83 protein-coding genes and 2 pseudogenes are annotated in these 83,071 nt (G+C 36.7%); 39 read left to right on the forward strand and 46 right to left on the reverse strand.

Annotated elements, in window-relative coordinates:
- From DW761_RS08435 to DW761_RS08465, 7 genes and pseudogenes are all read right to left on the reverse strand, one after another.
- Positions 1–293: pseudogene (locus tag DW761_RS08435) on the reverse strand (virulence-associated protein E); the annotation flags it as partial.
- Positions 262–906 carry a CHC2 zinc finger domain-containing protein gene (locus tag DW761_RS08440; protein WP_117517540.1) on the reverse strand — a complete coding sequence of 215 codons (645 nt, stop codon included), beginning with the start codon at positions 904–906 and terminating at the stop codon, positions 262–264. The pseudogene DW761_RS08435 and the gene DW761_RS08440, both read right to left, overlap by 32 nt.
- Before the next feature lie 64 nt (positions 907–970).
- Positions 971–2,551 (reverse strand): MobQ family relaxase, encoded by a 1,581-nt coding sequence (gene mobQ, locus DW761_RS08445; RefSeq protein ID WP_117517543.1) that lies wholly within the window; start codon positions 2,549–2,551, stop codon positions 971–973.
- Positions 2,552–2,736: 185 nt separating this feature from the next.
- Positions 2,737–3,261 (reverse strand): hypothetical protein, encoded by a 525-nt coding sequence (locus tag DW761_RS08450; RefSeq protein WP_002569224.1) that lies wholly within the window; start codon positions 3,259–3,261, stop codon positions 2,737–2,739.
- Positions 3,262–3,562: 301 nt separating this feature from the next.
- Complete coding sequence (locus DW761_RS08455; RefSeq protein WP_117517545.1) at positions 3,563–3,859, reverse strand: DUF3847 domain-containing protein; 297 nt, start codon at positions 3,857–3,859, stop codon at positions 3,563–3,565.
- Entirely contained in the window at positions 3,852–4,193 is a 342-nt protein-coding gene (locus tag DW761_RS08460; RefSeq protein WP_003020305.1) for a DeoR family transcriptional regulator, read from the reverse strand. Before DW761_RS08460 ends, DW761_RS08455 begins: the two co-directional genes overlap by 8 nt.
- Complete coding sequence (locus DW761_RS08465) at positions 4,190–4,378, reverse strand: hypothetical protein (RefSeq protein ID WP_005930722.1); 189 nt, start codon at positions 4,376–4,378, stop codon at positions 4,190–4,192. The genes DW761_RS08460 and DW761_RS08465 overlap by 4 nt, the downstream gene beginning before the upstream one ends.
- A 483-nt stretch (positions 4,379–4,861) precedes the next feature.
- Here DW761_RS08465 and DW761_RS08475 point away from each other — a divergent pair, with 483 nt between their 5' ends.
- Positions 4,862–5,668, forward strand: a complete 807-nt coding sequence (locus DW761_RS08475) for a helix-turn-helix domain-containing protein (protein ID WP_009296084.1) — start codon at positions 4,862–4,864, stop codon at positions 5,666–5,668.
- 94 nt (positions 5,669–5,762) lie between these two features.
- On the opposite strand, the gene DW761_RS08480 is transcribed toward DW761_RS08475, so the two are convergent.
- The 13 genes and pseudogenes from DW761_RS08480 to DW761_RS08540 form a co-directional block, all read right to left on the reverse strand.
- Entirely contained in the window at positions 5,763–7,064 is a 1,302-nt protein-coding gene (locus tag DW761_RS08480) for an MATE family efflux transporter (protein WP_003020289.1), read from the reverse strand.
- Entirely contained in the window at positions 7,057–7,491 is a 435-nt protein-coding gene (locus tag DW761_RS08485) for a MarR family winged helix-turn-helix transcriptional regulator (RefSeq protein WP_003020286.1), read from the reverse strand. Before DW761_RS08485 ends, DW761_RS08480 begins: the two co-directional genes overlap by 8 nt.
- Before the next feature lie 116 nt (positions 7,492–7,607).
- Complete coding sequence (locus DW761_RS08490; protein WP_009274452.1) at positions 7,608–7,985, reverse strand: TnpV protein; 378 nt, start codon at positions 7,983–7,985, stop codon at positions 7,608–7,610.
- Entirely contained in the window at positions 7,945–8,217 is a 273-nt protein-coding gene (locus tag DW761_RS08495; protein ID WP_009274451.1) for a helix-turn-helix domain-containing protein, read from the reverse strand. The genes DW761_RS08490 and DW761_RS08495 overlap by 41 nt, the downstream gene beginning before the upstream one ends.
- Before the next feature lie 161 nt (positions 8,218–8,378).
- Positions 8,379–8,531: pseudogene (locus DW761_RS08500) on the reverse strand (Maff2 family mobile element protein); the annotation flags it as partial.
- A gap of 97 nt (positions 8,532–8,628) precedes the next feature.
- Entirely contained in the window at positions 8,629–10,482 is a 1,854-nt protein-coding gene (locus tag DW761_RS08505; protein WP_117517547.1) for a VirD4-like conjugal transfer protein, CD1115 family, read from the reverse strand.
- Positions 10,469–10,945, reverse strand: a complete 477-nt coding sequence (locus DW761_RS08510) for a PcfB family protein (protein WP_317286399.1) — start codon at positions 10,943–10,945, stop codon at positions 10,469–10,471. Before DW761_RS08510 ends, DW761_RS08505 begins: the two co-directional genes overlap by 14 nt.
- Before the next feature lie 59 nt (positions 10,946–11,004).
- Complete coding sequence (locus DW761_RS08515) at positions 11,005–11,715, reverse strand: antirestriction protein ArdA (protein ID WP_117517551.1); 711 nt, start codon at positions 11,713–11,715, stop codon at positions 11,005–11,007.
- Position 11,716: 1 nt separating this feature from the next.
- On the reverse strand, positions 11,717–12,058 hold the full coding sequence (locus tag DW761_RS08520; protein ID WP_117517553.1) for a hypothetical protein: 342 nt from the start codon (positions 12,056–12,058) through the stop codon (positions 11,717–11,719).
- A 294-nt stretch (positions 12,059–12,352) separates the two neighbouring features.
- Positions 12,353–13,810: a ParB/RepB/Spo0J family partition protein gene (locus DW761_RS08525; RefSeq protein WP_117517555.1), complete on the reverse strand. Its 1,458-nt coding sequence runs from the start codon at positions 13,808–13,810 to the stop codon at positions 12,353–12,355.
- A 196-nt stretch (positions 13,811–14,006) separates the two neighbouring features.
- Positions 14,007–14,780 carry a PTS transporter subunit EIIC gene (locus DW761_RS08530; RefSeq protein ID WP_117517557.1) on the reverse strand — a complete coding sequence of 258 codons (774 nt, stop codon included), beginning with the start codon at positions 14,778–14,780 and terminating at the stop codon, positions 14,007–14,009.
- Positions 14,781–14,970: 190 nt separating this feature from the next.
- Positions 14,971–15,267 (reverse strand): ATP-binding protein, encoded by a 297-nt coding sequence (locus tag DW761_RS08535; protein ID WP_199485615.1) that lies wholly within the window; start codon positions 15,265–15,267, stop codon positions 14,971–14,973.
- Positions 15,268–15,281: 14 nt separating this feature from the next.
- Positions 15,282–17,075: a BglG family transcription antiterminator gene (locus DW761_RS08540; protein ID WP_117517559.1), complete on the reverse strand. Its 1,794-nt coding sequence runs from the start codon at positions 17,073–17,075 to the stop codon at positions 15,282–15,284.
- A gap of 154 nt (positions 17,076–17,229) precedes the next feature.
- On the opposite strand from DW761_RS08540, the gene DW761_RS08545 reads away from it, so the two are divergent.
- The 3 genes from DW761_RS08545 (at position 17,230) to DW761_RS08555 (ending at position 22,079) form a co-directional block, all read left to right on the forward strand.
- Entirely contained in the window at positions 17,230–18,816 is a 1,587-nt protein-coding gene (locus DW761_RS08545) for an MFS transporter (protein ID WP_117517561.1), read from the forward strand.
- A 27-nt stretch (positions 18,817–18,843) separates the two neighbouring features.
- Entirely contained in the window at positions 18,844–20,418 is a 1,575-nt protein-coding gene (locus DW761_RS08550; protein ID WP_117517563.1) for an amidohydrolase, read from the forward strand.
- A gap of 482 nt (positions 20,419–20,900) precedes the next feature.
- The gene (locus DW761_RS08555; protein ID WP_117517565.1) at positions 20,901–22,079 is read left to right on the forward strand and encodes a S8 family serine peptidase; all 1,179 of its coding nucleotides are present in this window, start codon (positions 20,901–20,903) and stop codon (positions 22,077–22,079) included.
- Positions 22,080–22,206: 127 nt separating this feature from the next.
- On the opposite strand, the gene DW761_RS08560 is transcribed toward DW761_RS08555, so the two are convergent.
- The 3 genes from DW761_RS08560 to DW761_RS08570 all read right to left on the reverse strand — a co-directional run bounded on the left by DW761_RS08560 (position 22,207) and on the right by DW761_RS08570 (position 24,784).
- Positions 22,207–22,971, reverse strand: a complete 765-nt coding sequence (locus tag DW761_RS08560; protein ID WP_117452565.1) for a MurR/RpiR family transcriptional regulator — start codon at positions 22,969–22,971, stop codon at positions 22,207–22,209.
- Positions 22,949–23,725 (reverse strand): MurR/RpiR family transcriptional regulator, encoded by a 777-nt coding sequence (locus DW761_RS08565; protein WP_117452697.1) that lies wholly within the window; start codon positions 23,723–23,725, stop codon positions 22,949–22,951. Before DW761_RS08565 ends, DW761_RS08560 begins: the two co-directional genes overlap by 23 nt.
- Positions 23,726–24,067: 342 nt before the next feature.
- On the reverse strand, positions 24,068–24,784 hold the full coding sequence (locus tag DW761_RS08570) for a hypothetical protein (RefSeq protein ID WP_117517567.1): 717 nt from the start codon (positions 24,782–24,784) through the stop codon (positions 24,068–24,070).
- Between the two features lie 387 nt (positions 24,785–25,171).
- Between DW761_RS08570 and DW761_RS08575 the strand changes: the two genes are divergently transcribed.
- Entirely contained in the window at positions 25,172–25,891 is a 720-nt protein-coding gene (locus DW761_RS08575) for a LytR/AlgR family response regulator transcription factor (protein WP_117517569.1), read from the forward strand.
- A 37-nt stretch (positions 25,892–25,928) separates the two neighbouring features.
- Here the strand turns inward: DW761_RS08575 and DW761_RS08580 are convergent, their stop codons facing one another.
- The 9 genes from DW761_RS08580 to DW761_RS08620 all read right to left on the reverse strand — a co-directional run bounded on the left by DW761_RS08580 (position 25,929) and on the right by DW761_RS08620 (position 33,609).
- Complete coding sequence (locus tag DW761_RS08580; RefSeq protein WP_117517571.1) at positions 25,929–26,588, reverse strand: YczE/YyaS/YitT family protein; 660 nt, start codon at positions 26,586–26,588, stop codon at positions 25,929–25,931.
- A gap of 101 nt (positions 26,589–26,689) precedes the next feature.
- Complete coding sequence (locus DW761_RS08585) at positions 26,690–27,166, reverse strand: PTS sugar transporter subunit IIA (protein WP_117517573.1); 477 nt, start codon at positions 27,164–27,166, stop codon at positions 26,690–26,692.
- 1 nt (position 27,167) lies between these two features.
- Positions 27,168–28,499, reverse strand: a complete 1,332-nt coding sequence (locus DW761_RS08590; protein WP_117517575.1) for a 6-phospho-alpha-glucosidase — start codon at positions 28,497–28,499, stop codon at positions 27,168–27,170.
- Positions 28,500–28,517: 18 nt separating this feature from the next.
- On the reverse strand, positions 28,518–29,024 hold the full coding sequence (locus DW761_RS08595; RefSeq protein WP_233513066.1) for a hypothetical protein: 507 nt from the start codon (positions 29,022–29,024) through the stop codon (positions 28,518–28,520).
- Positions 29,025–29,039: 15 nt separating this feature from the next.
- A complete protein-coding gene (locus DW761_RS08600; RefSeq protein ID WP_117517577.1) occupies positions 29,040–30,620 on the reverse strand; it encodes an alpha-glucoside-specific PTS transporter subunit IIBC in 1,581 nt (526 codons plus the stop codon).
- A 408-nt stretch (positions 30,621–31,028) separates the two neighbouring features.
- Positions 31,029–31,661, reverse strand: a complete 633-nt coding sequence (locus tag DW761_RS08605) for a hypothetical protein (protein ID WP_117517579.1) — start codon at positions 31,659–31,661, stop codon at positions 31,029–31,031.
- A 171-nt stretch (positions 31,662–31,832) separates the two neighbouring features.
- A complete protein-coding gene (locus DW761_RS08610; RefSeq protein WP_117517581.1) occupies positions 31,833–32,336 on the reverse strand; it encodes a YbhB/YbcL family Raf kinase inhibitor-like protein in 504 nt (167 codons plus the stop codon).
- A gap of 77 nt (positions 32,337–32,413) precedes the next feature.
- Positions 32,414–32,779, reverse strand: a complete 366-nt coding sequence (locus tag DW761_RS08615) for a winged helix-turn-helix transcriptional regulator (protein WP_117452551.1) — start codon at positions 32,777–32,779, stop codon at positions 32,414–32,416.
- Positions 32,780–32,958: 179 nt separating this feature from the next.
- Positions 32,959–33,609, reverse strand: coding sequence for a YggS family pyridoxal phosphate-dependent enzyme (locus DW761_RS08620; RefSeq protein ID WP_117517583.1), 651 nt, complete (start codon positions 33,607–33,609; stop codon positions 32,959–32,961).
- 265 nt (positions 33,610–33,874) lie between these two features.
- Between DW761_RS08620 and DW761_RS08625 the strand changes: the two genes are divergently transcribed.
- The 3 genes from DW761_RS08625 (at position 33,875) to DW761_RS08635 (ending at position 35,930) form a co-directional block, all read left to right on the forward strand.
- A complete protein-coding gene (locus DW761_RS08625; RefSeq protein ID WP_117517585.1) occupies positions 33,875–34,426 on the forward strand; it encodes a hypothetical protein in 552 nt (183 codons plus the stop codon).
- Positions 34,427–34,448: 22 nt separating this feature from the next.
- Positions 34,449–35,000, forward strand: a complete 552-nt coding sequence (locus DW761_RS08630) for a hypothetical protein (protein ID WP_117517587.1) — start codon at positions 34,449–34,451, stop codon at positions 34,998–35,000.
- Positions 35,001–35,111: 111 nt separating this feature from the next.
- On the forward strand, positions 35,112–35,930 hold the full coding sequence (locus DW761_RS08635) for a HEAT repeat domain-containing protein (RefSeq protein ID WP_117517589.1): 819 nt from the start codon (positions 35,112–35,114) through the stop codon (positions 35,928–35,930).
- A gap of 48 nt (positions 35,931–35,978) precedes the next feature.
- Here DW761_RS08635 and DW761_RS08640 read toward each other — a convergent pair whose 3' ends face one another.
- On the reverse strand, positions 35,979–36,755 hold the full coding sequence (locus DW761_RS08640) for a MurR/RpiR family transcriptional regulator (RefSeq protein ID WP_158553777.1): 777 nt from the start codon (positions 36,753–36,755) through the stop codon (positions 35,979–35,981).
- A 257-nt stretch (positions 36,756–37,012) separates the two neighbouring features.
- Between DW761_RS08640 and DW761_RS08645 the strand changes: the two genes are divergently transcribed.
- The 15 genes from DW761_RS08645 (at position 37,013) to DW761_RS08715 (ending at position 53,990) form a co-directional block, all read left to right on the forward strand.
- A complete protein-coding gene (locus DW761_RS08645) occupies positions 37,013–38,341 on the forward strand; it encodes a 6-phospho-alpha-glucosidase (protein WP_117517593.1) in 1,329 nt (442 codons plus the stop codon).
- Positions 38,342–38,491: 150 nt separating this feature from the next.
- Positions 38,492–39,265, forward strand: a complete 774-nt coding sequence (locus tag DW761_RS08650) for a MurR/RpiR family transcriptional regulator (protein WP_117517595.1) — start codon at positions 38,492–38,494, stop codon at positions 39,263–39,265.
- Positions 39,266–39,395: 130 nt separating this feature from the next.
- A complete protein-coding gene (locus tag DW761_RS08655) occupies positions 39,396–39,878 on the forward strand; it encodes a PTS sugar transporter subunit IIA (protein ID WP_117517597.1) in 483 nt (160 codons plus the stop codon).
- Positions 39,865–40,740 (forward strand): HAD family hydrolase, encoded by an 876-nt coding sequence (locus DW761_RS08660; RefSeq protein ID WP_158553778.1) that lies wholly within the window; start codon positions 39,865–39,867, stop codon positions 40,738–40,740. The genes DW761_RS08655 and DW761_RS08660 overlap by 14 nt, the downstream gene beginning before the upstream one ends.
- A 179-nt stretch (positions 40,741–40,919) precedes the next feature.
- The gene (locus DW761_RS08665) at positions 40,920–42,539 is read left to right on the forward strand and encodes an alpha-glucoside-specific PTS transporter subunit IIBC (RefSeq protein ID WP_117517601.1); all 1,620 of its coding nucleotides are present in this window, start codon (positions 40,920–40,922) and stop codon (positions 42,537–42,539) included.
- Positions 42,540–42,556: 17 nt separating this feature from the next.
- Complete coding sequence (locus DW761_RS08670) at positions 42,557–43,885, forward strand: 6-phospho-alpha-glucosidase (protein ID WP_117452534.1); 1,329 nt, start codon at positions 42,557–42,559, stop codon at positions 43,883–43,885.
- 30 nt (positions 43,886–43,915) lie between these two features.
- Positions 43,916–44,470, forward strand: a complete 555-nt coding sequence (locus tag DW761_RS08675; RefSeq protein ID WP_117517603.1) for a hypothetical protein — start codon at positions 43,916–43,918, stop codon at positions 44,468–44,470.
- A 72-nt stretch (positions 44,471–44,542) separates the two neighbouring features.
- Positions 44,543–45,463, forward strand: a complete 921-nt coding sequence (locus DW761_RS08680; RefSeq protein ID WP_117517605.1) for an AEC family transporter — start codon at positions 44,543–44,545, stop codon at positions 45,461–45,463.
- Positions 45,464–45,502: 39 nt separating this feature from the next.
- Positions 45,503–46,828, forward strand: a complete 1,326-nt coding sequence (locus DW761_RS08685) for a 6-phospho-alpha-glucosidase (protein ID WP_117452531.1) — start codon at positions 45,503–45,505, stop codon at positions 46,826–46,828.
- Between the two features lie 87 nt (positions 46,829–46,915).
- Positions 46,916–47,608, forward strand: a complete 693-nt coding sequence (locus DW761_RS08690; RefSeq protein WP_117517607.1) for a FadR/GntR family transcriptional regulator — start codon at positions 46,916–46,918, stop codon at positions 47,606–47,608.
- Between the two features lie 124 nt (positions 47,609–47,732).
- The gene (gene ilvD / locus DW761_RS08695) at positions 47,733–49,466 is read left to right on the forward strand and encodes a dihydroxy-acid dehydratase (protein WP_117517610.1); all 1,734 of its coding nucleotides are present in this window, start codon (positions 47,733–47,735) and stop codon (positions 49,464–49,466) included.
- The gene (locus tag DW761_RS08700; protein WP_117517612.1) at positions 49,459–50,424 is read left to right on the forward strand and encodes a bifunctional 4-hydroxy-2-oxoglutarate aldolase/2-dehydro-3-deoxy-phosphogluconate aldolase; all 966 of its coding nucleotides are present in this window, start codon (positions 49,459–49,461) and stop codon (positions 50,422–50,424) included. The genes ilvD and DW761_RS08700 overlap by 8 nt, the downstream gene beginning before the upstream one ends.
- A gap of 1 nt (position 50,425) precedes the next feature.
- Positions 50,426–51,445: a PfkB family carbohydrate kinase gene (locus DW761_RS08705; RefSeq protein WP_199485616.1), complete on the forward strand. Its 1,020-nt coding sequence runs from the start codon at positions 50,426–50,428 to the stop codon at positions 51,443–51,445.
- 173 nt (positions 51,446–51,618) lie between these two features.
- A complete protein-coding gene (locus DW761_RS08710) occupies positions 51,619–52,605 on the forward strand; it encodes an aldo/keto reductase (protein ID WP_117517615.1) in 987 nt (328 codons plus the stop codon).
- Between the two features lie 56 nt (positions 52,606–52,661).
- Positions 52,662–53,990 carry an MATE family efflux transporter gene (locus DW761_RS08715; RefSeq protein ID WP_117517617.1) on the forward strand — a complete coding sequence of 443 codons (1,329 nt, stop codon included), beginning with the start codon at positions 52,662–52,664 and terminating at the stop codon, positions 53,988–53,990.
- Positions 53,991–54,097: 107 nt separating this feature from the next.
- Here DW761_RS08715 and DW761_RS08720 read toward each other — a convergent pair whose 3' ends face one another.
- From DW761_RS08720 to tnpA, 3 genes are read right to left on the reverse strand one after another with little or no spacing between them, the layout of a single operon-like run.
- Complete coding sequence (locus tag DW761_RS08720; protein WP_233511919.1) at positions 54,098–55,216, reverse strand: PDDEXK nuclease domain-containing protein; 1,119 nt, start codon at positions 55,214–55,216, stop codon at positions 54,098–54,100.
- A 47-nt stretch (positions 55,217–55,263) separates the two neighbouring features.
- Positions 55,264–56,376 (reverse strand): RNA-guided endonuclease InsQ/TnpB family protein, encoded by a 1,113-nt coding sequence (locus tag DW761_RS08725; protein ID WP_233511921.1) that lies wholly within the window; start codon positions 56,374–56,376, stop codon positions 55,264–55,266.
- A complete protein-coding gene (tnpA, locus tag DW761_RS08730) occupies positions 56,366–56,782 on the reverse strand; it encodes an IS200/IS605 family transposase (protein ID WP_117517620.1) in 417 nt (138 codons plus the stop codon). Before tnpA ends, DW761_RS08725 begins: the two co-directional genes overlap by 11 nt.
- 683 nt (positions 56,783–57,465) lie before the next feature.
- Here tnpA and DW761_RS08735 point away from each other — a divergent pair.
- Both DW761_RS08735 and DW761_RS08740 read left to right on the forward strand, forming a co-directional pair.
- Positions 57,466–58,323, forward strand: coding sequence for a DMT family transporter (locus DW761_RS08735; protein ID WP_117517622.1), 858 nt, complete (start codon positions 57,466–57,468; stop codon positions 58,321–58,323).
- A gap of 9 nt (positions 58,324–58,332) precedes the next feature.
- Complete coding sequence (locus DW761_RS08740) at positions 58,333–58,554, forward strand: hypothetical protein (protein ID WP_117517624.1); 222 nt, start codon at positions 58,333–58,335, stop codon at positions 58,552–58,554.
- A 306-nt stretch (positions 58,555–58,860) separates the two neighbouring features.
- On the opposite strand, the gene DW761_RS08750 is transcribed toward DW761_RS08740, so the two are convergent.
- Positions 58,861–59,043: a helix-turn-helix domain-containing protein gene (locus DW761_RS08750; protein ID WP_233511351.1), complete on the reverse strand. Its 183-nt coding sequence runs from the start codon at positions 59,041–59,043 to the stop codon at positions 58,861–58,863.
- 164 nt (positions 59,044–59,207) lie between these two features.
- Between DW761_RS08750 and DW761_RS08755 the strand changes: the two genes are divergently transcribed.
- Positions 59,208–60,260 carry a hypothetical protein gene (locus DW761_RS08755; RefSeq protein ID WP_117517628.1) on the forward strand — a complete coding sequence of 351 codons (1,053 nt, stop codon included), beginning with the start codon at positions 59,208–59,210 and terminating at the stop codon, positions 60,258–60,260.
- A 154-nt stretch (positions 60,261–60,414) separates the two neighbouring features.
- Positions 60,415–61,062, forward strand: coding sequence for a hypothetical protein (locus tag DW761_RS08760; protein WP_147323320.1), 648 nt, complete (start codon positions 60,415–60,417; stop codon positions 61,060–61,062).
- A 134-nt stretch (positions 61,063–61,196) separates the two neighbouring features.
- On the opposite strand, the gene DW761_RS08765 is transcribed toward DW761_RS08760, so the two are convergent.
- The 4 genes from DW761_RS08765 to DW761_RS08780 form a co-directional block, all read right to left on the reverse strand.
- The gene (locus DW761_RS08765; RefSeq protein WP_117517632.1) at positions 61,197–62,621 is read right to left on the reverse strand and encodes a 6-phospho-beta-glucosidase; all 1,425 of its coding nucleotides are present in this window, start codon (positions 62,619–62,621) and stop codon (positions 61,197–61,199) included.
- 11 nt (positions 62,622–62,632) lie between these two features.
- Entirely contained in the window at positions 62,633–64,531 is a 1,899-nt protein-coding gene (locus DW761_RS08770; RefSeq protein WP_117517634.1) for a beta-glucoside-specific PTS transporter subunit IIABC, read from the reverse strand.
- 117 nt (positions 64,532–64,648) lie between these two features.
- Positions 64,649–65,488: a BglG family transcription antiterminator LicT gene (gene licT, locus DW761_RS08775; RefSeq protein ID WP_117517636.1), complete on the reverse strand. Its 840-nt coding sequence runs from the start codon at positions 65,486–65,488 to the stop codon at positions 64,649–64,651.
- A 305-nt stretch (positions 65,489–65,793) separates the two neighbouring features.
- The gene (locus tag DW761_RS08780; RefSeq protein ID WP_117517638.1) at positions 65,794–66,654 is read right to left on the reverse strand and encodes an AAA family ATPase; all 861 of its coding nucleotides are present in this window, start codon (positions 66,652–66,654) and stop codon (positions 65,794–65,796) included.
- A 274-nt stretch (positions 66,655–66,928) separates the two neighbouring features.
- Between DW761_RS08780 and DW761_RS08785 the strand changes: the two genes are divergently transcribed.
- Positions 66,929–68,269: an MATE family efflux transporter gene (locus tag DW761_RS08785; protein ID WP_117517640.1), complete on the forward strand. Its 1,341-nt coding sequence runs from the start codon at positions 66,929–66,931 to the stop codon at positions 68,267–68,269.
- A 362-nt stretch (positions 68,270–68,631) separates the two neighbouring features.
- Here DW761_RS08785 and DW761_RS08795 read toward each other — a convergent pair whose 3' ends face one another.
- The 3 genes from DW761_RS08795 to DW761_RS08805 form a co-directional block, all read right to left on the reverse strand.
- Positions 68,632–69,330, reverse strand: coding sequence for a DUF1963 domain-containing protein (locus DW761_RS08795; RefSeq protein WP_117517642.1), 699 nt, complete (start codon positions 69,328–69,330; stop codon positions 68,632–68,634).
- Between the two features lie 90 nt (positions 69,331–69,420).
- A complete protein-coding gene (locus tag DW761_RS08800; protein WP_117452510.1) occupies positions 69,421–69,672 on the reverse strand; it encodes a kinase to dihydroxyacetone kinase in 252 nt (83 codons plus the stop codon).
- A gap of 62 nt (positions 69,673–69,734) precedes the next feature.
- A complete protein-coding gene (locus DW761_RS08805; RefSeq protein ID WP_117517792.1) occupies positions 69,735–70,286 on the reverse strand; it encodes a dihydrofolate reductase family protein in 552 nt (183 codons plus the stop codon).
- Positions 70,287–70,696: 410 nt separating this feature from the next.
- Between DW761_RS08805 and DW761_RS08815 the strand changes: the two genes are divergently transcribed.
- The 7 genes from DW761_RS08815 to DW761_RS08845 all read left to right on the forward strand — a co-directional run bounded on the left by DW761_RS08815 (position 70,697) and on the right by DW761_RS08845 (position 78,373).
- Positions 70,697–71,608: a haloacid dehalogenase-like hydrolase gene (locus tag DW761_RS08815; RefSeq protein ID WP_117517646.1), complete on the forward strand. Its 912-nt coding sequence runs from the start codon at positions 70,697–70,699 to the stop codon at positions 71,606–71,608.
- Positions 71,595–72,089, forward strand: coding sequence for a PTS N-acetylgalactosamine transporter subunit IIB (gene agaV / locus DW761_RS08820; protein WP_394336553.1), 495 nt, complete (start codon positions 71,595–71,597; stop codon positions 72,087–72,089). The genes DW761_RS08815 and agaV overlap by 14 nt, the downstream gene beginning before the upstream one ends.
- 22 nt (positions 72,090–72,111) lie before the next feature.
- The gene (agaW, locus tag DW761_RS08825) at positions 72,112–72,900 is read left to right on the forward strand and encodes a PTS N-acetylgalactosamine transporter subunit IIC (RefSeq protein ID WP_117517648.1); all 789 of its coding nucleotides are present in this window, start codon (positions 72,112–72,114) and stop codon (positions 72,898–72,900) included.
- Complete coding sequence (locus DW761_RS08830) at positions 72,890–73,720, forward strand: PTS system mannose/fructose/sorbose family transporter subunit IID (protein ID WP_117517650.1); 831 nt, start codon at positions 72,890–72,892, stop codon at positions 73,718–73,720. Before agaW ends, DW761_RS08830 begins: the two co-directional genes overlap by 11 nt.
- A gap of 79 nt (positions 73,721–73,799) precedes the next feature.
- Positions 73,800–74,957 (forward strand): AraC family transcriptional regulator, encoded by a 1,158-nt coding sequence (locus tag DW761_RS08835; RefSeq protein WP_117517652.1) that lies wholly within the window; start codon positions 73,800–73,802, stop codon positions 74,955–74,957.
- Positions 74,958–75,493: 536 nt separating this feature from the next.
- Positions 75,494–76,819: a 6-phospho-alpha-glucosidase gene (locus tag DW761_RS08840; RefSeq protein ID WP_117517654.1), complete on the forward strand. Its 1,326-nt coding sequence runs from the start codon at positions 75,494–75,496 to the stop codon at positions 76,817–76,819.
- A gap of 33 nt (positions 76,820–76,852) precedes the next feature.
- Positions 76,853–78,373, forward strand: coding sequence for a PTS transporter subunit EIIC (locus tag DW761_RS08845; RefSeq protein WP_117517656.1), 1,521 nt, complete (start codon positions 76,853–76,855; stop codon positions 78,371–78,373).
- Between the two features lie 26 nt (positions 78,374–78,399).
- Here DW761_RS08845 and DW761_RS08850 read toward each other — a convergent pair whose 3' ends face one another.
- A complete protein-coding gene (locus tag DW761_RS08850; RefSeq protein WP_117517658.1) occupies positions 78,400–79,155 on the reverse strand; it encodes a MurR/RpiR family transcriptional regulator in 756 nt (251 codons plus the stop codon).
- A complete protein-coding gene (locus DW761_RS08855) occupies positions 79,149–79,940 on the reverse strand; it encodes a MurR/RpiR family transcriptional regulator (protein ID WP_117517660.1) in 792 nt (263 codons plus the stop codon). The genes DW761_RS08850 and DW761_RS08855 overlap by 7 nt, the downstream gene beginning before the upstream one ends.
- A 92-nt stretch (positions 79,941–80,032) precedes the next feature.
- Here DW761_RS08855 and DW761_RS08860 point away from each other — a divergent pair, with 92 nt between their 5' ends.
- From DW761_RS08860 to DW761_RS08875, 4 genes are all read left to right on the forward strand, one after another.
- Positions 80,033–80,506: a PTS sugar transporter subunit IIA gene (locus DW761_RS08860; RefSeq protein ID WP_117517662.1), complete on the forward strand. Its 474-nt coding sequence runs from the start codon at positions 80,033–80,035 to the stop codon at positions 80,504–80,506.
- Positions 80,507–80,527: 21 nt separating this feature from the next.
- Positions 80,528–81,457 (forward strand): AEC family transporter, encoded by a 930-nt coding sequence (locus tag DW761_RS08865; protein ID WP_117517664.1) that lies wholly within the window; start codon positions 80,528–80,530, stop codon positions 81,455–81,457.
- Positions 81,458–81,478: 21 nt separating this feature from the next.
- Positions 81,479–81,916 carry an HD domain-containing protein gene (locus tag DW761_RS08870; protein ID WP_117517666.1) on the forward strand — a complete coding sequence of 146 codons (438 nt, stop codon included), beginning with the start codon at positions 81,479–81,481 and terminating at the stop codon, positions 81,914–81,916.
- A 176-nt stretch (positions 81,917–82,092) separates the two neighbouring features.
- The coding region (locus tag DW761_RS08875) for a hypothetical protein (RefSeq protein WP_199485618.1) at positions 82,093–83,071 on the forward strand (979 nt) is incomplete at its 3' end.

An 83,071-nucleotide genomic window follows, 5' to 3' on the forward strand; every position in this document is an offset into this window, starting at 1 on the left:
ATGGCATTATCAATCTTTTTCTCATTGGTAAGCCCATAGGTTTCTTCCAGATAGAGAAGCAGATACTTCATATCCGTATCGTTCAGGGCTGTGCTTTCTCTGTGAAAACCGATGGGCTTTATGATGTCCTTGCGGTCGGTCAGGATGTTGTATGCGATAGCCCCGGAAAGCAGAGGGTCACGCTGGAATACGGTCAGGCAGTTCCGTATGCTCTGGCGGACACCGCCTTTCTCGGTGGTTTCCAGCCCCGCCTTGATTTCCTCAATGCTCTGGGGCGGCTGCATGGCGTTCATGGTGTTTTTTAGTTCTTGCTGCGTCTGCGGCTGCAAGCTCTGCCATTCGCTGTTCAAGCTGTATCACATCCTTTCCGTAGTCCGTAATCAAAGCCGCTTTTTCCTCTGTCTCCCCGAACAGCAGCACATCCAGCAGATATTCCACTTGGGCTTGCTTCTGTAAGGCTTCCACGAACCGGGGATGAAAGGCTTCCTCCGGGGAGTGCGGGGCGTAGTCCTTTCTCCATGCCATAAGCAAGTGGAGATAATCGGCAAGAATACGGAAGCAGCGGTTCTTTGCTTCCTGAAACTGTTCCTCCGGGGATTTCTGCCGGGGCTTTGGCTTTTTTTCCTTTCCCGGCGGTTTCCAGTCCTCATAGGAAAGCCCGAAGTCCTGTGCCAGCTGTACGGCGGCTTCTTTCTTTCCCAGCCCATACAGGGCGGCGGTAAAATCAATCACATCCCCATCCGCACCGCAGCCGAAGCAGTGGTAACGCCGATCCAACTTCATGCTTGGGGTTTTATCGTTATGGAACGGGCAGCAAGCCATCCCGTTCCGACCTACATGGATTCCATAATGCTCCGCTGCCTGTCTTGTTGTGACAGACTGCTTCACAGCTTCAAATACATTCAAATCTATCCCTCCTTGAAAAAAGAAAAGCACCTGACATTCTCTGATTGAAAATGGCAAGTGCCTGTTAAAGTTCCATATCCTGTTGTTTGTGTTTCGTCTGTTCCTGGGCAGTTCTTTGTGCTTTTTTCTCGTCTGCCTTATCCTGCAAGACTTCCTTGATAGGCTGCTTCTTGGGCGGCTCTTTGCTTTCTTCTGTGCCGGGTGTAGCTTTCCGTACCCAGTAGCGGATGTCCCGCAACTTCTTCAAATCAGCCTGTACCTCGGTCAAAGGTTCTTTCAGCTCTGCGATTTCGCTGAGAAGTTTTTCCTGCTCCTCTTGCAGCTCATTTTGGGTACTGTCCTTATCGTCCGGGTGCTTGGCAAGGTAGGCGGCGGCTTTCTCATACCGGGCAACCTCCGGGTGTTCCTGTTTGAATTTCTCCTTTGTTTTCTTAAAAAACATCTTCTGGTACTTCTCATAGACAGGCTTACATTCCTTGCAGTCTGTCCGGCTGGCAAGAATCCCGTCAATCACTTTGCTGCGGGCTTCCTTTGGCTTCATCTGATTGCGGTAATCTGCGGCTGATTTCCCGGAAGATTCCAGAAATGCTTCTAAGTCCTCCACAGTGGAAAGCCCCTTTTGCCGGAGATAGGATAGGGCTTCGCTGACTGCCTTTAAGTCCTGTGAAGTCCCCCGGTTCTGTCCAGCCCTTGTCCAGTCCTTCCGTTCTTCCTTTCGTATCTCCATATACTTCATCAGCAGATTGGGAAGAAGTGTCGCTTCCTCCGCCGCTTTTTGTGCAAGCAGCTCCTTCCGTTTTTCTCCCAGCTCGGTAATCCAGCCTTTGAGGTTTTGGATAAGCTGCCGGATGGACTTCATTAGGCGGTTGGCAGCTTTGATTTCCCGGTTCAGGTTGCCGATATTTGTCTGGATACCACGCTTTTCCATCTGCTGGACAGCAGCCCCCTCATGGACAGTAGGGATAATATCAAGCCCCTGTCTGGCATAGGAACGCAAGTCCACACGCTCCGGGCGGTCATTGGCTTCCAGATAGCGGTTCTGGATGACCTCCCATTCATGCCGCCAGATTTCACAATACTTCTGGTCGTTCCAATCCACCGTATCCTCCTTGTGGCTTTTCCATCTGCCGGACGGAAGTTTTATCCGTTCCCCGTTTTCGTCAAGGTCATAAACCTTGCGGCTCTTGGGAAGCCATTTTCCATGTTCGTCCATTGCCCTCATAGTGAGCATGACATGGGCGTGGGGATTGTGTCCCGGCGGATGGGGGTCATGGATTGCAAAATCAGCAATCATGCCTTTGGAAACAAACTGCTGCTCACAAAACTCCCGGACAAGGACAGCATACTGGTCGGGTGGTATCTCTCTTGGGATGGTAAGCACCCACCTCCTTGCAAGCTGGGAGTTCCATTGTTTTTCCACAGCTTCGGCGGCGTTCCATAAGGTATTACGGTCTGCATACTCCGGCGGGGCATTTGCTGGGAGCAGAATCTCATTGTGGACGATACCACGCTTTTCCGGGTAGTGCTTCACTTGCTGGTCGTATTCACAGAACAGCTTTTCGCCACTCTGGTAAGCAGCGGCGGCAACCGCAGACTGCCGCTGGCTGCGCTGAACAATCGTGATTTCGTTGTGTGGACAGGGCATTTCGTGTCCCTCCTTTCGCTAATTGGTGGACGGGGTGGCGTTTTACCACCTCATTTTGGGCAGAAAAAAAGCAGGAGACCTTTTTCAGATTTCCTGCTCGGTGTGCCGCTATGTGGGCGGCGGGTATTTAATTGTAAAAGTTCGGGGCAAGTTGACCCGATGTGAAGCTGACAAACTGGAAGTTGTCAAAGAGAATTGTTCCAGTATTCCACAGTATTGCCATTCACATCATAGAATGTAATGGTTCCCGCACTTATAGGCAAAACAATCGCAAAAGGTTTATTGCTGTCAATGTCAAGCACTTGAATTGTGTTGCCGTCATCTATTTCAAGCTGTGTTACCTGTTGCTGATTCATAGAAATAAATGCTCGCTCATTATATCCTTCTACGGTGTACTCGGCAATTCCTCTTTGAACCCCCGAAAGGTTTCCACCCCCACGGAAAAAGTATCCAAAGGAAAGACCAGGACGGTTGACATAGACGGAAAAAGAATGGTCACTCAAATCCTGAGGGTAAGAAATATATGCAGCCATCGTGCTGGAAACGCTTCCATCGACCGTCCAATCATCCTTAATCTTCTGCGACGAACGAATATCTGCCTCCAGCTTAGATGAAGTCACGCCGATCTCATTGTTCGTATAAAGAAAACAAACAAATAAAATACAAGCAAGAACAACCCCTATCACAATTTTAAGAAATATTTTTTTCACGCTATCAAAACTCCTTGTCAACTACCGATTTGTTGTCATCTTCATTATACTTCATTGGCTATCGAAAAGATAGCATATTTTATGAAACTTGTCGGCTGGGAACAGCTTGCAACGCAAGGTGTCCCCAGATGGCAAGTCCACAAAAGGGTAGCTGGCGGCAGCCAGCGCAGGGGAAGCGTAGCGTCCCCTGTATGATTTGGAGCAGACCATGACTGCGGAAAATCACAGCCCTCCGGCGAGGAGCCTTCGGAGAACGCAATGCACCAACCTCTGGGTGGTGTATAATTGCGCCCTTAGTAAACTAAGGGGTTTCCAGCTTCTCCCGTTCCAACAGTTTTTTCAATAGTTCCTGCGTGTCCTGCCTGTGAAAAATGAGTTTCAACAACAGCATGACATCATCATCTGTCAGGCGTTCCGGCTCTTGCAGAAAACTTTCCAGCATACCGCCACGAGTACAGAGCCGGTGCGTCCGTTCCTTTCGGGTAAGCTGCTTTAACTGGTGCTGCAATGCCTTTTCATCATTGATGGCTTTCCGCAGTTTCTTTTCGCTTTTCTCCAGCTCCCGGTTTATCTTTTCCAGCTTTGAGGTATCAGGCAAGGGCAGCGTCCTCCTTTCCCGGTATCAGCACATAAATCCTGTTTGGTTCTCCAACGCCCTGACGCACCCGCATGATAAGTCCGGCGGTTTCCAGTTCATTCAGAGAACGCTTGACCGTCATGGGACTGCGGGACAGGACTGCGGCAATGGCTGTGACAGGGAAGCAGACAAACAGGATTCCGTTCTCGTCCTCCTGACCTTTGGAGAGCATAGCGTCCAGCATCCGGCAGTACATGACCTTTGCGGTGCTGCTGACTGGAAATCCTGTCAACGCTCTGGGAAAGGGCATACAGGGCGGCAATGGTGTGTCTATCGTCATAAATTCAAAATTCATTCGGTGTGTTCCTCCTTTTTCTTTGCTCGTTTGGATAAATAACGGGGGCAGTCAATCACAACCGCCCGGAAGCTCTGCCTGCACCCATGCTGGCATTTCCGGCATAATTCGTTGTAAGTGACACGCCCCCGGTCATTGAGGTAAAAGGAAAGCTCATGCTTCCTCTTTTTACTCATTCTCGGCATATTGTGTTTCCTCCCGTTTTAGTGTATGGTTTCGGGGCGATTTTCGGCAAAATTACAGCCATAGAGCCGATTAAAATCTCCCGAAGTATCAGCGATAGGGTAGACTATCCCCCTATCAGATTGTCGTGTTTCGGTATCATTTCGGTGTCAGTTCGCCAGTTCTCCCCGGTGTCGTTCCTCCCCTGAATCTCACAGCGGCGTATCGCTCCCTTTGGTACGCTCGTTTCGGTCAGGGTTCCTCCACATCCCTGCCAAAAGTCATGGCACTACATCGCCGGGGAAGCATATCCCACACAGGCTGGTCATTCGATTGGAATAATCCATCGATGAACTACCTGTATCATAGAACATTTTTGTGCCCTGTGCCGTATGTCCACAAAGTAGGAATTAGGGGTAAAAATCAGAAATTTCCACGATTGCGGAAAGTGTGATATAATCCAGATAAGCGGCAGCAATGAAACCATTGGAAAGGAGCGTGCGCCCATGAAAGGAGCAACAAGCATACAGGAACGCCTTTGGGAACTCCGCAAGGACAAAGGCTTAAATCTGGAAGAACTATCAAAGCTGACAGGCATTTCCAAATCAGCTCTTGGAAGTTATGAAAAAGAGGATTTTAAGGAAATCAATCATGGCAACCTTATCACGCTGGCAGACTTCTATGGGGTCTCTGTTGATTATCTACTGTGCCGGACAGAGAACAGGGAGCAGATCAACACACCATTGACGGAGCTGCATTTGAATGATGAGATGGTGGCACTGCTGAAAAGCGGTCGGATTAACAACCGTCTGCTCTGTGAGCTTGCTACACATAAAGATTTCATCAAGTTTCTTGCAGACATTGAGATTTATGTGGACGGGATTGCTACCATGCAGATTCAAAACCTCAATGCACTTGTCGATACCGTCCGGCATGAAATCATTGAACGGTATCGCCCAGGCGAAGATGACCCGCATTTGAAAGTGCTGCAAGCCGCCCATATCAGTGACGATGAATATTTCAGCCACATGGTTCTTGATGACCTCAACCTCATTATCCGGGATATTCGAGAAGCCCATAAAAAGGACAGTGAGAGTGCGCCCCAGACCACCGTTGCCGATGAACTGAAAGAAAATCTGGAAGCGGTCGAAAACTTCAAGGGCAGCCGGGATGAAAAGCTGGTTGTCCTTTACTGCAAGCAGCTTGGTATCAACTACAAAAATCTGTCAGACGAAGAATTTCGCTGGCTCATTCGTATTCTCAAAAAGTCAAAGAAAATGGGAACGCCTATCAGCCAGAGGAAAAAACGGTAAAGAAAAACCGCTGTTGCATGGTTTGTTGGCTTCCATGTAGCAGCGGTTTTTGCTGGGATTATTCAGTTGAATTTTTAGAACGACAAACTGGAAGTTATCGATTTCTTTGTGCGCTGTATCTAACGGACAGCACAATGCTTACTGATGCGGTAATGACCTTTGCAAATACGGCGCTCCACCAAATCGTGATTTGACCGCCAAACACCGGCGGCAGCATCAGCATCAACACCAGCATGATGATGGGTTCGATAAAGGTCAGAACATAGGACAGCACACTTTTTTCGGTTGCGTAGAAAGCCGCCGCGGAAACTCGTGTGATGGCGTCAAACGGAACCGACACAAGGAAGATCGGCATGACCTTTATGACCCCTGCGTTTACCTCGGCAGATGAACCGAACAGTAGTCCAATCTTTCCACGGAGCAGGTAAATCAGAATCGCACTGATTACCGCCAAAACCATGGAAAATTCATACGCCAGCGTTTTGGTTTGTTTGAGCGATTTTTCTTCGCCTGCTCCGTAGAACTGACTCATGAGCGGCTGGCTACCATCACCGACACCCTGCAAAAGAAGATAAACAATGCAGATGATATAGGAGATACAGGCATAGGTGGCGATAGCCTCCTGTCCGCCATAATAAACCGAAAATCGGTTGATGATCACAAGAGAGATATTTGGGGCAAGGGTCAAGCCAAATGGAGCAAGTCCGATTTTTAATATCTGAAATGCCGTTTTCGGGGTATCAACAGGTGCGATTTTCAGAGTGAGGTTCTTTTTGATGGCGCAATACACGAGTGCAACCGCCATGGTAACTCCCTGCCCAATAATGGTCGCCAATGCCGCACCGTACATGCCCCGTCCAAGAACCCACACAAAAGTATAGTCAAGAGCAACATTGGTAGCAAAGCCGCAGATCATAGCGATCATTGCCCACAAAGAACCGCCGTAATTACGCATAAACGGAACCAGTCCGGTGCCGAACACCTGTAAAATCGCTCCAAGGGCAATTACCTTGATATACTCATTTCCCAGAGTAAGCAACTCGCCCGATGCACCAAGGGCAGAAAGGATTTTCTCTGAAGTGAAGAAAACGGTGACAGTCAGGACAGCGCTGAAAAGAAGCATCAGCCATGTTGCACCGGCAACGAACTCCCGTGCTTTTTTCTCATTTCCTGCTGCTTTCAGAATGGAGTATTTGACTGAACCACCCATTCCGATTCCTGTCCCTACGGATTGCAGGACCGCCGTGATGGGATATGCAATGTTGATTGCGGAAAGTCCGGCATCCCCGATTGAGTTGCCTACAAAGAAACCGTCAACGATGGCATACACCCCGGAAAGCGCAAAGGATAACACGGACGGAATCACATACTGAAAGAAAGTCCGCTTGTTATTCACTGCCCAGACCTCCTCTCAGCTCTCTTTCAAAGAGAAGATTGAAAAGGTCAAGAATTTCACACATGGCTTGGAGCCGTTCGTTCCCGATTGTTCTATAAACCTTCTCCTCGGCTTTTCGTAAAGGCGCAATCATTCTGTGGGCGTATACCTGTCCGCTTTCAGTCAAGACGATCCGCTTCTCACGTTTATCGCCCTCGCTGGCCTCCAACAGTAAATAGCCCTTCTTTTGAAGTGCGCTCACGACCGTATGAACCGTCTGTTTTTGCATACCGAAATTCTCTGCGATCTGCTTTTGCGTCAGTTCTCCCATGGATTCCAGCGCATACAGCACCATCATTTCCGGGTATCCGACGCCAAGTACTGAAGCTGCTTTTGTATATAGCGCAGTGCTTTTCGCCCACGCAACGTTAAAATGATTGTTTTCCATAAGTCCTCCTCTTACAAATAGTATTTACAAATACTATTATAGTATATTGCAAGGACTATTGTCAAGGGCGTATGGAGCAAAAAATTCTTATTTGTCATAATCATTCTACCATACCGTTATGAATAAATCATCTCTTGCAAAATAATTTCTTCTGCCCGGTTGTGAATGTTATTGCAACGCCGCACCCATTCCATTTGTTGGGTTCGTTTCAATTCCTCGGTCACGCCCTCGGCATCTTTCATCTGCTCCATGATGGTGTCTAACCGTTCCTGTGCCTGTTCGTTCAGGTCTGCAAGGTATGTCCATAACTCCCCTGTCAAGGTCAAGGTGTTCAATTTGGCTGGGTGGACTTCTCTTAAATACTCCCGGTGCATCCGTCCGTACTTTCCGATAGGGCGGTGTTCCTCCGGCAGCTTCAAATCTGGGATATAGTAATCTCCGACAAGGATATAATCAATTCCGTTTTCCGTTATTCTTGGTTTCAATTCGCTCATGCTCCTTACCTCCTGTGGAAGCAGGCTCGTCTGATACTAACTCAATCACATCGGTAATCTCACAATTCAGCGTTTCGCAGATACGGGCTAATGTATCCATGCTGATGTGCTTTCCCTCTTTGCTCATGTTGGCAATCATATTCGTTGTCATACCAGCAGCAAGCCTTAAATCTTCTTTTCTCATATCACGCTCTAACAGTGTATGCCAGAGTGGTTTATAGCTGATGTGCATATTGCTTTCCCGCCTTCCTATCCATACCACCGGGGCGGCTGCCCCGGCAGGAACTTTTCTCTTATTATAGCACCAATCTTGTGAAATCACAATTTATTCTTGTGGACTGCCGCTGATACCGTCTGGATTGTGCTTTTCCTTTCTTTTTGTTCCCTTTAATTAGCCATGAACTGCTTCATGCCCTGGCTTTTTGAGCCGGGATTATCCGAGCCGTAGCCCTCCAGCAGATTGACCACGCCCCACACGCCAAGACCAGCGCCGAGAGCCACAACAAGAGTCTGCAAAGTATCAATCGCGGAAGAAAAAAACTGCATAGAGCCTCCATTTCTCCGGGGAATACCCGGCTATGAAAAAAGCCGCCATTTCTGGCGGCAGGTTACGACCTCTGGACACTTTGTCCAGAAGTGGGATTTATACATAGGCGTCCGGGTCATCCACATCATCATAGTTGAGGATGTCCTCGTCCTCGCCTATGGGCCCTGTGTCTGTCCCGTCTGCCTCGTACACCTCGCAAGCCTCGTTCAGCCCAGGCCGCCTGCGGCGGTTGATGAGCTGGTCGAGGGAAAAGGCGTTTTTCACTTTATCGGCCTCAGCCGTATATTTGTAGTTGGGGTGCTGCTTCAAGTCGTACTTTGGGGAATAGAACGGGGGCAGGCCCCGAAGCTGTAAAATACAGCGATCCCCTGGCATAGTGGCAAGCTCGGCGGGAGTCATCAGCTCCCGGCCAAGCCGCTGGGTGTTCTGGTTGTAGCTTTCCGACTGACCCTTAGAGCGCCCGTCCGTCTGCATATAGATGGTGGACTTTCCCAGCCAGTTTTCCGAAATCTCCTTGATGGTGGAGCTTTCCCTGCCGCCCAGGAAAACCACGCTGTCCATATTTCCCATGATCGTTTCCGCGTGCTTGTCATAAATGGCCTTGCACTGCGCCATCTGCTGGTAAAAGAGTGTCAGAGATATTTCACGGGAGCGGATAACGGCCACCAGCTTTTCCAGGTTGGGCACCTGCCCTGTATTGGCCGCCTCGTCCCACAGCACCCGCACATGATGGGGCAGGCGGCCCCCATGAACATTGTCGGCCCTCTCGCACAGCAGGTTGAACATCTGCGAAAAAGCCAGAGCCACAAGGAAGTTGTAGGTTGGCGTAGTATCGGAAATGGTAAAGAAAACCGCCGTTTTCCGATCCCCGATGCGGTCAAGGGCCAGCTCGTCATAGCTCATGATCTCCCTAAGCTGGGGGATGTCAAAGGGGGCCAGCCGGGAGCCGCAGGAGATCAGAATACTTTTGGCCGTTTTGCCGCTGGCTAATTTGTACTTTTTGTACTGCTTCACCGCAAAGCAATCCGGCTTGCGCTTTTCCAGGCCCTTGAACATATAGTCCACTGCGTTCATAAAGTTTTCGTTGTCCTCTTTCACCTCCATGCCGGAGATCATATCCACCAGGGTATTCATATTCCGATCCTCGGCGGGGCCCTCGAAAATGATATAGGCGATAAGGGCGCAGTACAAAAGCGTTTCCGCCTTTGTCCAAAATGGATCACCCTCCTTGCCCTCGCCTTTGGTGTTGGCTATGAGGGTATCGACAAACTTTAGAATATCAGCCTCGTTGCGGATATACGCCAGGGGGTTATAGTGCATACTTTGGGAAAAATCAATGGAATTGAACACCTTGATCCGATAGCCCCTCCGTTGTAGGAAAGCCCCCACCTGGGAGAGAACCCCGCCCTTTGGATCGACCACCACAAAGCTGCACCCGCCCTTTTTCTTCGCGCTGGCCTGGAGAAGCTGCGGGGTGAGCCAGAACCGGGTTTTGCCGGAGCCGGACGAGCCGATCACACAGGCGTTGAGGTTGCGGGCGTTGGCCGGATTTTTGGGGCGGGTGTTCATGGTAAGAAGCTCCGTCCCGGTGAGGATGACATTGTTTTCAAAGACGGGATCGACGAAAGGGGCTATATCTTTAGGCCCGCCCCAACGGGCGCTCCCGAACTCCTCATCCCGCCGGAATTTCTTTGCGTTCTTGCTCTTGAAGTGGATCAGCAGCCGGAAGCCCACCGCGCCCACAATGCCAACAAGCCAGTCAAAGGGATCAAGCCCCGGCGCAAGGTCGGCAAAGGCCGGGCCTACCGTCTGCCCCAGGCCCATGAGCTTATGGGGGAAATCCGCGCCAGCGGCCAGCCGGTAGGCCGTCCCCAGCTTTAGGCAGGCCCACAGCACAAACAAATAGGGGATGTTTGGTATCACATATTTTTTGACGCTACCTGTCCTCATGCACCGCCTCCTTTGTGCGTTCCAGCTTTTGGGCGGGCTGGCGGGCCGCTTCTGCGGCGGCCTCCTTGATCTGCTCCCGGATGGGGGCTTTTGCGGATTTGGTGCGCTTTAGCAGCCGTTTGGAATACTCGGAGAAACAGGCTGTGATCGCGTCGGCCTGCCCCGCCTTGAAGAACAGCAGGTGCTTATCCGGCGCGACTTGATAAAAGGCGTAGTCCACATTCCATTTCCGGGCCACCCGGTCAAAGAGGGCCGGGGCCTCCACCTCGATACTGTTGGTGGCGGCCCCGTGGCCCATGAGCTGCCCCACCGTCTGCCTGCCGTGGGGCGTCTGCTTGGCCCGGTGGTGTTTGGCGATCTTCCGGCCTACCGCCTGGAGAACATAGGCAAGCCCCCGCGCCGTGAGCTTGCTTGCCTTAATAGATACTGCTATGGTACGTCTGGAAACGTCCTCGTCTATCAGCCCTTATCCCTCCTTCCACACGAAAAAAGCACTTCTGGACAATGTGTCCAGAAGTGCCGCTATCGGTCTGTATGGCTTTGCTCCGGGCGGGGGCGTTCCGCCGCCTGGGGAAAACGGTCAATGACTTCTTTATAAGCCGCCATCTGCTCCCGGATGGAAAGCTGCGGATAAGCAAAAACCTTGTGCTCGTCTGGAATGTCCTCCAGCCCGTGGTAGTATTCAATAAACTGGCTGCCGTTGGGGAGGAAAAAACCGCCTTTGACAAACCCGCCATCCTCATTGATCCGCATATCCCGGCCATACGCCTCATAATCGAAATAATCCCGCAGGTTTTCGGGAATGTTGATTAGTTCCATGTCCTCCGCGTAAATGCGGCCCAGGGTTTCATCATCAGACACGCCGATATAGAAATCGTAGCAATCCAGATTTTCCACCAGATTGATGAGGTCGCCCACGCCGGAGGTATGCTCGCCGCTGGCAACAGCCGCCTCAAACTTTTCCAAATCGCTTTTATCCAGCTCGGAGAGCAGGCAGGCCAGATGGTTGAGCTCGTCAATGCTTTCGTATTCTCCCAGGCAGGCGTTGAGTTCCGGCAGGTCGCCGTCATAGTCGGCAATAAAAATCTCCTCATACTGGATATTGTCAACGCCGATCCGTTTAAGGAGCGCCTGTACTTCCTCGGTAGTCGTGGGGAATTTCAACGGCTCACTTGCCAGCTCACCCTCGTTGTATTTCCCCAGGTTGGTGACATACGCCTCAATGAACGCCATATCAGCACTGCCTCTGGCCCTTGACGGTGAGGATGCCGTCCAGGGTGGTGGCGGTGATCCCCAGCCGCTGGGCCACAGCGATGTCATTTTTCACCGCTTCATTCACATAGCTCCCGCAGACTACCAGCACGCGGGAGCGCCGGAGCAGGTCGCGCCCCATATCAATACCGCTTTTATGCTCCTCCGGCACCGCGTCATTGAGGAACAGCGGCAGATAGAGCATAGGGCAGATGGGGGAATATCCCGCATCATAGACAATGCGGCAGTATTTAGCTGCCTGCTCCATGACCTCGCACTCGCCTCCACGCCATGCAGCGGTCACATACGCAAGGGGTCGTTTCATAATCAAAACCTCCGTTTCTTTCATATAGGTAGGGGCAACCCTATCCCCCCGCCCTTTCCCTATCCAGGGAAAGGGGGCGGCTCTGGAGGATATACCCCCGCCGCTTGCCGGAAATAGCACAGCCGGGGCAGGCCGTAAAGGGCAGGCCGCCGCAAACGGCGGGCGTTCCGCCCCTTGACGGCCCACTCCCGGCTGTGCAGCATAAACCCCGGCGACGGGGGATATATCACCGCAGAGCCCATCCCAAGCGCAGGGCGCGTACCTCTGGACAAAGTGTCCAGAAGCGGGGCCCGGTCACTTATCGAGCTCGTTCTTCTTCTCCGGCTTTGCCAGTTCGGGCGGCTGTTTCTCTTTCCACTCGTCCAGCAGGGCTATGATCTGCTCCTTCATTTTGGCAGGAGTGACCTCCTTGCCGAAATACTTGTTGAGTTCGTCGGTACTGATGATCACGTTGTCAACCTCCCTTTTTTCTTCGCTCAAAATGCCGTCAATAACATCGCCGTTGAGCAGGCCCTCCTGGTCGAGCTCCCGAAGCCGTTTTGCCTGTTTGACCGATGGGGAGGACTGCTCCCCATCAATGGACACGGCGATAAGCCGCTGGTTTTCCGGCTTGATATACGACAGCTCCACAGCAGGCATAAAGCCCATATTTTTAGCGTCCACCTTTTCCAGAAGCTCCGGAACAAGATGGTTAAGGCGAACATAGCGGAGCACCTTTTTATAGTTCATATCATGCTCCTTGCCCACGATCTCCACTGAGAGCTTACCCAGGGCCTCTGCCTCCTTGTCATTTTTGGGCCGGGCCCCCTGGCGCTTGATGGCCTCCAGCTCCAAATCCAGGAGCTTTGCCAATTCGCTGGGGAGAGGGTCGCCCCGCTGCTTGTTGCTGTTCTTCATTTCACGGACAGCCTCAAGATCGGTCATCTCACGGACAATGCAGGGAATTTCATCCAGTCCAGCCCGATCACCACCATGACAGCGGCGGTGGCCCGCGATGATCTCATAGCCCTTGCCGTCCTTTTCCGGGCGGACGGTAGCGGGGGTCATAATGCCGTGTTCCTTGATCGTCCCCACCAGATCGTCCATCGCCTTATCGTCCTGCACCTTAAAGGGGTGATCCCGCAAGGTATGGAATGGATGAAGCTCTGACAGTTTCAAATAGACGATTTTTCCCTGCTCCACCGGGCGGGGCGGCACCTCCGGCGTAGGCGGCAGCTTAATCTCCGGGGCGGGGGCCTCCGCCTCCTTGACCGGGGCAGGTTTGCCCTTTGGAGCTTTCACACCGGGCCCAACACCCCCGGAGCCTGTTTCTTTGTCCTTGTCCTTTTTCACACCTCTGGACACTTTGTCCAGAACACCATGGGACGGGGACTTGCCACGGGCCGCCTTGTCAGCCTTAGCCGGGCGGCCTGTGCGGGGCCCCGTCCCCTTTTCCGGTTTGTCCCCCTGGGGAGAATCCTGCTCCTTGGGGGGACGGCCCCGGCGTTTTGCCGTCTTTTCCTCCGGTTCCACTTTTTTATCCTGGTCGGGGGATTTTTCCACCTTATCAGCTTCAACCTGCGGCGCAGGCTGGGCTGGAACATCCCCGCCCATTCCAGGGGTAACAGACTGTTCCGGCTGGCGTACCGGGCCGGTGCCAGCTGCGGGCTCCTCTACCGTTTCCGGGACAGGGGGCTTCGTCACAGTTTGAGCATCCCCAACAGAGCCCTCGCCAGGGGACTCCGGGCCTGCTTTCAGTTTGTCATCTGCCATTCGCTAACCTCCTTGTTTTGAAATGAAAAAAGCCAGACCTCTCAGCCTGGCTAACGAAAAAACTTCCCCCTTTCTTTTTTAGATTATATGGTTGTCACCACTCCTTTCTCAGTCCGGGCCATAAAAAAACGTCGCTTTTCACAAAGAAATAGCGACGTTTTAGTGTAGGTTGGCTCGGTTTTGTTGTGTTTTATAATTATGCCCTTGTATAAAAACCTAAGATATTTGAGAACATAATAATCAATGCATATACCCATACATTGTTACCAACATTGATGGCTGGTGTTAAAATACTCATAATCATTTCTGGCAGCGTTTTGCCCGTAGCGCTGATCAACATCAGATTAATACCATAGATAATGATGATATTTACCAGTAATGGAAGTAAGGAATTTACGAAGTTTCCAACCATGCTTGGTACACTGTCAGGAAACTTGATTTTTATTCCTTTGGTTTCTATAAAACGAGTAATTTCGACTGTCACAAAACTTAAAATTAATGCGACAAATAAACCGTTACTATCTAAGTAATTGGTTGTGATACCATTCACACCTTCTACAGTGGTTGGCACAACTTCTGAACATACTAATAGGAAGATAGACATGTTCATGATACCGCAGATTGCGGCATTCATCTTGTAGCTTTTTGCTAGAGAATATGCAACAGCAAATGCAGTCATTAGACCTAACAGACCAAATGTCATGTTATAAGGTGCTAATATCTGAGAGTTGTAAGTCGTTGCCCATTCTTTCCAGTTAATCAAAAAACGAATTAATACGTTGGTTGTGTTTAAATCCACAGTATCCATATTGATTGGTGGATTTGCGATAATCATGAAGATAGATCCAATAACAAGTAATGGAAGTGTCATCATCATACCGTTTGCTAAAGCCTGTAAGTGTCGTTGATTACCAAGCTTTGCGCCAATTGGAGATAAATATTTCTCCAAGAAACCAGTGATTGCTTTCATAAGAAAACCCCTTTCTCTCACAACATAAATTTTAACAAAATTTTTTAATGTTGCCTATGCTAAAACGTTTATTTTAGGGATTTTGGAAATATTTACTGTTTTTATGGACAAATTGGCGAAAATTTCAAATTTATATATAGTAAACAAAAAGGTAGTTGCCTTTTATGCAGGATTCTACCTTCTCCTTACATTATTTTCTCAACCAATCTACCATATCAATAATTTGTACACCTTCATATTGATATGGTTCATGTCGTGTTCTTGCTATCAGTACTTTTGGATAAGCATCACGGATATCTAAAAGAGCAGATACCTCACGTGTAAAGGTTTTTTCATCAGAAATATTATCACTTACCTGAATGTAAATCTGTTCATCTTTTTTCTTTACAACAAAATCAATTTCTTTTTTGTATAATTTTCCAACATAAATTTCATAACCTCTGCGCTTTAATTCCAGATATACAATATTTTCATAGACTCTGAACAAACCGAATCTACCATTTATGGTTTTATGATATCCTTTTTCAGATGATGCTTATAATACAACAAATAATCATACAATTCATGATAAGGGCGTTCTTTGATACATAACATATGTATATGATGGATACAAATACCTTCCATATAAAAGTCTTTTTCTATATCATATATTGAAAGAAAGTCCTCTTTAATATCTTTGTGAAAGAATGGAATAATGGCAATATCATCCTGAAATAATTTAATAATATGTATTTGATCGCAAAACTGTGTCAGATTCATATCAAAACAACTGCGCTTTTTCATCTCATCATATAGGCATTGTGTCAGTTGATCATAGGTGATGGATGATATCTTTTTTATTTCATATTTTTTGGAGAACAAGCTTTTACGGTTTTTGTTCTGAAAGTCATGAATAGAAGATTTAATCTTTTCAATATCTTTAGAATGCAGCATGCCGGATATCTGGATATAGGGTTTTTCTGTTTTTAAGTAATTAAACGATATAAAAAAATCCTCATCATTTGACATCTTTTCCATATCTAATTCAGTCAATATTTGATCAATCTCAATATTGGACAATGCTTTTTCAATCGTATATTTACCATAATAGGCTTGTTCGATACTACAATTCACAACCAAACCAACATGTAGTTTATTCGTAATGTTCAACTCTTTGAAATAAGGAATCAGTAACATAGCAAGTCTTGTATATTCTGTTTCAAATAAATGTAAATCATGAAGTTCTTTATGATCAAAGAAAATCTTTACAACACTTAAAAAGATAGGAAGATAATCAAATTTTACCTGGTTACTATTATAATTTAAAACACGCATATCATACTCTTTTCGACGTAAAGCGGTTTCTAACAGGATACAAAATGGTTTATACAAGGTTTTATCAATTGGCTGATGATAGGTGTTTTGTAAGTCTTTTAGAAAAATATCAGCAATATGTTTTGTTTGATTTGTAATGGTATAGTTTTGGATAAATGCATTATTCCATTGTTTTGCGCCACTTTCCATAACCTTATCCAAAAATGCAAGTTCATCTTGATGGAATGGGATATGAAAAGTATCCTCCATAAGTTTTTTGATATCGTTATCTATCATTATGGTTTTATCAGTTTGCTGAAGAGAATGATGCAGACGGATACGTTTAATCATGATACCTAAATAAATACAAAAATGATGAATGGCATTGTTAGTAAATTGTTGACCAAGTTTTTGTTCATATAAATGAAGGATATTTAAAAATATTTCTTCATGATCTTCTAAAAAATAAGGCTCTATTGTTTGTACCATCGCAGTTGGGGCTACTTGATAAAAATAATATAAAACGAATAAACGAATATTTTCTTCTTTTCCTGTAATCATTAAATGTGATTTCTTTTCCAATGTCAGATGAAATGTCTGAAGCATACTTTCCCATCGCAGGATGTCAGTTTTTAATTGTGCACGATTACTATATAATTCCTCTGCAAGAGAATCCATAGTAAAAGGCTGAGAAGAAAAAAGTAAGGCAATCATTCCACGATAAAATCGTTCCAGTTCAGGTCGTATTTCTAATATTTTTGTATCGAGAAAAAAATGAAGATAAGCTTCTTCACTCTTGTATAAAGATAAATGAACGCCACTGCCTTGTTTCGTCTGGATACTTGTTTCAAAATTATTATCTTTTAAGAATGTATTGATATCCTTAATATCATTGCGCAGTGTTTTTTCAGAACAGTTTAACAGAACTGCAAGGGAGTCAATTGTTTGAAAGCTTCCTTCCTTCAACATGATCTGCAACAAGGTATTTTGACGTAGATTCATATGATATCACCCCAAAAAATATGTACGTCTATCTAGTAGGATTTTACCATAATTCCGGTAATTATACTACTTAACAAAAGAACAAAAAACACTAAAATATATCAGTGGATGAGGAAATCATCAATAAAAGTCATATCGATTATAGGAGGTAGTTATGAATACAGAGGTTTCAAAGAAAAGTAAATTTATATATTTACCATTACTTGTATTAATGTTTACACAAATTGGTACATCAGGGGATAATGCTGTTTTGAGTGTTGCGACTAATGCATTAATGTCCGCTTTACATGCGAATATGAATGATATACAGTTGGCGAATATGGTATATTCCTTATGCGCAGGTGCATTTATGATCGCAGGAGGTATGTTGGGTATCATCATTGGATGGAAAAAGAATTTCCGTATCGGTGTGGTACTAGCAATTCTTGGCGAATTTATGCTGGCCTTGTCTTCAAATGTATTTATGTTTATTTGGGGAGGAAGATTTTTAGTTGGATTAGGCGCAAGTTTTATGATTCCATCTGTCTTAGGTTTAATTCCCGGAATTTATGAAGGAAATGATCGTGTATTTGCATTTGGTGCAATTGGTGCAGCAACTGGTATCGCCGCATGTGTTGGTCCCATTGTGGCAGGTGTTTTGTTAGATAAATTTGGATTTCGTATCGCATTTGGCGCATTGGCTGTTTATTTCATTTTAATTCTGGCAGGATCTTTCTACATTCCAGATGTAAAAAAATCAGAAAAGAAATTAAAACTGGATCTTGTTGGTATCGTAGGTACTGCTATTGGATTATTTATCTTCTTAATTGGTATTTCCAAAGTATCTGTATGGGGACTTATCACACCAATTCATGCACCATTTACCATCTTTGGTATCTCACCAGCAATTCCATGTATCATATTCGGATTGGTTATTCTTGGCATTATGGTTGTGATAGAAAAAAGAGTGGAGGAAGCCAATGGCTGCGCATTATTACCACAATCATTTATCAAATCTGCACAAGTACGTGCAGGACTTGTCGCAAGTGCTATGGTGTTCTTATATCTTGGCGCAACTGTTATGCTGATTAATCCATATTTACAACTTGTTGGTGGATTTAATGCGGTAATGACTGGTGTTGCGATGATTAGTGTTGGTTTACCAATGTTTCTGTTCTCTATGGGAATTCCAAAGTTTTTCCCTAATGCACATCCAAAGAAAATCTTACAGATTGGATATATCTTATTAGCTGTATCTGTTATTCCAATGGCATTCTCTTTACAGGAAACCGGAGTATCTTATCTAATGTATGTAGGACTTGCAATTGCAGGTGCTGGTCAGGGTATGGTAAGTGCGCAGGCAAGCAATGTTGTTGCTGTCGCAGTTAATGAAAGAGATGCACAGCAATCAGGTGGCATTCAGGCTACCGCAAGAAATGTAGGGCAGGCAATAGGTGTTGCTTTACTTGGTATGGTAATGATATTTACCATTACATCTGATATTAGTGGACAGGTAAGTCATGATGATAAAATCAGTAATCAAGTCGCAGTTGCGGAAGAAAGTAAGACCTATTCATTCTTGAGTGATCAAAACTTTGAAAAAACGATTTCTGATATTCAAATGAGTGAAGTAGAAAAACAGGAAAGTATGCATATCAATGCAGAAGCCAGAATCCATTCTACAAGTAAAGCATTATATGTATTAGGCTTTATCGCAGTGTTATGTTTATTCACAACACCTGGTATAAAAAAAGTTAAATAAAGTGTAAAACACTTAGGAGGCAAGGATATGGAAAAACAAGTATTATTCTACAATGGTGATATTTTAACAATGGCAGATGAAGTGTGTGGCGCAGTATTGATTGAAAATGGAACCATCAAAGCATTAGGCAGTTTGGATGCATTGAAAAAGGAAGCAAATGCTGCATGTGAATATTATGATTTAAAAGGGCAGTGTTTAATGCCATCCTTTATTGATGCACATTCTCACTTGTTACAATTCGCAAATACATTAAAATTTGTGCCATTAAGCGGTGTAAAAAGTATAAAAGAAATCCAAGAACGCTTTGCATTATATATCAAAGAAAACAATAAAAACGATCATGAATGGTTAATGGGATTTGGATATGATCACAATGCTTTAGCTGAGCATCGTCATCCAACACGTCAGGAGCTTGATGAAATTTCATCCACAAACCCAATCATTATTGCACATGCATCTTTCCATCTTGGTGTATTAAACAGTGCTGCATTAAAAGAATACGATTTAACTGATGATGTAAAAGATCCTGAAGGTGGTAGTTATGGACGTGATGAAGAAGGTCATTTGAATGGATATATGGAAGAAATCGCATTTATGCGAGGACCTGCAGAACGTGTTATGGGACTAGATCATATTGATGATTACGCATACAAAGCACAACAGATTTACGCAAGCTATGGTATCACAACCGCACAAGAAGGCTTTGCACATGGCGATGAAGTTGCTATTTATGAAAACCTTGGAAAACAGGATAAAATGTTATTGGATGTTGTGGCTTATGTAGATATCGTAAATGATAAAGAAGTCGTACGTTCAAGAACAGATTTGACAGACTATAAAAATCATTTTAGAATTGGCGGATATAAATTATTCTTAGATGGTTCTCCTCAAGGAAAAACCGCATGGATGAGCAAGCCTTATGAAAACAGTGGCGATTATCGTGGATACCCTACATATGAAGATAAAGATGTAGATACGTATATCCAAACCGCATTAGATGATCATAAACAGTTATTGGTTCATTGTAATGGAGATGCAGCTTCTCAACAGATGTTAGATGCCTTCCATCACAGCAGACAAAAACAAACAGATACACGACCTGTTATGGTACACTGTCAGACCCTTCGCCCTGATCAATTACCTCAGTTGACACAAATTGGTGTATTACCATCCTTCTTTGTGGCTCATGTTTATTATTGGGGCGATACACATCTAGTAAACTTCGGACAAGAACGTGCAGAAAACATCTCTTGTACAAAGAGTGCCTTAGATGAAGGCTTATCCATGACATTCCATCAAGATACACCAGTTATTATGCCAAATATGCTGGAAAGTGTATGGGTAGCAGTAAATCGTATCACAAAGAATGGTGTTACACTTGGCGCACATCAGTGCATATCTGTGAAGGAAGCTTTAAAAGCAGTAACCATCAATGCCGCATATCAGTATTTTGAGGAAGATAGAAAGGGTAGTATTGAAGTCGGTAAATTGGCAGATCTTGTGATTCTGGATAAGAATCCTTTGAAAGTAGATAAGATGGATATTAAAGATATTCAAGTATTGAAAACATTTAAAGAAGGTACAGTTATATTTGAAAAATAAGCAAACACGAAACAAGGAGCAAAAGTTCCTTGTTTTTTAATTAGGATGAACTTGGTATAAAACAACAAGATAGTGGTGTGATTACAAAAAAGTGAACAAAATGATAGGTGATACTCATCAAAAACAAAATTCCATCTTAAGAGATACCTAGTGATTGTTATAGGGTATTTTTTATAAGATACTCATTATATCCCACTTATGATATAAAGACCCACTATCATTGACTAACATAGATTAAATGTTAAAGTGTAATTATAAAAGATATGTCATTTGGATGAGAAAGAAGATGATAATGGTTATTTGTGAAGCTTTAGTTTAGTACTGTGAAACATTTATATAAGTAATTGGTATTAAGGTTTCATCAGTAATAAACAAACGCAAATTTATATAATCGTTAGGACTTACAATTTTAGTAGTGATTTCAGTTTTTTCAGTATGGTAAAACAGGTGAATTTAAAATTAAGAAAGGAAGTTAAGCTATTATGAATACTAGTCAAAAAAGATTTATGATAATGATTACTATGATATTATTCATGACAAGTGCTTGTTCAAAATCAGTATCATGGAAAGATAACTATATCCAAACACACACAAAATCACCAAGTAGAATTGTAGAAAATTCAGATAAAATTTATGAAAAGAATGAATCAGGATATTATGATTTTACAAATTTAAGCATAGATGAAGATAAATTAAATGATATTTCTATAGATGATTTAAATAATCATACAGTTTTTGATACTTTGACGAAATGGCCAGATAGCTTACCTGAAGGTTTTCATCCAACAAAACTTTTAGATGATGGAAAAGTGGCAAAGCTCGGTTTAACAAAGTTGCACGATAATGATATTGATGGTAGTGGAGTGGGTATCGCAGTCATTGGTGATACGTTGTTAACGGATCATGAAGAAATTAAGGATAACTTATCGTTTTATGTTTCTATGAGCAAATATCCTGATGAGGCTTCTTTAACAGGTGTCATGATGGCTTCCATTGCAGCAGGGAAAAATGTTGGCGTAGCACCTAAATCAAAATTGTATTATATAAATGATAGTATTTATAACTTTGAAACGAAAGAAAATGACTGCCATAATGTTGCACAGGATATCATTAAGCTAATTGAAATGAACAAAGATTTAAAAAATAAAATCAGAGTAATCTCATTATCTGAAGGATATTTTGAAAAGGATTATCCTGCGAAAGCAAAGACTAAAAATGCAGATGAATTAACGGATGCAATCAAGAAAGCAAAAGAAGAAGGCATAGAAGTGTTATGTGAAAATCCTATGAATTCAGTCATGGAATTTGCTGGTTTATATAAAACGCCTTATTCAGATGTAAATGATATCCATAGTTATTATCTAAATGAATATGATGATTCAAAGATTTACGTTCCTACGAATGATATAACAGTGGCCTCATTGTATGGGAATAAGGATTATATGTATTATATCCAAGGTGGGCAAGATACAGTTGTTCCTTATGTATCAGGGTTATATGCATTAGCATGTCAGGTAAATCCTTCCATCGATTTCAATGATTTTTTAGATTCCGCAAAGAAAACAGCATATAAATTGAATGTAAAAGACGATAACAATAAGTCATACAAAATTATGATCATTCAGCCTGAAAAGCTAATGGATGATATCAAAGCAAAATAACTAAACAAATCAGTAATTTAAACCAATAACTATGTATAACGTTGATTAACAAAACAAATATACTTATGATGATTTCTTAAACAAACATTATGAAAAGGCAACTATGTGTTCGATAGTTGCCTTTGTTTTAATCTGAACTTTTCAATGAACAATATTCTAAGTACCGTAAAAATAATAATTCTATGGCATTGAAATACTGAGCACTACAGGTAAAACGTCGATCGTAGTACCCTGTATCAAAATAACTGGTTCTGATACCGATAAATTCATCACAATATTTCGATAACAAGTTGCCATTATTCATTGCTATACCAATAGATTTCGTATGCATTTTACGAATAACTTTCGCAAGGGTTACCGCTGTTTCATTATCTCCGGATAAGGAAATAATAAAGAAAAGATCATCTCGAGTGCTACGATTTAAAATGGTATCCAACTCATTATCGCCTTCAATTAAATGCATAATTTTCTTACAATACGCAAATTCTCTTTTTAATTCCTGCGCCACATGGTGTTGAAATTCACCAGTTGTATATATAAAGATACGATTGGCTTCATCAATATATTGTAGGATTTGATCAAAATCTGCGGTTTCCATATAATCAATTGTTTCTTTCATTTCATTCGCACATGTAGGCAAGACTTTATGATCAAACGTTGAAACTTTGTTTAGACTCCATTTTAGATATACCTTTAATTCGCTATATCCATCTAGTCCCAGCTTTTTCGCAAAACGAATAATACTGGTATGTGATACGTTACAAGCATGCGCCAGTTCCTGAATGGACATCTTATGACATTCCCTTTTATGATGATAGATATATTGCCAAATATATAAATCATTCTCATTTAGCTGTTCATAATGTTCCTCAATCAATTCTTCCAGTGTCATGATGATTCATCCTTTCCATATAATCCATATATTTCACAATAATGAAATCCACCAGAATAAAATAGCTTACTAAACCTTCGTATCGAGGACCCATCGGATTGATTAAATTTGGTATCTCCACATATAACGATTCACTAGCCAAATGTGCAAGACTATTATCTTTGTTAGCTGTGATAGAAATGATGGGAACACTCTTAGTTTTCAACTTCTTTGCGAACTCCAGCATAGATGCATTTTCACCAGAATAAGATATCATAATTATCACATCGTTATGGTCAATGACTTCTGAATAGATATAAGATTCATTCGCACTTGTGATATTGAAAAATAATTTATCTACATATAAAAAAGTACGTTTAATTTCCATTGCGACATTGTTTTGAATACTCCCTGTACCATATACATAAGCATTTTTTGCGTTGGCAATTAATTCAAGAACATTGGTAAAATCTTTCTCTTTTATTTCATCCATGTAATCTTTATATATGTTATAGACATATTCTAAACCAATATGATTTTCATTTGTATTCGCATTATCGATGCGTAAATGCACCTTTAATTCTGAATAACCATTTAATCCAATACGTTTCGCAAAACGTAGTATTGTGGAACGAGAAACATGACAGCGAAGTGCTAAATCATCAATGGATAAATGTTCACATAGTTCTCTGTTTTCTTTTATAAATTTCCAAATCTCATGATCATTTTCATTTAAATGCGTATAATTTGCATTGATCATATCTTCTAAACGCATAGCATTCATCCCTTTCTCATGTATAATTATATCATATAAAATAGTGATGGATAAATAGAATTATTTATTTATATAAATTATGAAAAAAGAGATTTCTAAAGTAAAAATATTATTAGAAATCTCTATAAGCATAAATGCGTATTTATCTATTTTTTTGTAAGCTATTCTTTTACACCTATATATATGACTAAAACAAGTTCAATGAAGATGAGTATCATTAACCCTATTTGGATATCACCAGCTAATATATAGTTTAAATTTTTAAAAAACCTAAAATATGGCAAAATATCAGATATAATGCACGTTATCAAAGTACTGAAATATACTATTTTTTTAAATTTCTTAGTAATCATAACCTTTTTGATTTTTTACTGTCCAAGTAAAAACAAATTTATTGACAGTAGTAACAGTACCACAATTACTTTCCTTATTTATTCTTTCAGTAGTATTAGATAACATATCATAATATGCAGCACCTAATCTAGATGCAGCTACCATAATTGCAGCTAAAGGTGGAACTAAAGCTGTTGCAGCACCACTAATCACTCCTCCAGTTTTTAATATTGTACTAAAATCTCGATATGTTGCAGCATTATATTCACTTTCATTATAATCAGCAAAAACTTTTTGATAATTCCATCCTTCTGTTGTTAAATTCCATCCACAAATAGCTCTTCTGGTTTTTATTGGTGATTCTGGGACAGATGTGTTGATTGAGTTTATAGCTTCTCTTAAGTATGAAGCATTAGTGTAATCAGAACCAATTGCTTTATTTATTTCAGTAAAATCGAAATCATCAATAATAGATTTTACTTCATTATAATCATAGGAATATTTTCCATTGCTGATTTTTAAAACTGCTGTTATTTTATCTTGCATATTGATAAAGTTATTAATAGCGACTTGATCTTCGATTAGATTTTGGTTTGGATAATCACTTTCAAGTTGAATTTTAGAATCATCCTTTTTATCAGAAGCCATAACAGGTAATGATAAATTACTTACAACCATTGTTAGAAAACAGAATAATAGAGCAGTTTTTAAAATTATTTTTTTCATTTTTCTTATTTGTGTAATCTATTTTTATTCAAGAACACGCGATAAAACAGCTTACATAATTTTACTAAGATTACTTCTGTACCACTAAATAATTTCAAAATTTAAGAAAAATCTGGTAATGGTGATATCTGAAATTCGCTATAAATTATGTAAATACTGTAAATTCTTATCTTTTCAAATTCTTAGATTACAGCTCTCCTTTATATATATAATATACCACAGTCATAATGATATCTTTGTTTCTTTGAACGAAATCATATTATTTTTGAACGAATAATTGTATATTATTATAAATGGATATTAAAGCCTAAAAATAGACGCTTTTTTAATTTTATATACAAAACATAATCTTAGTGTTATCCTTTTCATATAAGGAGTGATTTTATCATGAGAAATATCGCGATCATAGATAGTATTAAAGATTTTCGTGAGCTTATAAGAAAAACGATTGATTCATTTCCTAGCTTGAGCAATGTAGATTATCGTATATACGCTTATAATTGCGCAGATGAATTTCTTAAATACCTGAATCAGATTCATATGGATATTATATTATTAGATATTGAAATGCCAGGTACAAATGGGTTAGAAACAGCGGAAATTTTACGTGATAAAAAAAATCAAGCAATCATCATTTTTATCACATCTAATATCGACGACATGAACGATGCTTTTGGTTTGAATGTGTATGGATTTATTGATAAACATGAATTTATGACATCTTTTCCAAGTGTGTTTTTAAACTGTAATGAATACTTAGAACGAAATATATATTTACTATTTAAGACGAATACAGGTAATTTAAAGGTTAGAAAAAATGATATTATATACGCATCTTTTGAAAAAAGAAAAGTTGCACTTTATACAAAAAATGGAAAATTATATGTAAATCTTGTATCATTAACAAGGTTCTATGATTTGGTTAAAAGTTGTGGGAATTTTATATATATTAATCGAAGTACCGTTATTAATCTTCATTATTTAACGAGTATATCAAATTATGAAGCAAACCTTTCTGGAATATTATATCCTATATTAATTAGTAAAGAAAAATATAAAGAAGTTACTATTCGATTTATAAATACTTTGCCTTATAATAATTATTAACGAAGTCTATTTTCATATGATGAAAGTAGAAAACTCATTAAGGCTGTTCAAATTGTTTTTCTACTAAAGCATCGATCAAATTTAGTTTTAAAAATATCGGATGCAACAGCTTCATAAAAATACCTAAGGTAGGACCGAATATCAACATACCCAATACTGTCCCAATCCCTAAAGATAAAGGGATTGGAAATACTATGGTTAACAGGATAACACCGGCTATACTTATGATATCCGCAAGCTGACGCACTTTGTGAAATTCAATTGGAAAGATACGTGATAGCACCATGCAAAAACCTTCTAATGCCATGGTCACTTTATTGATCAGCATTACCATGGATACCCCAAGTGCACATATCATATTCGCTAAAAGATATAAAAGAATCCCTTGCCATATAGATGTAACTTCAAAGGTAAATACTGTACTAGCCGCAAAATTAACAATAACGCCAAGTACCATGCAGAAGGGAACTTGAAGCAGGTGTTGAAAGGTGAAGTTTTTCCTTAACAGTATCAGCTGTCCAATCACACACATACAGTTAAAGATGATACCAGCTGTACCTACTTCGATACCAATGATATCGGAAAAAGATTTTGCGAATGCATCCCATGCCCCCATGCCAACGTTTGCTTTGATTGTTAAGGCACATCCGAATCCGACAATCATAAAGCCAAACATAATAACAATATATTTTTTCATTTTTTATCCTCTTTCTAATAAAAGAAAGGCTGTCAACTGACAACCTTTTCATGTGATGGTAATCAGGCATATCACATGGTGATTACGCAATCTTCATCATCTTACTTATATGTTAGTAATTCACTTGTCCCCTTATGCATTTCTTTGTTGGTATGATAACTTACCAGTTGATGATTTTTAGGATCTACAACAATCAACATCGTTGTGTCTTTATAACCTTTTTCTTTTACCAGTGTTGCATCATAAGTAACAAGCAGATCTCCTTTGTGCACATAATCCCCTTTTTTCACATGAGCGCAAAAGCCTTCCCCCATAAGTTCTACGGTATCAAGACCAATGTGAAGCAATAACTCCATACCATCTTCATTGATGATACCTAACGCATGTAGACTATGCTCCATGACCATGGATATTTCACCATCGCAAGGCGAATAGATTTCACCGGATGAAGGGATAATGGCAATCCCATCTCCCATCATCTTTGTGGCGAATACATCATCAGGTACTTCTTCGATTGGAATACTTTGACCATCTGCGAAAGCGTACAGTGCTTTTACTTTCTTTTTAAAGAGTCCCATATTATTTTAATTCAGGCCAGAAGTCTTTGTTTGCTTCAATTAAATCATCTAGGATCAGTTTCGCAACTCTTGCGCTAGGTACAATCTTAGATAATGTAAGTGCCTGCCATAATTTCTGGTAGCTTCCTGTAATCCAAGCATCTACAACTAATTTTTCTACAGAAACCTGCTGTTCCATCAAGCCTTTCTGGAATTGAGGGATAGCACCCTGTACGATTCTTTCGTATCCGTTTTTACCAACGATACATGGAATTTCAACCATTGCGGTACGATCAAAGTTTTCAATAGCACCTTCATTAGGTACGATCAATAACATCTTTTCTTTTGTATTCTTAGCGATTGCACAAGCTAAATCTACGATATATTCAGCGTGAGCATCTGGCTCAAAACCACAACCAACGGCTGTACCTTTTGCGATAATTTCACGACAAGCATCGAAGATGTGTTTTTCACGGTGTTCCATTACTTCATTAGCACGTGTGTGGTTTGGATCTGTGTGTTCTACTACATAATCTGGATATAAGTAGTATTTTAAGTAAGTATTAGGGATAGTATCTGGATCAAGTGCATATACATCTTTTGCTTTTGCGAATGTTTCAATCCAGCTTGGTTCTACGTGCTGATTTGTTTTAGATAAAGCATCTGCGAAGCCATTTTCTGCCATGTGTTTTTTGATTGCTGGCATTAAATCGTTTCCATCTTTATCTTCGATTTTGTACCACCATCCAAAGTGGTTCAAGCCATAGTAACCAACTGACATTTCTTTACGAGATGATAATCCAACCATAGTAGCCATTTTTTCTTCAAGGTCGATTGGCATATCACAGATATTTAAAATCTTAGAATTAGGACGTAATCTACGTGTTGCTTCTGCTACGATTGCGGCTGGATTTGAGTAGTTTAACATCCAAGCATCTGGTGAATATTTTTCCATGTAGTCAAGGATTTCGATAACCCCACCGATTGAACGCATACCATAAGCGATTCCACCAGGACCACAAGTTTCCTGACCAACAACGCCATATTTCATTGGAATCTTTTCATCTTTTTCACGCATTGCATATAATCCAACACGGATGTGGCACATAACGAAGTCAACATCTGTAAATGCTGTTTCTGGATCTGTTGTATAGTTGAATTCTACTTCAGGAGCATTTTCATGCATATAGATTTCACAAGCTTTTGCGACGATTTCCTGACGTTCTTTGTTGTTGTCATAGAAGCAGATCTTTCTGATTGGGAAACGCTCCATGTGATCTAATAATAATAAACAGATTCCTGGTGTGAAGGTACTTCCTCCACCTGCGATAGTAATTGAATATTTCTTTTCCATTTCCTTTTTCCTCCTATTTTACATTAAACGAATGGTTGCGAATAAACATACAGAACTTAGAGCTACAATTAGAAAGCTGCCTCCTCCATACAGGAATGAGTTTTTCAATGTCAATTCATGCATGGATTTTTTTAATGGAACTTGATAATAGTTCACAGCTTTATAGAACAAGAAGGCAAGCATCAGAAAGTAGAACAGATTCATTGTTAAGGCTTGAGCGATTAACAGTGCTGCCATATTGATTACTGCGAAACTGAAGTTTTGTTCTTTCAGCTTCTTCTCCATCAAATGAAGTAGATATGCAATATATGGATTCAACATAGATATCAGAAATAAAATGGTAATGTTTGCTTCTTTGGCAATGACTTCCTGAAACCCTACGCCCAGCATCATTCCCCTTAAGGTTACATATACGTAACAGATGATTGGTGTGATTGCCAGAAAGACTTTCACAACGTTGAAGTAACGATCCATTTTCTTTTCTGCGGTTGTCTGTTTTACTGTTCTGATTTTCTTTGCCATCATGATCCCTACTTTCTTTTATAGTAAATGCTCAAAGTCATCTCTTACTTGAGGTACAGACAGGCCGACAATAACCTGAATGTTTTTCTTTGTTGCTTTGATTCCATGTGTTCCAATGGATTTGAAGTACTTATCACTTTGTACTAGATTTTCATCTTTTACATTGACACGTAAGCGGGTAACACAGTTTGTGACATCTACGATGTTATCTTTACCACCAAGGGCTTCCAGAATCTTTTCTGCTAATGTATCACCATGTGATGCTGTTTCTGAAGAGCCTTCGATAGAACCGCCATTTTGTTTTTCACGATATTCTTTTTTACTGTGGAATTTAATTTCTTCATCATCTTCACGTCCTGGTGTTTTGAAATCGAATTTTAAGATCAGGAAGCGGAATACGACGAAGTAGATACCTGTAAAGATCAGACCTACAACAAGTAATGTTAAATAAGTTGACCAGTGACTTGCCATCAATGGAATGAAGTTTAAGGCAGACATTTCAATCAAACCACCAGCCAGTACACCAACTACGCCACAGATATAAGCGACGGTTGCCAATGTTGCGGCTAACAATGCATGTACAACGAATAATGCTGGTGCGATAAACAAGAAGGTAAATTCAATTGGTTCTGTAACACCACAGAAGATTGCGGTTAATGTGATAGGAACCAACAGACCTGCAATTTGTTTTTTCTTGCTGTCTTTTGCAGTTACATAGAATGCTAAGGCAATACCTGGACATCCAAAGATTTTTGATAGACCAGTTAATGTTGGCCAAGCATATGGTGCTAATTCTTTTAGAGAACCAGAATTTGCGGCTAACTCAGGAAGCTGTGTTGCCCATGCAGAATATACACCACCAGCGATTACGGCTGAATCATAATAGAATGGGAAGTACAATAAGTGATGTAATCCGAATGGAATCAAGATACGTTCCATGAAGATGAATACCCATACACCAAGCGCACCTGCATCAGAGATGAATCCCTGGAAAGCTCTCATTCCACTTTGTACCATTGGCCATAACCATGCGGATAATAATGCAACTGGTACTAATGCGAAGAATCCTACGATAACAACGAAGCTTGAACCACTGAATGTTCCCATCCATTCAGGAAGTTTTGTATCGAAGAATTTGTTGTGTAGCATGATGACGATACCTGAAATCATCAATGCACCGATCATACCCATGTCTAATGTTTTGATGTTGGCTACCATTGTCAAACCGCTGGTACCACCAACTTCTGCAGCGAAGTCTACACCAAAGTTTGCTCCCCATTGACTAAGAATGGTACTTAAGAAGTATTGGAATGTTAAGTAAAGCACCAATGCTTCCATACAACAGCGTGCGTGCTGTTTCTTAGCCAGACCAATTGGTAAGCCAACAACGAAGATCAGTGGTAATTGGTTAAATACTGTCCAACCACCTTGCAGCAGGATGTTCCATACCTGATACCATAAACCATTTGGATCAGCGAGGCCTCCCATAATTGCTTCAGTCGTGAACAATGTCGATATACCTATAACGATACCGGCAAATGCAAACAGTAGAACAGGCGTGAACATTGCTCCACCGAAGCGTTGAATTTTTTGCATCATATCAATTTCCTCCTCCTTGATATCTCTTGCACCGTTATCTTAACTCGTCAAGAAAGCGATTACAACACTTTAGCTATCATTAGGGAGTAGGTAAGATTGGTTAGGATTTATAACGGAACCCGTGAATTTTCACGGTATGCGAAAAAGCCTTTAAATAAGGCGTATTTGAGGATTTTATGATATTTCATGTGTGAAAATGAAATTTAAATATGACACTTTGTGATCAGATAAATAAAAAAAACAGCTGTATTCCAGCTGTTACTGTGATATGCTATTTTTCTGAGTGTTATATTTTATAAGAAGAAACGTATTGTTTTATGATTTTTTATCGAATTTACGCGCTGTTACGCATATTTTTCGCGCGCGAAAAATACTTTAACACTCTTGTCTATCGCGCGCGCGAAAAGGCTATCTCTTTTTATATTTTGTTGTTTTTCCACTTCCTACTATAGTCAGCTGATTTGAATCAACCAACTTTTTTAACAATCGATAAGCTTGATTTTTTGTAATTTTTAAGAGATTACATACATCTTTCCTGCCAATACCATCATCACTTCTTTGCGCAAGTTTTAGTACTAACTCTTCATATCTTACTTCATCAATATCTGTTTGCCTTACATAGCCAATTACATCATGATTTTGATCATAGAATTTAGAACTTAATATATATGCTCTATTTTTACCATTTCCTGAAGCTTCAATCATTCCTGATTCTACTAATTTTTCTATAGCATTTTTTGCTTTATATTCACTTATATGGGTAAGCTCTACAATCCGTTTAAGATTTGTTCTTCTTTCAAATTTAATACAGGATAATACAAGAAGAGAATTGATATGTAATAATCTGCCAATTCTATTTTGTTCTTCTGTAATCATTCTCGCAAATGCAAAATCTGGCTTAGCACGAGGAATAAATAACTTTACCATAGTAGATGTACTTTCTGTGTAATCAGGCCATGGTCTGCCAAACAAAATAGAGCCTTCATATATTCTATCGATGCCTCGTCCAGTTGCCTCGTCGATTTCTTCTTTTGTATGCATTTTACTAACTGCAACAAAAATAATATTTTCAGGCAATTCATTTATATTTATTTGTATGAATTAAGGGCGTTCTTTTGTTTTGATAGAGTATTTATAATTGTAATTGATGTGATCTTATAGATTTACGCGCGCATATATAATAAAAGTACTTGGAAATATTACGATACCATATCATTTTTTTTGATAGATACCTTTTAATACAGATTCTTCAAGGATGTGACCACTCATTTTATGAAATAATTCATTTAAATAGAAGCCGTTTTGTAAATCAAGTAATTGATCCAATGCATAAACATGAAGTTCATACATATGAGATTTATCTGGTGGTGTCATGCCTCCATAAAAACTGGCTTGTTCTATGGAAAGTTCATTTCCTTGTATACTAATCCAGCTATTTGCACCTTGTATAAAATCTGAGGCTGTTAGGCTTTCATTTTCGTATACTTCTTTGCGTGTAAGATTCGCGCCTATCCAATGGATCCAGGTAAATCCAGTAACTGGATAAGCATCTTTATCTTCCAGTACAAAGGCATATGAAACTGTTTCATGGGGTGCATCTTCAATTCTGAATGGAAGCGAATAGCATGGAATATGATGAGAATCAAAACATGTTCCATACATACCATATTCTGAACGTATGATGCCGTTTTCAATTCCTTTACTTGTGACTTTCATATCATTACCTCCTCGTTTATGTAAGAAGTATAACAGGAAAGGTTTTCGTCGTAAATTACCCACTTTTTTGTGGGTATCTAGTCTGGGATAATATGTTTTTTCAATAATTCTTCTGCTTTGCCATTTTTTTCAAGATATGTGATTCCTATATGTTGCATAATACGCAATGCCTCTATGATTTCTTTTCCCATAGGATCACTTAAATAATATTCCACATGAAGAGGATATCCGGAATACGTCTGTTTCTCTACAAAGCCATATTCCATTAACTCTTTTAAATGTTGCAATAACATTTTCTGTGTAATACCTTGTATATCCTGTTCAAGTTTTGAAAGTGATGTTTTTCCTAAGCGAAGCCGCCATAAGATAATTGGTTTCCATTTGCCTTTAATCATATCATGTACTAACTCAAGTGGGCAGGTATAGTCTTCTCTCATTTTCATTGTGATTTAGCTCTCCTTATATTATTTGATAATAATAAATCTTTTCGCAATATGAATTAACCCTAAAATTTAGGGTTAAATAGATGAATCTTACCCTAATTATTAGGGTATTACCTATGGTGATATGTTTTAGTATAGAAAACAAGAAGACTTTATATTCGCCTTCTTGTTTTCTTCATTTATTTATTGTAATTTCGTTTTCCAAAAATAATACTGCCAAGGCGTACCATATTGCTGCCATGTCTTAAGGCAATATGATAATCATCACTCATACCCATAGATAAGTATTTGAACTTATCTTCACCATATTCATTTTGTAATTTTATGAATAAAGCATGCATTCTTTCAAAACAACCTTCAATTTTATCTTCATCATCCGTTAAAGGACCAACACACATTAAACCCTGAACATCTAAATGTTCCAAACACATGCACTGCTTCACAAAGCTAGGTGCTTCTTCCAATAATACACCTGTTTTACCTGGATCACGACTGATGTTTACTTCAATCAATACTGGCATGACTTTATTAATCTTTGCACATTGTTTTTCAATTTCCTGCGCAAGACGATAACTGTCTAAACTTTGAATCATACTTGCTAAAGGAACAACATCTTTTACTTTATTTCTTTGAAGATGTCCAATCATATGCCATGTATAATCAGGATTATATTTATCTTTCATTTCCTGTACTTTATTTTCGCCAAAGATACAGCAGCCTAATTTATATGCCTCGTCGATTTCTTCTTTTGTATGCATTTTACTAACTGCAACCAAAGTAACATTTTCAGGCAATTCATTTTGTATTTCTTTTAGTTTATCTTTGTTCATGATATACACCTCATTTACCTTAGATATTATAACACGAATTGTATAAAGGAGTATGGTTATTTGTAGAACAGTTTCGTAATATTAGGAAAATGATGTATGAATATTTTGTACATACCTCTTAATTAGATATGTATCCTTTATATTCTTTATATATATTAATATATAAAGATATGATATATAATGTATATTTATCAAATAATTAATAAAAATCATTGCATCTGTTTTCCAACGCGTTATAATATAAGAAAATGAAGGAGGTAATAATATGGGGACATATGCAAAAGCAATGGTAGCATTAGAAATTGTTGTGAAAAAAAAGCAAGACAGATATTTTCCGATTGAAACACCAACAGATGAAGTAATTGAGAAAATGGGTGAAATGATTAATTTAGAGTTGTATAACATTTATGAAAGTAAAAATGAAGTAGATTTTATCTTAAAGGAGGATATATTCCGGAAAAATATTAAAGCTTTTGTTTTGGAACAGGTAGAAATCTTTAATTCAGATGCCAAAAAAGTACAAGTAAAAGATATGGATGAGATGTTAACTGCAATAGAATCTGGAGAAGTGCCTTTAGAGAAAATTAATGAATATAGATATCAATTTAATGATATTGATCTTGGCATCGTAGATTGGGGATGGCCAAAGTATCGATATATAAGTGGACTTATCACTCAATGGAAAGGATTCTATTATCTGTATGAGGGAAAGGCGATTTTAGAAGATGATCGTTTTCTATCTACATATTTACACAAACTGATTCGTATGTGTTCAGATAATCCATTAAAGGATACTGTTGTCATCGATTTTGATTAAATTTGATAGGAGGAGATAAAACATGGGAAAATATGCAAAAGCAGTCATTGCTACAGAGATTGTTGTAAAAAAGGAAAGGCGTTTCTTCAATCACAATAGGAATACAACAGATGAAGTATTGAAAGAATTAGAAAAAATAATTAATCCTGATTTATATGATGTGGAGGAAAATGACGATTATGTAGTATTAAAGCTACAATCAAAGGTGCTAAGACAGAATATTAAGTCTTTTGTTCTTGAGCAGTTTGAATTAATCGGCAAAAAAACGAAAATAAAAGAAAGTGCAGAAAAAATTCTAACTTTAATCGAACAAGATGCATTTAAAATAGAAAACCTTGATGATTATATCTATGAACATGAGGATGAGTATGTAGGATTTAATTATTTTGATGGTAGTGGTTTTAATCGCAGGTATTTAAGCGATTTGACCTTATCTTTTGAAGGAATACTGTATTTATATGAAGGAAAGGTTTCCATGGAAGATTTTAGTGATTTTTCTACATATTTGCACCATTTGATTCGAGCATATTCTAAAAATCCATTAAAGGATACGGTTATATTAGACTTTGAATAAAAAAAGATAACTTTAAGTAGAATCAGGAGTGTACGAAATCTCTTGATTCTTTTTTTGAGGAAACTAAGGATAATAGCGTATAATAAAGTAAAAAAGAGGAGGCCTTCTTTTATGAAGTATGAAGTAATTAACAAAAATAATGCTTTGACATATGTAAGTGATGAAGATATAAGGCAAGCATTTGATTCTAAAGAGCCATTCAAAAGAGAAATAGTCAGAGCAATGGGACTCACAAATAATGAAGATTATTTACCATATTTGTATCAGGCACTTTATGATGAAAGTTTTATAATTCGTTTGGATGCAGCACAAAGTATTTTTACGATCAATGCAGAAAAAGGCTTGTCAGAATTAAAGAAAAGAAATGAAGCAATCGATGATTCTGAATTAGAAACAGAACCAAGTGAAAAAGCAAACTTGCTTGCTAGAATTATACGAATTGAAAAAGGTGTAGAGGGTATCAAGGAATATATATTGTCAGATGATGGGTATGATATTGTAAAATATTGTTGTATCACCTATTATGGTTGTGGATATCGTTATCATGAAGAAGATGTAGAATTATTATGGTTTGTGATGGATTGCTTTTTGAATAAGGAAAAGAAATGGATGAAAGATTTGTCTTATCAAGAATATCGAGAGTTCATATATTTTGGATTAGAGAGTATTTGGCTTGCGGGTAGGGAAAGTGATATTTTAAATAAAGTAAGTGAGGAGCTTAATCAAAAAATATATCATATGATCACAAGAGTGATGAATCAAAAACCGACAACGGATATGAAAGAATTAATTGCGGAAATTTCTAAGTATATGAAAGAACCATATGCAAAGAAGATTTTAGCACTATTAAAACATCATGTAAGTGGGGATGCGAAGCGGGAGTTTAAAAAATCATTAAAGAAATGGAATATCACAGAAGAAGAGCTGTAAAAAGGTATGGAAACATTAGTTCTCATACCTTTTCTGTACGCTATATGTTTATTCGGTTTGTGATTTTTCCTTTTCTGCTTTATATTCTTGATATCGGATATAGAATATTTCACATAAAATAAAGAATGCTGTTGTAGATTCAAATTTTCTGCCATGTTCCCCAGGAAGCTTTAAATTCGTTGTTGAAAAATAAACGTTCTCATCACTTAAACTAGCAAGGGTATTATGTTTTGATTTGGTGATAGAAATGATAGGAATATCCTTTAATTTCATCTTTCTTGCAAATTCTATTGTTAAATCACTTTCGCCATTTAAGGAAATCATGATCATGACATCCCCTTGGTTAAAGTTATATAAGATATCATCAATATCGGTTTTTCCATCGAAATAATAGAAGTAATCACCGCCATTGAAAAACATACGATATAACTCTTTTGCGGCATTCAGTTGTACAGCACCTGAGCCATAAAGAAAAACACGCTTGGCATGATAGATAATTTCAAAAACAGACTCCATATTTCTTTCTTTCAACTCTTGAATACTCTGGATATAACCATTACAAAGCATATCTAAATTGGAATTGTTTAGATTTGATTGTGAAGATGGCTGCATTTTTAAATACGTTTTCAGTTCACTAAAGCCACTTAATGATAGTTTTTTCGCAAATCTTATGATACTTGTTTTTGAAACATTACACTGTTTACTTAATTCTTCAATTGTCATTTCGCTGCATTTCATTCGGTGTTTGCTTAGATATTCCCATATGTATAAATCATTAGGGTTTAAATCTGTGTGATATTTATTTACAAGTTCATCTAAATTCATAAATCTATCATTTCTGTCATTTAGAAAACCCCTTTCTTTTTGCAGGATAATTGTAACATAATTTTTAGGACTTAGAAATCTTATTCCAAAAACATACAAAAAAACAGAAAAAAATCCTTTTGAATTAAATTCCAGTTTCTGTGAAATATCACGAAAAAAGGCCACAGGACCTAAGACTGTGTGAAACATTGAATAAGCAGGGAAAGTGTTGTTATATATAGGAGTCGAGAAAAAGAGATGAAATAGGAGGAATTTATATGAGAAGAAAATCATCTATTTGTATTGCGGGTGGAGGAAGTACTTTTACTCCAGGTATCGTATTAATGTTATTAGAAAACCAGGACCGCTTTCCAATTAAAAGAATCACACTTTATGACAATAATGCAGAGCGTCAGGAAAAACTGGCAAAAGCTTGTGCAATCATGATGAAAGAGAAAGCTCCAGAAATTGAATTTAATTATACAACAGATCCAGAAACAGCCTTTACAGGTATTGATTTTGTTATGGCACATATCCGTGTTGGATTATATGCCATGAGAGAACTTGATGAAAAGATTCCATTGAAATATGGCGTTGTCGGACAGGAAACTTGTGGACCTGGTGGAATTGCTTATGGAATGCGTTCTATTGGACCAGTAATTGAAATCGCAGATTATATGGAAAAATATTCTCCAGATGCATGGTTATTAAACTATTCTAATCCAGCTGCCATCGTAGCGGAAGCAACTCGTCGTTTACGCCCTGGTAAACGTATTATCAATATTTGTGATATGCCAGTAGGTCTTGAAACAACAATGGCAACAATTTTAGGTTTACAATCACGTAAAGAAATGGAAATCCGTTATTATGGATTGAACCACTTTGGATGGTGGACAAGTATCAAAGATGAAGATGGCAATGATTTAATGCCAAAATTGAAAGAACATATTTCTCAATATGGCTATGCTGTCAATACAGAAGATTTCCAGCACAAAGATGCAAGCTGGCAGGAAACATATACAAAGGCAAAAGATGTGTTTGCATTAGATCCTAATACTCTGCCTTCTACTTATTTGAAATATTATTTATATCCAGATTATGTAGTAAAACATTCTGATCCTAACTATACACGTGCAAATGAGGTCATGGATGGACGTGAAAAAACAGTATTTGGTCAGGCCGCAAAAATCGTAGAGAATGGTACGATGAAAGGCAATGAATTTGCTGTTGGTGTTCATGCAAGCTTTATCGTTGACTTAGCTTGTGCAATTGCATTTAATACAAAAGAAAGAATGTTGTTGATTGTTGAAAATAATGGTGCAATTGAAAACTTTGATCCAACAGCGATGGTAGAAATCCCTTGTATTGTAGGAAAAGATGGCCCAGAACCATTAGCAATGGGAAAAATTCCTACCTTCCAAAGAGGTTTAATGACAGAACAGGCATGTGTTGAAAAGCTGGTTGTGGAAGCATGGATAGAAGGAAGCTATCAGAAATTATGGCAGGCCATTACATTATCTAAAACAGTACCTAGTGCATCTGTAGCTAAACAGATTTTAGATGATTTAATTGAAGCAAATAAAGATTACTGGCCAACATTGAAATAGTGAAAAAGATAGGAAAAGTCAGAAACGCCTTTTCCTATTTTTTGTATATTCTTAAAAACAAGAATAAAATATTAATTAATTTTTTAAAATTCTAAAAACACAAGAAAAACTGTTATAATAAAAAGTGGCGTTATATATGGAGATGAAAATATGAAGCTTGATGAGTTGGTGAATCAGCATTATGATGATTTAAACATGAATGATTTACACATATGGGGCTATATTGCCAATCATAAAAGAGAATGTGCAGCAATGACGATTGAAGAAGTGGCAGAGAAGTGCAATGTTTCTAGAACAGGAATTTTACGGTTTGCGAAAAAAATATCTCTACAGGGATTCAGTGAATTGAAATTCTATTTAAGAATGGAAAATGTTGAAGAAAATGAATTAACGGATGAAAAGATTGATTCTATATCTCAAAGCTATATCAAAGGCATTCAAAGTTTTACAGAACAAAATTTAGATAAAGTCTGCGATGAGATTTATCATGCGAAAAGAATCTTTGCATATGGCAGTGGCGTGATTCAACAATCTGCGGTCAGAGAATTAAAACGCTTGATGTTTAAGCTGAATGTTATTGTTTATATGATCAATGGGACTGCAGAGATAGGATTTTTATTGAATAATTTAAGAGAAGGGGATGTTGTTTTTCTTTTCTCATTGGGTGGGGAAAGTGCCCAGATATGCAAGTTTGGGAAACAATTAAAAGAGAAAGATTGTAAAATTGTTACAATCACAAGAATGCAACATAATACATTAGCTGAATTAGCGGATGTCGCAGTATATTTTTCATCTATGTCAAAACCGATTATGATTGAAAACCATAGATTTGAACCGGTAACTATGTTTTTCTTTGTAGTAGAAATGTTGTTTTTAAGATATGCAATGTATCAACATAACAAGTCAATAGAAGAAAGTAAATGAAAAGTGGAAGAAATTCCACTTTTTGTGAAAAAGAACGAAGAATGTATATCAATACGAAAACAATCCAGAACAAGGAAACATAGATTCCTTCATGATATAATGCAGCCATGAAGAAGGAGAGGTATAAGATATGTTTTCAATATTTAAAAAGAAAAGTAAAAATTTTACGATCAAAGCACCAATCGATGGTGTATGTAAGGATTTGAGTGAGGTACCTGATGAAGTATTTTCAGAAAAGATGATGGGCGATGGTATTGCGATTGAACCAACTGGAGATGTTTTATGCGCACCAATTGATGGCACAATAACCATGTTGATTGATTCACACCATGCATTTGGAATGACGAGTCCTGAAGGAATTGAAGTTCTGGTGCATTGTGGTTTGGAAACAGTAAACTTGAAAGGACAAGGCTTTGAGGTATTAAAGAATGTGAATGATAAGGTAAAGGCAGGGGAGCCGATTATTAAGGTAGATCGCGCATTTATGGAAAAAGAAAATATTCCATTGATTACACCAGTCATTGTAATAAATCCACTAGATAAACAAATCGTTTCTTATCATGTTGGAGAACAGGTAAAGGTAAAGGATAGCGATATTCTTGAACTTGCGTAATATAAAATTAATTGCCTGTGATGTGGATGGAACTTTATTTAACAGCAAAGGAAAAATAGGTAATGAAACAAAGAAGATATTGATGAAACTCCAACAACAAGGAGTGAAGATTGCGATTTGTAGTGGGAGAGCACCTTTTGAATTAAAGAGCATTGTGGATGAATTAGAATTAAAACGCTATGATGGTTATCTGTTGCATGGCAATGGTGCTGGCATTTATCATGTAAAGAAGGATGTAAATATTCAGTTTCCACAAGTACCTCCAGATGCCATATCAGAAATGATTAAGATTGCGCATGCGATGCATTTGTTTGTGATCGTTTCTCAAAAAGGCAACTATGCATGTAGTTATACACTACCTTTGGCAATCAAAAGGGAAATCGCGAAACGTCTTTATCGACCAATGCGTGCATCTAAAGTGGTAAGATTGCGTCAATTTGCTTATATGGCAAGAAATGCAAATATGGTTGAGCACTTAGAGAATCATATTCATAATGCCGCCAATAAACTATGTATCAGAGGTAATCCTAAGATTTTGCACAGGGCAGAAGATGCCATTCGTAAAAAGTATCCTGAAAAATTTAATTATTTTTACCTTAGTGAAGGTTCTTTGGAAATCACAGATATCCATGTAAGTAAGGCACAGGCATTGTTATCACTTTGTGATCAATTGGATATCCATTTGGACCAGGTCATTGCTTTTGGCGATAGTAACAATGATGATGAGATGTTATCCATTATACCTTATGGGGTGGCAATGGAAAATGCCTTTCCATCAACGAAATCAGCGGCATCTTATATCACAAAGTCCAATGATGAGGAAGGAATTGCGGTATTTTTACATAACTTTTTTAACCAGTAAACACTGGTTTTTCTTTTTTTTCTGGTACTGGATAATATTCCAAAAATTGTGAAAAATTTCTACAAATGGACATGAAAACAGAAGATGTTTGAAATATTGTAAACGATTACACATGTGGTATGATGTATTACGTCAAGAGAACAAAGTGATTTGACAAGAAGAAAAGGAGACATGAATTTATGATGCAAAAGATTCAAAGATTCGGAGGGGCAATGTTTACACCCGTACTATTATTTGCCTTCTCAGGAATCATGGTTGGTTTATGTACCGTATTCCAATCAGAGATGATTATCGGCAGTATTGCTGCTCCAGAAACTGGGTGGTATCAGTTCTGGTATGTAATTAAGGAAGGAGCATGGACACTATTTAGACAAGTACCGTTATTGTTCGTGATTGCTTTACCAATCGGGTTAGCGAAAAAACAAAATGCACGTGCTTGTATGGAAGCATTTGTTCTTTACTTAACATTCAACTATATGTTAGCAGCCATGTTGACAAACTGGGGATCCAGCTTTGGTGTTGATTTCAGTATTGAAGCAGCAAGTGGAACTGGTTTAGCATCCATCGCAAGTATCAAAACATTAGATACAGGTATGATTGGTGCTTTGGCAATCGCAGGTATTGTTGTATTCTTACATAATCGTTATTTCGATACAGAGCTGCCTGAATGGTTAGGGGTATTCAAAGGATCATCATTTATCTGCTTAATCGGATTCTTCGTAATGATTCCAGTTGCATTCTTATTTATGGCAATCTGGCCAAGAGTACAGAGCTTAATCGCAGGTATGCAGAGCTTCTTTATTTCAAGTGGTGCATTAGGAATTTGGGTATATACATTCTGTGAACGTATCTTAATTCCAACTGGATTACATCACTTCATCTATATGCCAATGGCTTATGAATCAATTGTAGTTGAGGGCGGATTCAAAGCAGCTTGGGCATTAGGTTTACCAGAATTTGCGAAATCTACAGAAAGCTTATCAACATTATTCCCTGCTGGTGGATTTGCACTGTATGGACACTCAAAAGTATTCGCACCTATTGGAATTGGGGCTGCATTCTATGTAACCGCAAAACCAAACAAGAAAAAAGAAGTCTTAGGTTTGATGCTTCCAGTCGCATTAACAGCTGCATTTGCTGGTATCACAGAACCTATTGAATTTACATTCTTATTTATCGCACCAGTATTATTCTTTGTACATGCATTACTTGCCGCAACACTTGCCATGGTGGAATTTATGGCTGGTGTATCTGGGGAATTCTCAAGTGGTTTAATCAACTGGGCAGCATTAAACTGGTTACCATTAGGGGCAACACATGGTATGACATATGTGATTCAGGTAGTCATTGGTCTAGTATTTAGTGGTATTTGGTTTATCGTATTCCGTTTCATGATTTTGAAAATGAATCTTGCGACACCAGGACGTGAAGATGATGATGAAGAAGTAAAATTAGTATCTAAAAAAGAATATAAAGCCGCAAAAGCTGCAGGAACAGTTCCAGGCAGTGATGAAGACACAAGTAATGATCCAAAAGAAGATGTAAAAGTAGAAGGTGGCAATGCCGCAAAAGCCGCTGCATTCTTAGAAGCACTGGGCGGTAAAGATAACATTCAGGATGTCACAAACTGTGCAACACGTTTACGTGTAACAGTAAAAGATGATAGTATCGTCGCTCCACTTGCAGTATTCAAAAAAGCAGGTGCTCATGGTTTGGTACACAAGGGGAAAGCTTTACAGGTAATTGTAGGTTTAAGTGTTCCAAGTGTACGAGAAGAATTTGAAAATTTATTAAAATAGAAAAGAGGTTTATACCTATGAAAAAAAGTTCAATCGTGATTGCAGGAGGAGGGTCTACCTTCACTCCTGGAATCGTTATGATGTTACTAGAACACGCAGATGAATTCCCAATTCGTCAGATTAAGTTTTATGATAATAATGAAGAACGTCAGGATAAAGTCGCAAAAGCTTGTGAAATTATTATTCGTGAGCGTGATCCAGAAATTAACTTTATCGCAACATGTGATCCAAAAGAAGCATTTACAGATGTAGATTTCTGTATGGCACATATTCGTGTAGGTCTATATGCGATGCGTGAAAAAGATGAAAAGATACCTTTGAAATATGGTGTAGTAGGACAGGAAACTTGTGGTCCTGGTGGAATTGCTTATGGTATGCGTTCTATCGGTGGCGTTATTGAAATCCTTGACTACATGGAAAAATATTCACCAAATGCTTGGATGTTAAATTATTCTAATCCAGCAGCAATCGTGGCAGAAGCGACACGTCGCTTACGTCCTAATTCTAAGATTATCAATATCTGTGATATGCCAATCGGTATTGAAACACGTATGGCAAAAGCCATTGGTTTAGAATCACGTAAAGATATGGAAGTACGTTATTATGGATTAAATCATTTTGGCTGGTGGACAAGTATCAAAGATAAAGAAGGAAACGATTTAATGCCACAAATCAAAGAGCATGTGAAACAATATGGATATGCTTCAAAAGATGGTGTAGATCCACAACATCCGGGCAGCAGTTGGGATGACACAATGAAAAAAGCAAAAGATGTATATGCATTAGATCCTGAAACACTACCGAATACTTATTTGAAATATTACCTATACCCAGATTATGTAGTGAAAGAATCAAATCCAAATTATACACGTGCAAATGAAGTAATGGATGGTAGAGAAAAAGAGATTTTTGGGGAATGTGAACGTATCGTACAAGCAGGTAGCGCAAAGGACACAACACTAAGTATTAATGGACATGCATCTTATATTGTAGACTTGGCGAAAGCATTGACTTATAATACAAAAGAACGTATGCTATTGATTGTAGAAAATAATGGTGCAATCGAAAACTTTGATCCAACCGCAATGGTAGAGATTCCATGTATCGTTGGAAAAGATGGCTATGAACCTATGGCAATGGGCAAGATTCCTACATTCCAAAGAGGTTTAATGAGCGAACAGGTTTGTGTGGAAAAACTGGTAGTAGAAGCATGGATAGAAGGAAGCTATCAAAAACTGTGGCAGGCACTTACTTTATCAAAAACCGTTCCAAGTGCAGCTGTCGCAAAACAAATTCTAGATGATTTAATCGAAGCAAATAAAGCATATTGGCCTGAATTAAAATAGGCAAAGAAAAAGTGAAGGGTTGAAGAAGATATGAAAACAAATACAATAAGATTAACACAGAAGAAACCAAAAAAAGCAGTAAAAATCGCACAGAAAAAACAAACCAAAATTGAAAGACTATCTAAAATCATGTTGATTGGGACTGTTCTTTGTTGTATGGCACCATTTCTATATGTGATGTCTATGCAAATGAAGGCTTCAAGTAGTGGAATCACAATGATGAATCTTATCGAAACAAATCCACTTGTGAATCTGAATATGATTGCCGCATTCCTAAATCCATTCGTGGGGTATATGCTGTTTCTTACGAGAAAACGTTTATTGGCATATGAAAACTATGAGAGCGTTTATTTAAACCTTACGATTTTAATGGTTGCGCAGATATGTTCTATGAATATTCTTTACTTGTGCTTGTTCGCCTATGTATTATATAAAGCGATGGATGTTTATGAAAAACCATTTAAATCTGCATTTCAGGCTATGAGTAAATCTTTTGTTGGTAAAGAACTGGGTGGAAGTATCTTCATCTTCTGTTTCTTCTTACTCATCACTCTTTTAACACTTCGCTTAAACTTTCTTGCATAAATGATTGTTTGAGGAGTTTATGGAAAGCGTATTCTATAGACTCCTCTTTTTGATAAGAAAGGAGAGCCTTTCATGGATTTTTCAAATATTTTTCTTCAGATGTTTATTTTATTTTCTCTCATGATTGTTGGATATTTATGTAATCATTATCATATCCTTGGCAAAGCAGAAAATAAAATGTTATCGAAGCTTGTGATGACAGTAGGTGTTCCTGGTTTGATTATCGCCTCTGTCAAAAATGGCTGTCCTTTTGATGATCGTATGGAACTATTTTATGTTTTACTTGTTGTATCTGGTGTGAATATGCTGTTACCACCTATTTCTATTGTCATTAATAAAATTTTACATGTACAGGAGGATAGCTCACTTTATAAATTTATGTTTATATTTCCAAATGCAGGATTTATTGGATTTCCTGTCATATCCGCAATATTTGGAGAAGGTGCATTGATCTATGCAGCTTTATTTCAGCTGCCTCACAACGTATTGATGTATACTTATGGAATATCTCTTGTGAATGGCGGGCATCGAGCAAAAACAAGTCTGAAGGACTTTATCAATCCCTGTATTGTGGCAGCTTTAATTGCCTGTGTTATATGTTTATGTGATATCAAAGAGCCACAAATGATATGGCAAAGCTGTACATATTTAGGAAATATCACAACACCTTTGGGCATGTTGATTATCGGCTCATCCCTTGCGGATGTGGATATGAAGCATGTGTTTGATGATTTAAAGGTGATACCGTTTATATTCTTAAAATTATTACTATTCCCACTAATTGTATATGGAATTATGCATATGTTTGTCACAAATGAGATTTTGGTTTATGTTGTGACGATTACACTAGCGATGCCTGTGGCAACCAATGCTGTGATTATGACAAATGTGTATGATGGCAATGTGCAGTTATCAAGTAAAACAGTATTCCTTACTACGGTATGTTCCATCTTATCCATACCTTTACTTTGTATGATACTTACTGGGTTTTAAATGAATAAATTATAAAATTTAAAATGGAGAGTGAATAAAATGAAAAAATATAATATTGTAATAGTTGGTGGAGGAAGTACCTTTACACCAGGCTTTTTAAAAAGCTTCTGTAGAATGCAGAAAGAGTTCCCATTAAATAAACTGGTATTATTTGATATTGATGGAGAACGTCAAAAACCAATCGGAGAATTTGGAAAACTGTTGTTTCAGGATAATGCACCTGAGGTAGAATTCTCTTATACGACAGATATCAAAGAAGCATATACCGATATGGATTTTGTATTCATGCAAATGCGTGTAGGGAAATATGCAATGCGTGAACTAGATGAAAAAATACCTTTGCGTATGGGATTAATTGGTCAAGAAACAGTGGGCGCAGGTGGTTTTGCGTATGGCCTTCGTTCCACAAAAGAAATGATTAAAGCGGTATATGATATTCGTAAATATGCACCAGAAGCATGGATTTTAAACTATTCCAATCCAGCAGCAATTGTCGCAGAAGCTTTACGCAGAGAATTCCCTGACGATAAACGAATCTTGAATATCTGTGATCAGCCTGAAAATATTGTACGTTCTGCCAGCCGTTCTTTAGGGTGTGACTTTCACTTGTTAGATCCTGTATACTTTGGTTTAAATCACTATGGTTGGTTTACACATTTATATAATGTAGAAACAGGTGAAGATTTATTGCCAAAATTAAGAGAAATCATTCATGAACGTGGCTTTTTACCACAGGATGCTGAACAGCGTGATCAATCCTGGCTAGATACATATGGCTATGTACAACAAATGATGGAAGATTTCCCTGAATTCCTGCCAAACTCTTATGATCAATACTATCTATATCCATATTATAAACTGGAACACTTAAATCCAGAATATACACGTACAGATGAAGTAAGAAATGGCCGTGAAAAACGTGTGTTTGAAGAATGTAATAAGATTATCGAAGCAGGCACAACAAAAGGACTTGTGGATATCCATGAAGATGCACATGCGGAATTTATGATTGATGTCGCAATGGATATCGCATATAATCGCAATAACCGTCATATTATCATTACAGAAAATAATGGTTTGATCGCAAACATGCAGGATGATGCTATGGTTGAAGTTGCGGCAGAATTAGGCGCAAATGGCCCAAGACCAATGGGTGTTGGCAATATTCCAACCTTCTATAAAGGCTTGCTGGAACAGCAGGTGGCTTATGAGAAATTGACAGTGGATGCATATTTTGAACATTCTTATCAAAAAGCTTTACAGGCATTAACATTAAATCGTTTGATTAATGATGCGAAAAAAGCCAGAGAAGTATTAGATAAATTAATAGAAGCCAATGGTGATTATTTCCCTGAATTAAAATAAGATCAATAAGCACACATTCTCGTGTGCTTATTGACTTTCTATTGTAATCTGCCCTAAAATGAAAGTATATAGGGAGAAGGGATACACATGTTAGAAAAAATGAATAAAACGAAACTATTGGCGGACTCTGTCGCAGATCAAATCAACGATTTAATCAAAGACAGGCAATTGCATCCTGGAGATAAATTACCAAGTGAGATGGAATTAATGGAGGCTTTAAATGTAGGCAGAGGTACGGTGCGTGAAGCGGTTAAGATATTAGTTTCCAGAAACGTTTTAGTAATTAAGCGGGGGATTGGTACATTTGTAAGTGAACATACAGGGCAAATTGATGATCCATTGGGATTTAATTATGTTGAAGATAAAGAAAAGTTATTTTTAGATACTTTAGAGTTACGCTCATGGATAGAACCCAATATGGCAAAGTGTGCTGCCAAAACAGCAAGTGATGAACAAATCAGCGAATTAAAAAAGCTTTGTGATGTAATAGAAGCACAGTTAAAAGAAAACAAGGATCATACACAGGCAGATATTAAATTTCATACACTAATCGCAAACTGTACAGATAATCTGGTAATATCTAATTTGATTCCAATTATCAGTGTTGGTGTAACAACATCTATTTCTTTAACACAATCAATATTAAAAGAAGAAACCATTCATACGCATCGAGAGATTGTAAATTGTATTGCGGCACATGATGAACAAGGAGCTTATAATGCAATGAAAAAACACATTGATGAGAATCAAAGATGCGCAAAAAAGATGATTCAAAAATGATAAAAAAAGTGAGAAATTTCACAGAAAGTGGAATATCTTACTTTTTTTCTTTGCGCTATTGTGTCTATAAGAAAAGCGATTACAATATAGACATAAGACGTCATATGTCTTGCGGAGGATGGATATGAAAAGTCAGGAAATAAGAAAGATAGCACCAGAAATGGATCCCTTAAGAATAGGAATGGGATGGAGTATTGATGATTTATCTAAAACACAAATCATGGTAGAAAGTACCTTTGGGGATTCCCATCCAGGCAGTGCACATTTATTTACACTCGTAGAGAAAGCATGCGAAGGAATCAAAAAGGCCAATGGTAAGGGTGCCAGATACTTTACAACAGATATCTGTGATGGACAGTCCCAAGGACACGATGGGATTAATTATTCTTTAGCTTCACGTGATTTAATTGCGGCAATGATTGAAACACATGCGCAGGCTACACCATTTGATGGTGCTGTGTATATCGCTTCATGTGATAAAGGAATGCCTGCCCATTTGATGGCAGCCGGAAGAAATAATATCCCTTGTATATTTGTGACAGGAGGTGTGATGGAAGCTGGTCCTCATCTATTAACACTTGAACAAATTGGTGCCTATAGTGCAATGGCACAGCGTGGAGAAATTAGCGAAGAAGAATTTCTATATTATAAACACCATGCCTGTCCAAGTTGTGGGGCATGTAGTTTTATGGGGACTGCTTCTACGATGCAAATTATGGCGGAAGCATTGGGCTTGATGTTACCAGGTAGTGCCTTGATGCCAGCGACTTGCGAAGATTTAAAAGATGTAGCAGAAAAAGCTGGGAAACAAGCAGTTTGGCTTGCGGAACATGATATAAAGCCTAGTGATATCGTTACATGGAAATCATTTGAAAACGCCATTAAAGTACATGCGGCAATATCTGGTTCTACCAATAGTCTGTTGCATTTACCAGCAATCGCAAAAGAATTTGGTATTGAATTAGATAGTGACAGCTTTGATCGACTTCATCGAGGGGCACATTATATATTAAATATCCGACCAGCAGGAAAATGGCCTGCACAATATTTTTATTATGCAGGAGGAGTTCCAGCAGTGATGGAAGAAATCAAAGACCAGCTGCATTTGGATGTCATGACGGTAACAGGCAAAACATTGGGAGAAAACTTAGAAGATTTGAAAAAGAATGGATACTATGAGCGATGTGCTGCCTTGTTAGAAAAAACAGGCATAAAAAAAGAAGATGTGATTTTCCCTTATGATCATCCAATTGGAGAAAATGGAACAATCGCAGTATTAAAAGGAAATCTTGCGCCACTTGGTTCTGTCATGAAGCACTCTGTAGTGCCAAAACCTATGCAGGAAACGATATTAAAAGCCCGTGTATTTGATTGTGAAGAAGATGCTATTGATGCCATTATAAAGAAAAAAGTCCAGCCTGGAGATGCCGTATTTATCAGATATGAAGGTCCAAAAGGCAGTGGTATGCCAGAGATGTTTTATACTACCGAAGCCATTGCCTCTGATCCAGAATTAAGTGCATCCATCGCATTGATCACAGATGGAAGATTTTCAGGTGCATCAAAAGGTCCTGCCATTGGACATGTATCACCAGAAGCACAAGAAGGTGGACCAATCGCTCTTGTAGAAGATGGTGACTTAATTCAAATCAGTGTAAAAGAACGTAAACTAGCCATTGTTGGTATTCATGGTGAGATGATGAGTGATAAAGAAATTGATGAAATACTTGCACAGCGTAAACAAAACTGGAAGCCAAAGAAAGCAAAATATGAAAAAGGAATTCTATCAATTTATACACAATTAGCAAGTTCTCCAATGAATGGTGGAGGAATGGAATGGAGAAAAGAGAATGAATAATATAGCATTAATGAAAAGAATATACGAATTAGGAATTGTACCAGTGATTGCATTAGATGATGTAGAAGCTGCATCAGGATTAGCAAAGGCTTTATGTAAAGGCGGTCTTGCGATTGCGGAGGTCACCTATCGTACAGCATGTGCCCATGATGCCATGATAGAAATGAAAAAAGCATGTCCAGATATGATTATTGGGGCTGGTACAGTTCTGACAAAGGAACAAGTAGATTCCGCATTAGATGCCGGTGCGCAGTTTATTGTAAGTCCTGGCTTGAATCCAGCGATTGTTTCTTACTGTTTAGAAAAACAGGTGCCTATTTTACCTGGCTGTGCAACGCCTAGTGATTTAGAAAAAGCAATAGAACTGGGTCTATCTATCGTAAAATTCTTTCCTGCAGAGGCAAATGGCGGTATCAAAGCGATTAAGGCTATGTCTGCGCCATATAAAGATTTACGCTTTATGCCAACAGGGGGTGTAAATGAAAATAACTTATCCGCATATTTATCCTTTGATAAAATCATTGCTTGTGGTGGTACATGGATGGTACCAAAAGAGTTGATTAAAACAAAAGATTTTGATCAGATAGAACATTTAACAAGAACTGCAGTAAAGAAAATGTTGAATTTGAAATTAGCACATGTAGGTATTAATGCAGAAGATCAAAGTGATCTATGTGCAGATATATTAAATAAATTCAGTTATGAAGCATCAGATGATCGTGAAAAATCCATCTTCGTTGGAGATGTTGAGCTTATGAAGAAACCAGCTTATGGAAAAATAGGGCATTTGGCATATTCGACCAGCAATGTGGAGCGTGCGGTTTTCTATCTAAAACAGGCAGGATTTACATTTGATGAGAACAGTGCGGTTTATGATGCAAATGGGCATTTGACATTTATTTACGCAAATGAAGAAGTGCATGGCTTTGCGCTTCATCTAGTAAAGGAGAAAAATTAATATGAAAGTTATTACGTTTGGAGAAATCATGCTGCGATTAGCACCACATGGCTATTATCGTTTTACCCAGGCAAACGACTTCGAGGCAACCTTTGGGGGTGGAGAAGCCAATGTCGCAGTATCACTTGCTAATTATGGACAGGACGTGGCTTTTGTCACAAAACTGCCAATGCATGATATAGGACAGTGTGCTGTAAATGATCTAAGAAAATATGGTGTTGATACTTCTATGATTACCCGTGGTGGAGATCGTGTTGGTATCTATTATTTGGAGAAAGGTGCCAGTCAGCGTGCATCACAGGTCATTTATGATCGTGCACATTCTGCCATCGCAGAAGCAAAACCAGAAGATTTCAACTGGTCTGAAATATTTGAAGGTGCAGATTGGTTTCATTTCACCGGAATCACACCAGCATTAAGCGATACTGTTGCCACTATCACACTAGAAGCATGTAAAGCCGCTAAAGAAAAAGGTGTCATGATTTCCTGTGATTTAAACTTCCGTAAGAAATTATGGACAAGTGAAAAAGCAGGACAAGTCATGGGTGAGCTAATGCAATATGTGGATGTATGCATCGCGAATGAAGAAGATGCTGAAAAAGTATTTGGTATCAAAGCAAGCAATACGGATATCACAAGTGGTCAGTTAAATCAGGAAGGATATATCGATGTCGCAAAACAATTAAAGAAACGTTTTGGATGTAAAGCAGTAGCTATTACCTTACGTGAAAGTATTTCTGCATCCGACAACAACTGGGCAGCGATGCTATATACAAATGATGAAGCCTATTTCTCAAAGAAATACCCTGTACACATCGTTGATCGTGTCGGTGGTGGAGATTCCTTTGGCGCAGGTTTGATCTATGCGATGCTTATGAAGAAAAAGCCGCAGGATACAATAGAATTTGCGGTAGCGGCAAGCTGTTTAAAACACAGTATTGAAGGAGATTATAATCGAGTCAGTGTAAAAGAAGTAGAAAATCTAGCCAATGGCGATGGCTCAGGCAGAGTACAACGATAATTCAATCATATGGGATGTTTATACATTCCATATTTTTTATATTAAGCATTCCTCACTTCCGCTTTCTTCTAAGATATCATGCCTGAAAAGCATGATTGTAAATAGAAATGAAGTATTAGATTTATTGAGAACTTCGCATTACAATATCATTGTAAAGTAATAGGAGGATAACAATGGAATATATCACATTAGGTAATTCAGATTTACAGGTATCAAGAATATGTCTAGGCTGTATGGGATTTGGTGATGCAAAACAAGGCATGCACACATGGACACTTCCATATGAGGATAGTAAAAAGATTATCCAGCATGCATTGGAATCTGGTATCAATTTTTTTGATACAGCAATGGCATATCAAAGTGGTACAAGTGAAATCTATCTGGGAAAAGCAATTAAAGAACTCGCAAAACGGGAAGATGTAATCATTGCGACAAAGTTCTCGCCAAGAACACAGGAGGAAATCAACCAACATATTTCTGGCCAACAACACGTAGAAAACTGTCTAAATGCAAGCTTAGAACGCTTAGGCATGGAATATGTGGATTTATATATCTATCATATGTGGGATTACCATACACCAATTGAAGAAATCATGGAAGGACTACATCGTGTGATTCAACAGGGAAAAGTAAGATATATTGGTATTTCTAATTGTTACGCTTATCAACTGGCGAAGGCGAATATGATTGCCAGAGCAAATGGCTGGGAAGAATTTATTTCTATTCAGGGGCATTATAATCTGATATTTAGAGAAGAAGAAAGAGAAATGGTACCTTATTGTAAAGAAGGAAATATCGCATTAACACCATACAGTGCATTAGCTTCTGGTCGTTTGGCAAAGAAAGCAGGAGAACAATCAAAACGGTTGGTTGAAGATCAATTTGCGAAAGGGAAATATGATGCAAGTGCAGATATAGATTTACAAATCATCAAAAGAGTAGAAGAGCTTGCGGAAAAAAGAAATGTGTCTATGACAGAAATATCGCTTGCTTGGCTACTAACAAAAGCCACTTCACCAGTTGTTGGTGCGACAAAATTACATCATATTGATGGCGCTGTAAAGGCAGTTGATCTGAAGTTATCTGAAGATGAAATCAACTATTTGGAAGAATTATACAAACCACATCCACTTGTTGGTGTGATGGCACAAAATAAATAGGAAGAATTGATACTTCCTTTTATTTGCGCAAATTTATAGAAAAGGGAAGGTAATTTATGTTCACAAATCAAGATTTAAAGAAAATGATACTCCCCTTGTTTATGGAACAGCTGCTGGTGATGCTGGTTGGTCTTGCGGATACATTTATCATAAGTTTTGCGGGAGAAGCCGCTGTTTCCGGGGTATCCTTGGTCAATATGTTTAATACGGTATTCATTTATCTTTTCACGGCACTGGCATCAGGGGGAGCTGTTGTCATTAGTCAATATATCGGAAGAAAAGACAGTACACATGCGGGCATGTCCGCAAGTCAGCTATTGATGTTTTCTACCCTTTTCTCCATTGTAATATCCTTGTGTATTCTGATAAATGCACGTTCCATATTAAGTTTATTATTTGGAAATGTTGAGTCTGCTGTAATGGCATCCTGCATGACATATTTACGTATCTCTATTTACTCTTATCCAGCACTTGCCGTATATAATGCTGGTGCTGCTGTTTATCGTAGTTTTGGGAAAACGAAAACAACGATGTATATTTCTATTGGTTCTAATATCATTAATGTTATTGGAAATTGTATTGGGGCATTTGTTTTACATGCCGGTGTTGCCGGTGTCGCATATCCCTCTTTACTGGCAAGAATCTTTTCTGCCGTTGTGATTACCATAATGTGTTTTGATAAAAAGAATATGGTATATTATCAAATCAAATGGATCATCAGTTGGCATAAAGATTTATTGAAAAGAATATTAAGTATTGCGATTCCAAATGGTATCGAAAGTGGTATCTTCCAACTTGTGAAAGTGGCGTTAAGCAGTATTGTGGCATTATTTGGAACCTATCAAATTGCTGCCAATGGTGTTGCGCAAAGTATCTGGTCACTTGCTGCACTTACAGGAATTAGTATGAGTCCAGTATTTATCACTGTCATTGGAAGAGTGATGGGTGATCATGATATTGTACAGGCTGAGATGTATTTCAAAAAGCTGTTGAAGATTACCTTTATAATATCAATCATATGGAATGCTTTGATTCTGTTTGCTATGCCACTGATCCTGCACTTCTATGCATTAACTGAAGAAACAAAACAGCTGGTGTTCTTATTGGTCTTGATACACAATGTATGTAATGCATTTGTATTCCCATTCTCTGGGCCATTAAGTGATGGATTAAGAGCAACTGGTGATGTGAAATTTACGATGATTGTATCCATTTGTTCAACAATATTTGGTAGATTTATTTTCTCATATATTCTAGGTATTGTATGTAATCTGGGTGTGATTGGTATTGCCTTGGCGATGTGTTTAGACTGGGTAATCAGAGGTTGTTTATTCTATTATCGTTTCCGTTCTAAAAAATGGCAGAGTTTTCGTGTGATATCATAAATATTTCATATGAGGGGAAATATTGCAGTTTATTTCAATTGAATTAGTTGTGATTTTATATAGATAACGACTAACCAAGAATCTATTTCTTAATTAGTCGTTTTTATTTATTCATTATGTTGTAATTTAAATATTGTCTTTTGCGCTTCAATTTCAGCTCTTAATTCTTCATCAGTAGGCAAATATAGTTTATACTTACTTGCAAATAACTGTTCATTTCCTTTTAAAACTGAATAACGAGCAATATCTTCATCTGTTTCTGAACATAAAATAATACCAATAGTAGGGTTATCTCCTTCTGTACGCTTTAATTCATCATACATTCTTACATACATATCCATTTGTCCTATATCTTGATGTGTTACTTTTTCTGTTTTCAAATCAATTAGCACAAAACATTTTAAATAGTAATTATAGAAAACTAAGTCAATAAAATAATCTTGTTTTTCTGTATGAATATGTTGTTGCCTGGAGATAAATGCATATCCTTTTCCAAGTTCCATTAAGAATTTTTGAAGATTACTAATAATACTTGATTCAAGCTGTGTTTCAGTAAATGATGTATCAGTTGATAAAGACAAGAATTCTGCAATCACTGGATTTTTAATAAATTCTAACTTATCATATTTACTATTACCTGTAAGTTGTTTCATTTCTTCGATTACTGGTTCTTTTACTTGAGATTTTAATAAACGATAATAATATTGTGATGAAATATTACGTTGCAAGATTCTAACACTCCAAGTTTGTTCAATTGCTTCATTCTCATACCAGTTACGTGCTTTATCATCTTTTACTTGTATTAGAGTACGATAATGAGTCCAGCTGAGCAATGGAACAGATTTTCCACTCACTGAGTGGAAAATGTTTGGATACATTTTATAGAAAGAATAAAAACTGTAAAGATTTGTTTTTGTATATCCTTTACCATACTCATTTGTAAGTTCTTTTGATAATTTTCTTATAAGTGTTGTTCCATATTCAGCACGATCTTCATCCTTTAGTTCTTCTTCAGCTATTCTATATCCAATTAACCAGTTTCGATAAACTAAAGCCGTATTAATTGCTTGATATGCCTGTTTTTGTGATAAATCAATAATATTCTTTAAATCAGAAACAATATCATCTGTTTTCTCAACTTCAATAAGTTGAGTGACGTACTCCCACCACTTATGCAAAGCATAGAAGTGGGGCTTCTTGTTCGATGAAACTATCGTTTCAAGCATTCGCAAGCTATCCCCGCTCGTCCTTCGGTTCTTTTTATTATCTTTCATCAGATACTTTCTAGTATCCGTTTTCCTTCTTCTCTTAGGTTCTTTGCTGCATTCTCATCTCGGTCTGCTTCATATCCACATTTTGGACAAATATATTGACGTTCTTTTAATTCCATCTTTTGTTTTGATCCACATTGATGACATATTTGTGTACTTGCATACCATTTATCTACCTTGACTAAGACTTTCCCTTGTTCTTCTAGCTTATATTCCAGCATCTTACGAAACATTCCAAATCCATTGTCTAATAGGTTCTTTGCTAAATGAAGTGCCTGACTCAATGCTTTCATATCAATATCTTCTACTGCAACATAATCGTAAGAATTGGCTATCTTCCTACTTTCTTTGTGTAGAAAATCTTTTCTTTGATTAGCGATATGTAAATGTAATTTTGCAATCTTTGCTTTTTGCTTGATGTAATTATTACTTCCTTTTTTCATCTTTGATAGTTTTCTATTTTCTCTTGCCAGCTTTCTTTCACTGACACGATAATAATGTGGATATCCACAATGATTTCCTTCACTATCTACATACAGTTCTTTTTGAGAATAATCTAAGCCAATACCTTTGATTATCGGGCATTTGCTTATTTCTATTTCTTCTTCAAATAAGATAGATACATAGTATTTGTCTGCTTGTCTGAATACAGTTACTGATTTTAAACTGCCTTGTGGGAGCCTATGAAGCTTTATTTTGACTTCGCCTAGTTTGGGAAGCTTGATGTACATCCTGTGATTTTGATCTGATTCAGTGATCCTGATGTTATTATTTACACGATTCGTCGTATAGCTTGCTCTGCACTTATGCTTACATTTGAACTTAGGAAATCCAATTTTAGGTTCATCAGAAAACTTTTTGAATGCTGTTTCTAAATTTATCTGTGCATTGGTAAGTGCCATAGAGTCTGCATCTTTTAAGAATGGATATTCTGATTTATATGTTGCTGGTGTCAAACGGATAGACTTTTTGTTTGTTTCATAGTACTTTATTTTATCTTCAAGCAGCTTGTTGTAGATAAAACGTGCACATCCGATATTCTGTTCAATCTTTTGTGCTTGTTGCTGTGTAGGAGTAATAGCATATTGATATCCTTTTCTCATCTTAATCATCATGTTGTTCACCAGGCTTTCCTTGTGTCTTGATATATTGCTTGATGATTTCAAGAGGCGCATCCCCTACACTGATCAAACAATAGCTTTGACTCCATAACTGCTGTTTCCAAAGCTTTTCGCGGATCTGAGGAAACTCTTTTTTTAGCAAGCGTGAACTGGCACTTTTGTAAGCATTGATGAATTTACAAAGCTCTGAATTAGGATGAGAAGAAAAAAGGATGTGAACATGATCGACATCATGATTCCATTCTTCTAATGTGATATTGTAATTTGAAGCGATATGAATAAAAATCTCCATCGCTCGATGACTGATCATATCGTCAAAGACATCTCTACGATACTTGGTTGTGAAGATCAAATGATAATGAAGAAAAAAGACTGAATGCATATTACTATCTAATTGCACTATAATCACCGTCCTTAATTATAATCGACTGACCATACTGCTACCAGCTAATTGATGAGGATATTATAACACAGAATAGTTGTAATAGCTATAGAAAAAAAGAAAAAATAATAATAAAAAATTACATATTGCTGCATTCATCCCACCACTTACTTATCGCCGTTGAAGTGGGGGACTTCTGCCTGCTTTTGGTTAAAATCTAGTAAATTATTCATTATTCTCATCCTTTCTTCTTTTTATTGTCTAATTTTTACTTCGTATTTTATTGAATTAATTTGTTCTGTAGGAACTTTGAAAATAAGCTAGCTAAATTACTAAACATATTTTACTATAACATCGTCTTTATTGAAAGCACTATTGTGAAAGGTTGGTGATCTGTTATGAATAGAGATGAAGCAATCACTAGAATTACCAAATACATCAAGTATAGAAGTAATTCATCTCATACACTCTACCAATATTTATTCTGTTTAAACCATTTTTGACTATATTGATGTTGATGATATTTTTGCTTTAACCTAAAGCAGGAAGAAGTCCCTGAGAACCTAGTGTTATCATAAATATTTCATATAGAACAAACATAAAGGAAGAATACAAAAAAGGTTATATGATAAAAAATTCATAATCTATTTTACTTTATAAGCGAAAACGGTATAATATAACCCGATACAAGGAGGAAGAATATGCGTATAAAAGGGATATTTGCGACAATATTATCTGCCATACTGTTTGGTTTAACGCCACTTCTAACAACCATGATTTATGACTATGGCGCAACATCTATGACCGTCGTATTCTTTCGTTCCTTGTTTGTGCTACCTATTCTTGCCATAATTATGTATAATCAAAAAATATCTTTTCATATCTCAAAATTTGATCTAAAAAACGTCGCAATTATCGCGATACTTGGCAGTGGACTAACCACGATTCTTCTGTTTTCATCTTATAACTATATTGATATTGGCTGTGCAACAACCCTTCATTTCCTATATCCGGTATTTGTGTCATTATTATGCTTTTTCATCTATAAACAAAAGATATCTAAACAAAAACAAGTTGCTCTTGGGTTAGCTTTACTAGGGGCATTATGCTTCTTTGACTTAAGCGCAAATGCAAAACCTATAGGGCTGATTATGGCAATTGCATCTGCGTTCACATATGCATTCTATATGGTACAGCTTGAAAAAACACGATTAGCGCATGAAAATGCTTATAAAGTATCGTTCTATCTGGCAGTATTTATCGCTATAGAAACACTTGTGTGCTCTATTATTTATCCTATCCATTTTGTAATGCCATGGGAAGCATATGGGTTGTTGATTGTACTTGCCATCATGTCCAGCTTTCTTGCAGTAGTGCTTCTACAAAAAGGGATTCAATATTTAGGAAGCAGCACAGCATCATTATTTTGTTTATTTGAACCAATAACATCTGTTGTCTGTGGCTGGCTGATATTAGGAGAAGCCTTAACATTATCAAAAATAATAGGGTGTGCTTTGATATTAATAGCACTTATCATAATGAGTAGAAAAAATAAATAAGAGGTATTTATGGAAGATAAATTAGTATTGTGGGCAAGATATCAACCTGCGTTTGTGAAACAAAAGATTATACCAGAGATTTTTGAAAACATTAAGAATGATGGCATGTTATGGCCTGAAGCTTATCAGGTGTATAAAGATTATATTGGTAAAGAAAACTGTATGCTTTTTCATCATAGTTATACAGAACAAGATATTCCAATGGGAAAAATATATTCCCATATCGCTTGAATAGAAGATGGCGTGATTCTTCCTGCATCCATACAAGAATGTCATGCGAAAGCAGTATGTTTCTTAACTGCTTATAAGACGCAGCCATCAGATCATGCCATGTGTGGGCATCATGAATTGAGCTTGATTGAATTTCAGAAAGTTCCTTCCATGATATATGATCTTCAAGAGATCTCAAAAAATAAAACATTGAGAAATGGAAAGTATTTGTGTTTATTTTAAGAATACCTTTATTACGAAAACTGATATACAAAAAGAAAAAGGATATTTCATATCAATACAAGTCGCTGTGAAATATCCTTTTCGTTATTTTCCATGAGAAATATCATTCACAAATGTAACAATATCATTCGGCGTGCAATCTAAAATATTGCATAACTTTTCTAGTGTAAGTAACGTTATATTTCTGTTGTTCTTTAAAGTATCTAAAGTTCGATTATCAATTCCGGATTTCAATAATCTATATTGTGAAACACCTTTGATCTTCATGGTTTTCCATAATGGACTGTAATCTATAATCGTAATCAACTCCTTAATCAGATTATAGAATTAATATGTCTAAATTGATATTGTGCATATATTCACAACATGGTATGATATATTAAGAAAGCAATTGTAAAAAAAATAAGAAAGAAAAGGGAGATTTTACACAAATGGAAAAGATGAAAGAGTATATCAAAAACAACAAAAGGATCGTTATATCTGGTGTAGTTGTTATTGTACTTTTAGTTGCTGGGGGCATTTGGTTTGCGGTGCAATCTGGCAGTCATAAGGACACAGAACCAAAGCAGACTGAGCAAATTGAGCAGAAACAAAAGAAAATTGAGAAGGAAGTCAAGCTGGATGAAATCAAGCCTTTGATTGATAAAGAAATTATCAAAGGGATCAAAGATTATGAAAGTGACAAAGGCGCCAAGGTAGATTTGAAAAAACTTGTATCCGTAGATGACAGTATTGTAGAAAAAGTGGAAATTGACGATAGTAAGATTGATTCTTCTAAAGAAGGCAAATATGAAGTCATTTATACGATAACGTTGAAAGGTGATGGCCTGAATACATTCCTAAAGAAAAACAAAGATGTGAAACTAACATTTGATACAAATGCTGATGAGATCATTGTAAAAGTAAAAACAACGGTTTCAATCAAAAACAAGAAACAAGCGAAAGAAGAAACAAAACAGAGCAATAAAGATGATAAAGCAAAGGAAACGGTAACGAACAACAATCAACAAGTTGCGGAAAATAAACCAAATGCTGAAAACAGTTTTAGTCAAAGCAGTTCTTCAAGTAAACCAAGTGGAGGAAACAATAATTCTTCCAATAATAAACCAAGTAGCAACAACAGTATAAGCAATTCTGGTAATAGTAATACGAATACTAAACCAAAAGAACCTGTACATGAACATAGCTATGACATATATGTACCTGAAAAGAGTCATACAGAAGAGCGTGAAGTTCCTGTCACAGTACATGAAGCACAATATGAAATTATTGACGATTGGTACGAATGTAATCATTGTCATGCTAGATTTGATTTAGAGGAGGATTGCTTTATACATTGTGGAGATGTCTGTGGGTGTGGCTGGAGTTATAAATTAGATAGAGAATTTACTGGTTGGAAAGAAATAATAGAATATCAAAAACAAAATGTTAAAGTGGTAGATGAAGAGGCATATTATATGTGTTCTTGTGGTGCTCGTCTGTAGCAGAATCATTTAAAGGATTGACAAATTCGTCTTTCCTTTTTTTCATGGATAAAAGAAATTTCTATAATCAATACATAGAAAAGATGTTATATTTATTTTATTTGTAATAGCTTGGTACTTGATGTATGATGGAAGTAACAAAAAGGGAGGCTATATGATGGAGAAAATTAGCTATGGTAAAAAATTAACACGCTCATATATCATACTATCGCAAATTGGCATATGTATTACGATATATTTGGTATTTTTACTAGTTTTTCTATATTATAAAAGTCAACCTGGCGCAAACCCTATTATGCTAAATCCATTGTTTGAATTGATACTTGCACTTATTTTTACACCATTTTGTTTCATATTGCAAATAAGTATTACACAGTTTAAGTATATGGAACTAAGAGAACATGATATGTTGTACTTTGAGGGTGCCACAGTTATAGATTGTATAAAGCTGGCTTGGAATGTTTTAAGATATGGAAATGATACGAAAGTTTATAAAGTAATTTCATATAGTGATATTGATAAGGTTACATTACGTTTTTCACAAGGGAAACAATCAAAGGGTTCTTCGTTTGATACATATTATTTAAGCATCCGCTTTTATACCAAAGAAGTGTGTTTCCTTAGTTTCTCACAATCAATGTCATTAAATGAAAAACTAGATAATCAAATGATTCATGATATTTTAGAATTTTTGTTAAATCATCATGTAAGAGTTGTTGATCAGCATCATTTGATGGGATATTTGAAGCGAGATCAAAAGGCTTTCCATGAGTATTTGGATAGCATTAAGAAAAGAAAATGATTTGAGTAGTAAAGAATTTAAATGAAGATTTCTCTTTTACATTATGAGAATAATCAATGAATGTCGATTATTTATCTACAAAAAAGCTAGCGAACCTTTCGTGATTTGCTAGCTTTTTTAATTATATACAGTGCTTATAATATTTCACCATTTGAAGCAATTACCTGTTGATACCATGTAAATGATTTTTTCTTATAGCGTTTAAAAGTACCTTGACCATCCTCATCTGCATCAACGTAAATAAATCCATAACGCTTTTTCATTTCACCACTACTTGCGCTAATCAAATCGATACAACCCCAAGTAGTATAGCCAATTAAATCTACACCATCGATTAAAATGGCATCTTTCATTGCTTGGATATGATCACGTAGATAATTGATTCTATAATCGTCATCAATATTGCCATTGATAAGCTCATCTTTTGCGCCTAATCCATTTTCAACGATAATCAAAGGTTTTTGATAACGATCATAAAGAGCATTTAAAGTAATTCTTAAACCAAGAGGATCAATTTGCCATCCCCATTCACTTGCGGAAAGATAGGGGTTTTCAATGGTAGGAAACACATTGCCTTTTGCATTTGCCTGTAAGTTAGGATCTGCACTTGCTACTCCACTGTTATAGTAGGAGAAAGATACAAAATCTACACAGCCTTGTGAAAGAATCACTTTATCTTCTTCTGTAATCGACAACGAAATATGGTTTTGTTCTAAAAACTTTAATGCATAAGATGGATAATACCCTCTTACTTGAATATCCGCAAAATAATAGTTCTCACGATCTTTCTGAATACTTTCCATTACATCATTTGGATTACAAGAATAAGGATACATATTACCAGCAGCAAGCATACATCCAACCTTATAATCTGAATCAATTTGATGTGCTAATTTTACAGCCTTTGCACTTGCTAATAATTCATGATGTGCTGCAAGATAACACATTTCTGTCTTGTTTTCATCTGGTTGAATCGTTAAACCGGCAGCCATATATGGCATATGCAAAATCATATTGATCTCATTAAATGTAATCCAGTATTTTACTTTACCTTTAAAACGTGTAAATAAGGTTTCACAAAGTCGCAAATAAAAACCGATAAGTTTTCTGTTTCGCCATGCGCCATATGTTTTAATCAAATGAATAGGGATATCAAAATGGTTGATGGTAATGAGTGGTTCTATATGATAAGAAAGACAGGTATCAATGATATCTTCGTAAAATGCTAAACCATCTTCATTCGGTGTATCTTCATCACCTAGTGGGAATATACGTGACCAGCAGATGGAAAAGCGATATACCTGAAACCCCATTTCTGCGAATAGTGCAATATCTTCTTTATAATGATGATACATATCAATAGCAGTTCTTGAAGGATAATATTCATTATCCTTCAAACATTTTGGGTCTAATTGTCCTGATGCAACTGCAAAACGATTTTCTTTAGATGGAATAAAATCAACATTTGATAGGCCTCGATTACCTTCTAAATAACCGCCTTCACATTGGTTGGCTGCGGTCGCACCACCCCATAAAAATCCTTTAGGAAATGTACTCATAAGTTATCCTCCTATCGAATGATTGTTAAAAATTCTTCTTTATTCTCTAAACCTGTTTCCATAACATCAAGATAATCAGCTGTATTTGTGATAACCACAGGGGTCAGCAATGAATATCCCGCGTTTTTGATTTGATCCATTTCAAATGTTAACAATGTTTGACCAGCATGTACCTGATCACCTTGTTTTATACAAGGATGAAAATATTTGCCTTCTAATTGGACTGTATCCATACCAACATGAATTAATACTTCAATTCCTGAATCTGATGTAATACCAATGGCATGATAAGTAGGAAATAATGTTGTAATTGTTCCATTTACAGGAGAAACAACTTCTCCTTTTTCTGGTTCTATTGCAAGACCTTTACCAAGGATACCTTGTGAGAAGGCACAATCCTCAACTTTAGATAAAGGAAGAACTACACCTTTTATTGGTGCAAGGATGATTTCTTTGTTTAACAATTCAGTTGGTTTAACACTTGCTTCAACAACTACTTCTTTTGTGTCATCTTTCCAGAATAACATGGTAAATACAAACCCTAAAATCATAGCGGCAACTGCGCCAATAATACCAACATACATATTGTCAAAGCTGTTTGTAACTGGATCAATTAAAGTAGTAAAACCAAAGATACCTAAGCCTCCCATTGCAAATTCACGTAAGTTGAATAATCCATAAAATCCACCTACTAACGCAGCAGCAATACAGCTTAGCATAAATGGCTTTTTCTTAGGAAGTAGAATACCGTAAATCGCAGGTTCTGTGACTCCAAAGAAACCTGAAATAGACGCAGGGATGCATAATTGTTTTAATTTTTTATCTTTCGTTTTAATCATCATTGCGACAACAACAGCTGTTGTTGCAAATGAGCCTCCAAAGAATGGTAGCATGACATTATCAAATCCTAATGTTGCGATATTATTGATATAAATTGGAATAATTCCCCAATGTAAACCAAAAACAACTAGAATTTGCCAAAGTCCACCAACGAGCGCACCAGCAATCATTGGAGAGAAACTACGTACCTGCATAATTCCAGATGCAATGATGTTGGAACCATATGTTGCGATTGGACCAATTAAAATAAATCCAATAACAAGTGAAATTAAAAGAGTAAACATAGGAACAAAGAAGAATTTCAAAAGATCAGGAATAATTTTGTTAAAGCCTTTTTCTACTTTAGAAGCTAAATAGCATATCAGGATGACTGGTATGACTGTAGATGTATAATCCATAGTAATAATAGGAATATTAAAAAGTGTTAAGTATACTGGCGATTCAAATATACTACCTGTGAATAAAGTGTATAAAGGTTCTCCTGCACCTGCCAAAGTACTTGCCTGGATAGCAGGATAACATAATGCAGCACCAATAACCAATCCTACAAATGGTTTTAAACCAAATTTTATTGCGGATGTGTATCCTAATATAACTGGTAAGAACATAAACATTGCATCACCGATTGTTGTCATTAGAACATCAGCACCAGATCCAGCACTATACCATCCCATAGCTAAACACAAAGCATTAAGACCTTTCATCATACCAGCAGCAGATAAAACAGATAAAATAGGTTGGAAGATTCCAGATACTGTATCTACAAGCATATCAAAAGGTTTCTTTTTTACTTTTGGTTGATCTGTATGATCACCTGCATGTATTTGAGCGACTTCACATACATCAGCATATACCATAGGTACATGATTTCCAATTACTACCTGATATTGCCCACCAGATTTCATGACAGTAACAACACCATCCATATTTTTTAGAATCTCATCATCAGCTTTGCTTTCATCCTTTAATTGAAAACGCAGACGTGTAACGCAGTGTGTAAGGGAAATAATGTTTTCTTTTCCTCCGATGTGTTTGACAATCTCCATTGCCAGTTGTTTATAATCTTTCATATTCATTTACCTCCATTTTTTATGTTATATATATGAAGGTTTAGCCAACTGAATGTAACTACCCAATTAGACGTATACTGTGCACACTTGCCTCCTTTCTATCAGTATACGGGTTCCTTATTTTGATTTTTTAACAATTCTTTCGATATGAATTGTTAAGTATAACTGTTCTTCATCTGACAGACAGTAATCATAATTGTTTTGTATAAATTCCATGATTTTTCTGACACATTGATAGGCTTCATGGTATTGTGTTTTCACCATTGTTAACAAGGTATCATTTTCATCACTTTGATATTCTGTATGTGTTAATAGACGTTGTGCAAAGAATTTTAAATGTGTAATAAAGCGGTAATAGTAAACAGAGTCTTCATCAAAAGATACTTTACATGTGTATTTAATGATGTTGATGATTTCCTGCATTACTTTTGTTAGTCCATACATATCACCTACAGATTCTTCCATTTGTGCATTTACGATATGTAAAGCAATAAAACCTGCTTCATCTTCAGGAAGTTTAGTACCTGTTTTATCTTCGATGATATCTAAAGCAGATTTACCAATTTTAAATTCTTCTGGATAAAACTTCTTTATTTCCCATAACAGCACATTTTTCACAAAAACATGATCCTTGCTTCGTTCAATAGATGTATGGATATGATCGCTTAATGAAATAATTATTCCTTCATTTAGTTTTTTATGTAAGGTATCCGTTGCCATTTCCATAATCGTAACAGCAGCTTCTATTTCTTGAATTGGGATTTCATTCAATAAATCGCTTAGATGAGTAATGCCTTCTTGTTGTGACATGACAAAACGTTTTTCAATCATTCGATCATCGATAGGATCATTTGGGTGCTTTTTAAATCCGATGCCTCTTCCCATTAATATGGTTTCTTTTCCTGCTTCATCTTTCACAATGACGATATTGTTGTTAATCAGTTTATGGATTCTCATACACATACCTCTTTTCATATAAAAAACCTGCACAAAACCAATGGAACTGCTGTTTCACTGTTTCTTATGCAGGTTTAGCTTGCCATTACACAATAACTACCCGATTACGCCTAAAGTTTAGCATACTTCATTTCAATCTGCAAGCGTTTTCTTTCAAAAAAATATTTAAATAATTTTTTTAAGTTTCATAATTTGATTATAATAATTTTGTGAAACGTTAATTGCTTTCAGAATATATACAAATATTTTTAGAGAAAACCATGACATATGGATCAAGTTTTTAATGATTCATTTGGCGTGTATTTTTATATTTCTGAATTATTTGCTTTATAGCTATTTCTATAGTATTGTTTCTTTTCTTGCAATATAGTTTGTTTATCTTGTATGGAAGGAACCATAGAAATTAGGGACATCATTTCATCTATAGTAAAGCCAAACATTTCATTGAATCGTGGATCTAATGATAGATTTGTTCTGATATTAAATCCACTAGTTAGACTATCTAATGTAATAGAAGATACTCCTGTGAGAATACTTTTGATACAATATTTTCTGTTGCATATTATTTCTTCATAAAAGGCTCTTACGAAACCATTGCTATTCGTTACTGATGTAAATTCTTGGAAGTTAAATGATAATAGTCCGTTAGCAAAATGATCATATTCATCAATGATTACATAAACTTTTTTATTATTTAGCAAAGGCTTCACATCCACAAAAAAATTAGATAATATACTTGCGGCACTATCACTTTGTACAAGATTTATTCTAATTTTATATCTGTCTAAAAATATATTTAATGATTGAATAACTATTGAAGTAAATATATTTTCAAAATTTTTACTTTGTATGTCAGGCAATTCAGAAAAGTTTAAATTTAAAACATAATATGCATTTCTATTTTTTGTTGGATATTCATAAATATAGGTATTCTTAAAAATCAGATCAAAATTATCTTTTTCAGTTATATCATAATAACAAGAAAGCGTTGATGTAAACAGACTTTTACCAAATCTTCTAGGGCGTAACATATGGACAGATTTATCATTATTGTTTTCCAGTAATTCAATATATTTTGTTTTATCAACATAAATATAGCCATTCTCCCTAAGTTCTTTAAAACTATCACTTTTTGAAAACATAATATTTTGTAGGTATTTTTCCATGATATAGTCACTCAGCTTTCTGGGTTTTAATTAACTTCATTTTACTATAATTAATTACATATGGAAAGTTTAATGTTTTATATATAATATATAAAGCTGAAAATAATAAATAAAAACTCATTAGATTATGCAAAATAACTTCTTGACATTGATTTATGTTTTGCTATAATGTTAACTGCTCGGAGGGCAAATCAGTGAAAGATTAGCCGGACAAGGGTATAGATGAAATATCTATCCTTTGCCCGGCTTTTTTGTTTGAAGGAGGACTTAAAAAATGGATTTTTTGAATGGTAAAATTAAACCGCTGTATTTAAAATATCTTGCTACAGCATTTGGAAGTGCATTGATTACTTCCATTTATTCCATTGTTGATATGGCGATGGTTGGACAATATCAAGGACCGGATGGTACTGCGGCTTTGGCAGTTGTGGCACCTATTTGGAACATTATTTTCAGTTTGGGTTTGTTAATGGGAATCGGTGGTTCTATCATTTTTAGTACTTTAAAAGGGAAGTCAGATAGAATATCAAAAAATGAAAACGAATACTTCACTACAGCCTTTATTGGTTCTGTAATACTGTCCTTAATTGTATGGATTTTCATTGTGTTTTTTGATGAAGAAATGTTTATCTTTTTTGGCGCAAAAGCAATATTGTTAGAACTTGCGAAGACTTACATTATACCAATCAAATTTGTATTACCATGTTTCTTATTTACACAAATGCTTGCGGCATTTCTAAGAAATGATTCAAATCCAACACTTGCGACAATTGGAGTTTTAGCAGGTGGCGTATTTAATATCATTGGCGATTACGTTTTTGTATTCGTCTTTGACATGGGCATTTTTGGCGCAGGATTAGCAACGGCAATGGGTTCTGTAATTTCATGTGTCATTATGATCACGCATTTCTTTACGAAACAAAATAGTCTAACATTAGTGAGAACTTATAATATCGTACATAAAATGAAAAGAATTTGTATTACAGGTTTTCCAACCTTCTTCATTGATGTCGCAATGGGAATATTAACGATACTCTTTAATCGTCAGATTATGAAATATCTTGGCGTTGAGGCTTTGTCTGTTTATGGGATTATCGTAAATGTAAGCACATTTGTACAATGTTGTGCATATAGCGTAGGACAGGCATCTCAACCGATTATCTCTATTAACTTTGGTGCTAGACAAGGAAAGCGTATCAAAGAAACTTTAAAGTATGCATTATATACGGTTGTGTTTTTCAGTACTTTTTGGACAATCTTAGTACTCATGATACCAAATATGTTTGTAGGAATATTTATGACACCCACAAAAGAAATATTAGAAATAGCACCTGCGATTATCAGATGCTATGGTTTATCTTTTCTATTATTACCATTTAATATCTTTTCTACATATTACTTCCAAGCACTATTAAAACCAAAAGCTTCCTTTATTGTGTCAGTTGCCAGAGGACTTGTAATTAGTGGTGTTTTGATATATCTATTACCAATTTTACATGCAGATTTCATATGGTTCACTATGCCAATAACAGAAATGATTGTTGCTGTTTTCTCAGCTATATGTATGGTAAAGTTCACAAAGAGATTATCTGTGTATACGTCAAAGATATTTTGATTTGATTGTGACAGGATATCACATAACTCTTTTGCGGTATATGTTTCTTTAGATAATGAATACAGTGAAATTATTCTTGTGTCCAGCGTTTGATTGTAAATATCTTTACTTGTACAACCAGGAATATGATGTAAAGCATCTATGCATATATCATGATATTTCTTACAAGGCTTACATATATCATCACCATAAATGGTAAGCCGTAAAGTCACATCTGGATTATGAATGATTGTATTTGCGACTTTGTAAAAATCATGTCCCATTTTTTCATCAGGTACAAAGTTATGTATGCCTGTACCATAAAGTTTAATGATATCCATAAAATGATGAGGTTTAATCAATATTGTTTCCATATTTTCTCCTTAGTAAAAGTCACAATAGACTTTCCAATCTTGTTTTAAAGCATTGTAATAAAAGTAAAAGTTACCACTATCTATAATGTTGAAATTAGCTTTAAAATCTGAGGATATTTGTAAAACAAATGGATAATCATCTCCATACCATACACCACTTTGACAGAAGGAAGGATAACCGCCTATTTTATGAAGACGATAATTTTTTTCATAAATATCTTCAAAGTAATCAAGATTACCTTGTTCTTCTAAAGTGCAAATTTCTTGATCTATATCATCAGGAATACCACCATTATCCCATGTAGGAAAATCATTTTCCACAAGTTCTGTGGATAAAGGAAAAGGCTTTATTGCTTTTGATGTGTAGCAACAAGGCATTAAATTATCCAAAGAACGATATGTTCTTATCACAAACCAGCGGCTTAAATCATCTCCATTTAGATGTTTATATAGATTATTTGACACAAAAATTGTGATTAATTTTATTCCAGAAAGCTCTTTTGGACAAACAGGTGAATCAGGTAAAAAGATTGTCGCAACTGGTAACATTTCTTGGTGATCATCATCCTTTGGTACTTCTTCATTCTTTAATTTCCATCCTACTTTTCCAATCCAACTTTCAGATATTTCATTGGTTGGTCGAAAACCACCAGTACGAAAGACAATTGCTTTTCTTTTTAATGCATTTTTTATTTCTTCTATTTTCATTATATACACCTTACTCTCATTGATACTATATTAACATAGCGCATAGTATAAAAAAGGATTTATCCATAATAAACAAATCCTTAGTTAAGACTACCCTTTTAAACCTCTTGATTGCCTGTCCATATCTTCAACCACAATATCATAAATTTCACCTAATGTTGCACAATATTTTAAAACATCCCAAGGCTCATTTGTGTGGAAATGAATTTTGATTAAATCTTCATCACCAACAGCTAATAAGCAATCACCTTTAAAATTATTTCTAAAATATTCGTTGATATCATCTTCATTAAGATGATTTCCTTCAATCAAAAGTTGTGTATCATATCTGAATTCTAACATATAGATTTCCTCCTATTTTCTACTATTATATCGCAAATCAGAAGGAATGTCCTTATCGATGTTTATAATCGACGTTTATAAACTAAATCCACAATGCCATCATATGTTCGTGTAGAAACCAGTTTCAATTTCTTTTCCATTCCATGATGATGAAATAACGAAATGCCTTCTCCTAGTATTGTGGGGATAATAGAGAAACAAAAAGTATCTATCATATCTGATTTTAGTAATTGATTTACAATGGATGCGCCACCACATATCCAAATATCTTTACCTTCTTCTTTTTTCAATTTTTCTATTAAGCCTACAGGTTCTTCATCAGTGAAAGTTATTAATTTTGTATTTGGCAGTTGATGATGTGTGAATACATAACTTTTTCTATCATCATAAATCCAATGATCTGGAAATAACTCATTTGCGACTTGATCATATGTTTTATATCCTAATATTACAGTATCAATCGTTTCATAAAATTCTGGATAACTTCCTTTATTTTCAGAATCACTACCATCTCCCATTAGCCAGTGAACGCCGCCATTTTTATCAGCGATATAGCCATCTAAACTCATTGCGATATATAAAATAACTTGCCTGCCATCATGCTTATTTTCCATCATGTGATAACTCCTTTTCTTTATATATATATTGATATATATTATAGCCTCTATTTGAATCAGTATGCAGGATGATGAAAATTTATATAAATTTTATTGCTTGTTTATTGTAATAATTTTTTTATTTTTGAAAAAACTCTTATTAAACTACAGAATCTGATATTAGTTATGATAATGGATAAATATATGATTTAATATACAAAAAGTATCAATAATGTTTAATATATATAATATTTTCTTACTTATAAGAGATATTTTTTATATTTTTTTCAAATGTAAAAAAATGATAAGACAAAACTATAACTTTCATGTGTATTTTTATAAAGACGCGATTGTTAAATCAGGGTATACTATAACCGTGATGATAAAGCGCTTACATAAAGCGGTGATGGGAAAGGTAGGACTATTAGATGAGTAAAAATTTTAACAAACGTTTATTGAATTGTACGGCAAATGATTTTATGAACATGGATAGAGAGGATTTAATCAAAGCGATTTCTGCAAGTGAAGGAAGAACTGTTTTGTCAGAAGTTGTAGCATTTGTTGATCCTATTCCATATGGAATTTCAAATGCTGAAATCGTAAGATCATTTGGAGCAGATTTGATTTTATACAATAAACTTGATCTTAATACGTTAGAAATTGGAGGCTTGCCAAAATGTGAAAATCCGATTCTGTTAAGTAAGCAGTATAGTGGGCGCCCAATTGGAATTAATTTGGAACCTGTTGAAAATACGGATAACCTATTGGAAGAAAAAGTAGCAATTCCATTAGGAAGACAAGCTACTATCGAAAATTTTAAAAAGTGTAAAGAACTTGGCTTTGATTTTATTTGTTTAACAGGAAATCCAGGCGTCGGAGTTTCTAATGATGCAATTATTAACTGCTTAAAAGATGCAAGAAAATATTTTGATGGAATGATTATCGCTGGGAAAATGCATGGAGCTGGAGTAGGAGAAAGTTGTATTGATTTGAATGCAATTGATCAGTTTATTGAAAACGGAACAGATGTAGTAATGATTCCAGCACCTGGAACTGTTCCGGGTGTAACACTTGAAGATGTAGTTCAGGCGACAAAACATATAAAATCAAAAGGGAAACTTGTAATGTCAGCAATAGGTACAAGCCAGGAAGGTAGTGATATTGATACAATTAAACGAGTTTCGCTTATGTGTAAAATGGCTGGTGTAGATATTCATCATATTGGTGATGCTGGTTATTCTGGTGTTTGCCCATATGAAAATATCTATAATTTATCAATTGCAGTGAGAGGATTACGTCACACTGTAAGAATGATGGCTATAGCGAATGAAAGAGAGTGATAAAATGAGTAATCAAATTTTAGCAACAAGAATTGACAATCGTTTAGTGCATGGACAAGTGGGAATGTCATGGGCGAATACAATTGGAGCAAATCTAATTGTAGTTGCCAATGATAAGGTCGCTAATGATCCCGTACAGCAATCGTTGATGGAAATGGTTCTATCTGAAACAATTGGTATTCGTTTCTTTACTATTGAAAAAACGATTCGTATTATAGCAAAAGCATCTCCAAAACAAAAAATATTATTGGTTGTGAAGACACCCCAGGATGCATTACGTTTACTTGAGGGTGGAGTAGAATTAAAATCAATAAATGTAGGAAATATGCATTTTGCAGAAGGAAAGAGAAGGATACATCCTTTAGTTTCTGTTACAGACGATGATGTTGAAACGTTTAGAAAAATTAATGCAATGGGTGTACAACTGGAGATTCGTGGTATACCTAATGAAAAATCAGTTGACTTAATGACTTTAATATAAGAAAGAAGAGGAGGAAAGTATAATGTTAGCACAGATTTTATTGATATCCGTTTTTGCAGGTATCTGTGGTATTGATAACTACAACGGATTATTCCATATCCATCGCCCTGTTGTAACTGGTATGGTTGTTGGAATGATTTTAGGGGATATTACGACAGGATTAATTGCTGGTGCAACAATTGAATTTGTATGGATGGCTATGGTTCCTTTAGCTGGGGCGCAGCCACCTAATGTAGTAGTTGGTGGTATCTTAGGAACAGCATTCACTATTTTAACGAAACAAGATCCTACAATCGCTGTAGGTATTGCATTACCATTTGCTTTAGTAGGACAGGGATGTATCATCATGTTTTTCTCTTTATTTTCTGCTTTGACAAGTAAAATTGATAAGACAATAACAGAGCCAGATCCTAATAAATTTGATCGTTGGATGTATTTCTGGTTATTTATTTCTTTCCTAATTCCGTTTATCCTTGTTTTTTTACCACTATATTTTGGTGCAGATAAAGCACAAATAATCATTAGTATGCTTCCAAATTGGGTAATGGCCGGTTTGAGTGCAATTGGTGGAATCATGCCAGCTGTGGGATTTGCAATGCTAATGAAAATCATGTTTAAAGTTAGATATTTACCATTTTTTGCAGTAGGATTTATAGCTGCTGCATATTTACATCTACCAGTAATAGCCGTTGCTGTAATTGGAATGGCAATAGCAGGTTATGATTATTTTATTCATGAAGATAAAGAACCAATTATGGCTGTTGTAACAAATTCAAATGATGATGAGGAGGATTATGAAGATGGAATCTAAAGATTATATTCCTGAAAAAATTCTTACAAAAAAGGATTTAAATAAGATGATTTTACGCTCATTCTTTATGCAAATTGGATTCAACTATGAGCGTATGCAAGGCTATGGCTGGATGTATTCAATCCTACCAGGGTTAAAGAAAATATATAAAGATAAAGAAGAACTATCTATCGCAATGGCAGAACACTCTATGTTCTTTGCTTCTCATCCTTTTTTAATTACATTCATACAAGGTGTTATCATTTCTATGGAAGAAAGTCGTCAGGATCGTGAAACAATTAATGGTATAAAGGTTTCAATTATGGGCCCATTAGGTGGTATTGGAGATGCACTCTGTTGGTTGACATTACTACCAATTACTGCAGGTATAGGCGCTTCATTAGCTCAAAGCGGTAGTGTATTTGGTCCAATATTATTCTTGGTGGTTTTTAATACAGTACACTTATTATTACGATTCACATTAATGAATTATGGATATAAAATGGGAACGGGAGCAGCCATTGTTCTTAAACAAAATACAAAAAAAATATCACGTGCAGCGACAATTGTTGGAATGTGTGTTGTAGGAGCTTTAATTTCTACTTATGTTAATTTTACAATCCCATTACAGTTTGAAGTTGGACAAAGCACTTTTAACTTACAGACTGATTTATTTGATAAAATAATGCCAGCATTATTACCATTATTATATACATTTGGTTGTTATGCATTATTGAAGAAAAAATCTGTTTCACCAATTGTATTAATTTTAATAACGTTGGTAATTGGTTTAGTTTTTGCACTCTTAGGAATTTACAAATATATTCCACAAACGTTATAAATCATATTCAAATACTCAAAAAGCGCATCTCAAAGATGAGCTTTTTGAGTATTTAAAGAAAGGGAAAGGATGGAGGTTTATGTTCAATAAGACTAATCATGTTTTATTTACAAAATATGGTAGAGAACTACATCACAGTAAAATAAGTGGATTTATGCAGTTAAATATTAATCTTTCAGGAAATCATCCATATGATAGTGTATACCGTAGCTCATCTAAGGTGATTGTAAAGTTGATATCCGGCATTGTTTTGATGGATGTTTCAATGAGTAAGGAAATGAAGGATGCAAAAAGATTTTTAATATTTCGCACAATTGAATTAAATGAAAACACTTGTTTCAATTTTCATTGTATTTCAGATTCTGCATCGATTTCCGTTTTTAGTAATGGAGAAATAAAGACTATATCTCTAGAAAAAAGTATTTCTTATAAAAAGATAATGCCAGGCTTTGAAATACAAGAAATTATAGGATGTTTTTATCACATCAGAAATAGTAATTATGAGTTAGAAGAAGAGCAGCATGATTTTTGGGAATTAAATTATGTTGATAATGGTTCTTGTACAATGATTATTGAAGGAGAGAAAGTTGAAATTAAGCAACAGGAAATTTTAATTTTTGCCCCAGGGCAAACTCATTCAATAACAACAAAAATAAATCGTAAGTCTTGTTCATATCTTACGATATTATTCCGTTCTAACTTAGAAAACAATGAAAAATTAGATAAAAAAGTGATTAATGTTAATTCTATTATTCATCAAACATTAAATCTATTTGTTAATGCATCAGCTAGACGATCAGAATATGATGATGAATTAATGCTTTGTTATCTGAAAGAAATATTAATACAATTACAAGAAAATAAAGATGATATGGAGTATCAAACAATACAGACTCCAATACAACAACGCTATGAGGATGAACTTGTTAATGAAATCCTTTCATATATGGAAAAACATCTATGCGATTCTTTATTATTAAGTGATATTTGTAGAGAATTTTCTATTTCACGATCAACACTCCAAATTCTATTTAAGAAGAATTTGAATACAGCTCCCAAACAGTATTTATCAGATATGAAACTCAATAAAAGCAGATTAATGATAAAAGAAGGAAATAGAACAATATCTGATATAGCTATTCAAATGGGTTTTTCATCAATAAATTATTTTTCTAAAAAATTTAAGGACCGATATGGTATAGCACCTTCTGATTATGCTAAAACGATTTATAATTGATAGATTGTTAGAAAGATAGGTCATCTTATAGAGTGTTAAGATTTATCTGATGAATCATATTTTTATGATGTATTTCAAATAAATGATACTTATATTAAAAAGTAAAATCATGAATTTCTTATTCTAAAATGTAATCAAGAGATTTCACAAATGACTGTATATTCAAGTGTTTGTGAAGTCCCTTTTATTTTTATGTTTTTCAAACGTAAGAGAAAAGAACAGACTACTCATCTGTTCTCTCCTATATATGAAAGGGAATGAAATTTTCCCTATCACTAATATATGCAGGAAACTAGAAAAATATACAGGCTTTATGAAAAAAAACAATGTTTTAATTTAAGAAAATTAAATATAAACCACGTATATATGTGTGTGAAAATTATTACTATCTTAGTAATAAATATCAATGAAAGGGATTGCAATCTATAAACTGGTAAATTATTTACACAAATTTAAAAGTAAGATATAGTAATAGCGTACTCAAAGAAGGGCCGTTCTGAGTTAGAAAAAAGAAAGAAAATAGGAGAGATTGTAATATGAAAAAATTTAATGTATGTATCGTTGGTGGAGGAAGTACATTCACATTAGGATTCTTAAAATCATTCGTTCGTATGAAAGAAGAATTCCCATTAAACAAACTGGTATTGTTCGATATTGATAAAGACCGTCAGGAACCAATTGGCAAGTTTGGTGAAATCCTGTTTAAAGAAAGATTTCCTGAATTAGATTTCGCTTATACAACAGATATCAAAGAAGCTTATGAAGGTATGGATTTCGTGTTTATGCAGATGCGTGCTGGTGGACTTCCAATGCGTGCAAAAGATGAACACATTCCATTAAGCATGGGATTGATTGGACAGGAAACATGTGGTGCCGGTGGTATGGCATACGGACTTCGTTCTTGTGTAGATATGATCAAAGCCATTCATGATATCAGAACATATGCGCCTGAAGCATGGATCTTAAACTATTCTAATCCAGCCGCAATTGTAGCGGAAGCATTATGCAGAGAGTTCCCAGATGATAAGAAAATCTTAAACATCTGTGATCAGCCGGAAAATGTAGTTCGTTCATGCTCACGTTTACTGGGATGTGATTGGGAAAACCTGGATCCTGTATATTTTGGATTAAATCACTATGGATGGTTTACACACATTTATGATAAGACAACAGGTGAAGATTTATTGCCAAAAATCAAAGAGATGATTAAAGAAAATGGCTTCTTGCCACAGGATGCAGAACAGCGTGATGCTTCATGGTTAGATACATATGGTATGGTACAGACAATTATGGCTGACTTCCCAGATTATTTACCAAATACATACGATCAGTATTACTTATATCCTGAATATAAAGCAAGTCATTTGAATCCAGAATTTACTCGTGCGGATGAAGTTATGGCTGGTAGAGAAAAACGTGTATTTGCGGAATGTGCAGAAGTTATCAAAAAAGGATCATTGGGTGATGGCTTTGATAATATTTCCGATGCACATGCGGAGATGATGATTAAAGTTGCGGAAGCAATTGCTTATAATAAGAATAATCGTCATATCTTGATTATCGAAAACAATGGTGCTATCGCCAATATGCAGGATGATGCCATGGTAGAAGTTGTATGTGAATTAGGCGCAAATGGACCTAGACCAATGCGTGTTGGTAACATTCCACAGTTCTACTTAGGATTATTGGTAAATCAGGTATCTGTAGAAAAACTAATTGTAGATGCATACTTTGAAAATTCATATCAGAAAGCATTAGAGGCATTCACATTAAGCCGTCTGGTAAACGATGCGAAGAAAGCACGTAAAGTATTAGATGCATTAATTGAAGCAAATAAAGGCATGTGGCCGGAATTAAAATAATTATATCGTCGAAAGAGAGAAAGGAATAATTTTATGAGGAAAAACAAAATCATGGATTTTTTCTCAGCCCTGGGACGTAGTTTAATGATGCCAATCGCTGCATTAGCAGCGTGCGGTATTGTTCTAGGATTGAGTTCTGCGTTAATGAAACCACAGGTTTTAGAGGCAGCTCCATTTTTATCACAGGCAGTTGTAGCATTTATCATTACCACCATTAACAAGGTATCTGGTGTTGTATTTACACTGATTCCAGTGTTATTTGCGATATCTATATCCTTTGGTCTAGCAAAAGAGGATAAAGAAGTTGCGGCTTTTGCGGGATTTATTGGGTATTATACATTCTTAGTAAGTTCAGCATGTATGATCAATACAGGATTTATGGACTTTAGTGCTTTGAAAATATCAGCGATTCTAGGGGTAGAAACAGTTGATATGGGGGCGATTGCGGGTATTATCACAGGTATTATGACAGCCGCAATCCATAATAAATATCACAAGATTACATTTCCAGTTGCGATTTCTTTCTATGGTGGAAAACGCTTTGTGGCCATTGCGGTTATCTTAAGTGTCACAGTTGTAGGTTTGATTGCACCAATTGTTTGGGAGCCAGTTTCTAGTGCTATTGATTCTTTAGGTGGCTTTATCGCTGATTCTGGATTATTTGGTGTGTTCTCCTTTGGATTCTTGGAACGTTTATTGATACCTACCGGTTTACATCATGTATTGAATGGAATCTTTCGTACAACATCCATTGGTGGAGTATATCAGGGTGTAGAAGGTTGTTTAAATATATTCTTACAATTTGTGGATAAGGTAGATATTTCTGAATTACAGCCATATACACAATTCTTAGGTCAGGGAAAAATGCCATTCATGATGTTTGGTTTACCTGCCGCAGCTTATGCAATTTATAAAACAAGTCCAAAAGAAAAGAAGGGTAAAGTAAAAGCATTGATGATTGCCGGTGTCGCAGCCAGTGTAGTTTCTGGTATCACAGAACCATTAGAATTTGCCTTCATGTTTATCGCACCAGCATTATACTTATTCCATGCGATTATGGGTGGTATTTCCTTCATGTTGATGTCAGCGTTTGGTGTAATTATTGGTAATACCGGTGGTGGCTTGATTGACTTCTTTATTTGGGGTGTATTCCAGCCAGGTTCAAACTGGTATTGGATTTTAGTAATCGGACCAGTATTTGCGATTATCTATTACTATGCATTTAAATGGTATTTCACAAAGAAAAACTTATCCATTGATGTAGCGGAAGATGATGAAACAGAAGTAGAAGGTGTATCCTTAGATGAAAAACAGAAACAATTAGCCGCAACAATTATCGAAGGTCTGGGAGGCTTTGATAATATCGTCAATGTTAATAACTGTATCTCACGTTTGCGTGTTGATGTGAAGGATATGGCATTAGTAGATGAAACAAAATTGAAAAAGACAGGATCTATGGGAATCGTGAAGCCAAGTGAAACACATATCCATGTGATCTATGGTCCGAAAGTAGAAGCGATTGCGGCTTCAGTAAGAGAGGTACTAAAATACTAAAAAGGCGGTGCAAAATTTGCACTGCCTTACTTTTCATCAACACTTCGCTGTGCGACCATTTCAATTAAGATTTGGATCACCGTTAAGATACCCATTCGAGGATTGATATCGATACTATGAAACACCTTGTTTTCATCACTGGTAATGATTGTATAATCACAATATGGTGGTAGAGGACTTTCCTCATCACAAGTAATCAAGATAATCGTGGTACCGCGCTTTTTGGCAGTTTCAAATATCTGTAGATAACGTGGCGCATCCCCGTGTGCAGTAATCAGAAATAAAATCGCATCTTTACTGATAGAATAAGTAATACCTTCCAACAAATGCCGCCATTCAATCAAGATACAGGGACGGTCTAAGGTTGTTAAAATGGTTTGTAAATATTTGGCAGGGATGGAGCTAAGTCCTGCGCCATAAATATATAAGGAACGATGACTGCAGATCAAATTGCTGATTGCCTCTAATTGTTGTAAATCAATCGCATCTAAATTATCACGAAAACATGCTAAAGAATTATCCATTAAATCCTGAGAAGATAAGGAACAGTTTTGTTGCTGCTCCAGTTCCTTGCGGATTTCATATTTAAACTCATGGAACCCATTTAATCCGATTTTCTTACAGAAACGAACAATGGTCGCATTAGAAGTATATAAGGCATTGCTAATCTCTTCTAAATTCATATAAATTGCATGGCGGGGGTCCTGAATAAAAAATGCTAATATTTCTTTTTCCATATCAGTTAAGGAACAGCTTTGTGCTCTTTCAAGAATTTCTAACATATGCCAGCCTCCAGTTCTTTATAATGTAGATAACTATTGATCATGATATCCATCACATAAAATACAGGCAGACGGGATGTATATTCTGCGCCTTTATTCTCACGTTGATTAGTAAAAAATCGAAAGTTTAATGTAGCGATATTAGCAATGGCATTATTGGTATAAGGGGTGATAGAAATGATGGGAATATCATTCATTTTCGCAAGTTTTGCCATGCGTAAAGTAGGCGCAAAATCACCTGTAGTACTGATCACAAACAGAATATGATGTTTTGATAAACCACGGACAATATGCTCTCCCATCTTGCTGGATTCGATTTTATATACATTTTGGCGGCCAATCGCAAACAACAGCTTTTCCAGATAATCAACCAATATGGAAGTTAACCCACCAGGTGCCCATAAATAAATCGGATCATCACTATCCAGATAATGAAAGAAGCGTTCTAATTGTTCATTAGAAATTAATTTTGATGTACCTTCAATGTCGGTATATAAATTATCCATAATGATTTTATTAGTAAGCGCCTCCTGAGGTTTTGTGATGACGGTTTGAGGTTTCTGCATTTCAGAACGTAAGGCATATTTAAATTCCGCATATCCATAGAAACCCAGCTTCTTACAGAAACGTAAAATCGTGGCGGTAGAATAGGATACTTGTTTGGATAACTCCTGAATACTCATATGTAACACATCGTCCATGTTCTCATAAACGTAGCGTAATATGGATAATTCACCACTGCTTAAGCTTTTTATGACAGTATCATCGAGATGTAAAATGACCAATGTAAAAACCCCTTTTCTATATGATAAGTATATTATACTTGAAGTAAACAAAAAATACATAAAATTAAATAAATATAAGGAGGAGAAACAAGATGTTTTTCAAAAAGAAAGAATCATATATTACAGCATACACAGATGGGACAATCATTCCCATATCAGAAGTAAAAGATGAAGTGTTTTCACAAAAAATGATGGGTGATGGGTTGGCAATCTATCCAGAAAGTGATACCATTTACGCACCATGTGATGGAATCATAACCGCTGTTTTTGACCAGACACAGCATGCGGTAGGAATTACCATGGAAAATGGTATGGAGATATTATTGCACGTTGGACTTGATACCGTGAACCTTCATGAACCGATTTTTCATACCCATGTGAAAAAAGATGAGGCTGTCAAACAGGGACAGACATTGATTACATATGATAAAGAAGCACTTGCGGCTTTGGGATATAGTGATGTGACGATGTGTGTGATTTTGAGTAATGGAAATACCAAAGAAGTAGAACTTTTAAAAGAAACAAAAGCAGTTGCGAATAAGACAAATATCATTCGATATAAATAACAATAGAAAAGGGGGAGAACAATGGTAGATATTCAAGTATTACTGACAACTATGATGGAGTTGTTTGCGTTTATTGTAGTTGGTTATATTTTAGTAAAAAAGCATCAAATCAGTAAAGAAACAAATAAGCAGATATCCGGTTTGGTTGTAAATGTTTTATCACCAGCATTGATTGTCAGTTCTGTGTGTGTAAAATCAGATTATGATGGTAATGATATCATTTGGCAGGCATTAGGGGCAGGTGTGCTATTATATTTGTTTTTGATATTATTAGCGAAGCTTGTCAATCGATGCTTAAAAGCAGATGAACATGAGGCACCTGTATATGAGTTATTAATGGTATTTTCTAATACAGCGTTTATCGGTTATCCAATATTAAGGGTATTGTATGGCGATTTTGCGGTATTTGTATTTTCATTAATGCATATGCCTTTTAATATATTGATATTTTCTTATGGTGTCTACTTGATAGGAAAAGGTTCTGTGAAAGAAAATCAAAAGATATCGATAGGAAATATTTTGTCAATGGGCACAATCAGTTCTTTGTTGGCGATTATTATTTATATGACACATGTAAATATGCCCGTACCAGTTGTGGATTTTTTATCCATGCTTGGAAATGCAACAATACCAATTAGTATGATTGTGATTGGCGCATCGCTTGCGTTTTTGCCGGTAAAAGAAATTATCAGTGAAAAGAAACTTTATTTATTGGTTGCGATCAAATTAATCGTATTGCCGATCATATTATATTTGTTGGTGTGGAGGCTTCCTTTTGATGATTTTATAAAATCACTGATTGTTGTTTCAGGAGCCTTGCCATCAGCTTCTATGGTTGTAATTTTATCTACAGAATATGAGGGTGATGTGAAAGCAGCTTCTGCAGGGGTGTTTTTAACAACCTTGTTTTCAATTATCACAATGCCCTTCATGTTAAATATGTTATTATAGATATGGAAGAAGGCGGGATTTATGATTTATACAGAGCTGACAAATAAAGCTATCAGGCTGGCGTATCAGGCGCATAATGGGCAAGTAGATAAAGCAGGGATGCCTTATATTTTACATCCCATACATTTAGCTGAACAAATGGATGATGAAATTTCTACATGTGTTGCGATTCTTCATGATGTAGTAGAAGATACGGATATCACATTTAAAGATTTAGAAAAAGAATTTCCAGAAAGTGTACTTGTACCTTTACGATATCTTACCCATGAGAAAAATGTTCCATATATGGAATATGTACAACATATATTAGAAAATGATGTTGCCATTAAAGTAAAACTTGCGGATAACGATCATAATATGGATCAGAGCCGGTTTAGTGGTATGGATGTGGATGAAAAGACAATGGAGTATTTTAGAAATAAGTATACAAAAGCGAAAGCTCTTTTATGTAAAAAGTAAGTTCCTTTTCAAAAGGGACTTTTTTTCTTGGCAGTTTGGAAATATGTAAAAATATTTCTTAGAAAACAATGATTTATTTTAAGATTTCATCATAAAAAACAATTATTTTTCACTTTCCTGATTTTATCAAAGAAACCATGTATAATAGGGAACATTAACTAGAAAGGAGATGTTTTATGAGCAAAAGATTTAAACTTGCGGATACGATCAATCACAAGGATCCCAAAAAAGCATTAGATGAATATTGTAAAAAAATATTGAGTTTTAAATGTATTCTCGCCAGATTTTTAAAGGATTATACCGAGGAATACAAAGATTTAGAGATTGATGACATTGTCATGTACATCGAAGCGATTCCCGATATTGATTACATCATCGATAACGAGGAAATTCTGGGATTAAATTTGGAGGATCATTCGATTGTTGGCGCAGAGGTGGATTATGATATTTTGTTTTTTGCGAGGCTTCCAGGAGAAGCAGATAACGTAAAGGCGGGTTTTCTGATCAACATAGAAGCACAAAATGATAGTAATCCAGAATATCCATTATTGAGTCGTGCAGTATATTATGTATGTCGGATATTGGCAGGTGAAAAGAATGGTGTAATAGGCTTTGAAAAATCAGAGTATGGAAATATCAAAAAGGTGTATTCCATGTGGATATGTATTGGGCATCCAAATTACAAGGATGGTGTTATTAATAAGTATACGCTGAATGAAACATGTTTGGGAAGAGAATGGCATAGTCCCATGATGTATTATGACTTGATCACAGTGGTAATGATTTATCCAAAGAAGCATTATGATTACAACGATACAAGTGATAAAAGCACGATGAAATTATGGAGCATATTATTTGAATCAGAGTTACCACCGGAAGAAATAAAAAGACAACTTATAGAAAACTATGATATACTATTACCAGAGGATCTAGAACAGGAGGTTTTTGAGATGAGTGGTTATGGTGATTATGTCGAAAATAAAGGATTGAAGCGTGGATTAGAACAAGGACTAGAACAAGGCTTAGAACAAGGTGAAATCAAAGCAACAATAGAACTTACAAAAAAGCTGATGAAAACAACAAATGTAAGCATAGAAAAAGCAATGGATATGTTAGAACTACCTCAAGAAATTCGTCCCACTGTAATTGAAAAAA

It is taken from the genome of Absiella sp. AM29-15 (genome assembly GCF_003434225.1).
In the GTDB taxonomy this organism is placed as follows: domain Bacteria; phylum Bacillota_I; class Bacilli_A; order Erysipelotrichales; family Erysipelotrichaceae; genus Hoskinsella; species Hoskinsella hominis.

What these genes read in the sequence shown, in the direction of transcription:
- DW761_RS08850 (WP_117517658.1), bottom strand. Translation starts at nt 79,155, where the DNA reads ATGTTAGAAATTCTTGAAAGAGCACAAAGCTGTTCCTTAACTGATATG.
- DW761_RS08625 (WP_117517585.1), top strand. Translation starts at nt 33,875, where the DNA reads ATGGGGACATATGCAAAAGCAATGGTAGCATTAGAAATTGTTGTGAAA.
- DW761_RS08800 (WP_117452510.1), bottom strand. Translation starts at nt 69,672, where the DNA reads ATGTTAGAATTCAGATATGATACACAACTTTTGATTGAAGGAAATCAT.
- DW761_RS08755 (WP_117517628.1), top strand. Translation starts at nt 59,208, where the DNA reads ATGGAAAAGATGAAAGAGTATATCAAAAACAACAAAAGGATCGTTATA.
- DW761_RS08640 (WP_158553777.1), bottom strand. Translation starts at nt 36,755, where the DNA reads ATGAATTTAGATGAACTTGTAAATAAATATCACACAGATTTAAACCCT.
- DW761_RS08555 (WP_117517565.1), top strand. Translation starts at nt 20,901, where the DNA reads ATGAATACTAGTCAAAAAAGATTTATGATAATGATTACTATGATATTA.
- DW761_RS08495 (WP_009274451.1), bottom strand. Translation starts at nt 8,217, where the DNA reads ATGCACATCAGCTATAAACCACTCTGGCATACACTGTTAGAGCGTGAT.
- DW761_RS08465 (WP_005930722.1), bottom strand. Translation starts at nt 4,378, where the DNA reads ATGCCGAGAATGAGTAAAAAGAGGAAGCATGAGCTTTCCTTTTACCTC.
- DW761_RS08505 (WP_117517547.1), bottom strand. Translation starts at nt 10,482, where the DNA reads ATGAGGACAGGTAGCGTCAAAAAATATGTGATACCAAACATCCCCTAT.
- DW761_RS08865 (WP_117517664.1), top strand. Translation starts at nt 80,528, where the DNA reads ATGGTAGATATTCAAGTATTACTGACAACTATGATGGAGTTGTTTGCG.
- DW761_RS08870 (WP_117517666.1), top strand. Translation starts at nt 81,479, where the DNA reads ATGATTTATACAGAGCTGACAAATAAAGCTATCAGGCTGGCGTATCAG.
- DW761_RS08835 (WP_117517652.1), top strand. Translation starts at nt 73,800, where the DNA reads ATGTTCAATAAGACTAATCATGTTTTATTTACAAAATATGGTAGAGAA.
- DW761_RS08665 (WP_117517601.1), top strand. Translation starts at nt 40,920, where the DNA reads ATGATGCAAAAGATTCAAAGATTCGGAGGGGCAATGTTTACACCCGTA.
- DW761_RS08845 (WP_117517656.1), top strand. Translation starts at nt 76,853, where the DNA reads ATGAGGAAAAACAAAATCATGGATTTTTTCTCAGCCCTGGGACGTAGT.
- DW761_RS08705 (WP_199485616.1), top strand. Translation starts at nt 50,426, where the DNA reads ATGAAAGTTATTACGTTTGGAGAAATCATGCTGCGATTAGCACCACAT.
- DW761_RS08670 (WP_117452534.1), top strand. Translation starts at nt 42,557, where the DNA reads ATGAAAAAAAGTTCAATCGTGATTGCAGGAGGAGGGTCTACCTTCACT.
- DW761_RS08750 (WP_233511351.1), bottom strand. Translation starts at nt 59,043, where the DNA reads ATGAAGATCAAAGGTGTTTCACAATATAGATTATTGAAATCCGGAATT.
- DW761_RS08575 (WP_117517569.1), top strand. Translation starts at nt 25,172, where the DNA reads ATGAGAAATATCGCGATCATAGATAGTATTAAAGATTTTCGTGAGCTT.
- DW761_RS08725 (WP_233511921.1), bottom strand. Translation starts at nt 56,376, where the DNA reads ATGATGATTAAGATGAGAAAAGGATATCAATATGCTATTACTCCTACA.
- DW761_RS08550 (WP_117517563.1), top strand. Translation starts at nt 18,844, where the DNA reads ATGGAAAAACAAGTATTATTCTACAATGGTGATATTTTAACAATGGCA.
- DW761_RS08585 (WP_117517573.1), bottom strand. Translation starts at nt 27,166, where the DNA reads ATGGGACTCTTTAAAAAGAAAGTAAAAGCACTGTACGCTTTCGCAGAT.
- ilvD (WP_117517610.1), top strand. Translation starts at nt 47,733, where the DNA reads ATGAAAAGTCAGGAAATAAGAAAGATAGCACCAGAAATGGATCCCTTA.
- DW761_RS08645 (WP_117517593.1), top strand. Translation starts at nt 37,013, where the DNA reads ATGAGAAGAAAATCATCTATTTGTATTGCGGGTGGAGGAAGTACTTTT.
- DW761_RS08655 (WP_117517597.1), top strand. Translation starts at nt 39,396, where the DNA reads ATGTTTTCAATATTTAAAAAGAAAAGTAAAAATTTTACGATCAAAGCA.
- DW761_RS08720 (WP_233511919.1), bottom strand. Translation starts at nt 55,216, where the DNA reads ATGCTTGAAACGATAGTTTCATCGAACAAGAAGCCCCACTTCTATGCT.
- DW761_RS08595 (WP_233513066.1), bottom strand. Translation starts at nt 29,024, where the DNA reads ATGATGGCAAAGAAAATCAGAACAGTAAAACAGACAACCGCAGAAAAG.
- DW761_RS08830 (WP_117517650.1), top strand. Translation starts at nt 72,890, where the DNA reads ATGGAATCTAAAGATTATATTCCTGAAAAAATTCTTACAAAAAAGGAT.
- DW761_RS08475 (WP_009296084.1), top strand. Translation starts at nt 4,862, where the DNA reads ATGAAAGGAGCAACAAGCATACAGGAACGCCTTTGGGAACTCCGCAAG.
- DW761_RS08620 (WP_117517583.1), bottom strand. Translation starts at nt 33,609, where the DNA reads ATGAACAAAGATAAACTAAAAGAAATACAAAATGAATTGCCTGAAAAT.
- DW761_RS08615 (WP_117452551.1), bottom strand. Translation starts at nt 32,779, where the DNA reads ATGAAAATGAGAGAAGACTATACCTGCCCACTTGAGTTAGTACATGAT.
- DW761_RS08710 (WP_117517615.1), top strand. Translation starts at nt 51,619, where the DNA reads ATGGAATATATCACATTAGGTAATTCAGATTTACAGGTATCAAGAATA.
- DW761_RS08860 (WP_117517662.1), top strand. Translation starts at nt 80,033, where the DNA reads ATGTTTTTCAAAAAGAAAGAATCATATATTACAGCATACACAGATGGG.
- DW761_RS08540 (WP_117517559.1), bottom strand. Translation starts at nt 17,075, where the DNA reads ATGAATCTACGTCAAAATACCTTGTTGCAGATCATGTTGAAGGAAGGA.
- DW761_RS08515 (WP_117517551.1), bottom strand. Translation starts at nt 11,715, where the DNA reads ATGGCGTTCATTGAGGCGTATGTCACCAACCTGGGGAAATACAACGAG.
- DW761_RS08840 (WP_117517654.1), top strand. Translation starts at nt 75,494, where the DNA reads ATGAAAAAATTTAATGTATGTATCGTTGGTGGAGGAAGTACATTCACA.
- DW761_RS08715 (WP_117517617.1), top strand. Translation starts at nt 52,662, where the DNA reads ATGTTCACAAATCAAGATTTAAAGAAAATGATACTCCCCTTGTTTATG.
- DW761_RS08795 (WP_117517642.1), bottom strand. Translation starts at nt 69,330, where the DNA reads ATGAAAATAGAAGAAATAAAAAATGCATTAAAAAGAAAAGCAATTGTC.
- mobQ (WP_117517543.1), bottom strand. Translation starts at nt 2,551, where the DNA reads ATGCCCTGTCCACACAACGAAATCACGATTGTTCAGCGCAGCCAGCGG.
- DW761_RS08600 (WP_117517577.1), bottom strand. Translation starts at nt 30,620, where the DNA reads ATGATGCAAAAAATTCAACGCTTCGGTGGAGCAATGTTCACGCCTGTT.
- DW761_RS08590 (WP_117517575.1), bottom strand. Translation starts at nt 28,499, where the DNA reads ATGGAAAAGAAATATTCAATTACTATCGCAGGTGGAGGAAGTACCTTC.
- DW761_RS08610 (WP_117517581.1), bottom strand. Translation starts at nt 32,336, where the DNA reads ATGAAAGTCACAAGTAAAGGAATTGAAAACGGCATCATACGTTCAGAA.
- DW761_RS08680 (WP_117517605.1), top strand. Translation starts at nt 44,543, where the DNA reads ATGGATTTTTCAAATATTTTTCTTCAGATGTTTATTTTATTTTCTCTC.
- DW761_RS08530 (WP_117517557.1), bottom strand. Translation starts at nt 14,780, where the DNA reads ATGAAAGCAATCACTGGTTTCTTGGAGAAATATTTATCTCCAATTGGC.
- DW761_RS08485 (WP_003020286.1), bottom strand. Translation starts at nt 7,491, where the DNA reads ATGGAAAACAATCATTTTAACGTTGCGTGGGCGAAAAGCACTGCGCTA.
- DW761_RS08560 (WP_117452565.1), bottom strand. Translation starts at nt 22,971, where the DNA reads ATGACACTGGAAGAATTGATTGAGGAACATTATGAACAGCTAAATGAG.
- DW761_RS08780 (WP_117517638.1), bottom strand. Translation starts at nt 66,654, where the DNA reads ATGGAAAAATACCTACAAAATATTATGTTTTCAAAAAGTGATAGTTTT.
- DW761_RS08675 (WP_117517603.1), top strand. Translation starts at nt 43,916, where the DNA reads ATGAAAACAAATACAATAAGATTAACACAGAAGAAACCAAAAAAAGCA.
- DW761_RS08700 (WP_117517612.1), top strand. Translation starts at nt 49,459, where the DNA reads ATGAATAATATAGCATTAATGAAAAGAATATACGAATTAGGAATTGTA.
- DW761_RS08525 (WP_117517555.1), bottom strand. Translation starts at nt 13,810, where the DNA reads ATGGCAGATGACAAACTGAAAGCAGGCCCGGAGTCCCCTGGCGAGGGC.
- DW761_RS08630 (WP_117517587.1), top strand. Translation starts at nt 34,449, where the DNA reads ATGGGAAAATATGCAAAAGCAGTCATTGCTACAGAGATTGTTGTAAAA.
- DW761_RS08565 (WP_117452697.1), bottom strand. Translation starts at nt 23,725, where the DNA reads ATGCGTTTAGAAGATATGATCAATGCAAATTATACGCATTTAAATGAA.
- DW761_RS08635 (WP_117517589.1), top strand. Translation starts at nt 35,112, where the DNA reads ATGAAGTATGAAGTAATTAACAAAAATAATGCTTTGACATATGTAAGT.
- agaW (WP_117517648.1), top strand. Translation starts at nt 72,112, where the DNA reads ATGTTAGCACAGATTTTATTGATATCCGTTTTTGCAGGTATCTGTGGT.
- DW761_RS08570 (WP_117517567.1), bottom strand. Translation starts at nt 24,784, where the DNA reads ATGAAAAAAATAATTTTAAAAACTGCTCTATTATTCTGTTTTCTAACA.
- DW761_RS08760 (WP_147323320.1), top strand. Translation starts at nt 60,415, where the DNA reads ATGATGGAGAAAATTAGCTATGGTAAAAAATTAACACGCTCATATATC.
- DW761_RS08805 (WP_117517792.1), bottom strand. Translation starts at nt 70,286, where the DNA reads ATGGAAAATAAGCATGATGGCAGGCAAGTTATTTTATATATCGCAATG.
- DW761_RS08545 (WP_117517561.1), top strand. Translation starts at nt 17,230, where the DNA reads ATGAATACAGAGGTTTCAAAGAAAAGTAAATTTATATATTTACCATTA.
- DW761_RS08785 (WP_117517640.1), top strand. Translation starts at nt 66,929, where the DNA reads ATGGATTTTTTGAATGGTAAAATTAAACCGCTGTATTTAAAATATCTT.
- DW761_RS08690 (WP_117517607.1), top strand. Translation starts at nt 46,916, where the DNA reads ATGTTAGAAAAAATGAATAAAACGAAACTATTGGCGGACTCTGTCGCA.
- DW761_RS08685 (WP_117452531.1), top strand. Translation starts at nt 45,503, where the DNA reads ATGAAAAAATATAATATTGTAATAGTTGGTGGAGGAAGTACCTTTACA.
- agaV (WP_394336553.1), top strand. Translation starts at nt 71,595, where the DNA reads ATGAAAGAGAGTGATAAAATGAGTAATCAAATTTTAGCAACAAGAATT.
- DW761_RS08520 (WP_117517553.1), bottom strand. Translation starts at nt 12,058, where the DNA reads ATGAAACGACCCCTTGCGTATGTGACCGCTGCATGGCGTGGAGGCGAG.
- DW761_RS08460 (WP_003020305.1), bottom strand. Translation starts at nt 4,193, where the DNA reads ATGAATTTTGAATTTATGACGATAGACACACCATTGCCGCCCTGTATG.
- DW761_RS08765 (WP_117517632.1), bottom strand. Translation starts at nt 62,621, where the DNA reads ATGAGTACATTTCCTAAAGGATTTTTATGGGGTGGTGCGACCGCAGCC.
- DW761_RS08735 (WP_117517622.1), top strand. Translation starts at nt 57,466, where the DNA reads ATGCGTATAAAAGGGATATTTGCGACAATATTATCTGCCATACTGTTT.
- DW761_RS08650 (WP_117517595.1), top strand. Translation starts at nt 38,492, where the DNA reads ATGAAGCTTGATGAGTTGGTGAATCAGCATTATGATGATTTAAACATG.
- DW761_RS08770 (WP_117517634.1), bottom strand. Translation starts at nt 64,531, where the DNA reads ATGAAAGATTATAAACAACTGGCAATGGAGATTGTCAAACACATCGGA.
- DW761_RS08605 (WP_117517579.1), bottom strand. Translation starts at nt 31,661, where the DNA reads ATGCATACAAAAGAAGAAATCGACGAGGCAACTGGACGAGGCATCGAT.
- DW761_RS08490 (WP_009274452.1), bottom strand. Translation starts at nt 7,985, where the DNA reads ATGAGCGAATTGAAACCAAGAATAACGGAAAACGGAATTGATTATATC.
- DW761_RS08815 (WP_117517646.1), top strand. Translation starts at nt 70,697, where the DNA reads ATGAGTAAAAATTTTAACAAACGTTTATTGAATTGTACGGCAAATGAT.
- licT (WP_117517636.1), bottom strand. Translation starts at nt 65,488, where the DNA reads ATGAGAATCCATAAACTGATTAACAACAATATCGTCATTGTGAAAGAT.
- DW761_RS08740 (WP_117517624.1), top strand. Translation starts at nt 58,333, where the DNA reads ATGGAAGATAAATTAGTATTGTGGGCAAGATATCAACCTGCGTTTGTG.
- DW761_RS08580 (WP_117517571.1), bottom strand. Translation starts at nt 26,588, where the DNA reads ATGAAAAAATATATTGTTATTATGTTTGGCTTTATGATTGTCGGATTC.